The 115343-nt window shown below is 36.0% G+C and carries 102 protein-coding genes and 2 tRNA genes (2 of these 104 only partly in view); 75 read left to right on the top strand and 29 right to left on the bottom strand.

Annotated features, from left to right (window positions below; translation table 11 throughout):
• Positions 1–486 carry the start of a protein O-mannosyl-transferase family gene (locus ACXR6G_RS04975; RefSeq protein ID WP_458360298.1) on the bottom strand. Its footprint begins 2535 nt before the window's first position, so 486 of the gene's 3021 nt are visible here — the first part of the coding sequence; its start codon is at positions 484–486; the stop codon falls past the left edge of the window.
• 496 nt (positions 487–982) lie between these two features.
• Between ACXR6G_RS04975 and ACXR6G_RS04970 the strand changes: the two genes are divergently transcribed.
• The 14 genes from ACXR6G_RS04970 (at position 983) to ACXR6G_RS04905 (ending at position 15885) form a co-directional block, all read left to right on the top strand.
• The gene (locus ACXR6G_RS04970; RefSeq protein ID WP_458360297.1) at positions 983–1633 is read left to right on the top strand and encodes a CoA transferase subunit A; all 651 of its coding nucleotides are present in this window, start codon (positions 983–985) and stop codon (positions 1631–1633) included.
• 77 nt (positions 1634–1710) lie between these two features.
• Positions 1711–2094, top strand: coding sequence for a 3-aminobutyryl-CoA ammonia lyase (kal, locus tag ACXR6G_RS04965; RefSeq protein ID WP_458360296.1), 384 nt, complete (start codon positions 1711–1713; stop codon positions 2092–2094).
• A 98-nt stretch (positions 2095–2192) separates the two neighbouring features.
• Positions 2193–3017, top strand: a complete 825-nt coding sequence (kce, locus tag ACXR6G_RS04960) for a 3-keto-5-aminohexanoate cleavage enzyme (RefSeq protein ID WP_458360295.1) — start codon at positions 2193–2195, stop codon at positions 3015–3017.
• A gap of 67 nt (positions 3018–3084) precedes the next feature.
• Positions 3085–4119, top strand: a complete 1035-nt coding sequence (gene kdd, locus ACXR6G_RS04955; RefSeq protein WP_458360294.1) for an L-erythro-3,5-diaminohexanoate dehydrogenase — start codon at positions 3085–3087, stop codon at positions 4117–4119.
• Between the two features lie 108 nt (positions 4120–4227).
• Positions 4228–5490, top strand: coding sequence for a lysine 2,3-aminomutase (gene kamA, locus ACXR6G_RS04950; protein WP_458360293.1), 1263 nt, complete (start codon positions 4228–4230; stop codon positions 5488–5490).
• Positions 5478–6530, top strand: a complete 1053-nt coding sequence (kamB, locus tag ACXR6G_RS04945) for a lysine 5,6-aminomutase reactivase subunit KamB (protein ID WP_458360292.1) — start codon at positions 5478–5480, stop codon at positions 6528–6530. Before kamA ends, kamB begins: the two co-directional genes overlap by 13 nt.
• Positions 6531–7982 carry a lysine 5,6-aminomutase reactivase ATPase KamC gene (gene kamC / locus ACXR6G_RS04940; RefSeq protein ID WP_458360291.1) on the top strand — a complete coding sequence of 484 codons (1452 nt, stop codon included), beginning with the start codon at positions 6531–6533 and terminating at the stop codon, positions 7980–7982. It abuts the gene before it with no gap.
• A 13-nt stretch (positions 7983–7995) separates the two neighbouring features.
• Positions 7996–9546, top strand: a complete 1551-nt coding sequence (gene kamD, locus ACXR6G_RS04935) for a lysine 5,6-aminomutase subunit alpha (protein ID WP_458360290.1) — start codon at positions 7996–7998, stop codon at positions 9544–9546.
• 177 nt (positions 9547–9723) lie between these two features.
• Entirely contained in the window at positions 9724–10512 is a 789-nt protein-coding gene (gene kamE, locus ACXR6G_RS04930) for a lysine 5,6-aminomutase subunit beta (protein WP_458360289.1), read from the top strand.
• A gap of 67 nt (positions 10513–10579) precedes the next feature.
• On the top strand, positions 10580–11242 hold the full coding sequence (locus ACXR6G_RS04925; RefSeq protein ID WP_458360288.1) for a 3-oxoacid CoA-transferase subunit B: 663 nt from the start codon (positions 10580–10582) through the stop codon (positions 11240–11242).
• 96 nt (positions 11243–11338) lie between these two features.
• On the top strand, positions 11339–12544 hold the full coding sequence (locus tag ACXR6G_RS04920) for an acetyl-CoA C-acetyltransferase (RefSeq protein ID WP_458360287.1): 1206 nt from the start codon (positions 11339–11341) through the stop codon (positions 12542–12544).
• Positions 12545–12910: 366 nt separating this feature from the next.
• Positions 12911–14050 (top strand): acyl-CoA dehydrogenase, encoded by a 1140-nt coding sequence (locus tag ACXR6G_RS04915; RefSeq protein WP_458360286.1) that lies wholly within the window; start codon positions 12911–12913, stop codon positions 14048–14050.
• A 47-nt stretch (positions 14051–14097) separates the two neighbouring features.
• A complete protein-coding gene (locus ACXR6G_RS04910; protein ID WP_458360285.1) occupies positions 14098–14880 on the top strand; it encodes an electron transfer flavoprotein subunit beta/FixA family protein in 783 nt (260 codons plus the stop codon).
• Between the two features lie 12 nt (positions 14881–14892).
• Positions 14893–15885 (top strand): electron transfer flavoprotein subunit alpha/FixB family protein, encoded by a 993-nt coding sequence (locus tag ACXR6G_RS04905; RefSeq protein ID WP_458360284.1) that lies wholly within the window; start codon positions 14893–14895, stop codon positions 15883–15885.
• A 60-nt stretch (positions 15886–15945) separates the two neighbouring features.
• Here ACXR6G_RS04905 and ACXR6G_RS04900 read toward each other — a convergent pair whose 3' ends face one another.
• A complete protein-coding gene (locus ACXR6G_RS04900; protein ID WP_458360283.1) occupies positions 15946–16608 on the bottom strand; it encodes a hypothetical protein in 663 nt (220 codons plus the stop codon).
• Between the two features lie 359 nt (positions 16609–16967).
• Here ACXR6G_RS04900 and ACXR6G_RS04895 point away from each other — a divergent pair, with 359 nt between their 5' ends.
• Positions 16968–17618, top strand: a complete 651-nt coding sequence (locus tag ACXR6G_RS04895; RefSeq protein WP_458360282.1) for a DEAD/DEAH box helicase — start codon at positions 16968–16970, stop codon at positions 17616–17618.
• Positions 17619–17699: 81 nt separating this feature from the next.
• Here ACXR6G_RS04895 and ACXR6G_RS04890 read toward each other — a convergent pair whose 3' ends face one another.
• Positions 17700–18974: a KamA family radical SAM protein gene (locus ACXR6G_RS04890; RefSeq protein WP_458360281.1), complete on the bottom strand. Its 1275-nt coding sequence runs from the start codon at positions 18972–18974 to the stop codon at positions 17700–17702.
• Between the two features lie 665 nt (positions 18975–19639).
• Between ACXR6G_RS04890 and ACXR6G_RS04885 the strand changes: the two genes are divergently transcribed.
• From ACXR6G_RS04885 to ACXR6G_RS04870, 4 genes are all read left to right on the top strand, one after another.
• Positions 19640–20896 (top strand): peptidase U32 family protein, encoded by a 1257-nt coding sequence (locus ACXR6G_RS04885; RefSeq protein WP_458360280.1) that lies wholly within the window; start codon positions 19640–19642, stop codon positions 20894–20896.
• A gap of 43 nt (positions 20897–20939) precedes the next feature.
• Positions 20940–21449 carry a peroxiredoxin family protein gene (locus ACXR6G_RS04880; protein WP_458360279.1) on the top strand — a complete coding sequence of 170 codons (510 nt, stop codon included), beginning with the start codon at positions 20940–20942 and terminating at the stop codon, positions 21447–21449.
• A 21-nt stretch (positions 21450–21470) separates the two neighbouring features.
• Positions 21471–22274 carry a DUF2797 domain-containing protein gene (locus ACXR6G_RS04875; protein ID WP_458360278.1) on the top strand — a complete coding sequence of 268 codons (804 nt, stop codon included), beginning with the start codon at positions 21471–21473 and terminating at the stop codon, positions 22272–22274.
• A gap of 126 nt (positions 22275–22400) precedes the next feature.
• Positions 22401–23417, top strand: coding sequence for a branched-chain amino acid aminotransferase (locus ACXR6G_RS04870; RefSeq protein ID WP_458360277.1), 1017 nt, complete (start codon positions 22401–22403; stop codon positions 23415–23417).
• A 53-nt stretch (positions 23418–23470) separates the two neighbouring features.
• On the opposite strand, the gene ACXR6G_RS04865 is transcribed toward ACXR6G_RS04870, so the two are convergent.
• The 3 genes from ACXR6G_RS04865 to hemN all read right to left on the bottom strand — a co-directional run bounded on the left by ACXR6G_RS04865 (position 23471) and on the right by hemN (position 27166).
• Positions 23471–24253, bottom strand: a complete 783-nt coding sequence (locus ACXR6G_RS04865; RefSeq protein WP_458360276.1) for a hypothetical protein — start codon at positions 24251–24253, stop codon at positions 23471–23473.
• Positions 24254–24400: 147 nt separating this feature from the next.
• On the bottom strand, positions 24401–25750 hold the full coding sequence (locus tag ACXR6G_RS04860; RefSeq protein WP_458360275.1) for a YihY/virulence factor BrkB family protein: 1350 nt from the start codon (positions 25748–25750) through the stop codon (positions 24401–24403).
• Positions 25751–25801: 51 nt separating this feature from the next.
• Positions 25802–27166, bottom strand: coding sequence for an oxygen-independent coproporphyrinogen III oxidase (gene hemN / locus ACXR6G_RS04855; RefSeq protein WP_458360274.1), 1365 nt, complete (start codon positions 27164–27166; stop codon positions 25802–25804).
• Between the two features lie 218 nt (positions 27167–27384).
• On the opposite strand from hemN, the gene ACXR6G_RS04850 reads away from it, so the two are divergent.
• The 16 genes from ACXR6G_RS04850 to frr all read left to right on the top strand — a co-directional run bounded on the left by ACXR6G_RS04850 (position 27385) and on the right by frr (position 41156).
• A complete protein-coding gene (locus ACXR6G_RS04850; RefSeq protein ID WP_458360273.1) occupies positions 27385–28002 on the top strand; it encodes a glutathione peroxidase in 618 nt (205 codons plus the stop codon).
• Between the two features lie 380 nt (positions 28003–28382).
• Positions 28383–28760 carry a bactofilin family protein gene (locus tag ACXR6G_RS04845; RefSeq protein WP_458360272.1) on the top strand — a complete coding sequence of 126 codons (378 nt, stop codon included), beginning with the start codon at positions 28383–28385 and terminating at the stop codon, positions 28758–28760.
• A complete protein-coding gene (locus tag ACXR6G_RS04840) occupies positions 28738–28983 on the top strand; it encodes an AtpZ/AtpI family protein (protein WP_458360271.1) in 246 nt (81 codons plus the stop codon). Before ACXR6G_RS04845 ends, ACXR6G_RS04840 begins: the two co-directional genes overlap by 23 nt.
• Positions 28984–29710: 727 nt before the next feature.
• Positions 29711–30799 (top strand): F0F1 ATP synthase subunit A, encoded by a 1089-nt coding sequence (atpB, locus tag ACXR6G_RS04835; RefSeq protein ID WP_458360270.1) that lies wholly within the window; start codon positions 29711–29713, stop codon positions 30797–30799.
• 77 nt (positions 30800–30876) lie between these two features.
• Complete coding sequence (gene atpE, locus ACXR6G_RS04830) at positions 30877–31134, top strand: ATP synthase F0 subunit C (RefSeq protein ID WP_458360269.1); 258 nt, start codon at positions 30877–30879, stop codon at positions 31132–31134.
• 109 nt (positions 31135–31243) lie between these two features.
• Positions 31244–31738 (top strand): F0F1 ATP synthase subunit B, encoded by a 495-nt coding sequence (atpF, locus tag ACXR6G_RS04825; RefSeq protein WP_458360268.1) that lies wholly within the window; start codon positions 31244–31246, stop codon positions 31736–31738.
• Between the two features lie 53 nt (positions 31739–31791).
• On the top strand, positions 31792–32328 hold the full coding sequence (atpH, locus tag ACXR6G_RS04820; RefSeq protein ID WP_458360267.1) for an ATP synthase F1 subunit delta: 537 nt from the start codon (positions 31792–31794) through the stop codon (positions 32326–32328).
• Positions 32329–32465: 137 nt separating this feature from the next.
• Positions 32466–34070 carry a F0F1 ATP synthase subunit alpha gene (atpA, locus tag ACXR6G_RS04815; RefSeq protein WP_458360266.1) on the top strand — a complete coding sequence of 535 codons (1605 nt, stop codon included), beginning with the start codon at positions 32466–32468 and terminating at the stop codon, positions 34068–34070.
• 72 nt (positions 34071–34142) lie between these two features.
• The gene (atpG, locus tag ACXR6G_RS04810) at positions 34143–35018 is read left to right on the top strand and encodes an ATP synthase F1 subunit gamma (protein WP_458360265.1); all 876 of its coding nucleotides are present in this window, start codon (positions 34143–34145) and stop codon (positions 35016–35018) included.
• Between the two features lie 272 nt (positions 35019–35290).
• Positions 35291–36433 (top strand): hypothetical protein, encoded by a 1143-nt coding sequence (locus ACXR6G_RS04805; RefSeq protein ID WP_458360264.1) that lies wholly within the window; start codon positions 35291–35293, stop codon positions 36431–36433.
• A 425-nt stretch (positions 36434–36858) separates the two neighbouring features.
• Positions 36859–37314, top strand: a complete 456-nt coding sequence (gene rplM / locus ACXR6G_RS04800; RefSeq protein WP_458360263.1) for a 50S ribosomal protein L13 — start codon at positions 36859–36861, stop codon at positions 37312–37314.
• Between the two features lie 5 nt (positions 37315–37319).
• Positions 37320–37706, top strand: a complete 387-nt coding sequence (gene rpsI / locus ACXR6G_RS04795) for a 30S ribosomal protein S9 (RefSeq protein ID WP_458360262.1) — start codon at positions 37320–37322, stop codon at positions 37704–37706.
• Positions 37707–37820: 114 nt separating this feature from the next.
• Positions 37821–38711, top strand: coding sequence for a 30S ribosomal protein S2 (rpsB, locus tag ACXR6G_RS04790; RefSeq protein WP_458360261.1), 891 nt, complete (start codon positions 37821–37823; stop codon positions 38709–38711).
• A gap of 26 nt (positions 38712–38737) precedes the next feature.
• Positions 38738–39562: a translation elongation factor Ts gene (gene tsf / locus ACXR6G_RS04785; RefSeq protein WP_458360260.1), complete on the top strand. Its 825-nt coding sequence runs from the start codon at positions 38738–38740 to the stop codon at positions 39560–39562.
• Between the two features lie 192 nt (positions 39563–39754).
• The gene (gene pyrH / locus ACXR6G_RS04780) at positions 39755–40465 is read left to right on the top strand and encodes a UMP kinase (RefSeq protein ID WP_458360259.1); all 711 of its coding nucleotides are present in this window, start codon (positions 39755–39757) and stop codon (positions 40463–40465) included.
• A 127-nt stretch (positions 40466–40592) separates the two neighbouring features.
• Positions 40593–41156, top strand: a complete 564-nt coding sequence (gene frr / locus ACXR6G_RS04775) for a ribosome recycling factor (protein WP_458360258.1) — start codon at positions 40593–40595, stop codon at positions 41154–41156.
• A gap of 126 nt (positions 41157–41282) precedes the next feature.
• On the opposite strand, the gene ACXR6G_RS04770 is transcribed toward frr, so the two are convergent.
• Positions 41283–42326, bottom strand: a complete 1044-nt coding sequence (locus ACXR6G_RS04770) for an endonuclease/exonuclease/phosphatase family protein (RefSeq protein ID WP_458360257.1) — start codon at positions 42324–42326, stop codon at positions 41283–41285.
• A 615-nt stretch (positions 42327–42941) separates the two neighbouring features.
• Between ACXR6G_RS04770 and ACXR6G_RS04765 the strand changes: the two genes are divergently transcribed.
• The 7 genes from ACXR6G_RS04765 (at position 42942) to ACXR6G_RS04735 (ending at position 53563) form a co-directional block, all read left to right on the top strand.
• Entirely contained in the window at positions 42942–45770 is a 2829-nt protein-coding gene (locus tag ACXR6G_RS04765) for a carboxypeptidase regulatory-like domain-containing protein (protein ID WP_458360256.1), read from the top strand.
• 28 nt (positions 45771–45798) lie between these two features.
• Positions 45799–47250 carry a DUF5689 domain-containing protein gene (locus tag ACXR6G_RS04760; RefSeq protein ID WP_458360255.1) on the top strand — a complete coding sequence of 484 codons (1452 nt, stop codon included), beginning with the start codon at positions 45799–45801 and terminating at the stop codon, positions 47248–47250.
• A 71-nt stretch (positions 47251–47321) separates the two neighbouring features.
• The gene (locus tag ACXR6G_RS04755) at positions 47322–49175 is read left to right on the top strand and encodes a DUF5689 domain-containing protein (protein WP_458360254.1); all 1854 of its coding nucleotides are present in this window, start codon (positions 47322–47324) and stop codon (positions 49173–49175) included.
• A 367-nt stretch (positions 49176–49542) separates the two neighbouring features.
• Positions 49543–50487: an endonuclease I family protein gene (locus ACXR6G_RS04750; protein ID WP_458360253.1), complete on the top strand. Its 945-nt coding sequence runs from the start codon at positions 49543–49545 to the stop codon at positions 50485–50487.
• A gap of 43 nt (positions 50488–50530) precedes the next feature.
• A complete protein-coding gene (locus tag ACXR6G_RS04745) occupies positions 50531–51370 on the top strand; it encodes an endonuclease I family protein (protein WP_458360252.1) in 840 nt (279 codons plus the stop codon).
• Between the two features lie 220 nt (positions 51371–51590).
• Positions 51591–52781: a glycine C-acetyltransferase gene (gene kbl / locus ACXR6G_RS04740; RefSeq protein WP_458360251.1), complete on the top strand. Its 1191-nt coding sequence runs from the start codon at positions 51591–51593 to the stop codon at positions 52779–52781.
• Positions 52782–52870: 89 nt separating this feature from the next.
• On the top strand, positions 52871–53563 hold the full coding sequence (locus tag ACXR6G_RS04735; RefSeq protein ID WP_458360250.1) for a hypothetical protein: 693 nt from the start codon (positions 52871–52873) through the stop codon (positions 53561–53563).
• A gap of 53 nt (positions 53564–53616) precedes the next feature.
• On the opposite strand, the gene radC is transcribed toward ACXR6G_RS04735, so the two are convergent.
• On the bottom strand, positions 53617–54312 hold the full coding sequence (radC, locus tag ACXR6G_RS04730) for a RadC family protein (RefSeq protein WP_458360249.1): 696 nt from the start codon (positions 54310–54312) through the stop codon (positions 53617–53619).
• Positions 54313–54538: 226 nt separating this feature from the next.
• On the opposite strand from radC, the gene ACXR6G_RS04725 reads away from it, so the two are divergent.
• Positions 54539–54940 (top strand): T9SS type A sorting domain-containing protein, encoded by a 402-nt coding sequence (locus tag ACXR6G_RS04725; protein ID WP_458360248.1) that lies wholly within the window; start codon positions 54539–54541, stop codon positions 54938–54940.
• A gap of 95 nt (positions 54941–55035) precedes the next feature.
• Here the strand turns inward: ACXR6G_RS04725 and typA are convergent, their stop codons facing one another.
• Positions 55036–56835 carry a translational GTPase TypA gene (gene typA, locus ACXR6G_RS04720; RefSeq protein WP_458360247.1) on the bottom strand — a complete coding sequence of 600 codons (1800 nt, stop codon included), beginning with the start codon at positions 56833–56835 and terminating at the stop codon, positions 55036–55038.
• Positions 56836–57719: 884 nt separating this feature from the next.
• Between typA and ACXR6G_RS04715 the strand changes: the two genes are divergently transcribed.
• From ACXR6G_RS04715 to ACXR6G_RS04705, 3 genes are all read left to right on the top strand, one after another.
• Positions 57720–60305: a TonB-dependent receptor gene (locus ACXR6G_RS04715; RefSeq protein ID WP_458360246.1), complete on the top strand. Its 2586-nt coding sequence runs from the start codon at positions 57720–57722 to the stop codon at positions 60303–60305.
• 49 nt (positions 60306–60354) lie between these two features.
• Positions 60355–61998, top strand: a complete 1644-nt coding sequence (locus ACXR6G_RS04710) for a hypothetical protein (RefSeq protein ID WP_458360245.1) — start codon at positions 60355–60357, stop codon at positions 61996–61998.
• 195 nt (positions 61999–62193) lie between these two features.
• Positions 62194–62949 (top strand): hypothetical protein, encoded by a 756-nt coding sequence (locus ACXR6G_RS04705; protein ID WP_458360244.1) that lies wholly within the window; start codon positions 62194–62196, stop codon positions 62947–62949.
• Here the strand turns inward: ACXR6G_RS04705 and ACXR6G_RS04700 are convergent.
• Positions 62914–63840 (bottom strand): CPBP family intramembrane glutamic endopeptidase, encoded by a 927-nt coding sequence (locus ACXR6G_RS04700; RefSeq protein WP_458360243.1) that lies wholly within the window; start codon positions 63838–63840, stop codon positions 62914–62916. The genes ACXR6G_RS04705 and ACXR6G_RS04700 overlap by 36 nt on opposite strands.
• Before the next feature lie 305 nt (positions 63841–64145).
• On the opposite strand from ACXR6G_RS04700, the gene ACXR6G_RS04695 reads away from it, so the two are divergent.
• From ACXR6G_RS04695 to ACXR6G_RS04685, 3 genes are all read left to right on the top strand, one after another.
• Entirely contained in the window at positions 64146–64694 is a 549-nt protein-coding gene (locus ACXR6G_RS04695; protein ID WP_458360242.1) for a 30S ribosomal protein S16, read from the top strand.
• Between the two features lie 9 nt (positions 64695–64703).
• Positions 64704–65249 (top strand): ribosome maturation factor RimM, encoded by a 546-nt coding sequence (gene rimM, locus ACXR6G_RS04690; RefSeq protein WP_458360241.1) that lies wholly within the window; start codon positions 64704–64706, stop codon positions 65247–65249.
• Between the two features lie 274 nt (positions 65250–65523).
• Positions 65524–67185 (top strand): diphosphate--fructose-6-phosphate 1-phosphotransferase, encoded by a 1662-nt coding sequence (locus ACXR6G_RS04685; protein WP_458360240.1) that lies wholly within the window; start codon positions 65524–65526, stop codon positions 67183–67185.
• A gap of 67 nt (positions 67186–67252) precedes the next feature.
• Here the strand turns inward: ACXR6G_RS04685 and ACXR6G_RS04680 are convergent, their stop codons facing one another.
• Both ACXR6G_RS04680 and ACXR6G_RS04675 read right to left on the bottom strand, forming a co-directional pair.
• Entirely contained in the window at positions 67253–67672 is a 420-nt protein-coding gene (locus ACXR6G_RS04680) for an acyl-CoA thioesterase (protein ID WP_458360239.1), read from the bottom strand.
• 123 nt (positions 67673–67795) lie between these two features.
• Positions 67796–68245: an OsmC family protein gene (locus tag ACXR6G_RS04675; protein WP_458360238.1), complete on the bottom strand. Its 450-nt coding sequence runs from the start codon at positions 68243–68245 to the stop codon at positions 67796–67798.
• A 126-nt stretch (positions 68246–68371) separates the two neighbouring features.
• Between ACXR6G_RS04675 and ACXR6G_RS04670 the strand changes: the two genes are divergently transcribed.
• Positions 68372–69037 (top strand): Crp/Fnr family transcriptional regulator, encoded by a 666-nt coding sequence (locus ACXR6G_RS04670; RefSeq protein WP_458360237.1) that lies wholly within the window; start codon positions 68372–68374, stop codon positions 69035–69037.
• A gap of 64 nt (positions 69038–69101) precedes the next feature.
• On the opposite strand, the gene ACXR6G_RS04665 is transcribed toward ACXR6G_RS04670, so the two are convergent.
• Positions 69102–69302 carry a hypothetical protein gene (locus ACXR6G_RS04665; RefSeq protein WP_458360236.1) on the bottom strand — a complete coding sequence of 67 codons (201 nt, stop codon included), beginning with the start codon at positions 69300–69302 and terminating at the stop codon, positions 69102–69104.
• A 183-nt stretch (positions 69303–69485) separates the two neighbouring features.
• Between ACXR6G_RS04665 and arsC the strand changes: the two genes are divergently transcribed.
• The 4 genes from arsC (at position 69486) to scpA (ending at position 75301) form a co-directional block, all read left to right on the top strand.
• The gene (gene arsC, locus ACXR6G_RS04660) at positions 69486–69827 is read left to right on the top strand and encodes an arsenate reductase (glutaredoxin) (RefSeq protein ID WP_458360235.1); all 342 of its coding nucleotides are present in this window, start codon (positions 69486–69488) and stop codon (positions 69825–69827) included.
• A 31-nt stretch (positions 69828–69858) separates the two neighbouring features.
• Complete coding sequence (locus tag ACXR6G_RS04655; protein ID WP_458360234.1) at positions 69859–70902, top strand: endonuclease/exonuclease/phosphatase family protein; 1044 nt, start codon at positions 69859–69861, stop codon at positions 70900–70902.
• Positions 70903–71227: 325 nt separating this feature from the next.
• Positions 71228–73090: a methylmalonyl-CoA mutase family protein gene (locus ACXR6G_RS04650; protein WP_458360233.1), complete on the top strand. Its 1863-nt coding sequence runs from the start codon at positions 71228–71230 to the stop codon at positions 73088–73090.
• A 54-nt stretch (positions 73091–73144) separates the two neighbouring features.
• Positions 73145–75301 (top strand): methylmalonyl-CoA mutase, encoded by a 2157-nt coding sequence (gene scpA / locus ACXR6G_RS04645; protein ID WP_458360232.1) that lies wholly within the window; start codon positions 73145–73147, stop codon positions 75299–75301.
• A gap of 58 nt (positions 75302–75359) precedes the next feature.
• Here the strand turns inward: scpA and ACXR6G_RS04640 are convergent, their stop codons facing one another.
• Positions 75360–76751: a hypothetical protein gene (locus ACXR6G_RS04640; protein ID WP_458360231.1), complete on the bottom strand. Its 1392-nt coding sequence runs from the start codon at positions 76749–76751 to the stop codon at positions 75360–75362.
• A 143-nt stretch (positions 76752–76894) separates the two neighbouring features.
• Here ACXR6G_RS04640 and ACXR6G_RS04635 point away from each other — a divergent pair, with 143 nt between their 5' ends.
• The 3 genes from ACXR6G_RS04635 to ACXR6G_RS04625 all read left to right on the top strand — a co-directional run bounded on the left by ACXR6G_RS04635 (position 76895) and on the right by ACXR6G_RS04625 (position 78815).
• Positions 76895–77155 (top strand): hypothetical protein, encoded by a 261-nt coding sequence (locus tag ACXR6G_RS04635; RefSeq protein WP_458360230.1) that lies wholly within the window; start codon positions 76895–76897, stop codon positions 77153–77155.
• A gap of 213 nt (positions 77156–77368) precedes the next feature.
• The gene (locus tag ACXR6G_RS04630; protein WP_458360229.1) at positions 77369–78196 is read left to right on the top strand and encodes a hypothetical protein; all 828 of its coding nucleotides are present in this window, start codon (positions 77369–77371) and stop codon (positions 78194–78196) included.
• Between the two features lie 109 nt (positions 78197–78305).
• Positions 78306–78815: a hypothetical protein gene (locus tag ACXR6G_RS04625; protein ID WP_458360228.1), complete on the top strand. Its 510-nt coding sequence runs from the start codon at positions 78306–78308 to the stop codon at positions 78813–78815.
• 25 nt (positions 78816–78840) lie between these two features.
• Here ACXR6G_RS04625 and ACXR6G_RS04620 read toward each other — a convergent pair whose 3' ends face one another.
• Together ACXR6G_RS04620 and ACXR6G_RS04615 are read right to left on the bottom strand one after the other, a co-directional pair.
• Positions 78841–80448: a PorP/SprF family type IX secretion system membrane protein gene (locus ACXR6G_RS04620; protein WP_458360227.1), complete on the bottom strand. Its 1608-nt coding sequence runs from the start codon at positions 80446–80448 to the stop codon at positions 78841–78843.
• 49 nt (positions 80449–80497) lie between these two features.
• Positions 80498–82489: a gliding motility-associated C-terminal domain-containing protein gene (locus ACXR6G_RS04615; RefSeq protein ID WP_458360226.1), complete on the bottom strand. Its 1992-nt coding sequence runs from the start codon at positions 82487–82489 to the stop codon at positions 80498–80500.
• A 364-nt stretch (positions 82490–82853) separates the two neighbouring features.
• On the opposite strand from ACXR6G_RS04615, the gene ACXR6G_RS04610 reads away from it, so the two are divergent.
• The 5 genes from ACXR6G_RS04610 to ACXR6G_RS04590 all read left to right on the top strand — a co-directional run bounded on the left by ACXR6G_RS04610 (position 82854) and on the right by ACXR6G_RS04590 (position 88135).
• Positions 82854–83306 (top strand): deoxycytidylate deaminase, encoded by a 453-nt coding sequence (locus tag ACXR6G_RS04610; protein WP_458360225.1) that lies wholly within the window; start codon positions 82854–82856, stop codon positions 83304–83306.
• Positions 83307–83317: 11 nt separating this feature from the next.
• Positions 83318–84913, top strand: a complete 1596-nt coding sequence (locus ACXR6G_RS04605) for a S41 family peptidase (protein ID WP_458360224.1) — start codon at positions 83318–83320, stop codon at positions 84911–84913.
• A 231-nt stretch (positions 84914–85144) separates the two neighbouring features.
• Positions 85145–85981 carry a Spy/CpxP family protein refolding chaperone gene (locus tag ACXR6G_RS04600; protein WP_458360223.1) on the top strand — a complete coding sequence of 279 codons (837 nt, stop codon included), beginning with the start codon at positions 85145–85147 and terminating at the stop codon, positions 85979–85981.
• An 83-nt stretch (positions 85982–86064) separates the two neighbouring features.
• On the top strand, positions 86065–87798 hold the full coding sequence (locus ACXR6G_RS04595) for a bifunctional metallophosphatase/5'-nucleotidase (protein WP_458360222.1): 1734 nt from the start codon (positions 86065–86067) through the stop codon (positions 87796–87798).
• 49 nt (positions 87799–87847) lie between these two features.
• Positions 87848–88135, top strand: a complete 288-nt coding sequence (locus ACXR6G_RS04590) for a hypothetical protein (RefSeq protein WP_458360221.1) — start codon at positions 87848–87850, stop codon at positions 88133–88135.
• A 77-nt stretch (positions 88136–88212) separates the two neighbouring features.
• On the opposite strand, the gene lpcA is transcribed toward ACXR6G_RS04590, so the two are convergent.
• Entirely contained in the window at positions 88213–88785 is a 573-nt protein-coding gene (gene lpcA / locus ACXR6G_RS04585; protein WP_458360220.1) for a D-sedoheptulose 7-phosphate isomerase, read from the bottom strand.
• 167 nt (positions 88786–88952) lie between these two features.
• Between lpcA and ACXR6G_RS04580 the strand changes: the two genes are divergently transcribed.
• The 7 genes from ACXR6G_RS04580 (at position 88953) to ACXR6G_RS04550 (ending at position 96949) form a co-directional block, all read left to right on the top strand.
• Positions 88953–89753, top strand: coding sequence for an ion transporter (locus ACXR6G_RS04580; RefSeq protein ID WP_458360219.1), 801 nt, complete (start codon positions 88953–88955; stop codon positions 89751–89753).
• Positions 89754–89943: 190 nt separating this feature from the next.
• On the top strand, positions 89944–90258 hold the full coding sequence (locus ACXR6G_RS04575) for a hypothetical protein (RefSeq protein WP_458360218.1): 315 nt from the start codon (positions 89944–89946) through the stop codon (positions 90256–90258).
• A 102-nt stretch (positions 90259–90360) separates the two neighbouring features.
• Positions 90361–92358, top strand: a complete 1998-nt coding sequence (gene mutL, locus ACXR6G_RS04570; RefSeq protein WP_458360217.1) for a DNA mismatch repair endonuclease MutL — start codon at positions 90361–90363, stop codon at positions 92356–92358.
• 146 nt (positions 92359–92504) lie between these two features.
• Positions 92505–93332, top strand: coding sequence for a rhomboid family intramembrane serine protease (locus tag ACXR6G_RS04565; RefSeq protein ID WP_458360216.1), 828 nt, complete (start codon positions 92505–92507; stop codon positions 93330–93332).
• Between the two features lie 98 nt (positions 93333–93430).
• Positions 93431–94360, top strand: coding sequence for a rhomboid family intramembrane serine protease (locus ACXR6G_RS04560; RefSeq protein ID WP_458360215.1), 930 nt, complete (start codon positions 93431–93433; stop codon positions 94358–94360).
• Between the two features lie 113 nt (positions 94361–94473).
• The gene (locus ACXR6G_RS04555; RefSeq protein ID WP_458360214.1) at positions 94474–95550 is read left to right on the top strand and encodes an endonuclease/exonuclease/phosphatase family protein; all 1077 of its coding nucleotides are present in this window, start codon (positions 94474–94476) and stop codon (positions 95548–95550) included.
• A 640-nt stretch (positions 95551–96190) separates the two neighbouring features.
• Positions 96191–96949: a hypothetical protein gene (locus ACXR6G_RS04550; RefSeq protein WP_458360213.1), complete on the top strand. Its 759-nt coding sequence runs from the start codon at positions 96191–96193 to the stop codon at positions 96947–96949.
• A gap of 138 nt (positions 96950–97087) precedes the next feature.
• Here the strand turns inward: ACXR6G_RS04550 and ACXR6G_RS04545 are convergent, their stop codons facing one another.
• From ACXR6G_RS04545 to ACXR6G_RS04510, 8 genes are all read right to left on the bottom strand, one after another.
• The gene (locus ACXR6G_RS04545) at positions 97088–98086 is read right to left on the bottom strand and encodes a beta-ketoacyl-ACP synthase III (protein WP_458360212.1); all 999 of its coding nucleotides are present in this window, start codon (positions 98084–98086) and stop codon (positions 97088–97090) included.
• Positions 98087–98279: 193 nt separating this feature from the next.
• A complete protein-coding gene (rpmF, locus tag ACXR6G_RS04540; protein WP_458360211.1) occupies positions 98280–98465 on the bottom strand; it encodes a 50S ribosomal protein L32 in 186 nt (61 codons plus the stop codon).
• Between the two features lie 16 nt (positions 98466–98481).
• Complete coding sequence (locus ACXR6G_RS04535) at positions 98482–99003, bottom strand: YceD family protein (protein ID WP_458360210.1); 522 nt, start codon at positions 99001–99003, stop codon at positions 98482–98484.
• A 264-nt stretch (positions 99004–99267) separates the two neighbouring features.
• Complete coding sequence (locus tag ACXR6G_RS04530; protein WP_458360209.1) at positions 99268–100413, bottom strand: sensor histidine kinase; 1146 nt, start codon at positions 100411–100413, stop codon at positions 99268–99270.
• A 172-nt stretch (positions 100414–100585) separates the two neighbouring features.
• Positions 100586–101614: a tRNA 2-selenouridine(34) synthase MnmH gene (gene mnmH, locus ACXR6G_RS04525; protein ID WP_458360208.1), complete on the bottom strand. Its 1029-nt coding sequence runs from the start codon at positions 101612–101614 to the stop codon at positions 100586–100588.
• Positions 101615–101711: 97 nt separating this feature from the next.
• Entirely contained in the window at positions 101712–102479 is a 768-nt protein-coding gene (locus ACXR6G_RS04520; protein WP_458360207.1) for a TIGR00266 family protein, read from the bottom strand.
• A gap of 214 nt (positions 102480–102693) precedes the next feature.
• Complete coding sequence (rsgA, locus tag ACXR6G_RS04515; protein WP_458360206.1) at positions 102694–103617, bottom strand: ribosome small subunit-dependent GTPase A; 924 nt, start codon at positions 103615–103617, stop codon at positions 102694–102696.
• 232 nt (positions 103618–103849) lie between these two features.
• Positions 103850–104200: a hypothetical protein gene (locus tag ACXR6G_RS04510; RefSeq protein ID WP_458360205.1), complete on the bottom strand. Its 351-nt coding sequence runs from the start codon at positions 104198–104200 to the stop codon at positions 103850–103852.
• A gap of 158 nt (positions 104201–104358) precedes the next feature.
• Here ACXR6G_RS04510 and ACXR6G_RS04505 point away from each other — a divergent pair.
• Together ACXR6G_RS04505 and ACXR6G_RS04500 are read left to right on the top strand one after the other, a co-directional pair.
• Positions 104359–104432, top strand: a tRNA-Gln gene (locus ACXR6G_RS04505).
• Between the two features lie 145 nt (positions 104433–104577).
• The gene (locus ACXR6G_RS04500; protein ID WP_458360204.1) at positions 104578–106212 is read left to right on the top strand and encodes a SulP family inorganic anion transporter; all 1635 of its coding nucleotides are present in this window, start codon (positions 104578–104580) and stop codon (positions 106210–106212) included.
• Positions 106213–106492: 280 nt separating this feature from the next.
• Here ACXR6G_RS04500 and folK read toward each other — a convergent pair whose 3' ends face one another.
• Entirely contained in the window at positions 106493–106984 is a 492-nt protein-coding gene (gene folK, locus ACXR6G_RS04495; protein ID WP_458360203.1) for a 2-amino-4-hydroxy-6-hydroxymethyldihydropteridine diphosphokinase, read from the bottom strand.
• A gap of 200 nt (positions 106985–107184) precedes the next feature.
• Here folK and sppA point away from each other — a divergent pair, with 200 nt between their 5' ends.
• The 3 genes from sppA (at position 107185) to ACXR6G_RS04480 (ending at position 110015) form a co-directional block, all read left to right on the top strand.
• Positions 107185–108981 (top strand): signal peptide peptidase SppA, encoded by a 1797-nt coding sequence (gene sppA, locus ACXR6G_RS04490; RefSeq protein WP_458360202.1) that lies wholly within the window; start codon positions 107185–107187, stop codon positions 108979–108981.
• Between the two features lie 147 nt (positions 108982–109128).
• Positions 109129–109593 carry a hypothetical protein gene (locus ACXR6G_RS04485; RefSeq protein ID WP_458360201.1) on the top strand — a complete coding sequence of 155 codons (465 nt, stop codon included), beginning with the start codon at positions 109129–109131 and terminating at the stop codon, positions 109591–109593.
• Positions 109594–109598: 5 nt separating this feature from the next.
• Entirely contained in the window at positions 109599–110015 is a 417-nt protein-coding gene (locus tag ACXR6G_RS04480; protein WP_458360200.1) for a hypothetical protein, read from the top strand.
• Between the two features lie 135 nt (positions 110016–110150).
• Here ACXR6G_RS04480 and ACXR6G_RS04475 read toward each other — a convergent pair whose 3' ends face one another.
• The 3 genes from ACXR6G_RS04475 to ACXR6G_RS04465 form a co-directional block, all read right to left on the bottom strand.
• Positions 110151–111455 carry a serine hydrolase domain-containing protein gene (locus ACXR6G_RS04475; protein WP_458360199.1) on the bottom strand — a complete coding sequence of 435 codons (1305 nt, stop codon included), beginning with the start codon at positions 111453–111455 and terminating at the stop codon, positions 110151–110153.
• 139 nt (positions 111456–111594) lie between these two features.
• Positions 111595–111774, bottom strand: a complete 180-nt coding sequence (locus ACXR6G_RS04470; protein WP_458360198.1) for a hypothetical protein — start codon at positions 111772–111774, stop codon at positions 111595–111597.
• Between the two features lie 197 nt (positions 111775–111971).
• Complete coding sequence (locus ACXR6G_RS04465; RefSeq protein ID WP_458360197.1) at positions 111972–115073, bottom strand: glycosyltransferase family 117 protein; 3102 nt, start codon at positions 115071–115073, stop codon at positions 111972–111974.
• A gap of 268 nt (positions 115074–115341) precedes the next feature.
• Between ACXR6G_RS04465 and ACXR6G_RS04460 the strand changes: the two genes are divergently transcribed.
• Positions 115342–115343, top strand: a tRNA-Gln gene (locus ACXR6G_RS04460) (it continues 72 nt past the right edge of the window).

Genomic DNA, 115343 nt, shown 5'->3' with positions numbered 1-115343 from the left:
AAGAATAGCCCAAAATACGACTGCTGTAAACAGTGATGAAAGCGCGTAAACCTCTGCTTCTACGGCTGAAAACCAAAAGGTGTCTGAGAATGCATAAGCTAGGGCTCCGATGAGACCGGCACTCAATATTTTACCTGTTTGTACTAAATTATATTGACCGTTTTCAGATTTAACGAGTTTTCGAGCCATGTGTGTGATACTCCAAAACAGAAACATGATGGTAAAGCCTGAAGCAAGTGCAGAAAGACCATTAAGCATTAAGGCAACTTGAGATTCGTCTGATGCAAAAAGAGAAAATAATCGCCCAAGTAACATGAAGATGGGTGCTCCCGGAGGATGTCCAATTTCCAATTTGTAGGCAGCCGTTATAAACTCGCCACAATCCCAGAAACTGACTGAAGGTTCAAGTGTAAGAAGGTAAACCAGAGCTGAAATGGAAAAAACCAACCAGCCCCCAATAATATTTAATTTTTGGAATTTTGACATGTGAAGATGAGTTAAAATTATGTCAACGAATTTAGGGAAATAATTATGAAGCTCTTATAACGATTGTGTGAAAAAATGTAAAATGATTGGTTATCTCATCTGCTGAAAAATAGAACTATAGATAAACTTCGTATTTAAGAATGAATCTAAATATTGCTTCGATCGATATTTTTTTTCATAGCGCTGAATGTTCTTCAGCAGGTGTTGCTTGGCCATTTTAAAACACAGAATGTGAAAAAGAAAAAGAATTGTTTAAATCTTAACGTCAAGTTTGTTTTTAATACGGTTTTCGAAAAGGTTTTCGTAACTATTTAGAATGAGTTTAATCAATAGTGAAAAGATTATAATTCTTTCTGATAAGAAAGGCTAGTGTGCAGATTAGTAAGTCTTTTATGCACCGAAAATAAAATTATCTTTGCTGCATGGATTTACACTTAAATAGGTGTAAGTGACTGTTAAGAAATGCTTTGCAATTAATTAAAAAACAAATCCTGTGATGAACAAGATAATTTCATTTGAAGAAGCTGTTGCCAAGATTAAAGATGGTATGACTATCATGATTGGTGGCTTTTTATCGGTTGGAACTGCCAACCAAATGGTTGATGGCATTGTTGCCTCGGATGTTAAAAATTTAACAATCGTTTGTAACGATACTGCATTTGCCGATAAGGGCTTAGGGAAATTGATTGCAAACAAGCAAGTTGCCAAGGTTATCACTTCATATGTGGGAGCGAACTCTGCTTCAATCGAGCAAATGAATAACGGTGAACTAATTGTTGAGTTTAGTCCTCAGGGAACTTTAGCAGAACGTGTACGTGCTGGTGGTGCTGGTCTAGGTGGTGTATTAACTCCAACTGGATTGGGAACTATGGTTGCCGAAGGTAAGGATATCGTTACAGTTGATGGAAAAGAATTCATCCTTGAGAAACCCTTACGTGCTGATGTTTCTCTAATCGGAGCGAGCATGAGTGATACACATGGAAACCTAACTTACCGTGGAACATCACAAAACTTTAACCCATTGATGGCAACTGCTGCTGACTTAGTAATTGTTGAAGCTGAATCAATTGTTGAAGCTGGAACATTCAAGCCTGAAGAGGTGAAAACGCCATCTATCTACGTTGACTTCATTGTAAGAGCAAACTAGATTAAAGCGTGTTTGAGGCTTGAAAACGTTCATATTTATTTGACTATTTAAACAAAACATACAAACATTATACTATTATGGGACAGGTAATTATAAGAGTACGCATGAGTTCACACGATGCTCATTATGGTGGAAACCTTGTTGATGGTGCTAAGATGCTTCAACTTTTTGGTGATGTAGCTACTGAGTTATTGATTCGTCGTGATGGCGATGAAGGTTTGTTCGCAGGTTACGAAAGCGTTGAGTTTTTAGCTCCTGTTTATGCTGGCGATTATATCGAAGCAGTAGGTGAGATTATCAAAGAAGGTAACTCAAGCCGTAAAATGAAATTCGAAGCTCGTAAAGTGATCGCTCCTAGACCTGATATCTCTGATTCAGCTTGTGATTTGCTTGAAGAGCCAATCGTAACATGTCGTGCAGTTGGTACTTGTGTAACACCAAAAGCTAGCCAACGTAAATAATATTTGATTCTATTGATATGAGTCGGGAATGACGACCAAGAAATTACCGACTAACTAATTTTATTTCATTCTCGACTCATATTTTAAATACTTAAGCCATGGAAAAGTTAATTATCACTGCCGCTATTAGTGGTGCCGAAGTAACAAAAGAGCATAACCCTGCTGTTCCATATACAGTTGAAGAATGTGTTCGCGAAGCTGGATCAGCTATTGAAGCTGGTGCTAGTATCATTCACCTTCATGTTCGTAAAGACGATGGTACACCGACTCAAGATAAAGATCGTTTTAAGAAAGTAATGGATGCGATCCATGCTCAATATCCTGATGTAATTATCCAACCTTCTACAGGTGGTGCCGTTGGGATGACCAATGACGAAAGACTTCAGCCTACTGAGTTGAATCCAGAAATGGCAACTCTTGACTGCGGAACATTAAATTTTGGTGGTGACGAAATCTTCGAAAACACTGAGAATACCATTAAGTATTTCGGTGAGAAAATGATTGAGAGAGGTATTAAGCCTGAACTTGAGGTTTTCGATAAATCGATGATTGATATGGCTTTGCGTCTTGGTAAAAAAGGATTCATCAAATCGCCAATGCATTTCGATTTTGTGATGGGTGTCAACGGAGGTATCTCTGGAACACTTCGCGATTTCAACTTCATGCGTGGTAGTATTCCTGCTGATGCAACTTACACAGTTGCTGGTATTGGTCGTTTCGAATTCCCATTAGCTGCAGCTGCTATCATCGATGGTGGTCACGTTCGTGTTGGTTTCGAAGATAATACAATGATCTCGAGAGGCGTTGTTGCTGATTCGAATGGTCAATTGGTTGCGAAAGTAGTTCGTTTGGCTAATGAATTTGGTCGCGAAATCGCAAGTCCAGCAGAAGCAAGAGAGATTTTAGGTTTAAAAGCAAGATAATATACAATGTGTGATTAACGATTAGTAATTGTCAATTACTAATTATAAATCATTAATTACTATACTGATGAAAGCAGGAAACAAATACGGAACTCACAGAGTCCTTGAACCAAAAGGAACACTTCCACAGCCAGCTATTAAGTTGGACAATACAATGTCAATCTATGACAATGAGGTTTTAATTGATGTTCAAACATTAAACATCGACTCAGCAAGTTTTACTCAAGTAAAAGGTGCTTGCGATGCGGATACTGCCAAGATGGAAGAAATGATTCTTTCGATTGTTAGTGAGCGTGGTAAAATGCAAAACCCAGTAACGGGTTCTGGTGGCATGTTGATTGGTACAGTTAAAGAAGTTGGACCAAATTTCCCAAATCAAGATCTTAAAGTAGGTGATAAGGTAGCAACTTTGGTTTCTCTATCTCTTACACCGCTTAATATCGATAAAATCACGAATATTAATCTATCTAACGATCAGGTTGATATCGATGGCCAAGCGATTCTTTTCGCTTCAGGTTTATACGCTGTTCTTCCATCTGATTTACCAGAGAAATTAGCTTTAGCTGCTCTTGATGTAGCTGGTGCTCCTGCTCAGGTTGATCGTTTGGTTAAGGAAGGCGACACAGTTTGCATCATCGGTGGTGGTGGAAAATCAGGTGTACTTTGCTGTTACCAAGCAATGAAAAAAGTTGGTCCTAAAGGAAAAGTTATTGTTGTTGAGTATTCTAAGGAGAATGCCAAACGTATTACTGATCTTGGTTTAGCTACTGACGTAATTGTAGGTGACGCAACTGACGTAATGAATGTTTACACTGAAGTAACTAAGATTTGCGGCGAAGTTGGTTGTGATGTAGTTATCAACAATGTAAACGTTGCTTCTACTGAAATGTCATCAATCCTGATCACTAAAGATCGTGGTTGTGTGTATTTCTTCTCTATGGCAACTTCTTTTTCTAAAGCAGCTTTAGGTGCTGAAGGAGTTGGTAAAGATGTTGATATGATTGTTGGAAACGGTTATGCAATTGGGCATGCTGATCTAACACTTGAAATCATTAGAGAATCAGCAGGAATTAGAGAATTATTTGAAAAGTTATACGTGTAGATTATAGAATTGAGATATGAGTATCGAGTATCAAGATCTAATTTTTGATACAACAGAGAATTTCTCCTTGATACTTGATTCTAAATCTTGAGACTAAAACAAAATATGATGATTGAAAATAAGGGACGTAAGGAAATGTTTCCACAGGTTACAGACGAGCAGTGGAACGATTGGAGATGGCAAGTAAGAAACCGTATTGAAACTCTAAAAGATCTTAAGAAATATATCAACCTTACTGCTGATGAAGAAGAAGGTGTTAAAAAGTCACTTGCAACATTGCGTATGGCTATTACACCTTATTATTTATCTCTAGTTGATGTAAATAACCCAGAATGTCCTGTTCGTAAGCAGGCTATTCCTACAGCTTTGGAAGTTCATCACGCTGATGCTGATCTTTTAGATCCATTGCACGAGGATGAAGATTCTCCAGTTCCTGGCTTAACTCACCGTTATCCAGATCGTGTATTATTCTTGATCACTGATATGTGTTCAATGTATTGTCGTCACTGTACCCGTCGTCGTTTTGCAGGTCAGTCTGATGCCTCTACACCACAAGATAATATCGAGAAAGCAATTGAGTATATCAGAAACACACCTCAGGTTAGAGACGTTGTTCTTTCTGGTGGTGATGCTTTATTGATTGGTGATGATAAATTAGAATATATCATCAGCTCATTACGTGATATTCCTCATGTTGAGATTATCCGTATCGGTACTCGTACGCCTGTTGTATTGCCACAGCGTATTACTGAAGGATTGGTTAACATGATTAAGAAATACCATCCAGTATGGCTTAATACGCACTTCAATCACTCTGATGAGATGACTCCAGAGTCTAATGCAGCTATTGCTCGTTTAGCTGATGCAGGTGTACCTTTGGGTAACCAGTCAGTATTATTGAGAGGTGTTAACGACTGTGTTCACGTAATGAAGAAGTTGGTTCACAACTTGGTAATGAACCGTATTCGTCCTTATTACATTTATCAGTGTGACCTTTCTATGGGACTTGAGCACTTTAGAACACCAGTTTCTAAGGGTATCGAGATTATTGAAAGTCTTCGTGGTCATACCTCTGGTTTTGCAGTTCCTACTTTTGTAGTTGATGCTCCAGGTGGAGGTGGTAAAATCCCAGTTATGCCTCAGTATGTTGTTTCTCAGAGTCCTTCTAAAGTGATTTTGCGTAACTTCGAAGGTGTAATCACAACTTATACCGAACCTAAAGGTTATACTGAAGATTGTCACTGTCCAGAATGTTCTGATCACAAACAACCAGAAGGTGTAGCTTCTCTTCTTGATGGTAGTAGATTGGCAATTGAGCCATCTTTATTGCAACGTAAAGAGAGAAATAAAAAAGCTGAATGCCTTTTATAAAGGAAATAGAGAAATACAGAAGTCTGTCTATTGTTGGACTTGAAAAAAATACCGGGAAAACCGAGTGTTTGAATTATGTGCTGTCGCGATTGAGCGGCAGCACTAAACAAATTGCACTCACTTCCATTGGTGTTGATGGAGAGAATACCGACATGGTGACTCAAACTCACAAACCCGAAATTGAGGTTTATGAGGGGATGATTTTTGTGACTTCCGAAATGCATTATCAGAAGAAAAAAATACTTGCTGAAGTTTTGGATGTCAGCTCACAATCAACCTCTTTAGGGCGATTGGTGACGGCAAAAGCAATATCAGGCGACAAAGTGATGATCTCGGGTCCGGCTAGCAGTGCAGCTGTTAAGGACCTAATCTCACAAATGAAAAACTTTAATGTTGATATTACCCTGGTTGATGGGGCTTTATCTCGAAAAAGTTTGGGATCACCAGCTGTAACCGATGCCATGATTTTGGCTACAGGAGCAGCACTTTCGTCTAATATCCCACAACTGGTTTATAAAACCAATTATACCTACGACCTCATTAGTTTGGAGGCTGTAGAAGATGATTTTAAAGAACGTCTTTTGCCAATTCAAAAAGGGATATGGGCAGTTTCTGAAGAAGGAGAGCTATTCGATTTGGAAATTGAATCTGTTTTGTTGATTGAAAAAGCTAAGGATAAACTCTTTACACATGGATGTCGTATTTTTGTAAACGGTGCGATTACCGATAAATTTTTGAACTTTTTAAGAGTTCAGAAACAGATTAAAGACATTGAAATTATTGTTCGGGACTTTACGCGAATATTTGCCACCCCCGAAACCTATTATGCTTTTTTAAAGCGCGGAGGACGTATAAAAGTGCTCCAAAAGACCAAGTTGATAGCGGTTTGCATCAATCCGGTATCACCCGATGGTTATTGTCTGAATTCAGATGAATTAAAGCAAGCAATGGAAGATAAACTGAAGTTGCCAGTTTATAATGTAAGAGAATTAAACGGGCACAGAGCGGAGACGAATTGTGAGTTAAGAATAGATCGATAAATGAAGTTAAGAACTGCCATATCTCAAGTAAAAGGCCTTCAACATTTGGTGGAGACTATGCAGCTGCAATCCAGTTTAGGAAAGCGCTACTTACTTGACACGTACATGATGTATCAGGCCAATGAGATCAATCAGGAACTTGATTTGGTCAATCGTATTTATTCAATTTTAGGAGGAAAAAAGTCAGGGCTGATTAGTAAAATTCAGACCAAACTCATGCAGGTGCGTGACATCAAAGGAAGTGTTAAAAATATCAAGTCGGACCTAGTTTTGGATGATATTGAGCTTTTCGAGATCAAATCTTTCGCATTGGTATCTTACGAGATACTTAAACTTCAAAATGAGTTTGAAACCACATTGATTGAGATTCCGGATCTGAATCCTATGATCTCAATTTTAGATCCTGAAAACAATAGAATACCATCTTTCTTTATATACGATTCCTATTCTAATGAGCTTGCAAAAGTTCGAAAGGAAATTAAAGAATTAAAGGTAGCGATTAAAGCTGATCCAGATATGAATGCTGGACAGAGCTTGGAAGCTTTACAAAGCCAATCAGAAGAAATTGAAGCCATAGTAAGAGCTCAGATTTGTGATAAGCTTCACCCTTATGCGAATGATTTGGAAAAAGCTTTAAACCAAGTGGCACATCTCGATGTGATTGTTGCTAAAGCTATTCTTGCAGACAATCTAGCCTTCACACGAGCTCAGATCACAGAAACTACAACAGAATATAAAGCGATGTTTCATCCTCAAATAAGAGAAACATTGGCTTTATCAAATAGAAAATTTCAAGCGATTGATATCAAATTGAATCACTCAGTTTGTTTTATAACAGGTGCTAATATGGCTGGTAAGACAGTTATTTTGAAAACCTTAGCGCTTTGTCAATACCTTTTGCAGTTTGGTTTCTTTGTGCCAGCTAAATCGGCCCATATCTCTTTAGTCCATCGAATTTTAGTTTCAGTTGGAGATGATCAATCAGAACAAAATGGCTTATCGTCTTTTGCTTCTGAAATGGTGAAGATTAATGAGATGGTTGAGGCATCAATTAAGAAAGAGAATGTTTTGGTTCTAGTTGATGAATTAGCGAGAACAACGAATCCAACAGAGGGGAGAGCCATTGTGAATGCAGTGGCTGAGATTTTTAAGGAGAATAAAACCTTATCGGTAATCACAACCCATTACAGTGGACTGAATAAGGATTGTCGTAAGTTGAGAGTGAAAGGTTTGGATAAGGAATTCAAACAAGGTGAGATTACTAAGAATAATATAAACGATTATATGGATTATTCCTTGATTGAAGACGATGCATCAAAAGTGCCACATGAGGCCCTTCGTATCGCTGGGATATTGGGAATAAATCAATTAATTATTGAGAAAGCGAATAAACATTTGCTTAAACCTGAAGGGGTTGAGATTAAAGAAAAAGAAACAAAATCATATATCTAAACATAGAACAAAAATGCAAAGGAGTAAACTAGGTCTTGACTTTGATAAAGTTAACTACGCAAAGGGCGTTTCGAGAAAAATTGCTGATGACGTTCAGGAGTTTGTGGAAAGTTACACAACTGTATCTGTAGAGCGTACCTTGTGTCGTCTTTTGGGGATTGATGGTGTTGATAACAATGAAGTACCACTTCCTAATGTTGTTGTTGATGAAATTAAGGACAAAGGTGTTCTTAACCAAGGGGTGATGTATTTCTTAGGAAATGCAGTAATTGAAGCTGGATTGAATCCTCAACAAGCTGCTGAGAAAATCTCGGCTGGTGAGTTGGATATTACTCAATTGCCATCTCACACTGTTGAAGAGGCTCACGAAGCTCTTAAGCCATATATCAACGATTGTATTGATAAAATTAAGGCTCGTAAAGCTAAGAGAGATAACTATATCGAAACGATTGGTGAAGGTCCTAAGCCTTACTTATACGTGATTGTAGCGACTGGTAATATCTACGAAGATGTTATTCAAGCAGAAGCTGCAGCTCGTCAGGGTGCTGATATTATTGCTGTGATTCGTACAACAGGTCAGTCATTACTTGACTATGTACCTTATGGTGCGACTACTGAAGGTTTTGGTGGTACTGTTGCGACTCAGGAGAACTTCCGTATTATGCGTACTCACCTTGATAAGATTGGTGAAGAAGAAGGCAAATACATCCGTTTGTGTAACTACTGTTCTGGTCTATGTATGCCCGAGATTGCTGCCATGGGTGCCTTCGAAGGTTTGGATGTGATGTTGAACGATGCTCTTTATGGCATTTTGTTCCGTGATATTAACATGCAGCGTACACTTGTCGATCAGTATTTCTCAAGAGTATTGAACGGTTTTGCTGGCGTAATCATCAACACAGGTGAAGATAACTACCTAACAACTGCTGATGCATTCGACGAAGCACATACGGTATTAGCTTCTGACTTTATCAACGAGCAGTTAGCTGTTCTCGCTGATCTTCCAGAAGAACAAATGGGATTAGGTCACGCCTTCGAAATGGAGCCAGGACTAGAAAACGGTTTCCTTTACGAGTTGGCACAAGCGCAAATGACTCGTGAAATTTTCCCGAAGGCACCACTTAAGTATATGCCTCCTACAAAATTCATGACAGGTAATATCTTTAAAGGACACGTACAAGATGCTTTGTTTAATCAGATTTCAATCTGGACTGGACAGGGAATCCAATTATTGGGTATGTTGACTGAAGCGATTCACACACCTTTAATGTCTGACCGTTACCTTTCTCTTGAAAATGCAAAATACATTTTCAACAATATGAAGAATATTGGTGATGAGGTTGAGTTTAAAGAAGGTGGTATCATTCGTACAAGAGCACAAAAAATTCTTGGTGATTCAATTGAATTGCTTGAGAAAATTGAAAAAGAGGGTATGTTTTCTGCACTTGAAAAAGGGATTTTCGCTGATATTAAGCGTCCAATCAATGGCGGTAAAGGTCTTGATGGTGTTGTGGAAAAAGGAAACAACTACTTCAATCCTTTTGTAGCTTTAATGAAGAAATAAATGTTAGATTCTAGTCTTGAAATCTGATATAGTTTTCGATTTCAAGTCTAGCATTCTCAATTGTTTTTTAAAGATAAATCAAAATTGCACAAAGAGTTTGACGATCAATTTTGTTTTTGAGATGTATAACTTCTCAAAGCGACACAATCTGAAATCTCTGATCTAAAAATAAATAAAATGAGTGGAGGACTTTATTCTACCAATTCGAACGAATTCGATAAGACCTTAGATCTAACAAAAATTAAGCCTTACGGTGATACCATGAACGACGGTAAAACTCAGGTTAGTTTCACCCTTCCTGTGCCTAAAGAAGAGGAAGCTACTGAAGCCGCTAAGCAGATGATGCGAAAGATGGGTTTTGAAGATATCCAAGTGGTGTTTGTTCAAGAGCTAATGAAAGGTTTCACCTTTTTCAACTGCTATGGTAGTTCTATTCATACCGTTGATTATACAACTATCGTTGTACCAAAGGTAGAATCGACTACTATGGATATGCACGAAACAGATGATTTCATTAAAGAAAACATCGGACGTAAAGTTGTTGTTGTAGGTGCAAGTACAGGTACTGATGCGCATACGGTAGGTATCGATGCGATTATGAACATGAAAGGTTTTGCAGGTCACTATGGTTTGGAGCGTTACGATATGGTAGAGGCTTTAAATATGGGATCTCAGGTACCTAACGAAGAATTTATCGCTAAGGCTATCGAAATGAAAGCTGATATTCTTTTGGTATCACAAACGGTAACTCAAAAAGATGTTCATATTCAAAACCTTGTTGAGCTTGTAGAAATGCTAGAAGCAGAAGGTTTACGTGATAAGGTAATTTTGATTTGTGGTGGACCTCGTTTATCACACGAATTAGCTAAAGAGCTTGGATACGATGCTGGTTTTGGTATGAATAAATATGCTGATGACGTGGCTTCGTATATGGCTCAAGAACTTGACAGAAGAATCAACCAATAGATTTATAATTTTGTAGAGATGCACGGCCGTGCGTCTCTACAAAATGTAAACAAAACAACATACCACAATGGATAAAAAAGAAATCAGAGAGATTATCGCAAAGCGTTCTGCTCTCGAATTGCAAGATGGTGATGTAGTAAACTTAGGAATTGGTTTGCCTACATTCATTCCTAATTATGTCCCTGAAAATGTTAATGTAATTCTTCAATCGGAGAATGGTTTACTTGGCATGGGTGCTGTTCCAGCCGAAGGTGAAGAGGATAAGGATTTTGTTAACGCTGGTGGCGGACACATTACTTACAAGCAAGGTGCGAGTAGTTTTGATTCTGCGGCATCTTTTGCTATTATCCGAGGTGGACATGTTGATGTAACCTTCTTAGGAGCTCTTCAGGCTGATGAAAAAGGGAATCTTGCTAACTGGATGATTCCAGGTAAGAAAACGCCTGGTATGGGTGGCGCAATGGACCTTATTGTAGGTGCTAAGCGTGTAATCCTATCTATGGAGCACACAGCTAGAGGAAATCACAAGATTATGACTCTTTGTAACTTGCCACTTACAGCTGCAGGACAAGTTGAAATGATTATTACTGAAATGGGTGTTATGAAAATTACGCCAGAAGGGATTCTTTTAACTGAGATTAACCCAACGTTCACAGTTGAGCAAGTACAAGAAGCTACCGATGCAAAATTGATTATTGCAAAGGACCTAGCTGAGATGAAACAAGCCTAATTTAAAGAATAGGTTATCGGTTTTTTGTTATCGGTTTTTGATTAACTGATAACCGACAGCAGATAACTGAAAACTCACTAAATAATAGTTATTACCATGAGTAAAGTATATATCGTTGCAGCTAAAAGAACAGCTGTTGGAAAATTTTTAGGAAGTTTAACTCCAGTTACTGCTGCTGATTTAGCTGCAGGAGTTATCAAAAATATTATTGAAGAAACAAAGATCGACGCATCTAAGCTTGATGAGGTTGTTGTGGGAAATATCCTAATGGCAGGTCAAAAGCAAGGTGTTGCACGTCAGGCTTCAATTAAAGGTGGTGTACCTCAAGAGGTGCCAGCTTATGGAATTAACATGATTTGTGGTTCAGGTATGAAGTCAATTAACTTGGCTTATGCTAACATCAAATCAGGTGAAGCTAATCTGATTATCGCAGGTGGTACTGAAAATATGTCTAATGCAGGTTTTATTATGCCTGGTACTGTTCGTACAGGACATAGAATGATGGATCTAAAAGCTGTTGACCATATGGTTACAGATGGTTTGACTGATGCTTTCGAAGGTTACCACATGGGTATCACTGCTGAAAACATTGCTGCAAAGTATAGCCTAACTCGCGAAGAGCAGGATGCTTTTTCTTTTGCTTCTCAGCAAAAAGCAATGGCTGCACAGGATGCAGGTCATTTCAAGAATGAGATTGTACCTGTTGAGATCAAAACCCGTAAAGAAACTATCATTTTCGATGCTGATGAGTTCATCAACCGTAGAACGAGTGCTGAGAAATTAGCTGGTTTACGTCCTGCTTTCAAAAAGGATGGCACAGTAACTGCTGGTAATGCTTCAGGTATTAACGATGGTGCTGCTTTCGTATTAGTCGCTTCTGAAGAGGCTGTAAAAGAGCATAACTTGACTCCACTTGCTGAGATTGTAGCAACAGGTCAAGGTGGTGTAGATCCAGCTATTATGGGTATGGGACCAGTTCCTGCTATTGCTAACGCTTTGAAAAAGGCTAACATGAAATTAACTGACATGGAAGTGTTGGAATTGAATGAAGCTTTTGCAGCACAATCATTAGGTGTGGTTAAGCAATTATGCGAAGATCATGGTGTTGCTCCAGAATTTTTCCAGGAGAGAAATAATGTGAACGGTGGAGCTATTGCTTTAGGTCACCCAATTGGCGCATCAGGAACACGTATCACAGTAAGTTTGATTCACGAAATGAAACGTTCTAATAAGCAATTCGGTTTAGCATCACTTTGTATTGGTGGTGGTATGGGGACTGCTTTGATTCTTAAGAACGTTTAATAGAATTCTAAGTATTTATTGGGGCTGAATTTTTGATAATTTAGTCTTAATTTTAGATATAATCGGTTGTTGGTTTTTATAAACCAACAACCGATTTTTTTATAGGCTAGTTAAGAGTGATATATATAAAACGAAAAGGGCCTTTATATTTTCAGTGATTTAGTTATTTGTTTCATGAATTGTTCAATATTTAACGGCTTGTATTGTTTGTGTTGAGATAATCTAATTTTCTGATATATAACATATCATGTTGTATCGAAAATCATTTTTACTAAGCTTTCTTTGCAGTGAAAATTTGCAATTAAAGAAATTTTTCCGGATTGAGCCCAAACTTGATCTGAAACTTAATTTTGAAATAATACATTAATGAACTTTAGCCTTACAAAAGAACAGGAGTTGTTCCAGCAAATGATTAGGGATTTTGCTGAAAACGAAGTGAAGCCACTTGCTGCAGAAGTAGATGAGCAGGAGCGTTTCCCAATCGAAACGGTTGAGAAAATGGCGAAGATTGGAATCATGGGAATTCCAATTCCAAAGCAATATGGTGGTGCAGGTGGAAATAACCTAATGTATTCTATGGCTGTTGAAGAACTTTCAATGGTTTGTGGAACAACTGGTGTTATTGTTTCGGCTCACACGTCTTTGTGTGCATCACCTATTTTGGAGCACGGAACTGAAGAGCAAAAGCAAAAATATTTGCCAAAACTAGCTTCTGGTGAATGGATTGGCGCTTTTGGTTTAACAGAGCCTAATGCTGGTACTGATGCTGCTGGTCAGCAAACGACTGCTATTGAAGATGGTGATAACTATATCATTAATGGATCTAAGATCTTTATTACCAATGCTGAATATGCACATGTTTATGTGATTTTCGCAATGACTGATAAGTCTCAGGGTACTCGTGGTATCACAGCTTTTATCATTGAAAAGGGTACACCTGGTTTTTCTTTCGGTAAGAAAGAGAAGAAGATGGGTATTAAAGGTTCAGCAACTAGTGAATTGATTTTCGAAAACTGTGTACTGCCTAAAACAAATATGCTTGGAAAATTGAGCAAAGGTTTTGGTGTCGCAATGAAAACCCTTGACGGTGGTCGTATTGGTATTGCTGCTCAAGCTTTAGGTTTGGCTCAAGGTGCAATCAATGAGACTGTGAAATATGTGAAAGAAAGAAAACAGTTTGGTCGTGCCCTTTCTGCTTTCCAGAATACACAGTTCCAGTTGGCTGATATGAATACAAAAACAGAAGCTTCTCGTATGTTGGTTCGCAAAGCGGCTTACAAAAAGGATAATAAAATGGCTTATTCTGTTGATGCAGCTATGGCTAAGCTTTATGCAGCCGAAACAGCTATGGAGGTAACAAATAAAGCCGTTCAATTACACGGTGGTTATGGTTACACTCGCGAATACCCAGTTGAGCGTATGATGCGTGATGCTAAAATTACTGAGATCTACGAAGGAACTTCTGAAGTTCAAAAAATGGTGATTTCAGCTAATATGCTTAAATAAGCATAGGGTGTAAGCTATTAGTTACGAGAATCTAAAAGAATAAGAAAATGAAAATAGTTGTCTGTATAAAGCAGGTTCCTGATACTACCGAGATTAAAATCGATCCAAAAACAGGAACTCTAATCAGAGAAGGCGTACCAAGTATTATCAACCCTGATGATAAGGGTGGATTGGAAATGGCGCTACAGTTAAAAGAAGATAAGGGTGCTCACATTACTGTGATTACTATGGGACCTCCACAAGCAGATTTGATTCTTCGCGAAGCATTTGCAATGGGAGCCGATAGAGCTATCCATTTGACCGATAGAAAATTTGCGGGTGCAGATACTCTAGCAACATCATATGCTCTTGCAGGAGCGCTTAAAAAGCTTGATTTCGACCTTTTGATTACCGGTCGTCAGGCAATTGATGGTGATACAGCACAGGTAGGTCCTCAAATTGCTGAGCACTTAGATTTACCTCAGGTGTCTTACCTTGAAGATTTGAAGTTTGATGGTGAGAAAACATTCACTATGAAGCGTCATATCGAAGAGGGTTACCAAATTTTGGAGGTGGAAGCACCTTGTGTGGTAACCGTTCTTTCATCGGCAAATAACCCTCGTTATATGACTGTTGGTGGTATCGTTGATGCTTACCAAAAAGAAGTTGAGGTTTGGGGTAAAGATCAAATCGAAGTGGATGAAACTTTATTGGGTCTTAAGGGATCGCCAACAAGTGTACACAAAGCTTTTGCCCGTGGTTTGAAACCAGCTGGCGAACTTTACGAAGTAGATACTGACGAGGCTGTTGGAATCATTATTAACAAGATGAAAGAAAAATTCATTCTATAAATCGTTGAGACTATGAATTTAGAAGATTACAAAGGCATATATGTATTTGTTGAGCAACGCGAAGGTCTTGTTCAGAATGTGGCATTGGAACTTTTGGGACAAGCACGACGATTGGCAGATGAATTAAACGATAAGGTTTATGCTATGCTTTTAGGGCATAACATCGCTGCTAAAGCACAAGGATTAATTGCTGCTGGTGCTGATGAGGTTTTAGTTGTTGATGCACCTGAATTGGCTGATTACACAACTGAGCCATATACTCAAGCTATCTGCAAAATTATCAATGATAGAAAGCCAGATTCAGTATTAATCGGAGCAACGACTATTGGTCGTGACTTGGGACCTCGTATTTCAGCTCGTGTTAAAACGGGTTTAACTGCTGACTGTACTAAGATCGAAGTAGGAGCTAACCGTGAGTTATTGATGACTCGTCCAGCTTTTGGAGGTAACCTAATGGCAACTATCGTTTGTAAAAAGCACCGTCCACAAATGGGAACGATTCGTCCAGGCGTAATGTTTGCTTTGGATACGGATACAAATCGCGAAGGTATTATTACTGACTACAAAGTTGTTTTCGATGCATCGAAGATTAAGGTGAGGTTGATTAAAACCGTTAAAGAAGAAACCAACTTAATCGATATTACTGAAGCTAAGATATTAGTATCGGGTGGTCGTGGTATTGGCAACCAAGAAGGTTTCGAAGCTATGGATGCTTTGGCTACTACGCTTGATGCTGAGGTTTCAGCTTCTCGTGCTATGGTTGATGCAGGTTATATCGGTCACGACCGTCAGGTGGGACAGACTGGTAAAACTGTACGTCCAGACCTTTACTTTGCTTTCGGTATCTCAGGCGCTATTCAGCACGTTGCAGGTATGGAAGATTCAGATTTGATCATCGCTGTAAACAAAGACAAGAACGCACCAATTTTCCAGGTGTCTGACCTTGGTATTGTTGGTGACGCCAAGCAAATCATCAAGAAACTAAACGAGAGATTGAAGAAGTAATCTTATCGCTTATCATATTGAAACCTGACAGGTTGATTTACATCATGTATATCTAACCTGTCAGGTTTTTTTTATTAAATACCTCATGCCAGCAATAAATATAATTAGTATAGCTAGGATTAAATATAGAGGGAGTAGTTTAAACGCTATTTTTGGTCCATCAATAAAATAGGTAATAGGAAAGACTGCAATTGATACTATTGTAAAAATATATATTATGGGTTTAAATAATCTTTTAAAACCAAAAGGCTTGAGTTTATACTCTACGATAATATGATCAAATTTCTTACAAAAGCGATCGTAGTGTTCTATCTCTTGCGATGATTTGCATGCCATTATAGTCTTCCCTTTTTCACCTTCAAATTTTAAATAGAGTTCCTTACGTTCGGTTCCTGAGCTTAAGTAAGAGCCAAAACTGATATAATAATATTCTAAATTGTTCAGTGAGTATTCCTTTTGGTTAATCTTGATAACTAAATTCTGTTCATCTATAGATAAACTCATTTTTGTCCAGAATAGCTGCTGCTTATTTCTTGCAATTAATAGGCTTATAGAAGCACTAAGCAACATTGGGATTCCAAAGGAAATAAAGATGCTGGGTGGGATTGGGAACCAAACTCTCACATTTAAAATAGCAAATGGGATAAAAGGGAATAGCATGAGGGAAAAAGTTACTAAAGCGACTGTCCATCTACTTTCTATTGTGTCAAATCTATAATTCATTATTTTTTCAATTTCTTTTTAAGACTTTATAATAAACACAAGTGTTGTCATAACTTTCAGGTTATTAGGTTTAAAAATCGGTGTAGTTTAAGTTTAAATGACATTGTTGTTTTTTATGTTTTGTAATTTGCAAATGTATAAGAAATAGTGAAACGTGTTATATTGACTATAATAATATTCAGGGTAGTATAAATATACACCAGTAGATGTTAGGTTTTGGATCAATATTAAAATCTTAGTCAGCTATTTTCCTCCTAAATTTCTCTTTGCTAGGGATAATTGCCATCTTTGTGCCTGAATTAGACATCAATCGCTCTTTTTAATGGATATGGATTGATGGCACTGCTTAATTAGAAGATATGTTTTTAAAGAAACTAGACGAACAGCTAACTATTGCCCTTGAACAAGAGGGTTTTGAAAAGCCGACACCTATACAAAAGAAGACAATTGGTAAGATGAAGAGTGGGCGTGACTGCCTGTTTATCGCTCCTGAGCAATCAGGTAAAACCACTGCCATTGTTATTGCCGTTATTCAGCAACTGAAAGAGGCTTTGAATGATGTTCCTAGAGCTTTAATCGTTGTGGAAGATAGAGCGAAAGCGGAGGCCTTGAAAGCGCAGTTCGATTTATTAACTGAGGATACCAGCTTACGTGTATTTGCCGTTTTTCAGGGTGAGCATATACTTAAGCAACGTGATAGAGTTTATGCCGGTTGCGATGTGCTAATTGGTCCAGCTAAATTCCTAAATGAGCTTTATTCCAATTCGGGAATGAACTTGAATGGTTTAAAAATGTATATCATCGATGATGGATACACTGTGTTTAAACATGAGATTACATCTCAGATAGATAGACTAACAACAAGTACACCTGAAACTCAGCGTGTTGTTTTCACTACGAAAATGAATGTGAGAATAAACGACTATCTGGAATATTATATGATTGCTCCTGAGATTTTAGAGCTTAAGGAAGAAGTTAGCGAAGAAGCTAGTGAAGAAGATAATAAGTAGTAGAAAGTAAATATTCTGAAAATATAAAAAGCCATCGTTCTATAAAGAGCGATGGCTTTCTGTTTTTATTATGAGTTTTGATTAGTCGTCGAACATGAACTTATCTGTAAATGCAGGTTTAAGATCACTTATCCAAAGTGCTTTATCGTCGTATTTTGCAAAGAAAGGTCGTCCTACCCATTCCGGATTACGTCCTTGTAAGAAATTAAGAGCGTATTGTTTTTCTCCATTAATCTCGGTGATACCCAAAACCTGAACTTTACCAGGGGTCGCTGACATAACTGGCCCACGAACGGTACGGCAAATACCACTCACTTGAGAGTAAGCATTACGGAAAATATTCCAAGCTTCTTCTAAAGTTAGTCCAAAATACTCCTGAGCACCAGTTTCACGAGCCATAAACATATAGTAAGGGATCATACCCATATCTACCTGCTTACGCCACATATTTGCCCACATATCAGCATCGTCATTCAAATGTCTTAACAATGGAGATTGAGTTCTAATAACGGCACCTGTTTCGCGAATAGCTTTTGTTGCTAATGAAACAGCAGCAGTTTTCAATTCACTTAAGTGATTGAAGTGAGCCATGAATGATAGGCTAAGTCCCGCATCGGTAATTGATCTAAACACATCAAGAAGTTCTTGAGCATCGTCATCTTTTGTATATCGGTATGGCCAGTATGCTAATGTTTTTGAACCAATACGAACTGTTTTTAGATTTGGAAGATCAGCTTCAAGTATTGCATCGATATACGCCTTGAAAACTTTTGATTTCATAATCATCGGATCACCACCAGTGAATAATAAATCTGTAATCTCGCTGTGCTCTTGTAGATAAGCAATCACAAGATCGATTTCCTTCATGGCAAACTTTAAACCCTCTAAATTAGTAAACTGTGGCCAACGGAAACAGAAAGTACAGTATGCATGGCAGGTCTGTCCCTGAGTAGGGAAAAACAACATGGTTTCCTTGTACTTATGCTGAGCACCCATTAGCTTTTCGCCATTCAACTCAGGTAAGTTATTTGCCTGTCCCGAAGGGTTGGGGTTCAATGTTAACCTAATTTCGTTTGATACCTGTGCAATTTCCTTAGCTGAAGCTTTTGCTTGAATCAATTCAGCCATTCTATCGAAATATTTTGTTGAAAGCATGCCTTTCTGTGGAAAGGTCAGGCGAAAAATTGGATCTTCACTGAAGTTATCCCAATCTATCAACTCGTCAATCACATAGTTGTTTACCTTAAAAGGAAAAATCTCCCCCAAAACCTCAATATCAAATATCTGTGCAGTTGTCAGTTTCTGCATCTGAACGATATTTTTAAAGGTCTTTTGTGTATAAACTTTATACTTCATCGAAAAATATATGTTTTTAGTTGTAAACTTATTTTTACTTGTTGCGAGATAAATTATCCCCAATTGTTACAATTAGTTTTATCTCAGAATCTTACATAGCGGACAGCTATCCCTTATTTAAGAAATGTAAAGAGCCTAAAATAAAGGGCTTCCGTTCCTTTTTTAAGGTTAAAGTCCAATTTTCTCAAGAACAAGGTTCTAGAAAATAATCTTAAAAAGCTATCAGTAAAAACAATAGTGAAGATATATGTCCTATTTATATTGGACGAATATATTTCAATAAGGTTCCGGTACTTAACACCGAAGTGGAATTATTTCCTTTAAAAATTTTCAACGAATATGAATAAGGAAGATGATAATTCCGTGTATCAAAAATAGCTAGCCGCGAATGTACGATATTTGGTAACTTTAAACAAATATAGATGTGAGCTTTACACTAAAATAAAAGACTTGTCTTTCTTTTAATATTTTGCATGAGTGCCCGATAAAGATTACTTTTGCTGAAAATCAGGAATTCAGCTCCATTTAGCTTGTCTTATTGAGACTTGGAGTATCTGGTTTATATTAATAAACTTTAACAAGGTATTGATGAATCGTAAAAAATTCAAGTATACCTTTTCCATTACATATCAAGAGTAAAATCTGATAGTTCATATTAGAAATTCATGAAGCGTACAGATATAGAATTAATGGCACCAGTAGGATCATATGAATCCTTAATGGCAGCCATACAAGGAGGAGCCAATTCCATTTACTTTGGCATTGAGCAATTGAACATGCGAGCCCGATCGTCGAATAATTTCACAAAAGATGATCTTCGCGAGATCGTTAAGATCTGTAAAGAAAATGAGGTGAAAACCTACTTGACAGTGAATACGGTTCTGTATGATAACGAGATGAATTTGATGCATGAGGTGATTGATTCAGCTAAGGAAAATGGCGTTACTGCCATTATTGCAGCTGATATATCAGCCATTCTGTATGCTCGTTCAATTGGAGTTGAAGTTCATATCTCAACCCAGTGTAATATTACCAATATCGAGTCTGTGAGGTTCTATTCACAGTTTGCTGATGTGGTGGTTTTGGCTCGTGAACTGAATTTAGATCAGGTTGCCAATATTTACCATCAAATTGTCAAGCAAGATATTCGTGGTCCTAAAGGAGAATTGGTTCAAATTGAGATGTTTGCACATGGTGCTTTATGTATGGCCGTATCTGGAAAATGTTATTTAAGTCTTCACGAAAAATCGTCATCTGCCAACAGAGGGGCTTGCATGCAAACTTGCAGAAAGGCTTATATTGTAACAGAGAAAGAATCGGGTAACGAACTTGAGATTGATAATCAGTACATCATGTCTCCCAAGGATTTGTGTACCATTGGTTTTGTAAATAAATTTATAGATGCTGGTGTTCGTGTGCTTAAGTTTGAAGGCCGAGCCCGCTCTCCGGAATATGTAAAAGCGGTATTGAGTTGCTATAACGAAGCTGTAGACGCCTACCTGGATGGTAGCTATGGTGAAGAAAAAATAGCCGTTTGGAAAGAAGAATTAGCCACTGTTTTCAACCGTGGTTTCTGGGATGGTTACTACATGGGACAGAAAATTGGCGAATGGAGTTCGGAGTACGGAAATCGTGCAACCAAGCGTAAGATGTTGATTGGGAAAGGAACCAACTATTTCAACAAGATTAAAGTTGCAGAATTTCAATTGGAATCTCAAGAATTGTGTGTTGGTGATACCATTTTGATCACGGGTCCTACTACAGGTGTTGTTGAAACAACTATCGAAGAGATTCGTGTAGATTTAAAACCAGTAGAAAAAGCTGTAAAAGGCGATAGTTTTTCTATTGCGCTGGATACTGTCATTCGACGATCAGATAAACTATATAAGATTGTTGATGTTCATGATGATTTACGTCAATAAACGATGAGATAACCCGACCACTTAACAACTAAATAGCTGACTAATGAAAAGATTTTTATTACTAGTACTTGCCTTGGTTTTTACGACTAGTTTATGGGCAGATGAAAATGAAGGTAATCTAACCAAAAAAGGACAAGTTGCACCCGATTTTACGGTGACAAGTTTGGACGGTGAGCATTTTAAGCTTTCAGATATGAAAGGGAAAGTTGTTCTTGTTAACTTCTTTGCCACTTGGTGTGGCCCTTGTATGAAAGAGTTACCTGAGCTTGAAAAACAGTTATGGCCTCGTTTTAAAAATGAGAATTTTAAAATGATCTCTATTGGGCGTGAGCATACAAAAGCAGAATTAAATAAGTTTCAATCTGCCAAGAAATTTACTTTCCCAATAGCAGCTGATCCTCAACGTCAGATTTATGCGAAATACGCTGAGAAATACATCCCACGAAATTATATCATCAACAAAGAAGGGCAGATCATCTTTCAGGGAAAAGGCTTTTCACAAAAAGAGCTTGATGAAATGATGATGATAATTGAAAAGGCAATAAAAGAATAGATTTAAAACTAATTCGACTCAATGATGCAATATAAAGGGAACTTGTTTAAGATGCGTACACAACTTAAGGATGTTATAACATATGAACTTCCTATAGGTGACGATTTTGTTGATATGAATACACTTATCGGCAAAAAGTTAACTTGGACCTATCAGAACCAAATCAACTGTGTGCATTGTGGTAAGAAAACCAAAACGTCCTTCTTTCAGGGGCATTGTTATACTTGTTTCACAAGCTTGCCACAAACCGATGCAAGTATCATGAATCCTGAATTAGATGAATCGCACTTGGGCATTTCTCGTGATATGGAATGGTCTAAAGAGAATTCTTTGAAACCACACTATGTCTATTTAGCCTTTTCAAGCAACCTAAAAGTTGGTGTTACTCGTGAGTCACAAATTCCTACACGATGGATAGATCAAGGCGCAATAAGAGCTATAAAGCTTGCTAAAACACCTAATCGACATATTGCAGGTATTATTGAAGTTGCTTTGAAAGAACATTTCGCTGATAAGACCAATTGGAGAGCCATGCTTAAAAATGAAGGAGAGGCTTCTGTTGATTTATTATCTGAGAAACAAAAGGCAGCCGACTTACTTCATCCTGAACTTCAGCAATATGTATGTTCTGAAGAAGAGGTTTATGAGCTTAATTATCCAGTAGAGCAATATCCTGTAAAAGTGACCAGCCTTAGCTTTGATAAGCTTGACACTTTTGAAGCAGAATTGCAGGGGATTAAAGGGCAGTACCTTATGTTTGAAGGTGGAAAAGTTATGAATATTCGAAAACACAACGGTTATTTGGTTGAATTGAAAGTAGAATAGGTAAAAAACAGATAATTTGAAGGTAAAAAGACCAAATATCTTAATATCTTTGTATTGAGTATTTGATACTTGAATAAAACAAAACACAATAAATATCCTTTACTAATCGTAAAATTCTGAAGTAAAATGGAAAATATAGACTGGAAAGAATTTGGTTTTGGTTATACTAAAACTGATTATAATGTACGTTGTAACTACCGTGATGGAAAATGGGGAGAATTAGAAGTATCTTCATCTGATCAAGTAAATGTGCACATTGCTGCTACAGGCTTACATTACGGACAGCAAGCATTCGAAGGTTTAAAAGCATTTAAAGGTCCTGATGGAAAAGTAAGAATATTCCGTATCGATGAGAATGGAAAACGTCTTCAGAATTCATCTAATGGTATCATGATGGCTGAAATGCCTTTGGACTTGTTTCATGAAGCAGTAATTAAAGCGATCAAATTGAATGAAAGATGGATTCCTCCTTATGAGTCTGGAGCTTCTCTTTACATTCGTCCTGTTCTTTTCGGAAATGGTCCTCAAGTTGGTGTTAACCCAGCTCCTGAATATACATTCGCTGTATTTGTAATGCCAGTAGGTCCTTATTTTAAAGAAGGTTTCAAACCAACTGACTATGTAATTTACCGCGAGTACGATCGTGCTGCTCCACAAGGAACAGGTACTATCAAAGTTGGTGGTAACTATGCTTCATCTTTAAGAGGTGGAACACGTGCACATGATGAAGGATATTCTGCAGTACTTTTCTTAGATGCTAAGGAAAAGAAATATATCGATGAGTGTGGACCTGCTAACTTCTTCGGAATTAAAGGGAACTCTTATGTTACTCCAAAATCAAACTCAATTTTGCCTTCTATTACAAACAAAAGTTTGTGTCAGATTGCTGAAGATATGGGTATGACTGTTGAGCGTAGACCAATTACTGTTGAAGAATTGGCTGACTTTTCTGAAGCGGGTGCTTGTGGTACTGCTGCCGTTATTTCTCCAATCCGTAAGATTGTTGATGCTGACAAGAAAGTAGATTATTTCTATGGTGATGAGGCTGGTAAGACAAGTTTCAAATTGTACGAAACACTACGTGGAATTCAGTATGGAACTGTTGAAGATAAGCATAACTGGAATACAATTATCGAATTTTAATCGATTCGAGATATAAAATAGGAGAGGGAGTTCTTAATTGAACTCCCTCTTTTTTATTTCGACTGTTTTAGAAATAGTGCTACTGCTAACCAATACTCTTCGCCACCAACTTGGTTTATCCACAAAGCTCGTGAGCCATGATGACCATTGCCTTCTGGGATAAATTGGATTTGATTTTTTGTTAGTTTGTGCTTATCGAGCAATTGACTAACACCTTTAGCTTCATGCTTTGAACTTGTTAAAAACATAGGTTTCTCAAAATCTTTGAGGACATCTATCAAACTTCCTTTTTTATCTGATAAGTAATTGCCAGGGCTGAATGACAGGACAGTACTCACTTGTTCCATTTCAGCAGCCAAATACAAGGCTAGCGTTGATGAATAAGAACTTCCCCATAGAATAACTTTGGAATTAAATTTTTCACTTAAATAAAGAATGGCAGCCCTCATATCGGGTTCGGCATCTATATAGTCAACGCTTTTGTTTCGTTTTCTAGCTCTTAGGTAAGTGAGGTTCTGCTTATCGCCTATCGGGCCACCCGAACGTTGATCTATAGCTAAACAATTAAACCCCATTTTGTTTAAGCGTTCTGCAATACCAGCATATTCAAATTTATTGAAACGAGCTTGATGGCAAAGTAAAATAACAGGTGAGTTATCATCAATCTTATAGAGATGTGATGAGATTTTAAGGGAGTCGAGTGAATTGAATTCCACAAGCTCAGGGCAGTCTTTCTTTTTTTCGGGGCAATTTACCTTGGAGTATTTATCAACCTTTGTAGAACATGATGCATTCAATGCAAAATATATTACGAGTACTGATATTAATCGAATCATGAGGGGTTAATTTAGGATAAATATGATATTATTAAATTCCTTATTTTCTCAAATCAATCAATAGATGGAAATGTGTTGGGTCTAGTTGTTTCAATTTAGATATTGAGTCTTCCCATTTACATCATACCATAATAGTAGAACAAATTATCAAACCATCTCAACATCCTTCAACAGCACATTTCCACTTTGTTGTTCAAAATTTATCTTGTACTCACTTATTAGATGAGTTAAAGTATCAAAAACCTTGCCTTTTTTTACAGGAATATCATCTGAGCCGTATTCTTCCAATGAATTAATCACTTTATTTAAGCTCATATCTGAAATATCAAAAGCTGGGGCATAAGCCTTTTCCTTATCTCTTTCTGTTGTTAATATTGATATTAGTCCGCAATTTACTAAATTAAATAATATTTCTCGTGTTAAACGGATGGGTAATTCTAATTCGTGTGAAATATCTTTAGATCGGTATGGTTTATTGTCTTGAGTGAAGTTTTGAACAATCTTATGAACAATGATTAAACTCAATAACCTACGGAAGTTGTATGATATCTGAGTCGATTCAGCTTCGAACTCATAGCTTTCAACATTTTGCTCGGCAAAAGAAATTTCAGCACCAAAGAGTACTACAAGCCAACTGAGTTGCAACCACATTAAAAATAGCGGCAAAGCAGCAAAACTACCATAAACGGCATTGTAAGAGGTTACATGCGATTGAAATTCTATATAACCAATTTGTAAGAGTTGGTAGATTGTCCCAGCCACAATACCAGCTAACATGGCAGATTTGAATTTGACACGGGTATTTGGCATAAAGGCATAAATACCTGTAAAAAGAACCCATACAAGAATGTAAGGTATTAGATTGATAAGGAAAAATATGAATGGACCAACAGTTTCAAATAGCGAATTTCCAACTATAAGATCACTCACCATCGATTTGATAAAAACAGTGAGAGCACTAGAACCAATGAGAAGAATTGGACCAAATATCATGATGGAAGTGTAGTCGGAAAACTTACGTGACCAGGTTCTACTCTTTTTTATCTGCCAAACGTCATTAAAGGCTTCTTCTATATTGCTAAGGACTTTAATAACAGACCAAAATAGAATTGCAAAACCTAAGCCAGCTATTAATGTTCCTTTGGTATTCTCGAGCATTTTGTTGGCAAATTCAATCAGCCAAGTCAGAACTTCTTCTTGTCCTGATAAGCTCTTTGTTAGCTCTTTTTCAAGTAGTTTCTCCATTCCAAATCCTTTGGCAATTCCAAAAAACATGGCTAGTACTGGAACAACTGATAATAATGAGTAAAAAGTAAGGGCCGAAGCCCTTAGTTGACACTTATCTTCATAAAACCCTTTGATGGCCAATAAATAGATTCTCAGTTGTCTCATTAAAAAATAGCGAGAGCCTGATAAATCTTTTAAGCGCATACTCCAAACACCTTGACTTAGAAAGTTCATAAGGTCATTGAAGTGGATTTTAATTTTGTTGATCATTATGTTGATATTTTAGATAACAATTGTCTATTGCTATGTAAATCTACAAAATTAGATTGCTTTTGAAAACATATTGCCTGCACCAGATTTGGCGTTTCTTAATCTGTTATCAAATAACTTACAGATATTTCTTAAGAAAGTCATCCCTAAATCAGATACCTCAAGCTTTTCAGAATCAAAACTTAAGATGCCTTCTTCTGCCATAACTTGGAGCTCTTTCTCAATAGTTTCAGGCATATATGGTTTTAAGTCATCAGAAAAAATAAGTTCTCTTCTACAAGAAATATCTAAAATAGCTTTTTTAACATGTAAATCTTCATCCGTAAGATAGCAAGCCTTAACCAATTCAAGTTCTCCTTTTTCAGAAGCAGCTTTATATAAGTGTATTTCTTTAGGATTTTGAGCGTAAGCATATTTCGCATCAGAAATAGATGAAGCGCCTAAGCCGATTAATAGCTCAGTATGAGATGTATTGTACCCCATGAAGTTCCTGTGTAATCGCTTTTCAATTTTGGCTTGATACAAATTATCATGAGGCAAAGAGAAATGATCCATTCCCACGTCATCGTAACCAAGTTCAGCCAGCTTCTCTTTTCCTAATTCGTACAAGGCTCTTTTTCCAGAGCTATCTGGAATATCTTCTTCGGTAAACAGGCGTTGCCCTTTACTCTTCCAAGGTACATGAGCATATGAATAATAGGCAATTCTATCCGGCTTAAGCTCAGCAACTTTTTCAAAAGTATCTCTAACTGAACTGATTTCTTGTTTAGGTAAACCATAAATCAAATCGTAGTTCACAGAATGGTAGCCAATTTCTCTGGCAATTTCTGTTACTTCTTTCACCGTTTCGTATGATTGAATGCGACTGATAACTCGTTGAACTTCAGTATCGAAATCCTGAACACCAAAACTGACTCTTCTAAAACCAACCTCATAAAGAGCTTGCATGTGTTCACGAGTTGTGTTGTTTGGATGACCTTCGAAACTGAATTCGTACTCTGGATGTAAATCGGCATGGAGCTTGATTCCATCGATCAATCGTTTTAAGTTTTCGGGATTAAAAAAGGTTGGCGTTCCACCACCTAAGTGGAGTTCTCTAAGAATAGGTTTTTCGTCAAATTGATCCAGATAGATGTTCCATTCTTGAAGGAGAGCATCTATGTATGAATCTTCAACCTTATGGTCGCGTGTGATGACTTTTGTGCAGGCACAATACGTACACAAACGCTCACAATATGGGAGGTGAATATAAATACTGATTCCTTTTGTTTGATTAGACTCATTAAAGCATCGCTTCACTAGCTTAAACCATTTATCAACATCAGGTTTATCATCTCCCCAAAAGGGAACAGTAGGATAACTTGTGTATCTGGGAACCGGAACGTTATATTTGTCTATTAATGCTTCTCTATCCATAACAATGTGTCTTGATTTTTATTCAAACTCATTTCTAATACAATACAAAGATATCTTTTTTTATTAATGTTCAAACCTACTTAAAATCCTGCTGTTTAGAGGTTTTTTGAGTTGTGCATATGGCTTGTGAGTCAGGTGTTTGGATTTTTAAGACATAAGTGTCTTTTATTTCGTAATTATTGAATAACTTGCATTTTGAATTTTAAAAAATAGATAAAATGAAAGTACTAAGTATTTGCACAATAATTTTGGCCGTTTTATTTACGCTGCCATTACAAGCACAAGATAAATTCTTCGATTACAAGCTTAAATCTTTATCTGGTGAAGAAGTCCCAATGAGTTCTTATAAAGGGAAAGTTGTGATTGTGGTAAACACAGCTAGTAAATGTGGTTTAACACCTCAATACGAAGGTTTAGAAGCAATGTATAAGAAGTATAAAGATCAAGGTTTGGTTATTTTAGGTATGCCTTGCAATCAGTTTTTAGGACAGGAGCCAGGTAGTTCTTCTGATATTGCTGAATTTTGTCAGAAGAACTATGGTGTTAGCTTTCCTATGTTTGAAAAAGTTGAAGTTAGAGGTGAAAATGCACACCCATTGTATAAGATGTTGACTTCTAATAAGCCATTTAAGGGATTTGATGATTCGGCTTCTGGGCAGAAATTCAAATCGTTCTTGAGTGAGAAATTTCCTGAAATTTATGAAGGTAATGGCGTTAAGTGGAATTTTACGAAGTTTATTATTGATAGAAGTGGAAAACTGGTTAAGCGTATAGAACCTAATATTGCTCCTAAAGATTTTGAAAATGAAATTGCTGAAATGCTAAGTGATTTATAGAGGTGTCACCCTTATGTTTCTTTTTATATTACGAGTTAAAGATGTTCTTATTTCAAGAACATCTTTTTTTTATTTACATCCAATAAAGTGCCATTTAGTTCGTTAAAATAAAGTCATCTACTTGTGAGGTACGATATTGAATTGTGCAAAGGGCTGAGTGAAAATTAAAAAAGTTAAAAAAAGATGTAGGTCTGCATGCTTTTTTTATATTTGTGGGACTAGATAATTAGAGACGATATTTTGATTAATAAACGATCGGTATAGACAAGTCCTCTATTTTTATAGGATTAGATTCTTACCTAGTAGAACTTCGTTTATTTGGAGGTTTATGAAGTTGGATTCAATAATTGATTACTAAAATGTTTAAAAGCAATACTAAAATGAGCAGAAATAACGAAGTACAAACAACAGCAGTTAACTTAGTTTGTGATGGAACTTCTATTACAGGAGATATCGAGGCAGCAAGAGATATTCGAATCGATGGATTCGTAAAAGGGAAAATCATTGTTAAAGGTAAGGTTGTTGTTGGACCTACTGGAAAAGTTGAAGGTGATATAACTTGCCAGACAATTGATGTATCTGGCCGTATTGAAGGTAATGTTCACGTTAGTGAGCTTATTAGTCTTAAAGCATCAGCTCTAATCTTAGGGAATATTAATACGACTAAAATCTCTGTTGAGCCAGGTGCTAAGTTTACAGGAACATGTAAAATGGGAAATGAAGCTGCTGTAAAGGATGAAAAAAAAGCAATCAAATAAGTTAGACCCCGAAAAGAAAAAAAGACAATTAAGAGAGGCTGCTAAGTATTCTGGCTTAGCATTTCAAATGATTGCTATAATACTGTTAGTATTGTTCGCAGGTATGCAAGCTGATAAATACTTGGAAAATGATTTCCCGGGCTTTACAGTTTTTGGTGCTTTTCTGGGGGTGATACTTTCTTTGTATATAGCCTTGAAGGATTTTTTGAAAAAGGATAGCTGATATCTAAAGACTTTCTGTATTTTCATGGAGTTTTTTAGGGAAAACACTTAAACGACATTTTTAAAATTTAAAATTCATGAAAAGAGCATTAAAATAGACTTACATAGTAGGGTATTAAGGCGACTTCCATGTGATCTTTAAAAACATATTATAACACATGAAAAAACATATTTCCCAATTGGGGCTTTTATCTTTATTTCTTTTAGTTCTAACTATCGGCTTGTTTTATGACTTGTTTAATCCATGGTTTAATCCAATCTTTCCATTTATTATACTGTACTTTTTTGTTTTTAGCCTGATTCAATATTCAGCCTTATTAAAATCAAAAGATAAGAGTCCGATGGCATTCAATACAAGTTTTATGGCTTGGTTTTCCATCAAGCTATTCCTTAATCTGACGATTATAGTTGCATTTGTTCTTTTGAATAAGCCAGAGGCTTTAAGTTTTGTATTATATTTCGCGACTTGTTACATTTTCTTTACCGTATTCGAAGTCACGTCTTTAGTGAGGAGTCTGAAATCAAAGTGAGATAAATAAAGACAAATTGGTATCTTATGTCTTTTTTTTATTAAATTTGGAGGGCTTAAATAAAGGGGCCCTTTGGGAGAGATAATCATGAGCTTTTAGTCATGATTTGTTCTGAGCTGATTTTAAGTTGTTTCTGGTTTAAACTTGTGTCATTAGCAAGTGTAATACCGTTTTATTAATCTGATATTTCCGAATGGAATGAAGCACATTCATCGACTTTTACTTATCGCATTCTTTTTTACTTGTCTAACTCCGGCTTTTGCTTCAGTTAGTGATGAGCATCAAAACGAGACTCATCAAGAGAGCCACGAAAAGAAGAAATTTGAACCTGGTAACTTTATAATGGATCATATTGCCGATGCTTACGATTGGCATGTCTTTTCATATGGTGATTTTCATTTTACAGCACCTCTACCTGTTATAGTCTATTCTCAGCATTCTGGCTTTCATATTTTCATGTCGAGCAAGTTTCATCATGGTCATTCATCTTATAAAGAATTTGAATTGGCTAAAGAAGGAAAATATAGAGGTAAGGTTGTCGAAATGGTAAATGGGCAACAAGTACGTCCTTTCGATATTTCGATGACAAAGAATGTTGTGTCGATGTTAATATCGATGATTATTCTTCTATGGGTCTTCCTATCAGTTGCTAAAACGTATACTAAAAGGAAAGGACAGGAGCCGAAAGGTCTTCAAGCCTATCTAGAGCCAATCATTGTTTTTGTAGTTGATGAAATTGCTAAACCGGCTATTGGCGAAAAGAAATATAAAAAATTCGTTCCATTCTTGTTGACCATCTTTTTCTTTATTTGGTTGAACAACCTAATGGGACTTGTTCCATTTATTCCTGGTGGTGCTAATGTTACAGGTAATATTACCATTACGATGGTATTGGCTCTGTTTACATTTATTATCACGACTGTAAATGGAAATAAAAATTACTGGAAACATATTTTTAATACACCTGGTGTGCCTTGGTGGTTAAAATACCCAATTCCTTTGATGCCTTTGGTTGAGCTGATGGGTGTGTTTACAAAACCATTTGTACTAATGGTTCGACTTTTTGCAAACATCACGGCTGGTCATATGATTGTATTGGCTTTTATTTCTTTGATTTTCATTTTCGGAGAAATGAGTCCAGCACTTGGAATGGGAACTTCAGTTGTTTCAGTCTTCTTTGTTATTTTCATGGATGTACTTGAATTGCTTGTTGCTTTAATTCAGGCTTATGTGTTTACTCTATTATCTGCTTTATATTTTGGAATGGCAGTTGAAGAGGAGCATTAAAATTGTCTTAGGACATATTATTTGAATCAAACTCCTTAGGGAGACATTATAGTTTTTACATTTTAAACTAAATTATCATGATTACATTATCAATTATTCTTCAAGCTGCTGCTAGTGCAGGTCTTGCAAAGTTTGGTGCTGCTATTGGCGCTGGTTTAGCTGCTATTGCTGCTGGAATCGGTATTGGTAAGATTGGTGGATCTGCTCTTGAGAGTATCGCCCGTCAACCAGAAGCTGCTGGAGATATTCGTTCAAACATGATTGTTGCTGCTGCCCTTATTGAAGGTGCTGCTTTCTTTGCAATTATCATTTGTTTGTTGGCTATCGTACTTTAATAGTATTATCCCACAATTTGCCAATGAGGTTGTCGGCGACAAATTGTGGGTACCAACATTTCAATTTTAAATCATTAATTACAAGTTGTAATTATTAATATAGAATAATATGGGCTTAGTTACTCCCGAATTGGGAACTTTCATATGGATGTTTATTGCTTTCGCAAGTGTGTTTTTTCTTTTGAAGAAATATGCTTGGCCTTCAATTGTTGATGCAATTGAAGAGCGTAATGATTCTATTAAGGAGGCGCTTCTTTCTGCTGAAAGTGCAAAAGAAGAGATGGCTAAATTGCAGGCTGATAATCAAAAGATTTTGAAGGAAGCCAGACGTGAAAGAGAGGGTATGCTTAAAGAAGCTAAGGAATTGGGTGAGCAAATTGTGCGCGAAGCCAAGACTAAGGCAACTGAAGAAGCTGAAAAGGTAGTTGCATCAGCTCGACAGGCTATTGAAAGCGATAAAGTAGCAGCTTTAAGTGAAATTAAAGCTCAGGTAGCTACTCTTTCAGTAGAGATAGCCGAGAAGGTTTTACGCCGCCAGTTCGCAGACGATCAGCAACAAAAGGATTATTTCCAAGAGTTGATGAAAGAAGTCAATATCAATTAATTCACTGAAAGTCGAACGTCTATCCATTCGTGGATTGCATTTAATAAGAAGATATGAACGAAAGTAAAATCTCGGTTCGATATGCAAAAGCACTTTTCCTTTTAGGAAAAGAAAAGAACGTATTAGACACAATTGTGGCTGATATGAAGCTTGTTGATGAGCTTTGCAATACAGTGAAGGATTTTTGGTTGATGGTTGAAAGCCCAGTGGTTAAGACGTCTCAGAAAAGAAAGGCTGTGAAATTGGTTTTAGCTGATAAGCTGGATGCAATAAGTCTGAATTTTATGGATATGGTTTTTCAAAACCATCGTGAAATTTTTATCAAAGATATGGTTCGTAACTTTTTGGATTTATGCCGAAAAGATAAAGGGATTGTGTCTGCGAAATTAACAACTGCAGGTTTAATTGATGGGGACGATAAAGCGAACCTAAGTGAAATGCTTAAGAAAGCTTTTAATTCGAAAATTGAGTTAGAAGAAGTTCTAGATAAGGATATCATTGGAGGTTTTGTTCTTCGTGTCGATGATCAAGAATTAGACGCAAGTGTGTCTTCACAGTTGAATCAAATAAAGAGAACATTAATACAATAAACTTAGCTCTAAAGGGTTTCGTTTTTTTTAAAATAATAAAATTGAAGTTCGGGATAGGGTATTATAACCCTTATTCTACAACGAATGTAGATCTTGAATTTCATGAAAGTATTGAATCGTAACAAAAGCAAAAAAATATGGCTAGTATTAAACCTGCTGAAGTTTCGGAAATTCTAAAACAACAATTAGAAGGTCTAAAAACCGAAGCACAACTTGAAGAAGTTGGAACCGTACTACAAGTGGGTGATGGAATTGCCCGTATTTACGGTTTGTCACATGTTGGATCAAACGAACTTATCGAATTTCAGAATGGTGTCTTAGGCATTGTTCTAAATCTTGAAGAGGATAATGTTGGAGCGGTACTGCTTGGCGACACTCAAGGGATTAAAGAAGGTGATACAGTGAAACGTACTAAACGAATTGCTTCCATCAATGTTGGTGAAGGTATGTTAGGACGTGTGATCAATACACTAGGCGAACCTATAGACGGTAAAGGTCCAATACAAGGTGTAACTTATGAAATGCCTTTGGAACGTAAAGCTCCTGGAGTATTGTATCGTCAGCCTGTAAATGAGCCTCTTCAAACAGGTTTGAAATCGGTTGATGCTATGATTCCTATTGGTCGAGGACAACGTGAATTGATTATTGGTGACCGTCAGACAGGTAAAACTGCCATTGCGATCGATACCATCATCAATCAGAAAGAATTCTATGACAAAGGAGAGCCTGTTTTTTGTATCTATGTTGCAATTGGACAAAAAGGTTCTACAGTAGCAAATATTGCTAAGACGCTTGAGGATCATGGTGCAATGGCTTATACGGTTATTGTTATGGCTACGGCTTCTGATCCTGCTGCCCTTCAATTTTACGCACCATTCGCTGGAGCATCTATCGGAGAGTTTTTCCGTGATACAGGACGTCCAGCATTGATTATATATGATGATTTATCGAAACAAGCGGTTTCATACCGTGAGGTTTCACTACTACTTCGTCGTCCACCAGGGCGTGAAGCATATCCAGGTGATGTATTTTACCTTCACTCAAGACTATTAGAGCGTGCTGCAAAAATCATTAATTCTGATGATATTGCTCGTCAGATGAATGATCTACCTGATAGTTTGAAAAACGCTAAGGATGAGAATGGAGAATCAATTATTAAAGGTGGAGGCTCATTAACAGCTCTTCCTATTATTGAAACTCAGGCGGGTGATGTATCGGCTTATATTCCTACCAATGTAATTTCGATTACAGATGGTCAGATCTTCCTTGAGTCAGATTTGTTTAATGCAGGTATTCGCCCAGCAATTAACGTAGGTATTTCGGTATCTCGAGTTGGTGGTAATGCTCAAATTAAAGCAATGAAGAAAGTTGCTGGTACATTGAAACTTGACCAGGCACAATATCGTGAACTAGAGGCTTTCTCTAAGTTTGGTTCTGATATGGATGCTGCTACTTTATCTGTCTTGAATAAAGGTGCTAAGAATGTTGAGATTCTTAAGCAAGGCCAATATTCACCCTATTCAGTTGAAAGACAGGTTGCAATTTTGTTCTGTGGTAGTCAAGGTTTATTACGTCATGTTCCAGTTAATAAAACGAAGGAATTCGAGAAAGATTTCTTGGATTTGATGGAGTTGAAGCACAAAGAAGTGTTAAACGAGTTGGCAACTGGAAAATATACAGACCAAGCACAAGATACAATGCGTCAAGTGGCTGCTGAAGTATCAGAGAAATATAAAAACTAGCTTTAGTATTTAGCCATTGGTTTCATTAGGAGGCCAATGGTATATACAAAAGCCATTTAATTTGATTGTAGAATGGCCAATTTAAAGGAAATACGTACACGAATATCATCTGTTGAGAAGACTAAACAGGTTACTGCTGCTATGAAAATGGTATCGGCAGCCAAGCTTAAGAAAGCTCAAGATGCGATTGTGAAAATTCGTCCTTATGCCGATAAGTTGCAAGAGATTCTTGGTAATCTGTCAGGTAGCTTGAGTGATTCTGAGGAGAATGTTTATGGTGAAGAACGTAAGGCTAATAAGGTTTTATTAGTTGCCATAACTTCAAATAAAGGATTATGTGGTGCTTTTAATTCAAATGTTCTTAAGCGCGTTAATGAACTTGCAAAAACTGCATATTCTAAGCAAAAGGCAGAAGGGAATTTAGAAATTCTTGCTATTGGCAAGCAGGGTTTTAAAGATATATCTAAAGTTCAAAAAGTAATTGGTCACCACAACGAGCTTTTTGATGATATGAATTTCGAAAATACATCTGCAATTGCTAGTTCTATAATGGAAGAATATGTTGCGGGAGATTACGATAAGGTTGAGTTGGTTTATAACCGATTTAAAAATGCTGGTGTTCAGATCTTAACGAATGAACAGTTTTTACCAATTGTTACTGAAGTAGATGATGACTCAACGACTCAAGCGGACTATATTTTTGAGCCAGGTAAAGAAGCCATTGTTGGTGAACTGATACCTAAATCGTTGAAAACTCAATTTTTTGGTGCGATTCTTGATTCTATTGCTTCAGAGCATGGAGCCAGAATGACATCGATGCATAAGGCAACTGATAATGCTACTGATTTAATTCAAGAGATGAAGTTGCATTACAATCAGGCTCGTCAAGCTGCTATTACAAACGAAATTCTTGAAATTGTATCTGGGGCGAATGCTTTGGCTCAATAAAATATTATTAACAGTTACTGTTGAATCCCTGCTCATTGAGTAGGGATTTTTTTGTATGTAATATATAATTTCATTAAATTATATATTCTTATTGCATATAAATCACAGCTTGAGAGTATTCATACCTATAGACTATGGGATTATTTTCTTGAGTTTTAACCCTATTGCAGCTTCCTGCAAAATAAGGAATTCTCATTTATTAACGGAAGGATAAAAATTCTAATAAGTGTGGCGATCTTTTTTATATTGTTAGAACCAAACCTGTTAATATTATGCTTAAAAAGAGATTCTTTTATACCATATTGTTTTTAATAGGTTCATTGAATCTCACATTACAGGCTCAGCAGGGCAATCCTTTCTATTGTCATTATGGGAATTTTAAAACTGATGCTAAGGAGAAACTTTTTTTTAGGTTTGAAAATTTAAATTTTGCAAAGAATAACGAGTACAATGGTGAGTTTGCGGAAGGGGTAACTTACATTGGATATGTTGCTACGCCCAAAATAGTGTACTATCCAACATCAGATTTTAGAATCGAGGGTGGTATTCGTCTACATAAATATTCCGGGATTGCCGACTTCCCCTTATCTGAACCTGTTTTCTCAATTTACTATCATGCGAATAATAAACTGTCATTTATACTCGGTACTCTAAATCAGGATGATAATCATCATTTACACGAAGCTCTTTTTGAACCTGAAAGATTCTTTACAGATGGAGCAGAGAATGGGTTTCAAGCTTTGTTTAAATCAAGGCGTTTAAATTTTGATACATGGATAAATTGGGAGCAGTTTATTTTTCGAAATGATCCTTTTCAAGAGGTTTTCACCTTTGGAACGACTGCAACTCTTCGATTAAATAGAAATGAATCAAGTCAAACTTTATCTATTCCTCTACAAATTCTATTTACCCATAGAGGAGGGGAAATTGATTCTTCAGATTCGTTCAAGCAAACTATTGCCCATTTCGGCACAGGTTTGAATTACAATAAGACTTTTGAAAATACTTTAATCCGAAAAATTGATTTTGATGCCTTAGTTTTTCTTTTCACAGATAATTCTTCGATCAAAGAATTTGTTTATAGTAAAGGGGAAGCATTTCATTTTCGAATTGGAGCAGAGACAAAACATTCTAATCTTAAGCTGGGATATTGGTTTGGAAACAAATTTAACTCATCAAGAGGTTCCGCTTTGTTCCAGTCTTTGTCGGTTATCGATAATAACTACATACAGAAACGTCGTGAGATACTTACGGCTAAGTATCATATTCAAAAATCCATAGCAAAAGGAATCATTTTGGGAGGACAGATGGATGCTTATCTTGATCTGAATTTAAATCATGATTTTTCATATGCAGCCTCTTTATTTGTAAAGATTAATGGTGAGTTTTTCCTGAAAAAGCTTGACTGGAAATAATTAACGTCGTTTTTTGCAGGCTAGCTTGATATTGAATATTCTTCTAAACGTCCTTATTTACGCTGTGTTTTAATTCCTCAACTCTGTCAGGATAAAATAATTAGAAAAATAAAGTTTCTATCCCAAATAAATTTTATACTTTTGCAGAGCATTTATGCGATATGGCTATTAAAAGTCCTGTTTTTTCATCTTAATAGATTGATTTTACTACCCTTAGCAAGTAATTGAATCAATTTATATAAGGTACACGAATTTGATTTGTTAGAATAACTTAAAAATCCAATATTGCCCCGATTATCCACACAGGGTTTAAGTTGTTCATAAACAAGTCGTTAAAAGAATTGGTGTATGTACTGGAAACAGATACTTTTGCAGTTCAAATTGAATAATTGTATTTGAAATATTAATTATTAAAATTTTATAAAGTGGATACATTAAGTTACAAAACAGTTTCTGCCAATAAAGCAACCGTTGTAAAAGAGTGGTTTGTTATTGATGCAGAGAACGAAGTATTGGGACGTCTTGCTTCAAAAGTAGCATTGATACTAAGAGGTAAATTAAAGCCAAGTTACACTCCTCATGTTGATTGTGGAGATAACGTGATTATTCTAAATGCTGAGAAAATCCGTTTGACAGGTAAGAAGATGAATGATAAGCAGTACGTACGTTACACTGGATACCCAGGGGGACAGCGTTTTGCAAACCCAGCGATCGTTCTTGAAAAGCACCCTGAGAGAGTTCTTGAGATGGCTATTAAAGGTATGCTTCCTAAAAATCGTTTAGGTAGTCAACTTTTCAGAAACCTTAACGTATATGCAGGTACAGAGCACAAGCATGCAGCTCAGCAGCCTAAGAAATTGGATTTAAACACTATTAAATAATAGGTATGGAAGTTATTAATGCTATTGGACGTAGAAAATCGGCAGTTGCTCGTATCTATGTTAGCGAAGGTAAAGGTCAGATTACCATCAATAAAAAAGAGCTTAAAGAGTACTTTACTACCGGGACTCTTCAGTATGTTGTATTACAACCACTTAACCTTTTAGAGGTTGCTGATAAGTATGATATCAAGGTTAACCTTGATGGAGGCGGAGTTACAGGTCAGGCAGGCGCACTTCGTTTGGCTATCGCTAGAGCTCTAGTTAAAATCGACGCTGAAGCTAAAGCAGCTTTGAGAACAGCTGGATTCATGACACGTGACCCTCGTGAGGTTGAACGTAAGAAACCAGGTCAACCAAAAGCTCGTAAGAAATTTCAATTTAGTAAGCGTTAATATTTTTGTGGCAGGTTTAGTATCAAAATTGTTGAGACTTCTATCAGATTTAAATTATAGAACTACCTAGCAATTGCCATTAAGATGAATGTAAACAACTTTAAAGAAAACAAAATGTCTAGTACTACATTTGAAGAATTATTAGAAGCAGGTTGCCACTTTGGTCACTTGACTAGAAAATGGAATCCAAAAATGGCTCCTTATATTTTTATGGAGCGTAATGGTATTCACGTTATCGATCTACATAAAACTGCCGTTAAACTTGACGATGCTTCTTCAGCATTGAAACAAATTGCAAAATCGGGTAGAAAAATCTTATTCGTTGCAACTAAGAAGCAAGCAAAAAGTATTGTAGCTGAAAAAGTGAGCAACGTAAATATGCCATTTGTGACTGAGCGTTGGCCAGGTGGTATGTTGACTAACTTCCCTACTATTAGAAAGGCAGTTAAAAAGATGTCAACTATTGACAAAATGGAAGCTGATGGTACATTGAACCACCTTTCTAAAAGAGAAAGACTACAAGTATCTCGTCAGAGAGCTAAGTTAGAGAAAAACTTAGGTAGCATTGCTGATCTGACCAGATTGCCAGCGGCTTTGTTTGTAGTTGACGTAATGAAAGAATACATCGCTGTTAAAGAAGCTAACCGTTTGGGAATTCCTGTATTTGCTGTGGTAGATACAAATTCAAGCCCAGAAGGTGTGGAATTTGTTATTCCAGCTAATGACGATGCTTCTAACTCTGTAACTATCATTCTTGATAAAGTAACTGGAGCAATTCAGGAAGGTTTATCAGAAAGAAAGCACGAAAAAGAGAAAGAAGTTGCTGATAAGAAAACAGCTAAAGCTAAAAAAGCTCCTAAAACTGAAGCTCCAAAGGCTGCAGCACCTAAGGTAGAAGCTCCTAAAACTGAGGCTCCAAAGGCTGAAGCTAAGGTAGAAGCTCCTAAGGCAGAAGTTGCTCCTGAAGCACCTGCTACTGAAGAAGCAAAAGGTGAGAAAGAGTAATTATTAACTGATAAATTTCTATTAAGATGTCTATTAAAGCAGCAGATGTAGCCAAATTGCGTAAAGCAATGGGCGCAGGAATGATGGATTGTAAAAATGCTCTTGTTGAAGCCGAAGGTGACTTTGACAAAGCTGTTGAGATAATCCGTAAAAAAGGAATGGCTATTGCTAACAAACGTGCTGACAGAGAAGCTTCTGAAGGTGTTGTATTAGCAAAAGTTTCTGAAAACGGAAAACTAGGTGCAATGATTAGCCTAAACTGTGAAACTGATTTCGTTGCTAAGAACGAAAACTTTGTTGCATTTGCAGGTAAAATCCTTGACATAGCTATCGCAAACAATCCTGCTGATCTTGAAGCTTTGAAAGCTTTAGATCTTGAAGGAAGAAAAATTGAAGAGCACGTTACTGAACAAACTGGTATAATCGGTGAAAAAATCGATTTAAGTTATTTCGGTAAAATTGAAGCGGAAGCTGCAGTTGCATATATCCACGCTGGTAACAAATTAGCTACGCTAATTGGTTTCAACAAGGAACTTGATGTACAAATGGGTCGTGATGTTGCTATGCAAGCAGCAGCTATGGCACCAATCGCTGTCGATAAAGATGGTGTTGCAGAAGATGTTGTTGCAAAAGAATTGGAAATTGGTAAAGAAAAAGCCCGTCTTGAAGGTAAACCAGAAGCTATGCTTGACAAAATTGCTCAAGGTCGTTTAGGTAAATTCTTCAAAGAAGCTACTTTATTAAACCAAGATTTTGTAAAAGACAATAAGATGAGCGTAAAGCAATACTTAGCGTCTGCAGATAAAGATTTAACTGCAACTGCTATGATGCGTTTCACTTTGAATGCTTAATACAATTATTATTACATATAAAAAGAGTTCCTTTTAGGGACTCTTTTTTTTGGACTTATATTTTTCAGTTTTATTTATATGCATAGAGATTGAGTTTTTAATTCTTATCTTGAGAATTGCTTTTAAAAACTGAGTTTAGCCCGATACTTATCGGTTCAAACACCTCATATCTAATAAAATACTCTAATTACAATGTTACAATACAAACGTGTCCTACTTAAACTTAGCGGAGAGTCGCTAATGGGAGAGCAACAATATGGTATCGATTCTCAAAGATTGAATGACTATGCTGAACAGATTAAAGAAATTGTAGATCAAGGGGTTCAAGTTGGTATCGTTATTGGCGGAGGAAATATTTTCCGTGGACTAAGTGGAGCTTCAAAAGGCTTTGATCGTGTAAAGGGTGATTCAATGGGAATGTTGGCAACTGTTATCAATAGTCTAGCATTAAACTCAGCTCTTGAGGCTATTGACTGTAAGTCGAGAGTACTTACTGCAATTAGAATGGAGCCAATAGGTGAGTTCTACTCAAAGCAAAAGGCTGTTGACTACCTTACTGAAGGTTATGTGACAATCTTCTCTGCAGGGACAGGAAATCCATATTTTACAACGGATACAGGATCTTCATTACGTGGTATTGAGATTGAAGCAGATGTAATGTTGAAAGGAACACGTGTAGATGGTGTCTATTCAGCTGATCCAGAAAAAGATCCAACTGCAACAAAGTATGATAAAATTAGCTTTGATGAGATCTACCATAAAGATCTTCGAGTAATGGACTTAACAGCAACAACAATGTGTAAAGAAAATAATCTTTCAATTGTTGTTTTTGATATGGATACCAAAGGTAACTTACTGAAAGTAATCAAAGGCGAAAATATTGGAACCTTGGTTCACGTGTAGGTTAATAAACCTCATGCTATATGAATTAAGCTAATATAGTTTTTTTTATTATTTTTGTATGTGGCTTTCTTGGCTGACATAAGAAATGTAATCTATATAAAAACAAAATACTTAAACTCTTTCTCCTATGAATGAAGAAGTTCAAATGTATCTAGAGGATGCAAAGGAAAAGATGGATGCAGCAATTGTGCATCTTGAAACAGAATTATTAAAAGTTCGTGCAGGAAAAGCGAACGTAAATATGATCGCAGGTGTATCTGTTGATTATTATGGAAGTATGGTTCCATTGACTCAAGTTGCCAATGTAAGTGTCCCAGATCCTAGAACACTAGCTGTTCAGCCATGGGAAAGAGCTATGATTGTACCTATCGAAAAGGCTATAATGAACTCGAATCTGGGTTTAAACCCTGATAATAATGGCGAGATTATCCGAATTAATATTCCAGCTCTAACTGAAGAGCGTCGTGGTAATTTGGCAAAACAAGCTAAGGCAGAATGTGAAACTGCAAAAGTAAGCGTTCGTAATGCTCGTCGCGATACAATTGTTGAGCTTAAGAAATTGATTAAAGAAGGTTTATCTGAAGATGCTGAGAAAGATGCTGAAGGTGAGGTTCAAAACTTGACTGATGCTTTTGGTAAGAAGATTGATGACTTGTTCTTTGTTAAAGAAAAAGAGATCATGACTATCTAACAGATCGTTTTATCATACATTAAAGGCTACTTCAAACTGATTTGAAGTAGCCTTTTTGTTTTATCGTTTTTAGGCAAAAAAACCACCCTTTTGAGGCGGTTTTAATAGCTTTACTTGTGTTGCAGGTTATTTGTTACGTACTAGGTAAACATATACAGGGAAGTGATCAGAATAGCCACCTTCACGTCTTTTAGGATATCCTTTGTAGCGTCCTTCTTGCTGCACCATGAATTTCTTTTTGAATATATTACATGTCAAGAATTTGTATCCGTTTGTTTTTTTGTCAACTAATGGATTAGAGAGTAAAATCTGATCGAATAGGTTCCAAGTATCACGGTAAGCAAGTGTACCGTAGCCTTTAGCTAGAATATTTTCCCATGGGTTGTAGAAATTTTCACTTCCCATTTTAGAAATTTTAGCCTTAGTATTCATGTACTTTTTCACAGATTCATTGAAAGGGTCATCATTTAAATCACCCATTACAAGAATTTTTGCTTCAGGATCAACTTGACTAAGTGAATCACAGATTGAGCGACTTAGTTTACCTGCTGCATTACGAGATGGGCGACTTAATTTTTCACCACTACTTCTCGATGGCCAGTGATTTACAATGATGTGAACTCTTTCATTGTCAAGAAGCCCTGTGACTAGCAGTTGATCTCTAGTAAAAAGTGTATCACCATCGTTTCTAAGTGTATTTAATCTGAAGCTTTTAGATTCGATTAATTCAAAACGCTTTGGATTGTATAGTAAGCCAACATCAATACCACGCTTGTCAGGAGAACTGTAATGTACAATTTGAATATTTCGACTCACAAGAGCAGGTTCAGCAACCAAGTCTTCTAGAACTTTACGGTTTTCAATTTCAGAAACACCAAGTAAGGAAAACCCATCTTTACAGCCTTCTTTTCCAATTAAAGAAATGACATGAGCCATATTAAAGAGCTTAGCATTGTACTTACTTTCCGTCCATTTATTTTTTCCATTAGGCGTATATTCCTCGTCTCTTTTTTCAGGATCATCAATGGTATCGAATAAATTCTCAAGATTGTAGAAACCAATACAAGAAATCTCTTTTTCTTTTTTCTGAGCAGATACTCCATTTACATTTAAAAGGAAACTTGCTAAAAGAACTAATAAGCCAAGCTGTTTGAATTTAAAATTCTTCATATGTTTATTTTTTCTATTGTAATCCTTATTGAAAGTCGCTTTGTTATACTCTGATCTCATTGAGAGATATAGCATGAGAGCTTATTTTCAATATTAAAATTTGAGTTTGATTTTCTTCGATTGGAGTGTATAGAAAACAATATAATAATTCGGGGGGATCGAATTATATTATGCATGGTTCTCTATAAATGATTGTTTTCAGATGCGAAATTAAAACAAATTTTGAGAACAGCCTAATTCTTTTGGGTTTGCTATCGATTTTTTAGAACACCTATATTATTTCGCTGAAATTCTTCCTGTTATAGATTGATATATTTTTTCGAAGACTATTATGCAATATGAAAAAAAATGTTAATTTTGCTCCACCTAAGCACCATTTTATACCGTTCGATTCCTGAACGGGCTATACCATTAAAGGTATAGTATACAGTATCCATGCACCTTCACATTAAATGTGAGTTCGCTATTCAAAAGGGTACTAAACTCCACGATCTTACTTTAGAGTAAAATTTCAAACTGTCATTGTATTTGCAATCGATTGTGTTTCGGGGGAAACATGAACACGATTGACTGACTACTATCACTGACTATTTATATCAAACTTTAATAATTCTTATGAAGAAGGTTTTTCTGTTCCTAATGCTAGGAGCTCTGATGTCTTTTACCTTGCAGGCCCAAACAGGTTCCGTAAGTGGAAAAGTAAAAAGTGCTAAGGATGGACAATTTCTTGAACGTGTTCAAGTTCAGGTTCTAGGTACAAGTAATATGGTGTATACAGATGCTGATGGTCAATTTTCAATTGTTGATATTCCTGCAGGTAAACATCTAATTGAATTAAATCAAGAAGGTTTCATCAGTTTAACCGAAACGATTGATGTTGTTGATGGCAAAGATACTTCTGTTGGAACTTTAGTTCTAGAATTCAATAAATTTTTACCATCACTAGATGAACTAGATGTAATGTCTATCACTGATGATGTTATTGATGCAGATCTAGGTGATATGGCTGTTTCAGGTATTTTGAGTTCTTCAAAAGATCCTTTCAATTCGGCTGCTGCTTATACTTTTAGTTCGGCTCGTTTTCGTCGTCGTGGATATGGATCTGAGGAATCAGGTGTGTTTTTCAATGGTATTCAAATGAATAATATGGAGAACGGAAGAGCCTACTGGTTTTTATGGGGAGGATTGAATGACGTCACTCGTAATCAGGAAGTGACTGATGGATTAGCTCCTACGAACAATGGGTTTGGTCTTTTTGGAGGTAATACAAACATTATTTCGAGAGCAGATACTTACCGTAAAGGAACTAAAATCGTTTATTCAAGATCCAATCGTTCATACCGTAACCGTACCATGATCACACATTCAACTGGAATGATGGAAAATGGTTGGGCTTTAACTGGATCTGTTTCTAAAAGATGGTCAGACGAAGGATATATTAAAGGAACTTCTTATGATGCTTACGGATACTTCCTGTCAGCATTGAAAAAAATTAACGAAAAGCACAGTATTGGTTTAACTGTTATGGGAGCACCAAGTACACGAGGTGGTTCTGGTGCATCAATACAAGCCGCATACGATATTGTAGGTTCTAATTACTATAACCCTAATTGGGGATGGCAAGATGGCAAAAAGAGAAATGCTAAAATGCAAAAATCTCATACACCAGTTGCTATATTAAAGCATTACTGGGAATTGAACTCAAAAACCAAGATTACAACCAGCTTAGCATATATGAATGGCGAAAGCGGTCGTACTTCCTTGAACTGGATTGATGCTGCTGATCCACGTCCTGATTATTACCGTAATTTTGATATTTATCCAGCTAATGCAAATAATTCTCAGATTAATGAGAATTTCAAAAATAACTCTCAATTGGATTGGGATGCGATGTATAAGGCAAACCAATACAACAATCCTGATTATGTTGATACTGAGGGTGAAAACCATGGTAAGCATGCTCGTTATATGCTTGAGGATAGAAGAAGAGATGTAGAGCAAATCATAGCTGATGTTAATATTAAGCACGAGTTGAATAAGAATATTCAATTGGTAGGTGGTGCAAACTACAATTCGTACAAAGCACATACTTATACTTTGGTCGATGATTTGATGGGTGCCGATTTTATTTGGAACATCGATAAATTTGCGACAAGACAAGACCCTGCTTTGATCTTGACTAACCAGGAACGTGTTGATAGAGTCCAAAATGATTACGATTATTTTGAAGAACATGGCGAAGCTCAAAAGCTAAAAGAAGGAGATGTTTATGGACATGACTATGAAGCTCATGTAGATAAAATTTCAGGATTTGCTCAAGCAAATTTCTCTTACGACAAATTTGACTACTATGCTTCATTGGGATTGACTCAAACGACCATGTGGAGAGATTCTAAAGTAAGAAAAGGTTTGTTTAAGGACAACTCTTATGGTGAAAGCGAGAAGTTGAATTACTTCAACTACGGTCTAAAAGCAGGAGCTACCTATAAAATGGATGGTAAAAACTATTTCTCAGCTAATGCGGGTTATATGACTAAGGCTCCTACATTCCGTAATGTGTTTTTATCACCTCGTACCCGTCACACTTCTCTTAAGGATAAAGGACAGAATACTGATGAGAAAATTATGACTGTTGATTTAGGTTATGCTTATCGTTCTCCTAACTTCAAGTTAAAAGCCAACGCTTATTACACAAAGTTCCAAGATCAGATTAAAACCATGGGTTTTTATCATGATGAATCAAGAACTTTTGTAAACTCTATTCAATCAGGTGTTGATAAAACCCATATGGGAATTGAAATAGGCTTTGACTACAAACTATTAGATGAATTATCATTAATTGGTGCTATTGCAGTAGGTGAGCACAAGTATGATTCACGTCCATTGCTAACCATGATTGCTGATAATGAAGACAAGCCAGTACAAGATGCAGTTCCAGTTTATGTAACTGATTTTAAAGAAACGGGTTATCCTCAACAAGCTTACACAGTAGGTTTAAAGTATTCTAGCGATAAATATTGGTGGGTTGGTGTGAATGCGAACTACTACCGTGAAATGTATTTAAGCTATAACCCTTTACGTAGAACAAAAGCCGCTTTTGATCGTTACAAAGAAGTTCCTGATTATTCAGATGATATTGAATCTGCAGATTTATTTACAGGCCTATTAAACAAAGTAACTCGTCAATCAAAACTAGACGATCAATTTACTTTAGATCTTAATATTGGTAAATCGTGGAGAATCGACTACAAATATTATATCAATATTAATTTATCTGTTTCGAATGTTCTTAATAATACTGATTTCATAACTGGAGGTTATGAGCAGTCAAGAATTAAGACTGATAGTAAGTATGAGAGTGGACATGATATTTCTCAATTCCCCCCTAAACTGTACTATGCTTACGGAAGAAATTTCTTCCTGAATATGAGTTTCAGATTTTAATTCTTTGAAGTAAAAAAATAATAATAAGATGAAAAAATTATCATTACATATAATCGTAGCACTCTTCGGCTTGTTGTTTTTTAATAGCTGTGTTGAAGATGATTATGCAGAACCAACACTAATAGAACCATCGTTTGAGATACCTGCAGATGCAAACTTGATCTCAATTGATGAACTTAAGGCTATCTATACAACTACTATTCCTTCGACTGGGAAATATTTGAAGGCAGATGAATTTGTAAGCGTTGAGGACGATGTTTATATCACAGGTTATGTGATATCTGACGATAAAGAGGGTAACTTTTATAAAAATATTGTGATTCAGGGCGACCTAGAAGGAAATTCACAAGGGATTAATATTTCTGTGGGTGAATCATCATTATTTACAAGTTTTGCTCAAGGACAACAGATCTTTGTAAAATGTAAAGGTTTAACTCTAGGTAAATATGGGAATGAAGTTCAGTTGGGAGGATCGTTCTATTTTTATAAATATAGAGATCAGGAAAACTTTAAAGAATATAGATTAGCACCTATACCATCTCCATCAATAGACTTCCATATTTTTAAAGATAAATACCCTGTTCAAATAACTCCAGCTGTAAGAACTATAGCTGAGCTAAAAAGTAACAGTAATTATAAGTTCACTTTAGTTACAGTCAATAATGTTCAATTGAATAACCCTGGAGAGACTTGGGGTGTAATTGGATCAGAACACAATGCTTCTTTTCCATTCAAAACAACAATCGAACTAAATGAAGCAAATGGTAACAACTTACCTTTATTTACTAGTAATTATTCAAAATTTGCACATTTAATTACACCAGAAGGAAGCGGTAGTGTTACTGGAGTGTTGAGTTACCATAATGGTGCTCCACAATTTGTTATTAATAGTTTGGAAGATGTTGATCTAACTGGAGACAGATTTGGAACTAATAGCGGCGAAAATAGCGGTGAATATTCAGGGACTCTTACTAAAGTTGATAATTTCGATGTTGATTTTGCTGGTTTAGCAGATAATGCCTCTATTGGACTTTCAGGCTGGCATAACATTAAAGAAAAAGGGACCCGAGATTGGATAGCAAAAGTTTACAATACGGATGTTTATACGCAAGCTTCAGGTTATAAATCGAAGGATGAAGAAATTGTGTCATGGTTGATATCTCCAGCTGTAAGTGTTTCTGTACAAAAGCAACTGTCTTTAAAAACCTCCAAAGCTTATTGGGAACATGCCGATGGGAATCATCCCTTAGAAATTGTTTATTCATCAGATTTTGATGGAAGCAATTACAAAACAGCTACCTGGCAAACTCTTAATGTAACTATTGCTCAGAAATCTGATACGGATCATGCATGGATAGATTCAGGTGATTTTGCTCTGCCAGTTATAGCAGGCAAACACATTTCTATTGCATTTAAGTACACCGGTAGTAAAACAGAAACGACTACTTATCGTTTAGATGACATTAAAGTAATTGAATAATCATATTAGCAAGTCATGTCTTATGGCTTGCTTTTTTTCTAACCATTTATTAACTAACAAAGAATCGTAAGATGAAAAAATTACATTACTTATTTTTTGCTTTGATCATGGGACTTTCTGTTTCTATGACTTCTTGTAGCAGCGATAATGATTCGCCGATTGATCCAGATCCTGTTGATCCTACTCCAGAATTGCCTGTAGTCAACAAAACAATTACTGAGCTTAGAGCTTTAACAACTGGTGATGCTGTTGTAGTTCCTGCTGACTTTGTTTTAAAAGGAATTGTAGTTTCTAATCAAGCAGAATCAAACAATTTTTACCAAGCTATCTATGTACAAGATGGCGATGTTGCTGTAAAAATTAGTTGTTTAAAAGAAGATGCAAAGTTATATGAAACATTTGTTGCAGGTCAAGAAATATACTTAAACGCTGCAGGGTTTTATATTGCAAAATACTATGATACCTATACTTTAGGATTTGAAGCTACAGATGATAAGTATAAAGTATCTCGTATCCCAGAAATTAATCTGCAATCTTTAATTGTTGCTGGTGATCTAGATAAAGCTATCACTCCAAAGGAAGTGAATGACATTTCTACATTAAGTTCAGAAATGGTTGGAACCTTAGTTAAGGTTTCGGGTGTTCAGGTTATCACTGCTGATATGGACAAATTATTAGGCGATAAAGATAACAGTGGTTATACTTCTATTAAATTTATTACTGCTGATGAAAAGAAAATTCAGATTAGTAATAATAACTATGCAAACTTTAATGCCGAAGCAGTTCCTGAAGGTAGCGGTTCTATCTCAGGTATCTTAAATACTTATGGTTCTGATTTTCAGATTGCTTTAACAAGTTTTGACGGTTTAGAATTAACAGGTGCTCGTTTTGCTGAGGCTGTAGAGCCAGATCCTACAACGGGAGAGAAAGTTTTCTTTTCTGAGTATGCTGAAGGTAGTTCTAATAACAAATATCTAGAGATTTATAATGCAACTGGTGCTGATATCGACTTAGCTAACTATACTGTACGTACAGGATCTAACGGTAACGATTGGGGAGATGCAATTGAATTAACAGGTACTCTTGCAGCTGATGCAATCTATGTTATTTCAACTGATGAGGCAGATGCTTCAATTATTGCGAAAGCTAACCTTAAACTTTCTTACCCAAGTATTGCTCACTTTAATGGTGACGATGCTGTAGGACTTTTCAAAAAAGTAAATGAAAAGTGGAGTTTGTGTGATGTTATTGGTGTTCAAGGTGTAAGAGAGAAATGGGCAGTAGGTGGAGTTGATGCAGCTACTGAAAATCATACTTTAATTAGAAAAGAAGCTATTACTGCTGGAAATCCAGATTGGACAACTGCTTTAAATGAGTGGGATGTAAAAGATGTTGACTATTGGTTGAGTATTGGTATTAGAGGAATTGGAGAAGATGACGGTGGAAACACTGGTGGTGAAGAGACTGCTGTCGAAGTAACTACTGGGGAGCATGCTCTGGATTTTACTGATTTAGCTTTAGCTTCAGGATCATATACTGATGTAGATTATACTGTTGATGGTGTTAAGTGGGCAATCGTACAGGGGCGTCCTGCATCTGATTATGCTGATGTAACTCACGATGGAGAAGCTTTAATGTTAGGAAAAGCAACTAGTTCTATCAAGTCTGTAAAAGTGACTAAAGGTATTAAGAAGTTCTCTGTTGATTTCTATAGAGGATATACTTCTACTAAGGAGAGAAAGATTGAATTATTTGTAAACGGTGAATCAAAAGGAGTTTCTGAAGTAGCTACTGACGATACTAAGAAAACTTTTGTTGTTGAAGATATCAATGTTGCTGGTGAAGTAACGATTGAACTTAAGAACGTTTCTGAAGGTGGAAAACAAGTTATCATTGATAATTTGAAATGGGAAACTATGGAATAATCAATATTTCCTGTTGAATAAGATAATAAAGAGCATCCCTAAGGGGGTGCTTTTTTTGTTTCACTATTTTTAATGCTCAATTAGGAGGTATATTCCTTGAAAATCAGGTGATTTTCTCTATTTTTGTCCTGCCATTTTATACCCAATAGCATACTGTTCAGTATGCTATTCAATCTCCATTGAAATTTACTAAATGAATTTTCTAGTGTCCTGATATTTTTCTGGATACTAATTACTCATTCCATAAAGTGGGATACTGATACTTACAAAATGAAACGAGCCATGTATAGAGTTTTCCACACAGGAAAATGCTGATTTGGCGATTTCGCCCGATAAATCGGGAACAAAAACTTAGAATTATAAGCATATGAAAAAAGCACTTTATTTATTATTCTTTCTATCAATTTTTATTTACTCGTGTGATTCAGGTAATGACCCAGTTGTTGATACAGAACAGCCAGATGGAGGAGACGAAGGAAATGGTGGCGATAATGGAGGAAATAATCCAGGTTCAGATCATGAAAACTATCTAAATCCTGAAGTTGATGGGGCAGGTAAAATCATCGTTAATTTCACCCCTAAAGACTACGTTCTTAGTGTGGAAGAAGGACAGCATATGAACTCTGTTCGTATTCCAGGGGACTATTATAAGTCAGCATTATCAATGTCTGGATCAGAATTACGAACTCAGCTTAAGTCAATTATTTCATCTGGTGCAAAAAAGCTATCATATAGTGCAGTGTATAATATTTGTGAAGATGATGATCAGAATCCAGATAATGCCTCTCAAGTTTGGTTAGTTTATAAAGAAGTTGGAATTGATAAAAGTAAGAGAGTGAGCTCTTATTCTGGTGGTTGGAATAGAGAACATACTTGGGCTAAATCACATGGTGATTTTGGTACATCTGCAGGTCCTGGAACCGATTGTCATCATTTAAGAGCTTCAGATTCACGAGAGAATGGCAATAGAGGAAGTCTTGACTTTTCGGATGTAAATGGTCCAAGAACAAAGAATAGTTCGTTCTATGAGCCTCCTTTAAGTGCTAAAGGTGATGTGGCTCGTTCTATTTTTTATATGGCTGTACGTTATGGCTTTACAGTAAATGAAACTGGAGGTCGTGGTAACACTGCTTATCATGGAAAACTATCTGACTTGTTGGAGTGGAATGAATTAGATCCTGTAGACCCTTATGAAATCAGAAGGAATAATGTGGTTTATGGCTATCAGAATAATCGTAACCCATTTATCGATCATCCAGAGTTAGTAAAGTACATTTTTGGAGATAAGAAGACAGCTGTTTGGAAGGAATAAAAGCTAAAGTTTTTTTAACTGTTTATTACATACGATTATGAAGATGCGCAAAATACTTTTATTACTCTTAATTACAACATTTGTATTCTCATGTACTACAAGTGACGATGTACCTATTGATCCAAAACCTAATAAGTCAGGAACCATAGAAATTGAGAGTCCATCAGCCTTTAATTCATATTATGAGCTAATTGATGGGATTGACTCAGACGATTTGAAAGAAGAACTACACGAGTTAATTGATGGTAATAAGGTTTTACCATATTCAGCTTCAAGTTTTGATGTCTGGGATGCTTTAGATAGAACAGATGAAGATCCAGGTAATTCTAATAATGTAATTTTACTTTATTCAGGTCGCTCACAAGCCAAGTCCTATAAAGATCATGGACAGAATGATAATGATTCTTGGAATCGTGAGCACGTTTGGGCTAAATCGCGTGGCTTTGGAGGTTCTCCAAGTACATCGAAACCTGCTTCTACTGATATTCACCACCTTCGTCCTGTAGATCGTTCAGTAAACACATCTCGTTCGAATAGGTATTTTGATAATGGAGGTGCTTCACATACTGAAGCGACAGAATGTAATTACACATCAAGTACATGGGAGCCTCGTGATGCTGTAAAAGGTGATGTCGCTCGTATGATGTTTTATATGGCTGTTCGTTACGAAGGGAATGGTAATAATCCCGATTTGGAATTAAACGAAAGAGGTTCTGGAGATTACACTCAACCGAATATCGGTAGGCTTTCAACCTTATTAGAATGGCATAAACTTGATCCTGTAGATGCTTTCGAAATAAAAAGGAATCAAACGATTTTTGAAATTCAGGGTAATCGAAATCCTTTTATCGATCATCCCGAATTTGTAGACTATATCTGGTAAGAAATAGCCCTGATGTCTTTGAGATATTAGGACTATTTTCTGTCTATACTATTGTTGGATATTGTGAGATTCTCACAATATGTTTAAAATCAGTTCTTGAAATATAAACCTAAAGTTTTTTTATTGTAATTTTGATCCGGATTGAGAATTCTTATACTTAGTTTCAATCCATGCCCGATAAGTTTCGGGTTTGTTATTTCAATCTATACAACAAATACTTATGTACGGAAAATTCAAAGACTATTTGGCTGGTGAGATCGAATCTATTAAAGAATCGGGCTTGTATAAAAATGAGAGAATCATTACTTCTCCACAAGGTGCTGAAATTAAAGTATCATCTGGTGATGAGGTATTAAATTTTTGTGCCAACAACTATTTGGGATTGTCATCTCATCCAAAAGTGATCGAAGGATCTAAGAAAGCTTTAGATACTCATGGTTATGGTATGTCTTCGGTTCGTTTCATTTGTGGAACAACTGATATTCATAAAGAATTGGAAGCTAAGGTTGCCAAGTTTTTTGGTACTGAAGATACTATTCTTTACGCTGCTGCATTTGATGCTAATGGCGGGGTTTTCGAACCATTATTCTCTAAAGAGGATGCAATTATTTCTGATGAATTGAACCACGCTTCAATTATCGATGGGGTACGTTTGTGTAAGGCGGCTCGTTACCGTTATAAGCATGCTGATATGGCTGATTTGGAAGCTCAATTGAAGGTTTCTCAAGCTCAGCGTTTCAGAATCATCGTTACTGATGGTGTTTTCTCTATGGATGGCGATATCGCTAAACTTAATGAGATTTGTGATCTTGCTGATAAGTATAATGCTTTAGTAATGGTTGATGATTCTCACTCTTCAGGATTTATTGGAAAAACGGGTCGCGGAACTCACGAGCATCACAACTGTATGGGTCGTGTTGATATCATTACAAGCACTTTAGGTAAAGCACTTGGTGGTGGTTTAGGTGGATTCACAACAGGTAAAAAAGAAGTGATTGACATGTTACGTCAGCGTTCTCGTCCATATTTATTCTCTAACTCATTATCTCCAGCAATTGTTGGTGCTTCTATCGCAGTTTTCGATATGCTAAGTGAGTCAACTGAGTTGAGAGATAAGGTTATGTGGAATGCAAAATATTTCAGCACAGCATTGCGTGAAGCAGGTTTCGATGTGAAGCCTTCTGAATCTGCAATTAATGCATTAATGCTTTACGATGCAGTTTTATCTCAGCAGTTTGCTGCTAAATTGCTTGAAGAAGGTATTTATGTAATTGGATTCTATTTCCCAGTTGTTCCTAAAGATGCAGCTCGTATTAGAATTCAACTATCGGCTGCTCACACTAAAGAGCATCTTGATAAAGCTTTAGCTGCTTTCATCAAAGTAGGTAAAGAACTAAAAGTGATTGAGTAATCTCTATTATATAACCTGACAGGTCTTTTAACCTGTCAGGTTGATTTTTATCCCTCCTATTAAGTTTGACAGGTTTTATCTTAAAAGCTATGAGAACTCTACTGTTTGTATTTCTTGGATTACTTTTTACATCTTCACTATCTGCCCAATATTATAATAAAGACGAGCGATTTATTGTAGGTTTAAATGGAGGAGTTGTGAAACCATTGGGTGATTTTGCAGATGAAAGTCAACTTGGAACAGATTTGAGTTTAAACGCTAAGATGCTCTTGAATCAAAAGTTAGCAGTTGGACTTTCTGTAGGCTATATGAATTTTGGACAGAATGATGAATTTTGGGCTGGTGATAGTCGACGAAAAAATACGGTCAACTACCAGGTCATTCCAATTATCTTTACGGCAACCTATTTTATAAAGGCTTACGATTTAGATTTTAGGCCCTATGCTTCTCTTGGTTTTGGTTACTTCCTTTATAGAAATCACATCGAATCAATTCCTACGAATACCTTCACACCAATAAAATCAGAGTACACAGTTTCGACTAATAAAATTGGCTTGATACCCAATGTAGGTTTCATGTATAACCTGAGTAAGAAACTGGCTGTAGATGTGAATTTGAAAATGACTTATATTCCAAATTTTGAAGAGAAACTTGAGAAAAAGAAGATAAAACCTCGTCCTGCTGAAAATGTTGAATTGACAGATCTTCAGAAGTATAGATACTTGGGCTTTGATAAAATCTCTTCGGTGTCATTAACAGTTGGCTTGTATTATCGCTTTTAATGATTAATAATGAGTAATTTTTAATCGATAATTACTAATCGGTTAATCATTTATTACAGAAGTCCTTCATCTGCAAAGCTGTAATAGCCTTTATCGGCAATAATAAGATGATCGAGTACCTCAATACTCATTAATTTTCCTGCTTCTTTGGTTTTATAGGTCAAATCTTTGTCTGCTTCGGAGGGTGTTAGATTACCAGATGGATGGTTATGACATAAGATGATATTGGTAGATTCTAATAGGATTGCATCTTTAAAAACGAGTCTCATATCGAAAACAGTTCCTGTGATGCCGCCTGAAGAGACATTCTTAATTTCGAGAATTTTATTTCCTCGATTGAGATATATGACCCAGAATTCTTCATGGCTTAGGTTCTCTACATAGGCTTGTAGTCTTTCATAGGCATCCATGCTACTGGTAATTTTCAGTTTTTGTTTGGAAGGGAATGACTGCTGGCGACTTCCTAATTCTAGTGCTGCAATAATACTAATGGCTTTAGCCGAACCAATTCCGGGTGTTTTCATTAAATCACGAATCGTTTTTTTAGCGAGTTCATTTAGATCGTTATTATTCTCGGCCAGGAGCATTTTAGCCACTTCTACGGCAGATTGATTACGATTACCACTACCAATAATAATAGCGAGGAGTTCGGCGCTGGAGAGGCTCTTAGAACCTTTATACATCATCTTCTCGCGAGGACGATCTTCTAAAGCCCAATTTTTTATACTGAGACTTTTATATTCATTCATGCTAGGATTGAATTAAATTTTTCGTCAAAAAGAGTCTGCTAAATTTAAAACTTTTTAATTTAATAATCCTATTTACCAACAAGTTATGGGCGTGGATTGAATAATAATAGATATGAAATAGCTGCAATTATGGGAATGCTCAGCTTTAAATTATTATCTTGCAAATGATATCTAATACACTAGCAATTTTGTTGGGCAGTTTGAATTGTATTCAAAAAAGAAACATATGCTGAGACTTTTACTCGTAAAAAAATATCTAATCTTATTACTTGCTCTGCTTTTAACATCGGCCTCCTTTGTGAAAGCAGATATCACTTCGTGTTCTCTTTTTTGCGATAATAGCTATACAAACTGGCAATTTTCTTTAAACACGCCTTCAGATCAATTGGATGATATCACGAAGAAAGATCCGAGCTTTTATCCCAATCCTGTAAGAGATATTGTAAACCTCTCAAATCAAGAAAATGTGACTCGTGTGCGAGTGATTAGCTTAACAGGTAAAACGCTTATTGATATCAAAATACCTAAGAAAACGATTAACCTAAGCCATTTAGCAAAGGGGATGTATCTGATTAATTTTGATACGAAAGATGGCAAGCGAGTTGCTCGTAAGTTAGTGAAGAAATAGATTGATTATTAGTTTAAAAATAGTCTAGCCCATATAAACGGAAAAGAGCCTTTGATTTCTCAAAGGCTCTTTTTATATCTAAACTTAAAATCTAATTAAGCTTTTCCAGATCTTTTACGATCAGTTTCCTTAAGGTGGATTTTTCTCAAACGGATATTGTTTGGAGTCACCTCAACATACTCATCGTGCTGAATGTATTCTAAAGCTTCTTCAAGAGAGTGAATGATTGGAGGAGATAATCTCACCTTTTCATCAGTACCTGAAGTTCTCATGTTGGTTAGTTTCTTAGTTTTAGTAACGTTTATAACTAAGTCACCAGCACGGTTATTCTCACCAATTACTTGTCCTTCATAAATTTCAGTTGTAGGAGCAACAAAGAAAGTTCCTCTATCCTGTAATTTATTTAAAGCATAAGCAAAAGTCAATCCTGTTTCCATAGCGATTAATGAACCATTAATACGTCCAGGAATAACACCTTTATGTGGCATATATTCTAAGAAACGGTGAGAGATTACAGCTTCACCAGCAGTTGCAGTTAACATTTGATTTCTCAAACCAATAATTCCACGTGATGGAATCTGAAACTCAAGGTGGATACGCTCATTTTTACGTTCCATAGTCAACATTTCACCTTTACGTTGAGTTACAATCTCAATCGCTTTTCCTGAAACATCTTCCGGAAGGTCGATATATAAAATCTCGATTGGTTCACATTTTTCGCCATCAATTTTCTTGATGATTACTTGTGGCTGCCCAACCTGAATTTCGTAACCCTCACGACGCATAGTCTCAATTAATACAGACAAGTGAAGTACACCACGTCCGAATACGATATATGAATCAGCAGAATCTGTAGGTTCAACTCTAAGAGCAAGGTTTTTTTCCAACTCTTTAGTCAATCTGTCAATTAGGTGACGAGAAGTTACATATTTACCATCTTGTCCGTAAAAAGGTGAGTTGTTAATGGTAAATAACATACTCATTGTTGGTTCATCAATAGCAATTGGCGCTAAAGGCTCAGGATTCTCTACATCACAAATTGAATCTCCAATATCAAAACCATCGATACCTACTAAAGCACAAAGCTCGCCAGAAGCGACTGATTGTACTCTCTCTTTACCAAGACCAGTAAATACGTGAAGTTCTTTAATTTTTTGTTTTTTAATGCTACCGTCAGGCTTAACAAGAGTTACATTCATACCTTCACGTAGCTCACCACGGTGAAGACGACCTACAGCAATACGACCAACGTAAGCTGAAAAGTCAAGAGATGTAATCAACATCTGAGGTGTACCTAAGATAGTTTTTGGCTCAGGAATAAATTCGATAACCGCATCAAGAATAGCAGTAATATCAGTTGTTGGTTTTTGCCAGTCTGTAGACATCCAACCTTGTTTTGCCGAACCATAAATGGTTGGGAAGTCAAGTTGATCTTCAGTTGCTTCAAGGTTAAACATTAAGTCGAATACTTGCTCTTGAACTTCTTCAGGACGACAGTTAGGTTTGTCAACCTTATTTACAACAACAACAGGCTTAAGACCTAAGTTTAATGCTTTTTGTAATACGAAACGAGTTTGAGGCATAGTTCCTTCAAACGCATCTACTAAAAGTAGTACACCATCAGCCATGTTCAATACACGCTCTACTTCACCACCAAAATCGGAGTGACCAGGAGTGTCGATAATATTAATCTTAACACCTTTGTATTCTAAAGAAACGTTTTTCGATAGAATAGTGATACCTCTTTCACGCTCCAAATCGTTGCTGTCAAGAATTAACTCACCAGGAGTTTCATTCTTTCTGAAAATGTCGCTGTGCATTATCATTTTATCAACCAATGTTGTCTTCCCATGGTCTACGTGGGCGATAATGGCAATGTTTCTTAGTTTTCTCATGTTCATATTGGCTTAACTAAGGAGATAATCACAAATTTCAGATCTTTATCACAACTTATCTCCATGATGATGTTTAATACTAATTGCAAAATGTTAATAATCTGAATGCTTCCAGGTTATTTCTGTAATCAATATTGAGCACTTTTAGCAATCGATAAACTAATTAAAATCATTGTTTTATAATAGATTGCGTAGCTTTCAATGCGGCTGCAAAAGTACAGTTTATTTTTTTGAATACACTAATTCTGTCAAATTATATTTTAAGGAAACGTTTTCTGTTTAATATCTTAAGAGTGAATTAACATGAATGTGTGATTTATTCTATTGTTTTGTAGGATAGAAGTTCTATAAATATGAGTGGTAATTGAAATTATCGAATTATGAATTGATGAACATGATTTTTTGAATGGTGAAGTTTATTTTGACTTAGGGCATATTTAGAAACTATAAAAAAAAGGCTTTTAATGCCACTTTTAAAAGCCTTACAGTATATATCAATTTTAGGGGTTTAGTAGTTTAGCTTCTTTAAATCAAAATGATACATTTTTTTCGCTAAAAAATACTATATTCACTCACCCATTTTAAAAATCCTTTTTTGGAGATTTTTCATCCCCAATATTCATCTTCAAATCGGAGCTAAAAGTCTGTAATAGATGATTGTATTCTGTTTTTTTCGATGAACCTTCGAAAAAAAGCGATGAATACGCAAAAATAGAATTCTTAATTTTTGTTAATATCTTTTAAACTAACGACTTTTGTCAGCGACTTTAATTGTGTGAGCAATTGAAGTCACAACCATTTTTATGATTCATAACTCTTAATGAGAGTGAAACGTTTTTCTGTGGACTAACCGCCACATAATTACTAATCTAACAATTCATTTTATGAAAAAAGCGATGAGAAGTATTTTGTCAATGGCAGCACTTATGATGTTGTCTGTTGCAGCTATTGCTCAAACCACTGTGAAAGGGGTGGTTGTAGACGGTAGTACCAATGAAACTTTACCTGGTGCCTCTATTGTTATTCCTGGTACAGCAACCGGAACTGTAACTAATTTTAATGGAGCCTTTGTATTTGAGGTACCTGATGGAACTGAGAAATTGGTTGTAAGTTTTGTAGGATTCCTTAGTAAGGAACTTACATTGAATGGAACACAAGATTTCGGTACAATTGAATTAGAATCGGATGCTGTTGGTCTTAATGAAATAAGTGTAATGGCTTCTGTAGCTATTCAACGTAAGACCCCAGTGGCAGTTTCGACAATTTCTCCTGAATTAATTGAAGAGAAGTTAGGAACACAAGAATTTCCAGAAATTTTAAAATCAACACCAGGTGTTTATGCTACCAAGCAAGGTGGTGGATTTGGTGATTCTCGTATCAATATGCGTGGTTTCTCTTCTGAGAATATTGCGGTAATGATTAACGGTATTCCTGTTAATGATATGGAGTGGGGAGGCATTTATTGGTCTAACTGGGCTGGTCTTTCTGACGTAACTCGTTCTATGCAAACTCAGCGTGGTTTAGGAGCTTCTAAAATTGCTTCTCCATCTGTTGGGGGATCTATTAATATATTGACCAAAACTACCGATATGAAAAAAGGCGGTTCTTTTTTCACTGGTGTTGGTAACGATGGTTATGAAAAAGCTGCTGTAACACTTTCTACTGGTTTAATGGATAATGGGTATGCTATTACATTCTCTGGTTCTAAAACTACAGGTGATGGTTATATCCAAGGAACTGGATTTGAAGGCTACTCTTATTTCTTGAATGTGTCAAAACAAATCAACGATAATCACCAATTATCTTTTACTGCTTTTGGCGCGCCACAATCGCACGATCAACGTAGTCGTTATGATGCTCGTAAAATTGAAGAGTGGAAAAACTACAAAGACGGTTATAAATTTAATGCGACTTATGGTTTTGATAATAATGGAGCAGAAATGAATGTTTCTCATAATTTCTACCACAAGCCTCAAATTTCATTGAATCACTTCTGGACTATTGATGATAAAACAGTTTTATCGACAGCAATCTATGCTTCTATTTCCACTGGTGGTGGTTGGGGAGCTCGTGGTAACGAACGAGGTCGTATGTATGGTTCAAATGATGAAGATCGAACATTAGATGGTTACCGTGATTATGGTTCTATTCAAAGAGATAATGCTGCTAATCCTAATGGTGCTCAGTCAATTATTGCTAACTCTAACAATAACCACCAATGGTATGGTATGTTATCATCTTTAAATAAAGATTTAAATGATAATTTGAACCTATCTGCTGGTATTGACTTGCGTTACTATGTAGGCGAGCATAATCGTACTATCGAGAACTTAATGGGTGGTGCATTCTTTATCGATCCAGACAGAGAGAATTCAGATGTTCTTGGAAATGATGAAAATTTACAAGTAGGTGATGTTATTGGTCGTGATTACGATGGTATGGTATTTTCTAGTGGAGCTTTTGCTCAATTGGAATATTCTACTGGTAATTTAAGTTCTTTTGTTGCAGGTACTGTTTCTAATACCAACTACAAGAGAAAAGATCGTTTCTATTACGATAACGTAACATCAGATGCACAAAATTTCTTAGGTGGTTCTGTAAAGGGTGGTGCAAACTATAACTTGGATGAGAAAAGTAATGTATTCGTAAATATGGGTGTGATTTCAAGAGCTCCTTATTTCTCGAACGTATTTACTGCAAAAGATGTTAGTAATGTTGCTAATGAAGATGCTGTAAATGAAAAGATTTATTCATTCGAATTAGGTTACGGTTTTAAAACTTCTACTTTGTTTGCACAAATCAATGCATACTATACTAAGTGGAATGACAAAGGAATGACTGGCACTATTGACAGAAGAAATCCTGACTTAGGAAGTTATAATATGACAGGTGTAAATGCTCTACATCAAGGTATCGAGGTTGAATTGAAATACAATCCAACTGAGAGCTTAACGATGACAGGTATGGTTTCTTTAGGGGACTGGAAATGGATTGATGATGCTGAAGCATTATTCTTCAACCGTGATGGTCAGCCTATCGACTCAAAGGGTGAAATTGTTGCTATAGGTTCGCCAGATCAAGGTCGTGCTACTGCAAATATCTCTGACGTTCACGTTGGTGATGCTGCACAGACAACAGCTGCCTTAGGTATCAACTACAAATTAACCAAAGATTTAAAAATTGGTGCAGACTATAACTACTATGCTCGTCTATTTGCTAAGCCTGATAATGTAAGTGCAATTCAAGGTGTTGATGGTTGGGAAGTACCTGATTATGGTGTTGTGGATGCTAATATCAAATATACTTTCAAGGTAGGTCCTTTTAAAGCTATTGCTTCGGGTAAGGTGATGAATTTATTCGATACAGAATATATTGCTGATGCTTATGGTAACGATAATGACTGGAAATCAGTTGGTGTATTTTATGGCTTCGGAAGAACTTGGTCTGCAAGCTTAAAATTTAAATTCTAATAATCTTATTATAGATTGATGAATTTTTTTTAAATCTAAAATTGTAAAAATGAAATATACAAATATAACATTAGGAGTTCTTGCATTCTTGGGAATTGGAGCATTATCTTCCTGCGACGTTAATGACGATTTTTATGACGAAATTGACGCTAAAAAAGCTCAGGAGACTGCAGATTATACATTCTTCAAAGACAAAACTTTAATCGAAGATAATTACAAACTAACTGAAGCTGATTTCGCTTTATCTTCGGACGAAGGCGTAGCGCAGTACAAGAATTTCTCAGCATACAGTCCTGCTGCCGATCACTTGGCGCAAATCTTAACTGCTAAGAAATTGTATGGTGAATTAGCAACGGAATATAGCATTTGGTTTAATTATTACCGAGGACATTCTGAGGCATTTTCTAATTACAGAAACAAGCATGAAGTTTCTGCTGCTGAATATACCGCTCTTGGTGGTGTAGTTGCTGATTTAGGTTATTTTACCTCTGATGTAAAATCAGATGATAATGCCAATGGTATTCTTTCTGCTGCATATCCTGAGGCTGTAGAAGGTGATGTTCAGAAATTTATCTCTCAAGGCGCAGCCAGTAAAAGTTATAAATTTGAAGATATCTCGATAGAAGCTGTTCAGAAATTCACTTTAGGTAAAGAGGATTTTAAAGTTATAGTTGATGCTGTTTTAGCTGATGACGCTAACAAGCACCTTGTAAACGCAGATGAGAATCTTGAATTCTACTACGGAGCTAATTCTAAATATGGTAATTTTGAAGGTAGAACAAGTAAGTGGGCTGCAAAGGATGAATACAAGGATATGTCTGAAGATGATCTAGAAGATTTGATTTATGCACGTCAGAAGGAAGCTGTTATGCTTGCTCTAAAAGCTAAATTTCCTGAAGCTACTATTCTTGACTCTGAGGGTAATACAGTTACTTACACAGTAGCTTATTCTTCTTATGATGGTTCTACTAGAGATAACCTAGTGAGATACGAATGTATTGCAGAAGGTGCAAGTCTTGATTTTAACAGAATCGGTAGTATGTATATCAACACCAAGCATGAGCTTTATATGTTTGATGGTGAGAACTGGCTAATCGAGGACGCTATCTATAGATTATTAGCTGAAGATTATGATGCAATGGGTGACGATTACGGATTCCCTGGTAAGTATGATAACTTTGATTCAGCTATGGATGTAGATCGTTACATGAAGGTTCTTTTGAACAACATGGATAAATTTGCTGCTGATGGTGATACCAAAATTATCGCTTACAAATATTATACTGACGGTGTAACTGAATTGCGTGCTGATGAGTATACTTTCACTACAGAAATGGGATGGTACCTAACACCAACTAATGTTGATGCTAAAGCTACTGTTGCATTTAAAGACAGAGTTTGGGAATTTGTTCCTCCTATCAAGTTTATTGAAACTGAAAAGGATGCTACTGAAACATATACTTTAGTTAAAGCTGATTATGAATTAGTAGGTAATGGAAAATACGGAAACTTCGATACTAGAGCTGGTAAAGATGAAGAAGATCCAGCTGTAATCTTGGATAAACTTTCTAAGGTAATAAAATCTAATTTTGATGTTGCTCTTGGCGAAGTTTATGAATTGTCATATCAATATTATGATGGTACTGCTACACAAGAAGGAATTCTTAAATTAGAAGCTGTTGCTGATAATTAGTAGATACTAGTTAAATATATATTAAAAGCTGTCCTTGTTGGGCAGCTTTTTTTTTGCCCTTGATTTAACATGAATCAGCTTTGGTAAAGCTTTAAATGCTGTTTGTAAAATTAACTTATGCTAAATTCGAATTAGATTTTTGAATTGATAAGTTTTTCATACCTTCGTAATAGTCAACCTTAAAGATACTCGAAGATGCCCTACCGTAGACTACCAAATACCGATTTAGCTCGAATAAGAGCTTTACGTTCAGCACAAGATATGGGAGAGATTTTATCATCTTCCGAATTGGGCTTTTCTTTTATTTTGCTTAGGAAACTTCATGATTTTTTGCCTCATTTTGAATTGGCAATTAAGAATCATCATCAGGCTATTGCAGAACAATCTGTAAGAAGTAAGGAATATAATGAGAGGCAAAAAAAGGCAAGACTCTATGTTTCACATTTTATTCAAGTTTTAAATTTTACAATTGCCCGCGAAGAGTTAAAGCCTGAAGTGAGAGAATTCTATGGTTTAAATATAAATTCTCAAAGCATTCCAACTTTAGTTAAGGATGTCAAGCTGATTGAATGGGGACAAAAATTGATTGAGGGAGAGCGTTTACGTATTTCAACAGGTGGAAATCCAATTTATAGCCCTTCAATTGCACTTGTACGCGTGAATTGCGATAAGTTTAGAGATGCGTATAATCACCAAAAAACCTTACAGAATAATACACAACGATTTTCTGAACAAGTAGCTCAGAGGCGCCATGAGGCTGATCAAATCATTCTTGATATCTGGAATGATGTTGAATCTTACTATAAGGATATGCCAGAAGAAGAACGTCGAGAAATATGTAGCCGTTACGGATTGGTCTATGTTTGGAGGAAATCGGAATTGGACCGACAAAAACAGCTTCAGTCTGCTGAGCTTTCAACACTCAACCTGCCTTTTTCGATTTCGGAATAATTGGTAAGTCAAAATTGAAAATAAGATGAGGGAGATAATACTCGTTTCCCACATCATACTTGAAGAACCAATACGATCAGCTTCTTCAGGTAATTGTCCTCGTCCCATAAAATAGCTGGCTGTTACCGCTAAGCCGTTATTTACAAGATGGGCAAAAATGGGTACCCATAAAGATCCAGTCCAGACCAAAAGATATCCAAATAACATACCAAGGAAAAGGCGAGGGAAGAAACCAAAAAATTGCATATGCAGAGCTGAAAAAAGGGCTGCCGAGATAAAAATACCCCAATGTATGCTGCCGGTCCATTTCGAAAGTTGTTTCTGAAGCACCCCTCTAAACAGTAGTTCTTCGCCCAAAGCAGGGATGACAGCAATAAGAAGGAGATTGCTTAATAAATCACCTAAATGATCCATTTTTAAGAATTTCTGCGTGATTAAAGTCGCATGTTCTTCACTTTCTCTCATCCATTGTTCTGCTTCTTTTAGGAAATCTGGGAAATGAATTTGAGAATTGAGTTCACCCATCATATTTATAAGGGGAAGAGAAACAAGAATAAGTAAAAAGGCTTGTATATAGGTAGAAAAGTGAACGTGTTTATTAATGTTGAGGTATTCTCTTACTTTAGATGAAAGAAGGTAGGCAATAATAAAGGGAGGAATAATAAACATGCCAGTAGAATAGACAGCTTGGTAGAATTTAAGAGCAGGGATATTGGGATTCGCTCCATTAATATCAAGTGCATTCGTATCAGTCATGATATTAATACCGAAGATAAGGTAGCAAAATATTGACCCTACAAAAAGAAGGATAAAGCTAGTTCCCACGACTAAGCTTAGACTTAATAGAATTTGATTGAAATTTGATAATTGAGAAAAACGACCCTTCAGCATATTTGTACCTTTTATGATATCAAGCAAAAATAGGGATTTTTGAGTTTTTAAGTACTTAGAGTTAAAAGTATTTATGAGTACTTATAGTTTTATGTTTGGAACGTGCTTTGGGGCAATGAAATTAAATTTGTGAAAATTTGAGTAATCTGTGGTTAAATATTTTTAAATGACATTTATTTGAAGCAATCTATCTCTTTTATAAGTGATTGAAATTATTTGAGAAAGCTATTTCATATCAGAAATAAACATGTATCTTTGTCGCGCTTAATAAAAGCAATTTTATAACTATTTATATTTAAAAAGCTATGGCAACAAAGATTAGATTAGCCCGACATGGTCGCAAAAGTAGACCATTTTACCACATTGTGGTAGCAGATAGCAGAGCGCCACGTGATGGTAAGTACATTGAGCGTATTGGATCTTACAATCCTAATACTAACCCAGCTACCATTAACCTTGACTTTGACAAAGCATTGACTTGGTTAAACAATGGTGCACAACCAACTGACACTGCAAGAGCAATTTTATCATACGAAGGTGTAATGATGAAGAAGCACTTACAAGGTGGTGTTAAAAAAGGATCTTTCGACGAAGCTGCTGCTGAAGTAAAATTCGAAGCTTGGATGAAAGAGAAAGAAGCAAAAATCAACGCTAAGAAAGATGGTCTTTCTACAGCTGCGACTGATTCTGCTAAAGCTCGTTTAGAAGCTGAAACTAAAGTTTCAACTGATAGAGCAGAAGCTATTGCAAAGAAAGCTGCAGATGCTGCTGCTGAAATTGCTGCTGCAGAAGCTGCTAAAAATGCTCCTAAAGAAGCTGCAAAAGAAGAAGGAACAGAAACTACTGAAGCTTAATTTATTTGCATGTTTAAGAAGGAAGATTGTTTTTTTGTAGGGAGTTTTGTCAAAACTCATGGAGTGAAAGGTGAACTTGTCGCAAAGAAATCTAGCGATCTTCTCGAAAAATATAAATTGGAATCAGTCCTCGTCGATATAGACGGAGGACTGGTTCCTTTTTTTATCACCCCCAATGGTTTAACCCCAAGAAACCATGCCACTGTTCGTATTCTTCTCGAGGATATGGAGAACGAGGCAAAAGCAACACGATTCATCGGTTGTGAAATTTATGTTCCTTTTAAGGATGCTCCTGATTATTTCGAAGATAAAGAAGATATTGAGGCAAGTGCCTTAATTGGATTTACTTATATCGACGAAGAAAGAGGTGTGATTGGTCATATCGAAGACATTCAGGACTATTCTGGTAATATTGTTATGGTATTGGAACTAAATGGCCAAGAAGTGATGATTCCTTTTTCTGAAGATAATTTCATTGAGATTGATGAGGATGACAAATCCATTACCATGGTAACCCCCGAAGGTTTGATTGATCTTTATCTGGGAGATTCGTAAAACTTCATTTTATTTAAACCTTTTCTACTTACAATTCAGAATCTAAATTTGTTTTAGACTGACTTCGTGTACCCAATAAAAACCAGTATTTATTCCTTCGTTGTTATCATTATCTTTACTTATTATGATTTAACTAAACAGTTTAGTTAAATCTTGTCTGATATATTTATTTTGCCGACATTTGCCGCAAACGTTTGAAATAGGTATTTGGGGAATCCTTTCTATGTATTTCAACAACTTCAACCATTTTTGATTATAGATTAATTTCCGAAAAATGATTAAAAGTCCACTACAGAAGGCTAGGTCCAAGTATATTCCCAAATTACCTCAATCATTAGAAGAAAATGTTGCCCTTGTAATTGGTGAGCCTAGTGAAGCAATAGCTGATAAAGATGCCATTAAGCAAATGTTTCCCAATACTTATGGGCTGCCATTGGTTACTTTTGAAGCAGGTGAAATTTCCGAAAATCAAATTTTAAATGTAGGCGTCGTACTTTCAGGGGGACAAGCTCCAGGTGGGCATAATGTCATTTCAGGACTATTCGATGCCCTTAAGAAGCTGAATAATCGAAATCAATTATTTGGTTTTATTGGTGGACCAGATGGTTTGCTAAATAACTCTTTTATTGACTTAGATTCCGAAATCATTAGTGACTATAGAAATACGGGTGGATTCGATATCATTGGCTCTGGAAGAACAAAGATTGAAGATGAGGCTTCCTATGATAAGGTGATTGCTAATTGTTTGAAAAATAACATTAACGCACTTGTTATTGTAGGAGGTGATGATTCAAATACCAATGCTTGTGTGCTTGCAGAGTATTTTAAAGAGAAGAAAGCAGGTATTCAGGTTATAGGTTGTCCTAAAACCATTGATGGCGACTTGAAAAATGACTTCATCGAAACATCTTTCGGCTTTGATACTGCCTGTAAGGTATATAGTGAGTTGATTGGTAACATTCAGAGAGATGCAAATTCCGCCAAAAAATACTGGCACTTTATCAAACTAATGGGTCGATCAGCTTCGCATATTAGTCTCGAGTGTGCGCTTAAAACTCAACCGAATATTGCCATAATATCCGAAGAGATTGAGAAATACAAGCTGACCTTAAATAAAATCGTTGGTCAAATTGCTGAGGTTGTTAAGAAGAGAGCGAATAAGGGAGAAAACTTTGGTACTGTTCTTATTCCAGAAGGCTTGGTTGAATTTATGCCATCCATAAAGAAGTTAATTGCAGAATTAAACGATATTCTAGCTTCGAACCCCGAGTATTATCAGCTTATAACAAGTCAAGAGAAAAGAGAATTTATTGCTGATCTTTTAAGTGAAGAATCAGCTAAGGTTTATTCGAGTTTACCAGCTTCGTTTGCTAAACAGTTGACTTTAGATAGAGATCCTCATGGTAATGTTCAGGTTTCTAAAATTGAGACAGAGAAATTACTAATTGATATGGTTGCTGATCGTTTGGCTAAGGATCAATCATTCCATGGCAAATTCAGTGCACAGAATCATTTTTTTGGCTATGAAGGGCGCTGTGCTGCACCTTCTAACTTCGATGCTGATTACTGCTACTCCTTAGGTTATACAGCTGCAATGTTGATTAATTCGGGCAAAACAGGCTATATGGCCTTTATCAAAAACACATCAAACAGTTCTGATAAGTGGTTAGCCGGTGGTGTGCCAATTACCATGATGATGAATATGGAGAGACGAAATGGACATGTAAAACCTGTTATTCAAAAGGCTTTGGTTGATCTGAAAGGAAACCCATTCTTAATGTTCAGATCTAAGCGAAAAGAATGGGCTGATAATACAGATTACATTTATCCAGGACCAATCCAATACTTTGGCCCCACAGAAGTGTGTGATGCACCGTCAGAAACGCTGTTGTTGGAACAGAAAACTATTTTTCAAGAAGATCTCGTATCGGTTTAGTTCTTGAAAAAATGCGCTAATCTACTTATTAAGATTAGCGCATTTTTTATATTTGGATTTGATGTCTTTACCCGATAACAATATCTTCAAATTCTCTGATTCGAATCTTGAGTGTTTCAGGTACTTCGATACTTTCTCCTAATTTTTGACTGAAAGCAACCATGACCTGTGTTGTTTTGGTCTTGATCTCTCCTGTAACAGAATCCACAATGTTCTGACTCACACCAACACTTTTATTCCCAATTTTGTGGATGCAAGTGTGTACTTCAATTTTGTCTCTTAATAGGATAGGAGATAAGTAATCAATTTCAAGGTGCGCTACAATAAGAGCTGCGTCATTCCAATTAATGGTTTGCCCATATATTTGTTCGAAATAATCTAAGCGACCTAGGTCGAGATAACTCAGTTGCACGCCATTATTAACGTGTCCCATGATATCGATATCGCCAAAGCGAATTTGTATTTTCTTTTTGTGATTGCAGTTCATAATTCTGTTTTGAAACTGTAAAACTATGAAATTATCATCAATGTTTGGACTAATTCCTTGTTCCAGGTCTAAAGAACTTGCATATAAGGTCTATAGCCCCAGAATAAAAAAAGCGAATTACATCTACAGCAAAGTAATTGATACAGGAGTTGAGTTTAATAAATTATCCAGCACAGGACTCCTTTCTGCCATAATATCTAACCATTGTTTAAGTAATTCCTCATTCGAATCAGTCGTTGGTTCTAAAATAACTTTAATTCCCTGGTAACCGGCTCTTTCCTCAGTTTTCATTCCGAACAATTTTTCAGGATTTAGCTCACCGATAATTTTAATTTTTAAATCTTTCAAGTCCATACCAATTTCCTGTGCGACTTTAAAGCCCAGGATATGAACACAACCTGCTAAACCACAAAGGATATATTCTACCGGATTTGGTGCTAGATTTGTTCCTCCTAATTGTTCTGGTTCATCTACGTTTACTTTAAAATTTCGAACACTAATCTCAGATTGAGATTTTGACTTTGTTTCTGATTGAATAGCAAATTCAATCTTTTGTATTTCCATTTGTTCCATACGATATTTCTTTTTAATTATACATTTGTAAAACTAAGAGCTTACTTGTTTATTATTTGGTAAACCAAGTTGTAGTTCGAAATGTATGAGGGTGTAATTTTACACCCATGGGATAATTTTAAAGCTATGGAATTGATTCATTCTTCTGGAAAAACATGTCTATCGACTCTTCACAAAAAGGAAAAAGACGAATTATATAAATCCAGTGAAACTTTAATCTTTGAAGCTGGCGAACTTGTTATAAAAAGTGGCACGCCTGTGCACAATCTCTATTTTATAAAATCTGGAATTGTAGAATTATCACTCAATCAGGATTCAAAAAAACAGGCGCTCAACCTTCTTTTTCAGGGAGACTTTATTGGAATCAATTGTGTCTATTCAACTTCTAGTTATCGCTTTTCTGCCAAAGCATTAACCGAATGTGAGATTGAAATTATTAATCGGGATATATTTTCAGATTTGTTGCAAAGAAATAAAGACTTTGCCATGGCTTTCATTCAATACATTTCATGGGTAAATGAGAATTTTATAAACTGGCACATGAAGCTAAGAGAAAAGAATTCGGCAGGTGCTCTTGCATTTTTAATTTGTGAATTTCAGAAAAGTTTAAATCAAAAAACTTTTGAAATGCCTTTAACTAGGCAAGCTATGGCCAGAATTATCGGATTTTCAAAAGAAAGTGTATTAAAGAATCTTGCAAGCTTTCGTAAAGAAAAGATTATTGAAAGTGAAGGTAAATCAATCAGGATTATCGATTCTGATCGATTAAATAATATTGCTAAACATGGTTGAAAATTCTAGCAGAGAGACCAAACATTATTCATGAATGGTGGTTGTGATTCGGACTTTAAAGCATTTAATCCTTTTTTTTAGGTTTAAACAAACCTCCAATTAAAACCCCAAACAACACCCCGTATGGCACCATTGTATACCAATTGGCCTGAATGACGCAAGTTCCGGATACACAACCCACATATTTCCAGTATAGGAATCCTCCAATTATTCCGAGGATCCCTCCTATAATTTCGAACCTTCTATTTTTTATCAATTGTTTCATACTTATATTTTAAGAGAACAAAATACTGAAAATATATCTTGATATCTCGACATTAAGACTTCAAAGTATTTATTTTTCTAGCGAATCTTTATTCTTAACTTTGCTATTCGCTGGGCCAATTAGCTTTTGCGTCAAATCATAAAACTATACTCTCATATCTGAGATCTAAAATTACTAAATAGAATGCTTAAAATTTACCACAACCCTCGCTGTTCAAAATCACGTGCAGCACTTGCTTATCTTGAAGAAAAAGGACTTAAACCAGAAATTCGTTTGTATTTGAAAGAACCCTACACGGTTGATGAAATGGAAGACGTATTGAAGCGGATGAATAAGGAGCCACAGGAAATTGTTCGGACTCACGAAAAATTGTATAAGACTGATTATAAGGGTAAAATCTTTAATCACGATGAGTGGATTAAGTTACTTTTGGAATCACCTCAGTTAATTCAACGTCCTATTATTGTGAGTAAGCATAAGGCCATTTTTGCAGTTCCTGCTGAAGAAATGGACGCTATTTTATAAATCAATTACCAACCATCAAGTCTGCACTAAAATGAAATTATTTCGTCTTATCTCAATTCTATTTAATAGTCTGCTTCTTTTTTCTTGCGATCCGTTTGGAACGAAGATAGGGGAAGAGGTGAATTATTTTGAAGCTTCAGAACCTGATACTGTCTCATTTCCGGATACTCTTAAAGTGATGACTTGGAATGTGAAATTTGGTGGAGGACGAATCGATTTCTTTTTCGATTGTCATGGAGATTGGGTGATTATGGAAAAGAATGAAGTCGAAGATAATATGAAGCTTTTGGCTGAGAAGATTCGCGAGGTGAATCCAGATATTCTCTTTTTACAGGAAGTGGATCTCGATTCCAAACGTTCGGCTTTCACAAATCAGGTTCAATATTTACTTGATAATACAGGACTTAATTTTGGCGTGTATGCATCCCAATGGAAAGCAAAGTATATTCCTAGCGATGGTATAGGTAAGATGAATTCCGGGAATGCGATTCTAAGTAAATGGCAACTTAGCGGAGCAAAGCGAATTGGACTTCCATTAATTGGTGAGCAAAACGCCATTGTTCGCTACTTTTATTTGAAACGAAATCTATTGCATGCAAAATTAAAAGGTGTTGATGGGGAATTACATCTTTTAAATACACATGCATCAGCTTATGCCAAGGACAATACGAAGAAACAGCAGCTTGAAATTATTAAGCAGTACGCTGATTCTTTAAACTCTCAAGGATTGCCATTTATTTTGGCAGGAGATTTTAATGCTTTGCCACCTAACACCAAACAAACTCAAAATTTTGATGACTCCGTTTGTGAAAATGCCGATTATGATGCGGATAATTACAGTGCTGAATCGGATTGGATGAAGCCCTTTTACGAAAACTATGAATCCGCTATCTGTTTGGGTGAATATTCCAATGATAATCTTAAGCATTGTACGCACACAACCGATAAAAATGGCTTTTGGAATCGTAAAACAGATTACATTTTCACCAATAAGCACTTTGTTTCTGGCTCTGGGCAAACGATTCAAAATTGGATGGAGGCGTCAGATCATGCACCTATTGTGGTGATGTGGTGATGTGAAGATGTGAAGATAAGAGAATGAATTTGATTATCGAGTCATCATATGATGGCTTTTATGGTTCTGTAAGCTCAAAATAGGCTTGTATAGATTTGAAATTATATTGTTTCTAGATTTACAATCTGTGAAATCTGTGGTTCTATAATTAGTGATGAGTCGGTGGTACGTGATTTATTCATGACCGAATTCTCACATTAACATATCATCAAATCAGCTGATTACTAAACATGATGCAAAACATTAAAATTTTCATTCCCTAAATGATAAAAAGGCCTTATTTTTAGGCTCTAATTTTAAAACAGTTACATTAACAGTTACAGTTATGGCAGATAATAAACTTTTTAGTGACTTTGCTCCTCAATCAACTCAAGAGTGGATTGACAGAATCGCTAAAGACCTTAAAGGAGCTGACTTTGATAGAAAGTTAGTTTGGAGAACAAATGAAGGATTCAATGTGCAGCCTTTCTACAGACTGGAGAACATGGAAGACAAAGCCTTTATGAATACTTATCCTGGCGATTTCCCATATGTTCGTGGAAACAAGAAGGATAACAATGATTGGTTAGTTCGCCAAGATATTATCGTTGAAGATGTAAAAGTTGCCAATGCAAAGGCTCTTGAGATCTTAAACAGAGGTGTTGATTCAGTAGGATTCGTTCTTAACTGGAAATCTATCAGCAAAGAAGAACTAGCTACTTTATTGGATGGTATTTTCATGGATTGTGTTGAGATTAATTTCGAAAAATCACATTCTTCTGTTGAACTACTTCAAAACTTACAAGCATTAGCTACTGAAAAAGGTATCGCTTTAGATAAAATTCAGGGTGGTGTTGCTATCGATGTTATTAAAGGATTCAGTACAGTAGGTAACTATTGTGGGACTGAAGAAAGCGCTTTTGCTTACGTGAAAGAAGCTATCGAAGCTTCAAAAGCTCTTCCTAACTACAAAGTTATTGCAGTAACAGGTAGTTTGTTCAATAACTCTGGATCTTCAATTGTTGAGGAATTAGGTTTCTCTTTAGCATCGGGTGCTGAGTATTTAGGAAGAATGATCGAAGCTGGTCTTTCAGTTGATGATGTTGCTCCTAAAATGCGTTTCAACTTTGCAACAAGCTCTAAGTATTTCATGGAGATTGCGAAGCTAAGAGCAGGTCGTATGCTATGGGCAAACATCGTTAAAGCATTTGGTGCTTCAAACGAAACGGTTTGTAAAATGTTTGTACACGGTGAAACTTCAGATTGGAACAAATCGGTTTACGATCCATATGTAAACATGTTACGTACACAAACTGAAACAATGTCTGCTGTATTGGGTGGTTTGGATTCATTTACTGTTCATTCATTCAATTCATCTTTTGAAGCTCCAACTGACTTCTCAGAAAGAATTGCTCGTAACCAACAGTTATTATTGAAAGAAGAGTCGCATATCAGTAAGATTGCTGACCCAGCTGCAGGTTCATATTATATAGAGTCATTAACAGAATCAATCGCTGATGAGGCTTGGAAATTATTCTTAGCTGTTGAAGACAAAGGTGGATACCTTGCTGCTTTCAAAGCTGGATTCGTTCAGGATACTATTAAAGCGACTGCTCAGAAAAGAGATATAGCTATTGCGACTCGTAAAGAAAACTTCTTAGGAACGAATCAATTCCCTAACTTCGGCGAGGTTCTTGAAACGATTCCAGAAGCAGTTCTTGTTCCTGAAGATAAAACTGCTACTGATGCAGTATGCGAAACATTGAAGCCATACCGTGGTGCTCAAGCTTTCGAAGCTCTTCGTAACAAAACTGATATCTTCGCTAAGGAAAATGGTCGTCCTAAAGTGATGATGTTCCCTATCGGTGACTTAAACATGCGTAAAGCTCGTGCTCAGTTTGCATGTAACTTCTTCGCTTGTGCTGGATTCGATGTTGAAGACCACAATGGTTTTACTACTGTAGAAGAAGGTGTGAAATTCGTAACAGAGAAAAACGCTAAGATTGTTGTGATTTGTAGCTCAGATGTTGAGTACGCAACGATTGCTCCTGAGCTTTTAGAAGCACTTAAAGGAAGCGCAACTCTTGTTGTAGCAGGTGCTCCTGCATGTGCTGACGAGTTAAAAGCTAAAGGTGTAGAGAACTTCGTTAACGTGAAGTCTAACGTTCTTGAAACTTTAAAAGCATATCAAGCCGAGTTAGGAATTTAATTAGTGAATATTAATTGTAATAATTAGGAAACACTAATTTCAAAAAAGAAGAAAATGAAACCAAATTTTAAAGATATAAATATCAAGTCATCGCAAAGATCTGCTGCTACTTCTCAGGAATGGGAAAAGGAAAACGGCATTGAAAAATCTTGGATGACACCAGAACAAATTCCGGTTAAAACAGCTTTTAACAAGGAAGATTTAGAAGGTATGGAGCACCTTAACTATGTTTCAGGTTTACCTCCATTTTTACGTGGACCATATTCAGCTATGTACCCTTTGCGTCCTTGGACAATTCGTCAGTACGCAGGTTTCTCTACAGCTGAAGAATCAAATGCATTTTACCGTCGTAACCTTGCTGCTGGTCAGAAAGGTCTTTCTGTAGCATTTGACTTGGCTACTCACCGTGGATATGATTCAGATCATCCTCGTGTAGTTGGTGATGTTGGTAAAGCTGGGGTTGCTATTGACTCTATTCTTGATATGGAGATCCTTTTCGATCAAATTCCATTGGATGAAATGTCAGTATCTATGACAATGAATGGTGCAGTACTTCCAGTATTGGCTTTCTACATTGTTGCAGGTTTAGAGCAAGGAGCTCGTTTGGATCAACTTTCTGGAACAATCCAGAATGATATCCTTAAAGAATTTATGGTGCGTAACACTTACATTTACCCACCAGAATTCTCAATGCAAATTATTGCTGACATCTTTGAGTTTACTTCTCAGAAGATGCCTAAGTTCAACTCTATTTCTATCTCGGGTTACCACATGCAAGAAGCAGGTGCTACAGCAGATATCGAGTTAGCTTACACACTTGCTGATGGTCTTGAGTACTTGAAAAAGGGTGTTGCTGCAGGTATGGATATTGATACATTCGCGCCTCGTTTGTCATTCTTCTGGGCTATCGGAATGAATCACTTCATGGAGATTGCTAAGATGCGTGCCGGTCGTTTACTATGGTCTAAGATTGTAAAACAATTCAATCCTACGAATCCTAAGTCAATGGCATTGCGTACTCACTCGCAGACTTCAGGTTGGTCATTAACTGAGCAGGATCCTTTCAATAATATTGGACGTACTTGTATCGAAGCTATGGCTGCTACATTGGGTCATACTCAATCGTTGCATACAAATGCATTGGATGAGGCGATTGCATTGCCAACTGATTTCTCTGCACGTATTGCTCGTAATACTCAAATCTATATTCAAGACGAAACTACAATCTGTAAGGCTGTAGATCCATGGGGAGGTTCATACTACGTTGAGTCATTGACTCAGGAGTTAGTAGACAAAGCTTGGGCTCATATTGAAGAGGTTGAGAAATTAGGTGGTATGTCTAAAGCAATTGAGTCTGGTATTCCAAAACTTCGTATCGAAGAAGCGGCTGCCCGTACTCAAGCTAAGATTGATGCTAATACGCAGACTATTGTAGGAATTAACAAGTACCGTCTAGAGAAAGAAGATCCAATTGATATTCTTGAAGTAGATAATACTGCTGTTCGTACTTCTCAGCTTGAGCGTTTGGCTAAGTTACGTGCTAATCGTGACGAGGCTGCTTGTAAAGCTGCCCTTAAAGCCATTACTGCTTGTGCAAACGGTGGTGAAGGTAACCTGTTGGATCTTGCTGTTAAAGCGGCACAACTTCGTGCTTCATTAGGTGAGATTTCTGACGCTTGCGAAGAAGTTTGTGGAAGATATAAAGCTGTAATTAGAACTGTATCAGGCGTGTATTCATCAGAATCGAAACAAGATGGTGACTTTGCTGAAGCAACGAAGTTAGCCGAAAAATTTGCAGAACTGGCAGGACGTCGTCCTCGTATCATGGTTGCAAAAATGGGTCAAGACGGTCACGATCGTGGTGGTAAAGTTGTTGCTACAGGTTTTGCTGATATAGGATTCGACGTTGATATGGGACCTTTGTTCCAAACTCCTGAGGAAACTGCGAAGCAAGCTGTTGAGAATGATGTACACATTGTTGGTGTTTCTTCATTGGCTGCTGGTCACAAGACTTTAGTTCCTTCTGTTATTGCAGAATTAAAGAAACTTGGACGTGAAGATATCATGGTTACTGCAGGTGGTGTTATTCCAGCTCAGGATTACGATTTCCTTTATGAGGCTGGTGTTGTTGGTGTATTTGGTCCTGGAACCAAAGTATCAAGATGTGCTATCCAAATGTTGGAACTTCTTATTGAAAACAATCAAGAGTAATAAACTCTCGATTCACTATATTAAAGCCTGTCAGTTTTCTGACAGGCTTTTTTGTTAATTATAAGTTTTTGTCATGAGTAATAAGACTAATTTTCTTAAACTGCATTATTGATTCAGTAGTTGTATCTCCATCAGGATAGGTTAAACCTTCAACAACAAGACGATCTTGTGTCATGTGTAAAATTTTAAAAATGTTGTCTGGGTTTTCAAAACCATCTTTATCCATAGAAAAACATAAATAGTAGATTCCATTATCTCTTTTTAAAATTTTCCAAAAAGGTGTGAAGTCATCAAATTTTTGTTCGCAATCAGTTTCCCATGATCCAGTTTGAATTAAGTTATTACCTCCTTGATCTAAATGTATGATTAATTCATCATCGCAAGTACTATTGGGATTTCTATCTAATTTTTCTTTTTCAATGTCTTGAGGTAATTTAAATGACTCATAAAATAAACGCCAACTTCCAGTTATCATGTCTGTGATCTCTTTAGAATTATTAATGCAAAAAAGTTCATCATTTAGTTGAGTTGGTTTTTTAATATCTTCTAACTCTATTTCAGAAAATTTAAAATATCCTTCATTTAGTTTTGAACGATTATTTAATCGAAATCTTTCAATCATTAATCTTTTCTGTCTTGCATAATTGTAGCTTAAGCCATTAAACGTATTTTCATAAGTTGAACAAAGTGCCAATGCGTCGTCGAAGCGATTAACAAATGGGAGTATTTGTATTAGATTTTTATAGATTCCAACCGCCGTTTTTTTATTTATCCTGGCTTTTTTATTTGTTAATTGAGCTTCTTTTAATGCTTCTTCCCATATTTCAATTGCTTGATTAAGGAGTGTTTGTGTTTTTTCTATTTCTGAATTTTTACTTGCCGAAATTGCATCAAGACAAAGTTGATAGGCTTTGTTTATATCTGAATGATTTTCACTTTTGGCAATATAGAATAGTTGTACCTTAATTTCATTCATTCTTTTTTCAAACAGCCTACTTAGCTGAAGTGATGCTTTGCCATATTTACTCATCTTATGAGAATCCTCAATTTTGCTTGTAAATCTTTCAATAGAGTTTTCCTCAAGATAATTGAAGATCCGATAATAGATGATTTTATCATTTTTATCTTTCAAAGTAATTTTGAAAGGTTGAGATAAGTTTATTGATGTTTCATTCATGAATAAATACGATTCTAATGGCTTACCCCATTTCCCTTTGAGGCGATTCATGGGATAGATTTTTCCTGTTATCGAGTATTCGCCCTGACTAACATTTTCTTTACTAAAAAATTTTAAGCGAACTGTTTCTGATGAATAGTTTGTCAGTTCAGAAGGCAGATTGATTAGTGGATATTGCTGAAAAGGAAACATGTATTTCTCTTTTTTTACTTTTTGTGCATTAAGATTTAAACCTAGCACAACTGTCATAATTAGTAGACTGATTTTTTTCATATGTTATGTGTATTAGTATTTATAGTAAATATATAAAAATATATTTCTTATTCTCCTTTCTATCAGGTAATATGCTATTGTCTTAGTCGTGTATTCAGCAACATAAGAACTCGGCGATTCTTTTAATATGATTTGGCATATTAATGTTTTTACTGGCGATTAAGTCAATTTTATATTCTTCTTCTTTGGCTGCCGATCACAAGACTTTGGTTCCTTCTGTCATTGCTGAACTGAAGAAATTGGGTCGTGAGGATATTATGGTTACTGCAGGTGGTGTTATTCCAGCTCAGGATTACGATTTCCTTTATAAAGCAGGTGTTGTTGGTGTATTTGGTCCTGGTACCAAAGTATCAAGATGTGCTATCCAAATGTTGGAACTTCTTATCGAAAACAATCAAGAGTAAGTCACTCTCGATTCACTATATTAAAAAAAACTGTCAGTTCTCTGGTAGGTTTTTTTGTGTCTTGATTTTTCGCCAGGTAATTATTATGTGTTTTGAGATTGAATGTATGTGATCTGTCACTCTGGCTAATAGGCTGCTGTTATATAAATATTTTTATATTATGTAATAAAGGTTTAATTTTGTGATCAATAGTAACTATTAAATGTTATTCTTATGAACTCAAAATATATATCATTCTTCTTTTCTTTACTCATCTTCTTATCATTTTCAGCTTGTAGTAAAGATGATAAACCTATAATTGAAGAAAGAATAGACGTGAATCATCCTGTTTATGTTTCTGAAGCAGAACAAGGGGATTATAAAAATGCGTATTCTTATGAGAGTGTAGATGGTAATATTCACTTAAAACAGATCGATCTATTTAAGCTTGGAGTAAAGAGGTATGATCTTAAACTGAGTTACGATGCTCAAAATCGTTTGGTAGAATGCAAACGCTCTGTAGAGATTTCGGATTATTATTATCATGAAAATAGGATATTGAATGATCTTCTTCCGTCAGTTTATTCAATTCAATATAGTGAAAGGAAGCTGACGGTGACTGATAATGATGATACAGAAAATACAAGGATATATAGTTTGGGGAGTAATGGTTTTACACATGAAATTAGTTGGACGTATGAAGGCAAATCACATGTCATGACTTTAGAGAGGTCAGGCAATGATTTATTTGGAATTGATTATACTTCAAGTTCTGGAAGCACAAGCTCTAATAAAACATACAGTTTTGCTTATGACGATAAAAAATCCATCGATTATTTAAGGATGATATTACCCTGCTTATATTCCGAGCACAATATTTTAAGAACAGTCGTAACAGTTGATGGTAAGGAAATAAGTCGGACTTCATATGCTTATGAATACAGATCTGCAGATTATCCAGTTGTAATAGGTAAGAACGAGATTATTATTAATGACAACAAGGAGGAATCGTACCGAACAACTACGTTTCTAAAATATATTAGTGATGGGAATATCAAATAATTCTGAGGAGTATGTAATTAAGGTTTAAACCTGTCAGTTTACTGTCAGGTTTTTTTATGGATTTACTTATCTTCATCCAAATTAATTACTGACAACTAAAATAGTAAAAATGAAATCTCAAATTATAATTCTAGTATTAAGCCTATTTTCCTTTACAGGGATGGCTCAAAGAGTGAATCAAGTAAAAGTTGATGATCGCATTGAGCGTTCTATTTTATTGGGAAGAGTAACGCTTGTTGGGCTAAATGACACACTTTGTTCTGACTGGTTTAAGCCTGAATTCAAAGCTTATAATTTAGATGCAGACATCCTGTTGGAATTAAAGAAAAAGGATCTCACAGGACTTAAAATGATCCTTGTTTTGGGAACATGGTGTCACGATAGCCATATACAAGTGCCACGGATGATTAAGTTGTTAGAGGGAATGAAATTTCCAATGTCGAGCTTGGAGATTTTTGCCATGGATACCAACAAAAAAGCACCCGGCATCGATATTAAAGCAATAGATGTGAAATTGGTTCCAACCCTTATCGTTTATAAGGGAGAGAAGGAGTTAGGCAGAATTATTGAAACACCCAAACTTAGCATAGAGGCTGATCTATTAGAGATCCTAAAATAATTTCAGACACTGATTAATTATGAATTTAATCAGCGTCTAAATATTCCTCGTAAGAAAATACTTCCAGATAAACTCTTCGGTTAAAAGCACGACTTTTCGCATTCGTGTTTTCAACTAAAGGTGAATTTTCCCCATGTGGGAGAATTACGATTTGACTCTCGGGAACATTATTCTGAATAAGATAATTGTGAATGGTAACCAGACGTTTATATGCGAGTACTCTATTAAGTTTATCCGAACCTATATCGTCAGTATGTCCATGTAATTTAAGAACGTAATCTTGATTTTCTTTCATTATTTTAATAATGGCATCTGCTTTTTCTCGAGACAACTCAGTAAGGCTAGCCTTACCAAATTCAAAGAATAAATTTTGCAATTTCTTATCTAAAGTAATGCGTCTTTCAGTGAGTGCTGGGCACCCATTATTGTTAAAACTCCCAGCTTTTTCTGGACACATATCTTCACTATCAACAATGCCATCATTATCAGTATCCAAAGAACAACCTCTATCATCAACTCGATAGAAAGGTGGTGTGTTGGGACACTTATCATTCTCATCTAGTACGCCATCTCTATCTTGATCATTCACGCGGCTAATCTCAGCATAGCTCTCAAGTTCTTTCTCAAGTTGGTTTATTTTATTGTATTTATCTTCAAGAATGTCTTTCAAATATTTTAATTCTTCTAATTGATCATTCTTTATTTTGGGCGTTGATTTACGGAATGAATAACCAATTAGGAACTCATGATTACTTGCAGATATATGTGCTGTATTATATGTGTTTACATTATAGGAATATCCCACTTTGAAATTTTTCAGAGCCTGAACACCAATATTAAGACCTATCGCATATTTATTTTTATAATTAACAGCAAACCAACCTTTATCTTTTAGTTTAAGTAGTGCATTTACATCATATTGTAAGGGTGTATTTTTAACAAATCGCATCATGAAATTTGGAACAAAAGAAAGATCTTTTATGCTAGGAATAGGAATTTCATAGCTTCCTGATAAAAGGAAATGACGAGACTGTCTGTATAAATCGTCACCATCGTATTTTGTTAGATTCGATTGGTTGATTAGCTGAGGAATAGCTAGGCCAATAGTTAATTTCTCATTGGTATAGTAAGCTCCAATATTGGCAACAAACTCCGTATTGTTAAAATGATTTCCTTGAAGTAAATCATCGTTCATATCAGCATTCGTTTTGTTTAAATTCAAACGAAAATCTGAAATACCTGCCGATAAACCTAAACGTAAAAATTGCTGGTCATCAATTTTAATTCGGTAGGAATAAGCAAAATCTGCCTGTGTATTATTAAAAATGCCCACATTATTATTGGAAAGATTAATTCCGACACCATATTTTCCTTCTTTTAATCCAGCATCAAGAGTAAAAGCATGAAAGATTTGTCCGCCATCAAAATCTCTAAATTTTTCATTCCTGATTAGATAAGCCTGAAACATGTTATTATAACCAACTGCTGCTGGATTATAAACGGATGGGTTGATATAGTATTGATCTACAAGAGAAACTTGTTGAGCTTGAGCTTTAAATACGAAACAGAAAAGCAGTATAAAGCAAGCTTGTATAAATCGAGAGATAGAGGATTTGGTATAGCGATTTCTCATAGATGAGGGCGTGTGATTAAATCAATTAATTATAACTTCTGTCTTAGTTTTATTTACCGAGTATCGATAATATGCCCTTAATAGGCGCTATATCGTTTCTACTGAATTCTATGAGATAAAAATAGGATCCATTAGGAAGTCGAGAACTATTAAAAGTACCTTTCCAATCGTTTTGGTAACTAAGAGCATGAAAGACTTTCTGTCCATAGATATTAAATATACTAACCTCAGGAGCATCCCATTCTGGTTTGTAACTTATTGTCCAGCTGTCATTCCTACCATCACCATTGGGTGTTAAAATACCATTTACCGCGTAGTCTTTCGAATTGCTAAAGTTAATTCTGAATTCATGTCCAAGAGAAGTCGATTTACACGAATTCGCATCAACCACTGCTAGTTTATAATCACCAGCTTTCATATCACCTAGTTCAATATAGTGGTCATCGCTAATTAGTGTCTTATAGTTTTCAAAAATATAAGTGTATGGTGCTTGACCTCCATTCACAAGAATATTTACTTTTCCATCAGATCCATTGACTTCATCCGTAGTGATAACATCTACATTTGGTGTTGAATGAATCTCTAATTTGGGTTCAGCTGCAATAACTTCATCAACACAATTGTCAATCAGTATTTTATATTTAGAATCAATATCTGCAATAAGGTTTTCAAAAACGATAGGGCCTCCATCACTTGTGATGCTCTCCACACTAATGTTCTTATCGTAAAGATGATAGGTGACATTATTTTCTGTCAGTGGCAATTCAATATCTAGAGTTTCTCCCAGGCAAATTTCTCCTGGAGTAGCAAAATTATCAATTGGGAAACTGCTTGTTTTCACTAAGTTTAAATCAACTTGATTATTCAATTTAAGCTTGTCAGGACAAACCATTTCTCTTGCATATGCAAAATAGCTTATATTATTATCAGGGTAAACTTCTGGGAAACTTGCTTTCCCTCCATTTCCTATGATTTGAGTATCAAGGAAATCTGTTCCGTCATGTAGTTGATAGATAACTTCTTCTTGACTGTTTTCTACGCTAACTATAATCGCTTCACCTTCGCAAACTTCAGTTTTATTACTGATTAATTGTCTACTTGTATTTGCAGGATGATGAACATCTACATTAAATGTAAAATCAACTCTTAATGGATCGATACAATAATGCCCTATAGCGTCTACACTGTAAGTTGTTGTTACGAGTGGGTTAATTACTCCAAAGTCGATAAACCCGCCGTTACCTGTGAATTTTTCTCCAATTAGGTTTTCTCCATCAAGTAATTGGTAATCTACTGAAGGATCAGATGGTGAAAGTGAAAGTTGAACTTCTTCCCCTTCACAAATAATTCTTTTGTCAGAATAAATATGCAATTGTGTTTCGGGTGGAAGTCGAACATCAATCAGGAAATTTTGAGTTAAAGGAACGGAAGTCTGACATCCGTTTCTTAAGGCATTTACATGATAAGTAGCGCTTCTGAAAGGTTCGAAATTATCGATCAATAGACTAGATCCATTACCAGGGAATGAAGTTTCGCTAGTATTGGCACCACCTTCAATTTGATATTGAACATCAAACTCGCTATTATCTATCTTTATACTTGTGTTTTCTCCAACACACAGTGAGTTGTGCGAAGGGGTAATATCTAAATCTGTGTTAGGAAAGGAAATAACCTCAATTGAAATGTTCGGACTCAGATTGATGGGGTCTGAACTGGCAATATGAGTTGCAATAACGGTATAACTTGAACTTATTGATGGGGATATTGGATCGAAACTAGCTTCAGAATTAGTTCCAATAATCGTACTGGATACGAAACTACCTGAATTATTATCCATCAGTTGATATCGAACGCCTACTTCTGTGGTATTTAATGATACTATTGTCGATTCACCCAGACAAAGTCTTGTATCATTTGCTGAGACAAATATCGAAGTGCTAGGCTTAATTTGACTTGCTTGTGTCGTATTTACTAGTATAATTATCGAGAAAAGAAATATGAAGAGCTTAAACAAGTATGATAAGGGTATATGTTTGGGCATATATTAATGAATTTTTATGTTAGTCCCAGTGTATTGTCTTAGCTCTAAACTATAGTAATTCAGTCATATTTTAAAGAACGTAGGGGACGATTTTCGTTCTAAAAAAGTGTGTTTTTTTGAATGTTGGATTGGCTAATATAATTAAAATCATCTGAAATTAATTCTGTCAACTAGCCTTTTTCTTATAGTCTAATTTTTATTTTATAATGATTAATAAAATGAAGACTAAAGTGCTATTAACAGCTATTGAACTTCTTTCTTCAATCTACATTTCAGAAATAAATAAGAAACTTGAGCTCTAATAAATTCGGTAAGCTTTATTTTTTCCTATTTTTGTTTAATACCTACTAAATAAACCAGTAAAATGCAGGAGATTTTAAGTACAGAACTTTTGGAAAAGCAAGAGAAGCTTGATTGTAGATATCTGAGAATGGCTATTGTTTGGGCTGAAAATTCTTATTGCAAACGTCGTCAGGTAGGCGCTTTAATTGTGAAGGATAAGATGATCATTTCTGATGGTTACAATGGAACACCATCGGGTTTTGAAAATATCTGTGAAGATGATGATAATAAAACGAAGCCATATGTGCTTCATGCTGAAGCTAATGCAATTACAAAAGTTGCAAAATCTAGCAATAGTAGCGAGGGAGCAACTTTATATGTAACGGCAACTCCCTGTATCGAGTGTGCAAAGTTAATCATACAGGCGGGCATTAATCGTGTTGTTTACTCTGAAGCATATCATTGCAATGACGGGAAGGATCTTTTGATTAGAGCAGGAATAGAAGTTATATTTATCGATAGTAAGAACTTATAAAACCATATAGGATGAATAATAAGACGAAGATGTTTCTCCCCATTTTATTAGCCATGGCTATTATCTTGGGTATGTTTATTAATTCTTTTTTTCAACCAAATTCAACAGCGAGGATCTTTAATGCACCTGCTTTAACTGCAAGTCATAAATTGGATGCGGTTTTAAATATGATTGTTGAGGATTATGTGGATACTGTTTCAGCTAATCGATTGGTTGAACAGGCTATTCCAGCTATCTTAAAAGATCTTGATCCTCACACCGTTTACATTTCTGCTAAAGATTTGCAGGGATTCAACGAAGACTTAAAAGGGAATTTTGGTGGAATTGGTGTTCAGTTCATCCGTTATCGTGATACAGTTGCTGTTGTTAGAGTTATAGAGGGAGGTCCTTCTGAACATGGAGGTATCCTTGCTGGTGACAGAATTGTGAAAGTTGACAGCATCCCAATAGTTGGAGCGGATATGAAGGATACTTTTATCATGAGTAAGTTAAAGGGACAGAAGGGAACAGGTGTTAAGGTTAGTATCGCCCGTCGTGGTGTAAAAGATTTAATCGAATTAGATATCATCCGTGGTTCTATTCCCGTTGCTAGTGTCGATGTGGCTTATATGATTAATGATGAATTAGGCTATATTAAAGTAAGTCGTTTTGGAGCGACAACTTTTCATGAATTTTCTAGAGGATTAGTGAAGTTGAAGGGGGAAGGCGTTAAAAAATTAATTGTAGACTTAAGAGGAAATACGGGTGGTTATATGTCTGCTGCTACAAATATGATTAATGAGTTCTTGCCTGAAGGTAAGATGATTGTTTATACTGAAGGCAAATCGCAAGCTAAAACCGATTATGTATCAACCGGAAGAGGAGATTGCCAGGATTTACCGATAGTTATTTTGATTGATGAATTCTCAGCTTCTGCCAGCGAAATTTTTGCAGGCGCTATCCAGGATAACGATAGAGGAAAGATTGTTGGTCGTCGATCATTTGGTAAAGGTTTGGTTCAGGAACAAAGAATGCTTCCTGATGGTTCGGCAATGAGATTGACAGTTGCTCGTTATTATACACCAACTGGTCGTTGTATTCAGAAACCATATACCAATGGAAAAGAAGCTTATAATAACGATATTAATACACGCTTTGTTCATGGCGAATTTGAAAAGAGAGATTCCATTCACTTTGCAGACTCTTTGAAATTCACAACGCCAGGAGGAAATATTGTATATGGTGGAGGAGGTATTATGCCTGATATTTTTATTCCTGTAGATACAACAGGCTACTCAAACTATTTCAGAGAATTAAGTCGTAAAGGATTGGTTTATAGGTTTGCATTTGACTATGTTGATAAGCATAGAGCTGAGATGAAAGCTTTCACAAATGTCGAAGAAATATTAGCTTATTTAAAGAATAAACCACTTATTCAGGATCTGACAAAATATTGTCAAGCTGCAGGTGTAGAGCCAAATCAGAAAGGTTTGAATAACTCTTTAGATTTAATTGAGACTCAAGTTAAAGCTTATATCGCACGTGATTTAATTGATGATGATGGTTTTTATCCTATCATCAGAAAATTAGACAAAACCATTGATTATGTGATCAATATGGAAGAGTAATTAGAATTAAAATTTCAGATAAATTAAAGATCTACCCATTGGGTGGATCTTTTTTTTTGACCTGAAATTAAACCTTTCGAGAAGTAGCACGTCTAAATCTCGAAAGCGATTTAAAAATGGGAGTGGATCCAAACTAATGAAATCTCATTTGAATCAGCATAGATTAATTCAATGTTTAATGTCGGTTATCTTCTAGTATAAAAGAAGAATAACCGTCTAAAAAAGGAAGATATGAAAACTAAAATAACAGTATGTATCGTAATGGCTTTAATGCTTTTCAGCGGAATAAGCCAGGCACAACAAAGAAAAAGAGCCGAAAGAATGCAGAGAACAATGATTCAATTGACAGATGCTCAAAAGGAAGAATTGAAAGCTGCCAAAGTTGAATTTGCTAAAGCAACCATTGATGTGAAGAATGAATTGAATGAGCTTACAGCTTATCAAAAAACATTAATGTCTGCCGAGAAGTTAAATGAAACGAAGGTTTTTGAGAATATTGATAAAATGACAGCTTTAGAAAAGCAGTTGATGGAAGAAAGAGTTAATATGCGATTGGCTAATTCAGGATTATTAGGTGAGGATCAGAGAATGCATAGGAAAATGCGTGGTGATCGTAAAGGTATGCAAGCTGATTGTTCGAGAATGCGAGGTCCACAGATGAATCGTAGAAAGGGTCAAATGCAGAGAGGAAATAGAAATTGTTTCGTTGAAGGTAGAAATCAGAGGGGTGTGAATTCTTTCTGTGCTTTAGGTTTGTCTGAAAAACAACAAGAGCAAATGAAAACTCTAAAGTTAGAGCACAAGAAAGCAACGCAGAATATGAGAGAAGAGATGCAAGAACTTCGCTTAAAGCAAAAACATTTGTTTACCGATGATAAGCCTAATAAGAACGAAATTTTTTCGAATTTAGATCGTATTTCATCCATTCAAAATCAATTGGCTAAGGAAAGAGTTTCCAATCAGAAAGAGATTCGTAATATTCTAGATGAGGATCAGTTGGTTCTATTCTTATCGAGACCACATAAGATGAATAAAATGGGGAAAGCCAGAATGCACAAGCGTTTTTAATATTAGATTTAGAATTAGCACTTCAGTAAAGGTTTCGGTATTCCGAAACCTTTTTCTATTTTTGGAGATTCAAAACAATTGATATGAAGAAAATAGCATTTTACCTCCTGATAGTCATTCCCTTTTTATTTGCTTGTGAAGCAGAACGAAAAGATGATCTGACTCTTAAAATAATAGCGACCACTGATGTGCATGGTGCTATCTTTCCATACGATTTGGTAAAGGATAGAGAAGCTAGTAGTTCACTAGCTCAAGCTCATTCTCATATATCCCAAGAGCGCAGTAAAAGTAACCAGCATGTTTTGCTCTTAGATAATGGTGATATTCTGCAGGGCGATCCTATGGTGTATTACTCCAATTTTGAAGAGACTGAGCAAAAGCATATTTGTGCTGAGGTTATGAATTTCATGGGCTACGATGCTGGAGTTATTGGTAATCATGATATTGAGCCAGGTCATGAGGTTTACGATCGATTGGTAAAAGAATTTGCATTTCCATGGATGGCTGCCAATGCAATTAATAATACAGATGGGAAACCTTATTTTCAACCCTATACAATAATTGAAAAAGAGGGTGTTAAAATAGCTATTATAGGTTTTGTAACTCCTGCCATTCCTAAGTGGTTACCTGAGAAAATTTGGTCGGGTATGCATTTTGAAGAAATAGAATCTTCTGCTAAAAAGTGGATGGCTATTATCAAGGAAAAAGAGCAGCCAGATATGGTGATTGGCTTATTGCATTCGGGTATGGGTGATCTGGAAAATAACCAATCAGAGGTAAAAGAAAATACTGCTTGGCAAGTGGCCAAAAATGTAGTTGGTTTTGATATGCTTGTTTGTGGGCACGATCATCAAGAGACTATTAAGTGGGTTGAAAATATCGATAAGAAGAAAGTTTTGATTGTTAATCCGAAATCCAAAGCACAATTTCTAGCTGATGTGACTGTTTCATTTAAGTTGAATGCGGATAAGAAGACTTATAGTAAGCAATTTGAACCTCAATTGGTAGACGTCAAAGTTTTACCCGTTTCAAAGGCATTCGAAGAGCGATTCCATTCATCATTTACTGAGGTGAAAGATTACGTTTCTCGCCCAGTTGGACGATTTACAAAGAGTATTAGAACCTCCGAGGCTATGTTTGGTGATTCGCCATTTGTGGACTTGATCCACAATATTCAACTTGACTTAACTGATGCCGATATCTCCTTTACAGCACCTCTTTCTTTTAATGCGAGTATCGACTCGGGGAAGCTCGAAGTTCGAGACCTATTTAAACTTTATCGATTTGAGAACTTGCTATACACAATGAATTTAAGTGGGCAGGAGATTAAAGATTTCTTGGAGTATAGTTACGCTAAGTGGTTTCAGCAAATGAAGAAGAAGACTGATCCAATGTTGTTTATCGAATCTTCGGAGAGAGGGAATCGATTAAGTACCATGTTTTTTAATTACGATTCGGCTGAAGGCATCGACTATGAGCTTAACTTGAAACAAGAAAAAGGAAATAGAATTCGCATTATTAAGATGAGTAATGGACAGCCTTTTGATTTTAATAAAACCTATAAAGTGGCATTAAATTCATACCGTGGAAACGGTGGTGGTGGGCACTTGACAGAAGGGGCAGGACTTTCTAAGGAAGATCTTTCTAAACGATTAATCAACTCGACAACAAAAGATTTACGCTTCTACCTAATGAAGTGGGTTGAGGAAAAGAAAGTGGTTGAGGTGACATGTAATAATAATTGGAGCGTAAAACCAAATGCTTGGTGGCAGCAGGCTAAAGACCGAGAGTTTGAAATGCTTTATGGAAAAGAATAAGCATTTAGCAGAGAATAAGAGTTATAATTTTTAAGGGGAGAAGGATAGAATGCCACAAGACGAAGAAATTGAATTAGTGAATTTACAATTCGAAAATTTACTGAACAAAGAACAAAAAGAAGCTTTTAACTATTTATTGAATAACACGGTGTTTTGCCCAAGCTGTAGTAAGATCTGCCCACAAGGTGTGGTGGATTACAAAACAGTTTTAACTGATGCCGATGAGATATTGATGAAAGGGAAATGTGCCAAATGTGGAAGTGGTGTTACCCGACTGATGTTGATAGAAGAAGATGCTGGTTTTGCAGAACGCGTAAAAGCTATCAGGAATATTTAAAAAATGATTTTAAAAAAAAAGATCCAAACTTTAATAAGTTTGGATCTTTTGTGTTTTATAGAATTGCTTTTCTGAATCTACATTTGAGATTCGATGTATTGAATCAAGCAATGAATAACTTTAATGTGAATTTCCTGAACACGATCAGAATAACCAGTCCAGGGTACTCTGATTTCAACATCACAAAGCTCAGCCATTTCGCCTCCGGTTTTTCCTGTTAAACCAACAACAGTCATCCCTTTTTCTTTGGCAGCTTTAATAGCGTTAATGATGTTATTTGAGTTTCCAGAAGTACTGATTCCCAAAAAGACATCGCCCTTTTGTCCCATGCCTTCAACGTAGCGAGAGAAGATGTAATCGAAACCATAATCGTTACCCACGCAGGTAATATGACTTGGGTCTGAAATCGAAACGGCAGGCATTGCCATACGATCATTTCTAAAGCGACCTGTAAGTTCTTCTGCGAAATGCATGGCATCGCACATGGATCCTCCGTTACCACAAGAAATAATTTTGCCACCATTTTTTATAGCATCAGACATGGCTGCCCCAGCTTTTTCAATGGCTGAGAAATTCTCTTCTTTGCTGATAAATGCTTCCAATACTTGGTGAGCATCTTTAAAGCTATTTTTTATATCTTCAGAAATCATATGGTTCAATTTTTCTCAAAACTACAATAACAATTGGCAACTTACAATCAAGAAATGAAAAATTGTATTTTGTAAAGTGCATTTTGCATAATGACTTAGCTAAGATCATTGGAATTAATTAACTTCGACTCAATTTCTTTTTTTTTAGATTAAACTCATCTGATTATATGACACTCAAAGCAAAACTCTACGAAATTATATTTGAATCTGATACCAAAGCAGGTAAACTTTTCGATTTGATATTGCTTGTGGTTATTGTTTTGAGTATTCTTTTAGTCATGCTTGAAAGTGTACCGTCTATCGAGAATGAGTATCATTCTCTATTGAAATTTTTTGAATGGGGCATTACCCTTATTTTTAGTTTGGAGTATTGTTTAAGAATATGGATCGTATCTAAGCCCAAGGTCTATATCTTTAGTTTCTATGGAATTATCGATTTTCTATCTATTCTTCCTAGCTATTTGGCTTTTTTCTTTGTGGGGACACATGGTTTCATGGTCATCAGAGCACTTCGATTATTAAGAGTATTTAGAATACTCAAGCTTAATCGTTATATGAAGGAAGGGGCTATCATTATCAAAGCCTTAAAGCAGAGTCGAATAAAAATTTCCGTTTTTCTTTTTGCAGTGCTTACAATGGTTGTGATTATCGGAACCCTGATGTACTTGATTGAGGGAGCTGAAAATGGTTTTACGAGTATTCCTCGTGGCATTTATTGGGCTATTGTTACTCTTACGACTGTGGGCTATGGTGATATTTCTCCAATGACAGCTTTAGGTCAGTTTATTGCTTCATTTGTCATGATTACTGGTTACGCAATTATTGCAGTGCCTACGGGTATTGTTACAGCAGAATTGTCCAAGCCCACTAAGGCATTACCTTCAGGACAGGTTTGCGAAAATTGCTTATCAGAAGGTCATGATATTGATGATCAGTACTGCAGATACTGCGGAACAAAACTGGAATAGAGCTTAATATCCTGAAAAATGAAGCTCTATTTTTAAACTCAATTAAATAAAGAATTGAGCAACAAGAACTTTGTTAATATATCATAAATACCTGCATGTCTGAATTACATTTCTAGACTGAAATTCAGTATTTATAGTTATATTTGCCATACAATCGAAGAAAATATAAAAAGCATTAACACAAGGAATTATGGCATTACCAGGTTTTTTTAAAAAGCCGGAGCATAAGAGGTTTAATATTGAACCTCGCTATTGGGATCCAGCTAAAGAAGAGCGTGAAGAAAGAGAGAATCGCATGAAGTCCGAGTTGGGAATGACAGATAATAAAGGTCAGTATATCCCCAATGTTAAGGGACAGTTGAGACGTTCACTTCGTCATCAGAATACTGATGTGAGATCATCGAATAAAAAATCGAATATACGTCTCTTCGTAATTTTAGTCATTCTTCTAATTATCGCCTATGGCTATGTTTTCGGTTGGGATCTCTCAATACTTAAAATGTAGTGAGTTAATTGAAACGAAACTTTATTTTGAAGCTTCGTTTTCTTTTATTTCCCTTTTTAGATTTTGAAAAATAAGGAATATTTATCTCACATTAAATTCTATATGTCCGATATTATACAAATACTTCCAGACTCAGTTGCGAACCAAATTGCTGCTGGAGAGGTGGTGCAACGTCCAGCTTCAGTAGTAAAGGAATTGGTTGAAAATGCAATTGACGCGGGTAGTACTTCCATAAAAATAAACCTAAAGGATGCTGGTAAAACACTCATCCAAATTATTGATAATGGTTGTGGGATGTCAGCTACAGATGCTCGACTATCTTTCGAACGCCATGCAACATCGAAGATTAAAGCAGCTAAAGATCTGTTTGCTATTCGTACCATGGGGTTTCGTGGTGAAGCTTTGGCTTCAATTGCAGCTATTGCTAATGTTGAGCTTAAAACGAAACGCTTAGAAGACGAGTTAGGAACGCATCTTGTGATTGATGGTTCTGAACTGATCTCTCAAGATTCTGTTGCTTGTCCATCTGGAAGTAATTTTATCGTTAAGAATCTCTTTTTTAATGTTCCGGCACGACGCAAATTTCTTAAAGCGAATTCGACTGAGTTTAGAAATATTATTACTGAATTCCAAAGAATTACTTTAACCAATCCTGATATTGAGTTTCAGTTGATTCATAATGATGTTGAAGTTTACAACTTGGTTTCTAGTAATACACGCCAGAGAATTGTTAATGTTTTTGGTCGTAGTATTAATACCAGATTGATTAGTATCGATACCAATACAAGTATTGTTAAGCTTACTGGTTTTATTGGGAAGCCTAAGAATGCTAAGAAAAAAACCGATGAGCAGTTCTTCTTTGTGAATAATCGCTATATGCGTCATCCTTATTTTCACAAGGCTGTTATGTTGGCTTACGATAAAATATTACCACCTGATACAGTACCACCTTATTTCATCTTCTTTGAAGTTGATCCTAAGATTATCGATATCAATATTCATCCAACCAAAACGGAAATTAAGTTTGAGGATGAGCAGGCTATCTTTCAGATTATTCAAGCGTCTATTCGTGAAGCATTAGGGAAATTTAATATTGTACCTTCTATCGATTTTGATGAGGATACCAGTCTTGAGATTCCAGTCGCGAATCAGGATTCTGCTGAAGTTGGGATGCCAATGATTAAGGTGAATCATGAATTTAACCCTTTTGAGGCTGATACATCATATAACCCATTTGAGGCTGAAAAATCCTTTAATCCATTCGAGCAAGAGAGGAATTCTATTGAGAATAATCAGTTTTATCAAGAATTTAAATCGAAGTCTAATCCATCGCCTACTCCTAGTTCTAGTCCAAAGAAAGAGGTTCCAAAAGATTGGGATAAGCTTTATCAGGATAGAGAACCAGATTTAGTTCCAGATTATCCAATTAGAGGACAAAAAGAGGTGAAACAACCTCCTATGCCTGATTATTTTCAGCCACAGGAAGCTCCTCAAAATCAGGTGCAACAAAAAATATTTCAAAGAGAGCGTAGTGTTAATTCACAAAGTTTCTTTCAGTTGAAGAATAAATATATTCTGACACCTGTTCGTTCAGGTTTAATGATTATCGATCAGCGAAAAGCGCACGAACGTATTTTATTTGAAAAGTTTCGAAACTCTGTAGAGAAAAATCAAGGGGTAGCACAACAAACTCTTTTCCCTCAAACCATAGAGTTTAACGCTTCTGATTATACGCTTTTACAGGTGATTATTGAGGATGTTAAAGCTTTGGGTTTTGATATCAGAGAGTTTGGCAAGAAAACATTTGTGATAAATGGAACCCCAGCTGATATTCAAAACGGAGATCCTAAGGAACTTCTTGAGAATCTTTTGGAGAACTACAAGGTGAACCAATTAGACGTTAAGGTGAAAGTTCGTGAGAACTTAGCAAAAGCTTTAGCTAAGGCATCAGCTGTGAATTATGGCAAAACGCTTAGTTCAGAAGAGATGAGTGCTATTATCGACCAGCTTTTTGCATGCGAAACACCTAATTATACACCTGACGGTAAAACCATAGTTTCGGTTTTGGAAACACAAGAACTTGACAAACGTTTCAGGTAAACACTGACAACTTGACTTTAATTCCAGTATTTTGTTTCTTGGTATGGCTCTTGTAAGACTAAAGACCTGCTGTAGAAATAATTTTTTATATTGAGATGGAATCGATAATAAGAACTGGAATTTTAAGCACTATCTAAAATATTGATATGAATAATTTAAAATCATCATTTTTAAATCTACCACCTGTTGTTAAAAACCTCTTGATAATAAATGCACTAATGCTTTTGGCTACGTGGGTTTTAGGACAAACAGGCATTGATTTAAGCAAAATATTAGGTCTGCATTTTTTTGCATCAGAACATTTTAGTCCTTATCAAGTGCTAACACACATGTTTATGCATGGAGGTTTCTCCCACTTGTTTTTTAATATGTTTGCCCTTTTCATGTTTGGTAGGGCATTGGAGTCTGTTTGGGGACCTAAGCGATTTTTAATCTATTATATGTTAACTGGACTTGGAGCAGCAGCTTTGCATACTTTTGTATTGTGGTTGGATTATAGTTCAATGCAAAAAGCTTTTGTTGCTTTCTCAAATACACCAACTCCAGACTTATTACTTGCTTTTGTTAAAGATCATTTAGGAAGCCCAACTTCGGGATTTTATAATTTTATTACTAATTGGTCTGATAATCCTGATAGCGCTTATTTAATCAATCAGGGACTTGATATTGCTCATACAGCTTTTGAACAATCTGTAAATAATGTTAATGCATATACAGTTGGAGCTTCGGGAGCAGTGTATGGTATTTTATTAGCTTTTGGGATGTTATTTCCTAATACCGAGATGATGTTAATATTCCTACCTATTCCAATTAAAGCGAAGTATTTTGTAATTGGCTATGGGGCTATTGAGCTTTATCTTGGATTTCAGCAAAGCGCAGGCGACAATGTGGCTCATTTTGCTCACTTGGGAGGTATGTTATTTGGCTTTATTCTGATCAAGTATTGGCAAAAGTACTCTAATCGATTTTATTAGTCGATAGCGATACGATAAATCAACAATTCGCGTTCATTTAAAAAGTTAGGGAAATTTTCTTTTGCTTTTTATTGACTCATTTGATACCTTATATAAACATGAATTTCAACAATCCATATCAATCCTATTCTCATCAGAGTATATGGGAAGGCATTAAGAATTCTTTCAAGGAGGGTAGTAACCTCAGCAAGTTGATCTATATTAACTTGGGCGTATTTTTACTTGTGAAGATAGCAGCTGTTGTTGCTTTTCTTTTTGGTTTAGCCCCTACTGAAGGAAATTTTGTATTGAATTGGTTAACACTACCAGCTGATACTTCAGAACTAATATACCGTCCCTGGACTGTATTTAGCTATATGTTTCTTCATGAAGGATTTCTTCATATCTTATTCAATATGCTCTATTTGTATTGGTTTGGAAGAATTTTCCTGAGTTTTCTCGATCAGAAGAAATTGCTGAGTATCTATTTATTAGGAGGTTTAACGGGGGCCTCGATTTTTGTTTTTGCTTTCAATATTTTTCCTGTATTTCAAGAGAATTTAGCTTTTTCTGTCGCTCTAGGAGCATCGGCATCGGTTATGGCTGTTGTATTTGCTACGGTTAGTTATTCCCCTAATTATATTGTAAATTTAGTATTCATTGGGCCTGTTAAGCTCAAATATATCGCTCTAGTCTTTATTCTTATCGATATTATTCAATTGCCACAAGGTAATGCAGGTGGTCATTTGGCTCACTTAGGTGGCGCTTTTTACGGCTGGTTTTTTATCACCCAATTGCGTAAGGGAAATGATATATCTTCTGGTTTTAATCAGATGATGGATGCTGTTATTTCTTGGTTTAAATCGAAAAAGAAGATGAAAGTGACGCATAAGCGAGCTCGTACTGCCGATGATAAGGCTTACAATAAAGCTAAGAAACAAAGACAGGCAAATCTGAATGAGATTCTTGAAAAGATATCCAAGTCGGGTTACGATAGCTTATCTAAGGAGGAAAAAGAAATTCTTTTCAAGTCTAGTAAAGATGAATAATGATAAAGTCTAAAAAGGATAAAGGTTAAAGTATTTAAAGTTTCTCCCTTTGCGAGTTTTGCGATCTATTCTCTGCGGACTTTGCGTGGAATCATATCATACAAAAGATAAAATTGAAGGAAATACTGCACAAAGGATTGGTCGTTTTTAGCTTGATTTTCTCAGGAGCACTTCTGATATCCTATTCTGCGGCTTATATAAACCCTGGAACCATTGGTTTTCCTGCCTTTTTCGGTCTGGCTTTTCCTTATCTTTTGCTTGTCAATCTCCTTTTTGTGCTTTATTGGATGTTCCGTCGTAAGTGGAGTTTTCTATTGCCTCTTATTATCATCCTTGTTGGCTATGGTAGCATAAGTGATTTCTTTCAGTTAAGTGGAGGAGATAAGACTATTTCAGACGGATCTGAGCAACTACATCTTCTTTCGTACAACGTACGATCATTCGATAGATATAAGTGGACTAAAGACCCCAATACGCCTTATAACATCATCAAGTTGATTAACTCTCAAGAACCTGATGTTGTTTGCTTACAAGAATACCGAAGTACGACCAATGGTTTTTTATCTCTAACCAATCTTAAGAAAGAATTAGGGATGAAATATGTGCATTTTAGTAACAAAAAGAATGGTGTTGCTATATTTTCAAAACACACTATTGCTAAAAAAGGAAGTCTATCCTTTGGGAACGATGATTTGTGTAAGGCTATTTTTGTTGATATTTCGATAAATGATAAGCTGTTTCGGGTTTATAACCTTCATCTGGAATCAAATCGTTTTGTAGGTAAGAACTATAAGTTTATCAAGAAAGATGATTATCAGGGGAATGAGCAAGATTTGAATGAGATTAAGGATATTTCTTTACGCTTGAGTCATGCATTTGCTCGCAGAGCTGAACAAGCCCTTCAAATTAAGGATCATATTAAGCAATCTCCAAATCCGACATTTGTCTGCGGTGATTTTAACGATACGCCCAATTCTTACACCTATCATCAATTATCTAAGGATATGAATGATGCCTTTGTTGAGCAAGGGACAGGCATTAGCACGACTTATTCTGGTGATTTCCCTTCATTTCGTATTGATTATCTTCTTTATTCTGATTGTCTAAGCTGTACCAAATACGAACGTATACGTAAGCGTTATTCTGACCATTATCCTATCAGCGCAAGCTTCGTTTTTACTTCGAAATAGGATTTTTCTTCCTATTTAATTCCTTTCCTATTTTTCAATCTGTAGAATACTTATCTGATATTTAATTTACCATTGATTAAATTTTATTTTTCAATATAAATTATATTGAAAGGCCTATTGTTGTTGCATAATGTGATAATAATGAAGTTGTTTGATGTGAGGGCATTTAAAATCAATGAATGAAAAATACACATATTAAATAATATTTAATTAAATTAGATTGTGATTTTAGTTAAATAAGTTAATTGTAAGCAAAGAAATGAAGAGTCCCCTAACTCTTCATTTCTTTATTTTTTTATACACGATAGGCTTAGAGTTAAGATTGGCAAATATCGTTTAAGGGAAAGCTGAAATTACAAAAGGGCATGCTGAATACGATTAAGGGAAGACTGAAATCGAATAGGGGGAAGCCGAAAACACTAAGGGGAATGAAGAAAATCCTCGGGGAAATGGTGAAAACCTTTAAGGGAATACTGAAATTGATAAGGGGAATGAGATATAAGCCAGAATGAATGATAGGATTTGTTTTTTTTTTGGAATAGGATAATAAAGTGACATGTTGGTAGGGGAGATTAGAGACTAAGATTTGGATTGAAATTATTTTAATCATCATAGTATAAATCAAACTAATCATTAAAAGATGAGTACTTTTTTTAAGTTTAGACAGGAAGAGCTTCCTGTAGTAGGAGAGATTCTATTACAAATGTTTACAAGAGATCGTAGTGCTTTCGAAGATTTTTCAGCTGAGTACAACGATGAATTCCTAAATGAGGTGAGTAAGCAGATCAAAAAAGTGAATGATCTTACTCAAGCACCAACCCTGACTGCCGAGATCAAGAAAATAACTGAAGAACTCTACGATTGTCTTGATGGCATCATACCTAAACTCGATTTAATTACTGCATACGCACAACGAGCAAACAAAGCTTTGATCGTAAGAGCCTCTGACTTTGGAGTCAAGCAAGCTAAAAAAGAAATAAAGAAAAGAAATGTTGAAGGCTACTGCGCCAAGGTTAAAGTCGTTGAGCAAAATATTGCAAATAATTTGGATGCTTTAAAAGGCAGAGGTTATAAAGATAAGCTGGGGAAAGAGATTTCAGATAAGACCCAAAAGGCTTATGATTTGAACTTGGTTCAGGAAGAAAAAATAAGAGAAAAGAAGGAAATGGTGTTAAATAACCATACTGAGTTTAATAAGCTTTGGGCTATTATGACTGATCTTTCGAAGATAGGTAAGCTGATTATGAAGCTTAACAAGCAGAAGAGTGAAGATTACATGTTCACACATATTATCAAGCAAGTTCGTAGGCCTAAAGCAGCTCCTGTTGACAATAATAAGATTGATCCTGTTGTTGAGGAAACAAAAAAGGAAGCTGTTGTTGAAGAAGTGATTTCTTAATTCAAGGCTACTAGATATTTGCCATATTTAGGGACAGTTAATAGAGTGTTCTTGTCGCTTAGAACACTCGATATATATGGCAATAAAAAAAGGACTTCCCTAAATGGAAGTCCTTTTTGTATATGGTATAGATTGGGTTTATTTAGGATCGTATCCCCATTTAATGAAGATTGAACCCCAAGTAAAACCGGCACCAAATCCTGATAGGATAATGTTATCGCCTTTTTTTAGTTGGTTTTCCCATTCCCATAAACACAATGGAATTGTCGCAGAAGTTGTGTTGCCATATTTTTCAATATTGATCATCACTTTTTCCTTAGCTAAGCCCATGCGTTTGGCAGTGGCTTCGATAATACGATTGTTTGCCTGATGAGGAACCAACCATGCCAAATCTTCAGCAGTCATGTTGTGTTTTTTCATCATTTCAACAGATACATCAGCCATGTTAGATACCGCGTGTTTAAATACGTGTTTCCCTTCCTGGTAGATGAAATGCTCGCGATTATCAATAGTTTCGTGACTTGCTGGTTTGCATGAACCTCCTGCTTTTTGGTGCAAGTGCTTGCGACCAAAACCTTGAGTATGCAACATCTCATCAATAATACCGACGTTCTCAGTTGTTGGTTCAAGAAGAACCGCTGCTGCCCCGTCACCAAAAATGGGACAAGTTTGACGATCGGTATAATCAACGATTGAAGACATTTTTTCAGCTCCAACAATGATTACTTTCTTATACATTCCTGATTGGATGTATTTAGTACCTGTAGCTAAAGCAAAAAGGAAACCAGAACAACCCGCATTCAAATCGAAACTGAAAGCATTGTTTATGCCTAATTTGTCGCTAATAATGTTTGCTGTAGCAGGGAATTGCATATCCGGTGTTACTGTAGCGCAAATCACCAAATCAACTTCTTCAGGAGAGGTATTGGTTTTCTTAAGCAATTCTTCAATTGCTTTAGCTCCCAAATCGGAAGTCCCTTTTCCTTCGCCTTTAAGAATTCTTCTTTCCTTAATACCAATTCGGGTCATGATCCACTCATTGGTTGTATCAACCATGGTGCTCAGTTCTTCATTGGTAAGAATATAGTCAGGAAGATAAGCCCCAACTCCCGTAATTACTGCGTTTATCTTTGTCATTACTATGCTTACTTATTATTCTTTTGATCAAAATAGCCTACAATTATAATCAAAATGACTATCAATTGCAAAGCTCACAATCATAGGGGATAAAAGAATTAAACACAAAAACACTAATAAGCAAAATTGCTCCAAAGATTATTCTAAGGAGCAAATTTTACTATTGCGTTAAACCTTATCCGTAAGAATTAGGTTATGCTGTAACTTCTTTTTCAATCGCTAATTTACCTCTGTAGTATCCGCACTCAGGGCAAACAGTGTGGTATTTAGCTGTTGCTCCACAATTTGAGCAAGATGCTAGAGTAGCAGGAGTGGCTTTAATATGAGTTCTTCTCTTACCTTTTCTCTGCTTCGATGTTCTGTGTTTTGGATGTGCCATTTTTCAACCTATTAAACTATTTATTATCAATCAATTTTTTTAATTCACTCCATCTCGGATCGATTTTCTCTGTCTCCGAATGTTCGTCTAGTTTTTGAATCATTTCTTCGTTGCAAGTGCTGAACCCATCTTCATCATCCGGATGGATAAAGTTGATTGGGAAACTCAACAATATTAACTCGTAAATGTATTGAGCAATTGTGATCTCGTAATCTGATTCTGGGACAACAATAATATCATTATCCAATTCCTCATATGTTTCACCAAACTTGATAAAGAGAGTTGATTCTCCTTTAGCATGATAAGGGAAACGGTCTAAACAACGATCACAAGTTACATTGATATCTCCACCAATTTCAATATTAAGCGTCATAACAAGGGTTTTCTTTAAAAGCGTTGCTTTTACCGAAACTTGACCTTGAAAATCATTCTCGAACTGAAAGTGTTCAAAGAATTTTTCGTCAGCAGTGAATTCGAATTCATGACTGCCATCTTGTAATCCTTTGTAAGGAATCGTGTATTTTGCTAAATAATCCAAAATGCTCAAATAAAACGTTGCAAAAGTATATAATTTCTAATAGCTATCCTCAAACTCGAACATCTTTTTTTGCAAAAAGTATGGTTTTTTGACTAAAGAGATTTCGATGAAATCGCTTAGTGTTCAGTTTAATGGATTTATTCTAGCCATTTGGAGGAATAAAAAACACCTAATTGGAGGTCTTTAGTCGCTCAAATGGGGTGCAAAAATAGGTAGAAATTACCGATTCAAAAATTATTTAAGTGTTTTTAATGTGTAAAAGCTCTAATTTGTAGGCAATAGTATACGAATGCAGCTGCCTTTGCCCAATTCAGAGTGATGTACAAATATTTTTCCACCATGATATTCTTCAATAATACGCTTGGCTAGCGAAAGTCCTAAGCCCCAGCCACGTTTCTTGGTTGTATATCCAGGTTCGAATATGGTGTGAAACTGTTTTTTTGGTATGCCTTTTCCTGTATCGCAAATGTCCAGGCATAAATTGTTTTGTGATTTCTTTAGATCAAAACTCAATCGTCCTGCACCACTCATGGCATCTATGGCATTTTTGGTGGTGTTTTCAATCACCCACGAGAATAGTTCTTTGTTAATTGCAGGTTTAAAGTCAATGCTTTCGTCAATATTTACAGAAAACTCAATTTTACTAGACGATCTTTTCTTGAGGTAGTTAATACTGTCTTCTAAAATTAGCTTGATGTTATTGGGTAGAAGGACAGGTTTTGATCCAATTTTTGAGAATCGCTCCGCAATCACTTCCAGTCGTTCCACATCTTTACCCATTTCCTGGGTAAAGCTTTTGTCAAGATCCGAATCTTTAAGCAATTCCATCCAGGCTAGGAGTGAACTTATAGGTGTACCCAATTGATGAGCCGTTTCCTTCGACATTCCTACCCATACTTGATCTTGCTCAGCTTTTTTAGAGAAAGAAAATACCAGATAAGCCAGAAATGCTAAGAAAAAAATAAGTCCGAGTTGTATGAAAGGATAGAGTTCGAGTTGTTTTATGAGCTTGGAATCATCGTAATAAAGAATCGATTTTATATCATAGAGCTCTAATTCGAAATTCAATCCACCGCTTTTCATCTTTTCAAGCCTGGTATGTAATTCAGCAATACTATCTTTTTTTGAAAATTTAAGATTACGATGTTCAATAATATCACCTTTTTCGTTGGTAAGTATGATTGGTATGGTTTCGTTTTGTGCAAGTATTTTAAATATCAAGCTAAGATCTTGATCTAGATTTGAATCGATGCTGGAGAATGCATCTGCCCATAACTTAACTGCTTTTTCTTCTTCATGAGCTAATTTCTTAACCAAATTACTGGTGTAGAATATTGAACCCAGCACGATGAATCCTGCAAAGAATAGAAAGCTAATCTTCCATTGACGTTTTTTTAAAAAGATATTCATTTATTAGTAATTTTCTTGCTGAGGGTAGAATTTCGATTTCGAAATAAATATCATTTAAAGATGCTAATTATTTATTGTACTGTTCTTTATTAGCACAAAAAAAAGACTGATACAATTGAAAACAGCATTTGTGTTTAATTATTGTATCAGTCTCTTTATATACTTGGTTTATCTATTTCAACTTTTGTAGATAATCAATAAGGTATTTGGCATTTTGTTCTGGCTCATCCTTTTCAATCTCAATTCGATGAACTTTTTGTGTTGTTCGTGTATCGAGACCATGTCCATATGCTTTATCGTAATAATCAAGAGTAATATCAGCCACTGTAGAATAATCGCCTTGTTCTAAACTATCGAAGGCCTTTTTAACCTTTAAGCCACCTAGACGTTTTTCAATCTTCTTACACATTTGTTTAAGCAAATCGATATCGAAACAGGCGTATTCCTTAACCAAACGTTTGATACGTTCCGATTTAGGAACAATTATAGCTAAAAGCGGTGCTTTTCTCATTTGTTCAAAAAGAGGGTCGTTGATCCGTACAGAACCAACTGAATGACTTTCGTCTTCTGTCCAAATTGTTTTGGAATGATCAAATTCTTGCCAAATTTTTCCTAGATCATTTTCATATTGCTCAGTTGTTGGTTGGTCAGCTTGCCCTAGAGCTCCAAAGGCAGATCCTTTGTGATTGGCCACACCTTCCAAATCAAGAACTTGCTCTTCCAGATCGGTAAGTTTGTGTAAAATTTCTGTTTTACCACTTCCAGTATAACCGCCTATCACGACCAAGTTTGTAGGGCGAGTGAATGCTTCACGTATATGGTGGCGATAGGCTTTATAACCTCCATCAAGTAAGCTAGGCTTAAGGCCTGCCGTTTCGAATAGCCAAGCCATACTACCAGATCGCATGCCACCTCGCCAACAGTGAATCAACACTTCACCATCAACGGCTACTTTTTTTGCTCTTCTAACAAACACAGACAACTTTGGCCCAACCAACTCTAAACCTAAAAGAACTGCGGCATCTTTGCTTGCACGCTTGTATTTCGTTCCGACCTGAGCACGTTCATCGTTGGTGAAAATTGGAATATTAATAGCACCAGGAATGTGCCCTTGTTCAAATTCAGCAGGCGTTCTTACGTCTATCATCGGAATTATTTTTCCTTTTTCAAGAAAATCTTGTGCTGATAATTTAGTGTGCATGTTTTTAGATAAAAATTGTCCCGTCCTCAGCTATTGAGGAGCGGGATTATAAATAAGTATATGTGGACGATCTTAATCTATTCGTGAAATTGAAGTCTTACCCTTCAAGGAATTCACCTAATATTGAACTTCCGCCCTTTTTAGTGTTACTTCCCATAGGAGAAATAGCTTGAATCAGTTTTCTAATTGGCATAGATTGTAGGTAAACTTTCCCCGTTCCTTTTAGAGTTGCTAAAAAGAGACCTTCTCCACCGAAAACCATCGATTTTAAACCTCCAGCTTTCTCTATTGAAAATTCAATGCCTTCTTCAAAAGCTACGACACAACCTGTATCGACACGCAAAGTTTGGTTGTTTAATTGTTTCTCGATTACTGTACCTCCTGCATGAACAAAGGCTTTTCCGTCACCTTGTAACTTTTGTAGGATAAATCCTTCACCACCAAAGAAAGTCGCTCCAAGTTTTTTATTGAAAGCAATACTAACCTTGGTTCCTAAAGCTGCACAAAGGAAACCATCTTTCTGAACAATTAGTGTTCCGCCAGATTGCTTTAAATCAATTGGCATAATAGTACCTGGATATGGAGCAGAAAAGGCAACCTTAGCTTTACCGTAACCTTTATGGGTAAAGTGAGTCAGGAAAAGTGATTCTCCCGTGATCATACGTGAACCTGCTGACAATAACTTGCCAAACAAACCAGCCTCAGGTTCTGATCCATCTCCCATCTTAGCTTCAAACTGAATACCTTCTTCCATATAGGCCATAGCTCCAGCTTCAGCAATTACAGTCTCGTTTGGATCCAATTCAATCTCGACCAATTGAATGTCGTTACCATATATTTTATAATCTATTTCGTGTGAACGCATATTTTCAAATGTTAGAATTTATGAAACGAGCCATTAGTAAGCCTTTCAAAACAAAAAGGGAATGACTAATTGGGCGACTTCCATGTGACAAATAAAAATCAAATTACAGACACATGAAATAATGGTTCAAGATATAAGGATTTAGCTTAAACTCAAAGAGGAGGGAAGTCCAGTTTAAGAATTTAACTTTCGTTAAATATTCGAGTGTTTAAGCCTATCGATATTTTAATTCCTCGTCTTCAGACATCATTCCGCAATAACTATCGTAACGAGATTCTGCTATTTCCCCATTCTCAACAGATTTCTTAACAGCACATTTAGGTTCGTGCATATGCGTACAGTTATGAAATTGACAATATTCAGACGTTCTGAAAATTTCAGGAAAGAAATGAAACATCTCTTCTTTTTTCATATCAAATGTGCCGAATCCTCGAATTCCAGGTGTATCTATAATATAGCCACTGAAATCAAGTTCGAACATCTCTGAAAAAGTTGTTGTGTGTCTACCTGAAGAATGGGATTCTGAAATCTCACCCGTTTTAAGGTCCAATCCAGGCTGGATATGATTGATTAATGTTGATTTTCCAACGCCCGAGTGTCCTGATAGAAGGTTGATTTTACCTTTCATCTCTGCTTTAAGCACGTCAATGTTTAATCCGGTTATTGCAGATACTTCGAAACATTTATAGCCAATGTTCTGGTAGATGTTTTTAAGTTCTTGCAATTGCACAAGGTCTTTTTCTTTATACCGATCAACTTTATTGAAGACTATGTTTACAGGAATATTGTAGGCTTCAGCAGCTGCTAAAAAACGATCGATAAATGTAGTTGTAGTAAGAGGGTAGTTAACAGTCACAATTAAGAAGGCATGATCGATATTAGCTGCAATAATCTGACTACTCTTTGAAAGATTGGTCGATTTACGGATGATATAGTTCTTCCTGTCATTTATCTTGACAATAACACTAGAATCTTTTTCCGTATTAAACTGGACAATATCACCTACAGAGATAGGATTAGTAGTACGAATTCCTTCCATACGAAATCGACCTTTGATTCTACAGTCGTAAATTTCTCCATCATCGGCTTTAACGGTGTACCAGCTACCTGTTGATTTTATGACTAATCCTTCTTTCACAGTTTATTTGTTTTTTGGAAAAGGCTGAATCGCACTTCTCACTGATCTTACTTATTAATAGACAATTTGACCTATTAGTTATACAACTGAAAGATCTCTGTCTTAATAATTCAGCAAAAATAGTATTTTTTTGTGGATTAGCTTTTTAGAAATGAATTACCAGCACGATTCTAATTCATTTAGTTTTGAATTAGAGTCTTATAGTGAGGTAGTCTGACTTAGAATGAAAGATTTACTGGACTTTCTGAAAAATAAAGCTCCCGTAAATACCCTGATTGTCTAGACTTTCTCCTTCAATAGTGAATTCGTTTAATAGTACGCCTTTCCAACAGTCGAGTTCATAAAAAATGCTTTGTTCTGAGTGGATAATATCGTATTCTGTCGCATGTAAAATAATCCGACTACCATTTATTTCACCTTCGAGAAATTCTTGAACCATTACAGAATTAGATGAATCAATATTCTCTATAAAGATGATCTTACCAATAAGTCGTTTCCCTATCTGTTTGAGAAAGAGTTCACCTTTAGCTTTCCCATAGCTGTAATCTTCTTCATAGAGCCATTTTCCACTTAGGCTATCCATATCAAGTAATTATTTTTTTTGTTTGACTCAAAACATTTTACTCTCAGTAAGATACAAAACAATGCTGAAAAAAAATGATACTTTTACGGTAAGAGACTTTGTTGAAAAATAAAATTCTCATATATTTGCAGTGCTCTAAGAAAATTGAGCAAGGGTATTGTCCCATGGTGTAATGGTAACACACCTGTTTTTGGTACAGGCATTCAAGGTTCGAGTCCTTGTGGGACAACCAAAATTTAAGCTTCGAATTTATATTCGGAGCTTTTTTTGTACTCCAAATTCTGATAGGGTATAGTCTAAAGAACATATGGTTTCGAGAATAATGTGCTTTGATTATGACTAATTTTGCTCCCTGAAAATCAAAAATAAACACTCCAATGTCAAAATTATTCAACCCTAAACTATTTAGCCTTTTAAAAGCCGGAATTGATAAAAAGCAAATTTCGAATGATATCATGGCTGGTATTGTTGTTGGTATCGTAGCACTTCCACTTGCCATAGCTTTTGCTGTCGCCTCGGGTGTGTCGCCAGATAAGGGTTTGATAACGGCCATTATTGCAGGTTTAATTATCTCGTTCTTGGGTGGTAGTCGTGTACAGATTGGAGGACCTACTGGTGCCTTTATTGTTATTGTTTATGGTATTGTTGAAACGCATGGTATCCAAGGTTTAATCATTTCAACCATTATGGCAGGTATCCTTTTGGTGATATTTGGTTGTTTAAAGTTGGGTACACTACTTAAATATTTTCCACATCCCTTGATTGTGGGTTTCACTAGTGGTATTGCTTTGGTGATATTTTCAACTCAGATTAAAGATGCTTTTGGTCTGGAAATAGATAAGGTTCCCTCTGATTTCATTGCAAAATGGGAAATGTATTTTTCACAAATTCATACAATGAATCCTACAGCTTTAATTTTAACTGTAGCAACCATCTTAATTAGTATCTATTCAAAGAAAATTACGAGTAAGATACCGGGTTCATTTATAGCCATTATAGGTATAACCTTAGCTGTTCAATTATTCGATCTTCCTGTAACAACCATTGAATCATTCTTTGGTGAGATTCCAACCACGATAAGTATTACTTTCCCAGCCATAGAGTGGGCTAATCTAAGTCAATATTTTGCTCCAGCTATTACCATTGCTCTACTTGGAGCTATAGAATCTTTACTATCTGCCGTTGTAGCTGATGGTATGATAGGTGGTAATCATCGCTCGAATACCGAGTTGATAGCACAAGGGATAGCTAATATTGTAACACCTTTCTTTGGTGGAATTCCAGCAACTGGAGCTATTGCACGTACAGCCACGAATATTAAAAATGGAGGTAGAAGCCCTATAGCGGGTATTGTGCACGCAGTGACTCTATTGCTGATCATGCTCTTTTTTGGTAAATGGGCAAAACTGATCCCAATGTCATGTTTGGCGGGTGTGCTGATTGTCGTGTCTTACAATATGAGTGAGTGGCGTGTTTTCCGATCTATTCTAAAAAGTTCTGGCTTTGATATTCTGGTTCTTCTGGCAACCTTCTTTTTGACTGTTTTAGTTGATTTGACTATTGCTATTGAAGTTGGCGTTGTGCTATCAGCAGTTCTTTTTATGAAGAGAATGGCTGACAAAGGCGAGCAGATTCAAAAGGATGCGAATATTGATTTAATAGAAGATTATAGCGATTTACCTAAGGATATATCTGTTTATGAGATTAGTGGTCCTTTCTTTTTTGCATCAGCTAAGCAGTACGCTCAATTGATTCAGCAAATTGGGTTAAAGAGTAAAATTATCGTGATTCGAATGCGACATGTCCCTTTTATTGATGCAACAGGGTTTCATAATTTTAAAGCAGTGATTAAGTCACTTCAGAATTCTAATGTTCGAATTATACTATCAGGCGTTAATGAATCGGTCTTATTGGATATGGAAAAGTATGATTTGACTTCTAAGATTGGGGATGAGTATATCTTTGACTCTTTTAAAGATGCTTTAGATTGTGCAAAAATGCATTGTCGTTAGTTAGGTAAACTTCTATTTTTTTAAGTTTCGCTCAAGCCGTAAGGCTTCTACTTTTACTCATAGTATAATATCATATTAAGGGATTACTGATTTTTCAATTCTCCTTAAATGAGAAAAGTAGACTCGCCCAGAGGGCACATGAGCACCTTTGTGGTCTTAGTTTGCGAATCAAGAATCAAGTCAGTCTTATTCTTGTTTACTCATTATGGTAGAGACTGTAACACGCCTCACGGCAGACTGACAGAGTTCGCTCAAAAGTATATTTGATATGACTTTTGACTTATTCTCTGTTGAATTTGTTGACTTTTAGTTTGTCAGGGCATTCTCTTTTAAGTGTTTTGATGCTCTTTTTCAATACAGGATGTATAAAATCAGGAATGAGTTCTTCTAGAGGGTAAAGCGCAAATGAACGTTCTTGTATTCTAGGATGAGGAACAGATAGTCTTTCATTTTCTATTAATTCATTGCCATAAAATAAGATGTCGATATCAATGGTTCGTTCGCAGTACTGTGTGGTTTTGCGAACGCGACCTAATTCCTTCTCAATAACTTGAGTTCTATCTAATATTTTGATGGCCGATAAATCTGAATCAAAAGCAATAACCTGATTTAGAAAGTTTTGTTCGTGGGTGAAACCCCAAGGTTCGGTTTCGTAAAGAGACGAAGCATGAACGAATTCACCAACCCGATTTGTCATTTTTCTGACTGCTTCAGACAATAATTCTTCACGATTTCCAATATTACCCCCTAATAAAAAATAAATTCTAGTCATAAAATATCTGTTTGAACGGCAAAACAACTAAAGAAATCTTACTCAGCAAAATATACATCGAAAAATAAGTATTATTAATCATCTTCATTTACAAAATAGATATATTTGTTATGAGAATCAGATTAATACTTTCTATTGATTTGGAATCTTAGGTTTAAACTAACCGACCAAAATAAAACTAATTTTCAAATTAAACATTTATGAAGAATTTTTTTAAAATTACTTTAGCAACTCTCTTGGCCTTTATCATTGGTAGTGTTCTATTGCTATTTATTGGTATGGGAATAATAGGAGCGATAGTTGCTAGTGGTGATAAGCCTGTTACTGTAAAGACTAATTCTGTTCTTGAAATCACTTTGAATAAAGAAATCATGGATAGAGGTTCAGATAACCCTCTGGATGGTTTTGATATCATGAAAATGAAGCCTCAATCTAAACTCGGTTTAAATAATATTTTAGACTGTATTGAAAAAGCAAAGGCGGATGATAAAATTAAGGGTATTTATCTGAATGTTAGTGATATTTCTTCAAGTTTTGGAGGTTATGCTGTTGCTCAGGAAATCCGCACTAAACTAAAAGAATTTAAAACTTCAGGTAAGTTTATTGTAGCTTATAATAATATGGGATATTCTCAAAAAGCCTACTATTTAGCTTCTGTATCAGATAGTATCTTTATTAATCCACTTGGTAATATCTGGTTTACAGGTATGGGTGGTGAGATGACTTTTTATAAGAATTTCTTAAAGAAAATCGGTGTTGAAGCTCAGGTTGTTCGTGTAGGTAAATACAAGTCAGCTACAGAGCAATATTTCCTTGAGAAGATGAGTGACGAATCTCGTGAGCAGAGTTTAGCTTATACCTCAGCAATGTGGAATCAAATAGCTGTAGCTATTGCTCAGGAGCGTGATATTACTGTTGATGCATTTAATAAATTAACGAATGAGTTGGCCGTACGTAAGCCTCAACATGCTTTGGATTATAAGCTTATTGATGGTATTATCTACGAAGATGAAATGGAGGCTAAACTGAAAGATCTTGTAGGAACAAAATCGAAAAAGAAGCTAAATACAATTAGTATCGAAAAGTATACTAAGGCTCCAAAGGCAAATAAAAAATATTCAAAAAATAAAATTGCAGTTGTGTACGCAACAGGAGCAATTGGATTCGAGCAATCATCTACTGCGATTGGTCCAGAATTGGCTCAAACAATTCGCAAGGCTAGAAAAGATACGACTGTAAAAGCAATTGTTTTACGTATCAATTCACCAGGAGGTAGTGCTTTAATCTCAGATATTATCTGGAGAGAAGTTGACTTGGCAAGACAAACTAAGCCGGTTATTGCTTCAATGGGTAATGTTGCTGCTTCTGGAGGATACTATATCGCATGTGCTGCTGATACCATTGTTGCTGATCCTAATACGATCACTGGTTCTATTGGTATTTACGGCTTATTTTTCTCAGGTGAAGATTTGATTAAGAACAAGCTAGGTTTAACAACAGATCCTATCGGAACGCATAAGTTTGCATCTTTTGGTGGCGGTTATCCAATTCCATTTATGCCATTCTCTTCTCGTAAATTCAATAAACAAGAACGATCGATTCTTCAGGAGTTTCTTAACGATGGTTACGATACTTTCCTAAGTCGAGTTGCTGCAGGGCGTCATAAGACTGTTGAAGAGATTCATGAAGTTGCTCAAGGTCGTGTTTGGAATGCAATTGATGCTCAAGAAAAGGGTTTAGTTGATGTTTTAGGTGGATTGGAAACAGCCATTGCAATTGCAAAAGAAAAGGCTGGTATCGAAGAGTATCGATTGACATCTTTACCAAAAGAAAAAGATCCATTCCAAGCTTTGGTTGATGATTTAACTGGTAATGTGAAGATGCAAATTCTTAAGAGTGAGCTGGGAGTTAACTACCAGTATTACGAAAAAACAAAAAACATTATGAATATGGGTGGCGTTCAAGTTAGAATCCCATATCAAATCGATTTATATTAATTTTCAAGTAAATTAGCGAAACGGTGAAAAGACTCTCAAGAAATTGAGAGTCTTTTTTTATATCGTATTTCACTCCTGTGTTTTAGACAAAGGAAAAACTTATTATCTTTATCATGATTCTAACAAATTAGAACAAAAAGAGTTGATATGGAAAAGATTAAAACAAATGCAGGTCATAGCTTAGGTGTAGCTGGTTTAGTTCTTGGTATCTTAAGCTTGTTTATGGCTTTTATTCCTTGTGTTGGTGTTGTTGCAATTGGGCCTGGAGTTATTGCGATTGTCCTATCTATAGTTGGCCTTGTTCAAGCCAATAAGGATAATGGGGCTAGGGGAATTAATATTGCGGCTTTGGTGATTTCTGCTATAGGAACATTAATTGCATGCCTTTGGTTGTTCGTTTTTGTCGGTATCGCTTCATTAGACGAAGATCAGATTGAAAACATGGTTGAAGATGTGATTGAAGAAGTTGTTCGTGGGACAAATTCTTGTAATACCGATCTACAAGATGAATTGGATAAATTGGAGTTGCATTTGGATAGTATTAAGATTGATGAAACAATTCACATACAGACTGATTCGATGAAAATTAAGATTCATATCGAGAAAGAATAATTTATATGAAAATCATTGATTCCTATAGAATCATCAATATCATATTTGCAGGAGTAATTGGACTGGTGTTCATTTACTCCTGTCTTTTTTTACCAGAGAATGGGAGTCATATCATTCCTTCTTTTTATACGGATATAACAGGAAATACGAGTCCCTCTTTGGGATTGTCTAGAGCATTTTCAGCTCTCGTAAGAGGAGATCTTGCTTTAGCTAATCAGTTTAATCCACATGCCCTTAATATCTTTGTATTCTTCTGTTTTCAATTCCTGTATCGATTGATTTCACTGAAAGTTGATCGTATAGCTTTTGTGAATAGAAAGACATGGATTCGGTTTGATATCGTGTTATCTATTTCGTTATTTCTGATTGCTTTTTATCCTCTAATTGAATTTACCTTGAAACAAATGAGCAGACTATTTTAGATATCTTCCAATTCAGGTGTGAGCTACAAATTCGCTACAGCATACCCAACAGTTACCGCGAGCTTTTGGCTCGTATTCTGTGTGGGAGTTATCAGATGAATTTTCTACATCAGGAGAATTCATCTGATAATTACATTATTCCTTAATTGAATTCACAACGTTCTGTATAAATTTATTGGTGTTGAATCGCTTGTCGATAGATAGACCTAAACGCACAATAACCAGATCTTTCGATGGAATAATGGATATCATCTGACCGTGATGACCAATACACATGAATTCATCAATTTCCGAATCAGCGTTGAGCCAAAATTGAGCTCCATACTGGCCATTTGAAGCCTTCGCTGGTGTGTATGAATATTCTGCCCAACCTTCAGGAAAAATCCGTTCTCCGTTGGCTATACCATCGTTTAAATACAGTAATCCAAACTTAGCCCAGTCGCGAGTGGTCGCATAACCAAAAGACGAACCAACGAAAGTTCCTTCGGCATCTGTTTCGTAGTAAAAAGAACTTGCCCCAATTTTCTTAAACAATTCGAGGTAAGGGAATTTGTGGTATTCTTCATCATTATTGATTTTGTCACGAAGGTATTGACTGATGATATTTGAAGTTCCTGAAGAATAGATCCAAGTGGAGTCCGGTTTTACAGAGAATTGTTTAGCCATAGCATAGCCTGAAGCTGTACCTGTTTTGTAAAGCATCTTGGTTACATCTGACAATCCACCATAACCTTCGTCCCAATCTAAACCACTACTCATGTGCATGAGATCGTTTAAGGCAATATTTTTTCTTTCATCATTCACCCACTCTTCAAAAAGAGCCTTATCGCTTAGGTCAAGACGATTTTGCATTTTCATGATACCGACCATTGCATTGATAATGCTTTTGTTCATTGACCAACCCAATAGGGGAGTTGATTGATTGAAGCCATCACCATATCGTTCAGCAATCAGTTTATTCTTGTAAAGAATCACAACACCTCGCGTTCTTTCTTCACGTTCGAAAACGGAATCAAGTGCTGTATTTAGAAGCTTAAAATCGATTTCACCCTTGATGCTATCAATGTCTGTGCCCAGAGGGATATTCTCAATTATTGGTCTATCAAAAGCTTGTTGTTTTAATTCATCCTCGTTGTAACCCTTTGTTATGCAGCAACCCAATGCACCGCGATAAATTGCTTTGCGTGGGAAAAGTCCGAATATGCTAGCCGTTACCGATTTCTCTGCTGTATCAACTTTGATACTGGTTTTACTCATGAATGAGTAGTTGATATCATTATTCTGTAACGACTCTAAGCTTCTGTTTGCAATGAAAATGCCTGAGCAAATATCTTTAGCTGAATAGCCTGTTACAACTGGAAGCTTAACACTAGTATCGTAGATGAAATAGCTCAAGCCAATGATGGCAAAGGCTAAGATAATTCGTTTCAATTTTTTCATAGATTAAAAATAAGAATTTCTCTGAGACCTTTAGTATTAATAGGTTTATTAAGGTGATTGATATTTATGCAAATTGATTATTTCTCAATCTATTTAATGACTTGTTTAGATAGTTTGATGTCAGTTAATTTTGTAGATGTTACTCTATGTTGCGATATTTTTTTACTAAAATCATAAAGCTTGATACCATTAAGAACATACCTATGGCAAGAATATAATCAGCTATTTCTATGTTGTTTATTTTTAGGAAAGATGCAATTAATAACAATATTGCACCAAGTATAAATAAAGCTTTTACCGATTTATTGTTATAGTTCATAATTTGAGTTTTAGGGATAAATGTCAGATTTGTAGTTCTAAACTAGATTATACAATTATCATATAAAAAAATGATAATTGCTATTGTTGATATAAGAAATTGCTTTTTCATCCTGGATGATAATCGAAAATTTTAAGCTCAAGCTGTAATCTGACTTATTACAAAAAGAAAAGGCTGCGAAATTCGCAGCCTTTATCTTATTTGTTTGTTCCTCCACCGTTTTTGAAAGTTTCAAATAAGCCTTCAAAGTCTCGTTGGATTTTATCTTTGATATCTTCCTGACCTCCTGATTCTGCGAGTCCTAGTAGCATTTGAACAATTCTGATCTCTCGTTGTTGTTCCGTTTCAATACTAGCGAAGTATTCAGGTTCTAGAGAAAGGAAGTAGTCCATTTTCTCGTAAGAGTTTTCAGCAATACGCAGAAGCAATTTATTTGCTTTCTCAGTTTCGCCTGCACGGTAATATTCTTGAATAAAACCAACTAAAGAATAGTCGATAGGTAGTTTCTCAATTGGCAGTTCTTCCATACATCTATCAAGAACCATAGTTGCTTTTTCTGGTTTGTTTTCATCATTTAACTTAGCTGCTAAACGAACATGGTTCGAACGGAATGACATGATACCGCAAGTGGTGATATGGAACTGATCCATATACACATCTGGCTCTTTAATACGACCATATTCAAACTTATTCATCATGTTATCGTAAAGAAGATCAGTATTGATACGACCATACTCCCCATAAGAATTTTCAGATTCAATCGGAACCAAACGATAAGTTGCTCCTTCTAACTGGAAATACTTTTCTAAACCTAAATAGTTTTCAGGTCCCATTCCAATTGAGAAGTAAATAGGTCGTTCCCATTCGTTCGAAGAGATGATATCAAGAATCATCATGCTATTTTTATAGATGTAGTTGGTTTTCAATGTCCAATCTAATCTATTAACGATAAGCTCAGCATCTTCTTTTTGAACCGTACCATTTTTAAGCACCTTATTTGCATCAACAGGTAAATAGATATTTTTCCCAGGGAAATAATCCATCATCTTTCCTGATTGTGTTTCCAAACGAGTTGCTTTATTATCGCTTCCCACAAATTCAATCATGTCAGCAAGGTTTTCAGGCTTGGATAAGCGATCCATTACTGGAATTTGATCTCGAATACCTGGCTCTACCTTTTCAGCGCTTAAACTCATTGGAACAGGATCAGAATCATAGGCTTTTCTACGCATCTGATTGATGTACCAATCTCCAGCTAATAAACTGATGTTGACGATACGGATGTCTCGACGGATGCCTTCTACTTCCTGGGCATACCAAAGAGGGAAGGTATCGTTATCACCATAAGTGAATAGAATAGCGTTAGGAGCGCACGAGTTCAAATAGTTCTCGGCATATGCTAAAGTGGCATAACGTCCACCTCTATCATGATCGTCCCAATTTTGCTGAGCCATAAGGCCTGGAACTGCAATAAGGCAAATTAAAGTTGCGATTCCCGCTGATGCGAGTTTCGGCATTTTCTGCTGCAAGAAATTATAAAGCCCCAATACACCAAAGCCAATCCAAATTGCAAAAGCGTAGAACGAACCTGCATAGGCGTAGTCACGCTCACGAGGCTGATGTGGGTATTGATTGAGGTAAACCACAATGGCTAATCCCGTAAGTAGGAAGAGCAACATGACAACCCAAAAATCCTTTTTGCCTTTTTTACCGGCATTTAGTTGAAAGAAAATACCAATTAAGCCTAAAATGAAAGGAAGAAAGAATAAAGTGTTTCTAGATTTTTTATTTTTCAGTTCAGAATACAATTTATCCTGATTACCCAGTCGCATTTCATCTAAAAATTGAATACCCGATATCCAATTACCATGACGGATGCCTCCATGATTTTGAATATCGTTTTGACGACCGGCAAAGTTCCACATAAAATAGCGCCAGTACATATGGTTGAACTGATAGCGGAAAAAGAAGCTTAGGTTGTTTCCGAAACTTGGTTTATAGATCGTTTCAGGACCATTCCCATTGTCGACTGTAATCGGATTATTTTTTGAGATACCTCCCCAATATTCGTAATCCTTTACATGCCCAGCATTTGAACTATACATACGAGGGAAAATCGTTTTAAAGCGAGAATCAAATTCGTAAGCAGGTTTGCGGGAAGCAATTACATATTTATTATTCTTTTGAATATAGACTGGTGTTGTGTATTTTACATCGTTAACCGGAGCATTATAATATTCTCCAAAAACAAGAGGTCTGTCACCATATTGCTCACGATTCAAGTAAGATAATAAGGCAAACACATTGTCTGGATTATTCTCATCCATAGGAGGGTTAGCCGAAGAACGGATAACGATCATAGCAAATGAAGAATAACCAATCATGATCACAAGGAATGAAGTGACGATGGTATTTAATATGACTTTATTGTGCTTGATTGAATAATTAATGGTCCACACAACAAGAGCGATCATGGCTATGCCGTAAATAAAAACGCCTGTATTGAAAGGAGCACCCATACCGTTAACAAATGCTAATTCGAACCAAGAAGCCATTTTTATGACTCCAGGAATGATTCCATACATGATGGCACCCAAAATCACAAGTGAAATTCCAAGAGCTGCAAGAACACCATTTCTAGTTGTTTCATATTTTTTGAAATAGTAAACAAATATGATTGCAGGAATAGCCAATAGGTTAAGAAGGTGTACCCCAATTGAAAGTCCCATTAAATAGGCAATTAAGATAATCCAGCGATTGGCATATTTCTCATCGGCAACATTTTCCCATTTAAGAATAGCCCAAAAAACGACGGCTGTAAACAATGAGGATAGCGCATAAACTTCGCCTTCAACTGCAGAAAACCAAAAGGTATCTGAAAATGCGTAGGCAAGTGCACCAACTATTCCTGCTCCAAGTACAGCTACTCCGTTTGCCATGCTAATCTCTCCATCTTTGATAAAGAGTTTTTTTGCAAGATGAGTGATGGTCCAGAACAAAAACATAATGGTGAATGCCGAAGCAAGTGCCGACATCAGGTTAACCATGAGGGCCACGTATGACGGGTCGGGAGCAAATAAGGAAAAGAAACGAGCTAAGATCATAAAAAGAGGAGCCCCAGGAGGGTGACCAACTTCTAAACCGTAAGCGGTTGTAATAAATTCACCACAATCCCATAAACTGGCAGAAGGTTCCATGGTTAAAGCATAGGTAATGGCAGCAATAGCAAACGCTAGCCAACCTAGAATAATGTTATACCGACTATAATCTGTATTCGATAGTTTATTGTTTCCCGACATATTTTATTAAAAATTTATTGGAATGATGAGTTCTATTTTATTGTTTTTTGAATTTAAGACAAACAAAGATGGCATATTTTCCATGGAATTGTTTCCTATTTGCCGAGTTTAGCTGACAGTATGATTTGTTTGCAAAAATATTTAAGGCATGAAAATAGTCATTTTTAGGCACCTAGATACTTAAGCTTCGAAAAAAATATTTTTTTTATTTGCAGAATGAAAAAAATGTTTACATTTGCAGTGCTCTAAGGAAATTGAGCGACGGAATTG

The organism is Ancylomarina sp. YFZ004 (assembly GCF_054254355.1).
Note: the sequence above shows the minus strand (reverse complement) of the source record. Positions and strands in the feature narration are given on the sequence as shown.

Bases quoted from the DNA above. Each gene is read 5' to 3' on its own strand.
- kamE (WP_458360289.1), top strand. From the start codon at position 9,724: ATGAGTGGAGGACTTTATTCTACCAATTCGAACGAATTCGATAAGACC.
- hemN (WP_458360274.1), bottom strand. From the start codon at position 27,166: ATGGATAGAGAAGCATTAATAGACAAATATAACGTTCCGGTTCCCAGA.
- ACXR6G_RS04605 (WP_458360224.1), top strand. From the start codon at position 83,318: ATGAATAATAAGACGAAGATGTTTCTCCCCATTTTATTAGCCATGGCT.
- atpF (WP_458360268.1), top strand. From the start codon at position 31,244: ATGGGCTTAGTTACTCCCGAATTGGGAACTTTCATATGGATGTTTATT.
- ACXR6G_RS04655 (WP_458360234.1), top strand. From the start codon at position 69,859: ATGAAATTATTTCGTCTTATCTCAATTCTATTTAATAGTCTGCTTCTT.
- ACXR6G_RS04530 (WP_458360209.1), bottom strand. From the start codon at position 100,413: ATGAATATCTTTTTAAAAAAACGTCAATGGAAGATTAGCTTTCTATTC.
- ACXR6G_RS04845 (WP_458360272.1), top strand. From the start codon at position 28,383: ATGAGCAGAAATAACGAAGTACAAACAACAGCAGTTAACTTAGTTTGT.
- ACXR6G_RS04630 (WP_458360229.1), top strand. From the start codon at position 77,369: ATGAACTCAAAATATATATCATTCTTCTTTTCTTTACTCATCTTCTTA.
- ACXR6G_RS04465 (WP_458360197.1), bottom strand. From the start codon at position 115,073: ATGTCGGGAAACAATAAACTATCGAATACAGATTATAGTCGGTATAAC.
- pyrH (WP_458360259.1), top strand. From the start codon at position 39,755: ATGTTACAATACAAACGTGTCCTACTTAAACTTAGCGGAGAGTCGCTA.
- ACXR6G_RS04885 (WP_458360280.1), top strand. From the start codon at position 19,640: ATGAAGCGTACAGATATAGAATTAATGGCACCAGTAGGATCATATGAA.
- kamD (WP_458360290.1), top strand. From the start codon at position 7,996: ATGCAAAGGAGTAAACTAGGTCTTGACTTTGATAAAGTTAACTACGCA.
- ACXR6G_RS04520 (WP_458360207.1), bottom strand. From the start codon at position 102,479: ATGCGTTCACACGAAATAGATTATAAAATATATGGTAACGACATTCAA.
- atpB (WP_458360270.1), top strand. From the start codon at position 29,711: ATGAAGCACATTCATCGACTTTTACTTATCGCATTCTTTTTTACTTGT.
- ACXR6G_RS04750 (WP_458360253.1), top strand. From the start codon at position 49,543: ATGAAAAAAGCACTTTATTTATTATTCTTTCTATCAATTTTTATTTAC.
- atpH (WP_458360267.1), top strand. From the start codon at position 31,792: ATGAACGAAAGTAAAATCTCGGTTCGATATGCAAAAGCACTTTTCCTT.
- ACXR6G_RS04875 (WP_458360278.1), top strand. From the start codon at position 21,471: ATGATGCAATATAAAGGGAACTTGTTTAAGATGCGTACACAACTTAAG.
- ACXR6G_RS04710 (WP_458360245.1), top strand. From the start codon at position 60,355: ATGAAATATACAAATATAACATTAGGAGTTCTTGCATTCTTGGGAATT.
- folK (WP_458360203.1), bottom strand. From the start codon at position 106,984: ATGACTAGAATTTATTTTTTATTAGGGGGTAATATTGGAAATCGTGAA.
- ACXR6G_RS04745 (WP_458360252.1), top strand. From the start codon at position 50,531: ATGCGCAAAATACTTTTATTACTCTTAATTACAACATTTGTATTCTCA.
- ACXR6G_RS04475 (WP_458360199.1), bottom strand. From the start codon at position 111,455: ATGAAAAAATTGAAACGAATTATCTTAGCCTTTGCCATCATTGGCTTG.
- radC (WP_458360249.1), bottom strand. From the start codon at position 54,312: ATGAATGAATATAAAAGTCTCAGTATAAAAAATTGGGCTTTAGAAGAT.
- mutL (WP_458360217.1), top strand. From the start codon at position 90,361: ATGTCCGATATTATACAAATACTTCCAGACTCAGTTGCGAACCAAATT.
- ACXR6G_RS04760 (WP_458360255.1), top strand. From the start codon at position 45,799: ATGAAAAAATTATCATTACATATAATCGTAGCACTCTTCGGCTTGTTG.
- rimM (WP_458360241.1), top strand. From the start codon at position 64,704: ATGTTTAAGAAGGAAGATTGTTTTTTTGTAGGGAGTTTTGTCAAAACT.
- ACXR6G_RS04900 (WP_458360283.1), bottom strand. From the start codon at position 16,608: ATGAATTATAGATTTGACACAATAGAAAGTAGATGGACAGTCGCTTTA.
- ACXR6G_RS04725 (WP_458360248.1), top strand. From the start codon at position 54,539: ATGCTGAGACTTTTACTCGTAAAAAAATATCTAATCTTATTACTTGCT.
- rpsI (WP_458360262.1), top strand. From the start codon at position 37,320: ATGGAAGTTATTAATGCTATTGGACGTAGAAAATCGGCAGTTGCTCGT.
- ACXR6G_RS04840 (WP_458360271.1), top strand. From the start codon at position 28,738: ATGAAAAAAAAGCAATCAAATAAGTTAGACCCCGAAAAGAAAAAAAGA.
- kbl (WP_458360251.1), top strand. From the start codon at position 51,591: ATGTACGGAAAATTCAAAGACTATTTGGCTGGTGAGATCGAATCTATT.
- ACXR6G_RS04925 (WP_458360288.1), top strand. From the start codon at position 10,580: ATGGATAAAAAAGAAATCAGAGAGATTATCGCAAAGCGTTCTGCTCTC.
- ACXR6G_RS04485 (WP_458360201.1), top strand. From the start codon at position 109,129: ATGGAAAAGATTAAAACAAATGCAGGTCATAGCTTAGGTGTAGCTGGT.
- ACXR6G_RS04880 (WP_458360279.1), top strand. From the start codon at position 20,940: ATGAAAAGATTTTTATTACTAGTACTTGCCTTGGTTTTTACGACTAGT.
- ACXR6G_RS04620 (WP_458360227.1), bottom strand. From the start codon at position 80,448: ATGAGAAATCGCTATACCAAATCCTCTATCTCTCGATTTATACAAGCT.
- ACXR6G_RS04700 (WP_458360243.1), bottom strand. From the start codon at position 63,840: ATGCTGAAGGGTCGTTTTTCTCAATTATCAAATTTCAATCAAATTCTA.
- ACXR6G_RS04735 (WP_458360250.1), top strand. From the start codon at position 52,871: ATGAGAACTCTACTGTTTGTATTTCTTGGATTACTTTTTACATCTTCA.
- ACXR6G_RS04895 (WP_458360282.1), top strand. From the start codon at position 16,968: ATGTTTTTAAAGAAACTAGACGAACAGCTAACTATTGCCCTTGAACAA.
- kamB (WP_458360292.1), top strand. From the start codon at position 5,478: ATGCCTTTTATAAAGGAAATAGAGAAATACAGAAGTCTGTCTATTGTT.
- ACXR6G_RS04560 (WP_458360215.1), top strand. From the start codon at position 93,431: ATGAATTTCAACAATCCATATCAATCCTATTCTCATCAGAGTATATGG.
- ACXR6G_RS04625 (WP_458360228.1), top strand. From the start codon at position 78,306: ATGAAATCTCAAATTATAATTCTAGTATTAAGCCTATTTTCCTTTACA.
- ACXR6G_RS04890 (WP_458360281.1), bottom strand. From the start codon at position 18,974: ATGAAGTATAAAGTTTATACACAAAAGACCTTTAAAAATATCGTTCAG.
- rpmF (WP_458360211.1), bottom strand. From the start codon at position 98,465: ATGGCACATCCAAAACACAGAACATCGAAGCAGAGAAAAGGTAAGAGA.
- ACXR6G_RS04575 (WP_458360218.1), top strand. From the start codon at position 89,944: ATGGCATTACCAGGTTTTTTTAAAAAGCCGGAGCATAAGAGGTTTAAT.
- kamC (WP_458360291.1), top strand. From the start codon at position 6,531: ATGAAGTTAAGAACTGCCATATCTCAAGTAAAAGGCCTTCAACATTTG.
- ACXR6G_RS04670 (WP_458360237.1), top strand. From the start codon at position 68,372: ATGGAATTGATTCATTCTTCTGGAAAAACATGTCTATCGACTCTTCAC.
- ACXR6G_RS04910 (WP_458360285.1), top strand. From the start codon at position 14,098: ATGAAAATAGTTGTCTGTATAAAGCAGGTTCCTGATACTACCGAGATT.
- scpA (WP_458360232.1), top strand. From the start codon at position 73,145: ATGAAACCAAATTTTAAAGATATAAATATCAAGTCATCGCAAAGATCT.
- ACXR6G_RS04695 (WP_458360242.1), top strand. From the start codon at position 64,146: ATGGCAACAAAGATTAGATTAGCCCGACATGGTCGCAAAAGTAGACCA.
- ACXR6G_RS04765 (WP_458360256.1), top strand. From the start codon at position 42,942: ATGAAGAAGGTTTTTCTGTTCCTAATGCTAGGAGCTCTGATGTCTTTT.
- ACXR6G_RS04545 (WP_458360212.1), bottom strand. From the start codon at position 98,086: ATGACAAAGATAAACGCAGTAATTACGGGAGTTGGGGCTTATCTTCCT.
- ACXR6G_RS04470 (WP_458360198.1), bottom strand. From the start codon at position 111,774: ATGAACTATAACAATAAATCGGTAAAAGCTTTATTTATACTTGGTGCA.
- ACXR6G_RS04850 (WP_458360273.1), top strand. From the start codon at position 27,385: ATGAAAGTACTAAGTATTTGCACAATAATTTTGGCCGTTTTATTTACG.
- ACXR6G_RS04905 (WP_458360284.1), top strand. From the start codon at position 14,893: ATGAATTTAGAAGATTACAAAGGCATATATGTATTTGTTGAGCAACGC.
- frr (WP_458360258.1), top strand. From the start codon at position 40,593: ATGAATGAAGAAGTTCAAATGTATCTAGAGGATGCAAAGGAAAAGATG.
- ACXR6G_RS04715 (WP_458360246.1), top strand. From the start codon at position 57,720: ATGAAAAAAGCGATGAGAAGTATTTTGTCAATGGCAGCACTTATGATG.
- ACXR6G_RS04970 (WP_458360297.1), top strand. From the start codon at position 983: ATGAACAAGATAATTTCATTTGAAGAAGCTGTTGCCAAGATTAAAGAT.
- ACXR6G_RS04500 (WP_458360204.1), top strand. From the start codon at position 104,578: ATGTCAAAATTATTCAACCCTAAACTATTTAGCCTTTTAAAAGCCGGA.
- ACXR6G_RS04920 (WP_458360287.1), top strand. From the start codon at position 11,339: ATGAGTAAAGTATATATCGTTGCAGCTAAAAGAACAGCTGTTGGAAAA.
- ACXR6G_RS04870 (WP_458360277.1), top strand. From the start codon at position 22,401: ATGGAAAATATAGACTGGAAAGAATTTGGTTTTGGTTATACTAAAACT.
- sppA (WP_458360202.1), top strand. From the start codon at position 107,185: ATGAAGAATTTTTTTAAAATTACTTTAGCAACTCTCTTGGCCTTTATC.
- atpA (WP_458360266.1), top strand. From the start codon at position 32,466: ATGGCTAGTATTAAACCTGCTGAAGTTTCGGAAATTCTAAAACAACAA.
- ACXR6G_RS04805 (WP_458360264.1), top strand. From the start codon at position 35,291: ATGCTTAAAAAGAGATTCTTTTATACCATATTGTTTTTAATAGGTTCA.
- atpG (WP_458360265.1), top strand. From the start codon at position 34,143: ATGGCCAATTTAAAGGAAATACGTACACGAATATCATCTGTTGAGAAG.
- ACXR6G_RS04675 (WP_458360238.1), bottom strand. From the start codon at position 68,245: ATGGAACAAATGGAAATACAAAAGATTGAATTTGCTATTCAATCAGAA.
- ACXR6G_RS04860 (WP_458360275.1), bottom strand. From the start codon at position 25,750: ATGATCAACAAAATTAAAATCCACTTCAATGACCTTATGAACTTTCTA.
- ACXR6G_RS04600 (WP_458360223.1), top strand. From the start codon at position 85,145: ATGAAAACTAAAATAACAGTATGTATCGTAATGGCTTTAATGCTTTTC.
- typA (WP_458360247.1), bottom strand. From the start codon at position 56,835: ATGAGAAAACTAAGAAACATTGCCATTATCGCCCACGTAGACCATGGG.
- ACXR6G_RS04615 (WP_458360226.1), bottom strand. From the start codon at position 82,489: ATGCCCAAACATATACCCTTATCATACTTGTTTAAGCTCTTCATATTT.
- ACXR6G_RS04685 (WP_458360240.1), top strand. From the start codon at position 65,524: ATGATTAAAAGTCCACTACAGAAGGCTAGGTCCAAGTATATTCCCAAA.
- ACXR6G_RS04770 (WP_458360257.1), bottom strand. From the start codon at position 42,326: ATGAAGAATTTTAAATTCAAACAGCTTGGCTTATTAGTTCTTTTAGCA.
- ACXR6G_RS04590 (WP_458360221.1), top strand. From the start codon at position 87,848: ATGCCACAAGACGAAGAAATTGAATTAGTGAATTTACAATTCGAAAAT.
- kal (WP_458360296.1), top strand. From the start codon at position 1,711: ATGGGACAGGTAATTATAAGAGTACGCATGAGTTCACACGATGCTCAT.
- ACXR6G_RS04565 (WP_458360216.1), top strand. From the start codon at position 92,505: ATGAATAATTTAAAATCATCATTTTTAAATCTACCACCTGTTGTTAAA.
- ACXR6G_RS04550 (WP_458360213.1), top strand. From the start codon at position 96,191: ATGAGTACTTTTTTTAAGTTTAGACAGGAAGAGCTTCCTGTAGTAGGA.
- ACXR6G_RS04665 (WP_458360236.1), bottom strand. From the start codon at position 69,302: ATGAAACAATTGATAAAAAATAGAAGGTTCGAAATTATAGGAGGGATC.
- kdd (WP_458360294.1), top strand. From the start codon at position 3,085: ATGAAAGCAGGAAACAAATACGGAACTCACAGAGTCCTTGAACCAAAA.
- arsC (WP_458360235.1), top strand. From the start codon at position 69,486: ATGCTTAAAATTTACCACAACCCTCGCTGTTCAAAATCACGTGCAGCA.
- rpsB (WP_458360261.1), top strand. From the start codon at position 37,821: ATGTCTAGTACTACATTTGAAGAATTATTAGAAGCAGGTTGCCACTTT.
- ACXR6G_RS04640 (WP_458360231.1), bottom strand. From the start codon at position 76,751: ATGAAAAAAATCAGTCTACTAATTATGACAGTTGTGCTAGGTTTAAAT.
- ACXR6G_RS04705 (WP_458360244.1), top strand. From the start codon at position 62,194: ATGCCCTACCGTAGACTACCAAATACCGATTTAGCTCGAATAAGAGCT.
- kamA (WP_458360293.1), top strand. From the start codon at position 4,228: ATGATTGAAAATAAGGGACGTAAGGAAATGTTTCCACAGGTTACAGAC.
- ACXR6G_RS04580 (WP_458360219.1), top strand. From the start codon at position 88,953: ATGACACTCAAAGCAAAACTCTACGAAATTATATTTGAATCTGATACC.
- lpcA (WP_458360220.1), bottom strand. From the start codon at position 88,785: ATGATTTCTGAAGATATAAAAAATAGCTTTAAAGATGCTCACCAAGTA.
- mnmH (WP_458360208.1), bottom strand. From the start codon at position 101,614: ATGCACACTAAATTATCAGCACAAGATTTTCTTGAAAAAGGAAAAATA.
- ACXR6G_RS04635 (WP_458360230.1), top strand. From the start codon at position 76,895: ATGTTTTTACTGGCGATTAAGTCAATTTTATATTCTTCTTCTTTGGCT.
- ACXR6G_RS04595 (WP_458360222.1), top strand. From the start codon at position 86,065: ATGAAGAAAATAGCATTTTACCTCCTGATAGTCATTCCCTTTTTATTT.
- ACXR6G_RS04480 (WP_458360200.1), top strand. From the start codon at position 109,599: ATGAAAATCATTGATTCCTATAGAATCATCAATATCATATTTGCAGGA.
- atpE (WP_458360269.1), top strand. From the start codon at position 30,877: ATGATTACATTATCAATTATTCTTCAAGCTGCTGCTAGTGCAGGTCTT.
- ACXR6G_RS04650 (WP_458360233.1), top strand. From the start codon at position 71,228: ATGGCAGATAATAAACTTTTTAGTGACTTTGCTCCTCAATCAACTCAA.
- kce (WP_458360295.1), top strand. From the start codon at position 2,193: ATGGAAAAGTTAATTATCACTGCCGCTATTAGTGGTGCCGAAGTAACA.
- ACXR6G_RS04610 (WP_458360225.1), top strand. From the start codon at position 82,854: ATGCAGGAGATTTTAAGTACAGAACTTTTGGAAAAGCAAGAGAAGCTT.
- ACXR6G_RS04510 (WP_458360205.1), bottom strand. From the start codon at position 104,200: ATGGATAGCCTAAGTGGAAAATGGCTCTATGAAGAAGATTACAGCTAT.
- ACXR6G_RS04915 (WP_458360286.1), top strand. From the start codon at position 12,911: ATGAACTTTAGCCTTACAAAAGAACAGGAGTTGTTCCAGCAAATGATT.
- ACXR6G_RS04755 (WP_458360254.1), top strand. From the start codon at position 47,322: ATGAAAAAATTACATTACTTATTTTTTGCTTTGATCATGGGACTTTCT.
- tsf (WP_458360260.1), top strand. From the start codon at position 38,738: ATGTCTATTAAAGCAGCAGATGTAGCCAAATTGCGTAAAGCAATGGGC.
- ACXR6G_RS04865 (WP_458360276.1), bottom strand. From the start codon at position 24,253: ATGATTCGATTAATATCAGTACTCGTAATATATTTTGCATTGAATGCA.
- ACXR6G_RS04680 (WP_458360239.1), bottom strand. From the start codon at position 67,672: ATGAACTGCAATCACAAAAAGAAAATACAAATTCGCTTTGGCGATATC.